Genomic DNA, 113133 nt, shown 5'->3' with positions numbered 1-113133 from the left:
CTGCAATCGGCCGGACTCTAATCGATGCTGGGGGGATTTTTCAGGGGCACGTCAAGGTCTCTTGTCGTGGCCTGAAGTGCGCCACGTGCCGGCATGCAGTTCGAAGAACAGGGTCCACATCGGTTCAGAGAGCTTGGTTTGCTCGAGCCCCGGGACTGGTTTTCCCCATTCTGAACATTGAAGTCCTTGCCGCATATGTCGTCGGTCGATCTCCTCGCCGAGCCGGCTCCGAGCCGGCCCTTTCAGCGCTTCTCCGCCTTGCTCCTTTCGGAAGCGAACGGATCACGCCAAACGATAATTCTGTTCACGCGTCATCATGGCCCAGATGATACGGGCCATCTTGTTGGCCAAGGCGACGGCTGCGACCATGCGCGGCTTGCGCCCGAGAATGCGGCCCAGCCAATTGTCGGGCAGCACGCCCTTGCGGACGATCCAGCGGATTCGGCTCATGGCGCCGGTCGATCTACAGTTGCATCGTCCATCATTTCCACGAGGCTCTTCAGGTTCGCTGGTCCCTTGGCGACGACGATCCCGAACTCCGCCAGATGGCCGCGCAGCGAATTGATCAATTGCGTTCGCTGTCTGACGAAACATTGATGCGTCCGAAAAGCGACCGCCCGCGCCTGATGTTCGGCGCTCTTGACCGCCACGCAATGCATATTCGGTCGCAGAGCGGCCTCGGCGATGGCGGCGGCGTCCGCCGCGTCGTTCTTCTGGCGCTTGACGAAGGGCTTCACGTAAATCGGTGGAATAAGGCGGACCTCATGGCCGAAGCCTTGCGCTACGCGACCCCAATAATGGCTCGTGGCGCAGGCTTCCATCGCGACGATGCAGCGCGTCTGCCCGCGCAAGAGCTGCTCGAGCTTCGAACGCGAAACTGTGCGATTGAATAGAACCGCCCCGCCGCGAGCTGTTCCGCAGACCTGAAAGCTGCGCTTTGCCAAATCGATCGCCAAGACATGGACTTCCGCCATAATGACCTCCTTCGTCGCGCCCCCCTTCCGGGCGCCCTCCGACATCATACGACGCCGGCCGAAGGGGGCATCCACCCCATCAGTTCAGGCTTCCATTGGGCCGGAGATATGACGCCTCTCGGCGAAGTCGAATTTTTAAAAATACCGTTCCGGCACACGCACGAGGTCGCCTGGATGAATCGGGATCGTCGGCGTCAGCGGATATTCTTGAAAATCTCGACCGCTGGCTCTTTGGATGAGTATTCGAGATTGACTGGCGCGGTAGGTGCTGCCCCCCGCGACCGCGATGGCGCTGACGACGTTGAGACCACTCTTATATGGATATTCGCCCGGCTTCTCGACCTCGCCGAGGACATAGAACGGCCGAAAGGTCGCTATATCGACCGTCACCTTGGGGTCGCGGAGATATTCGCCACGAAACTTCTTTGCGAGCGACAGCTCGAGTTCCGATTTGGTGAGACCGCCGGCCTGAATTGTTCCGGCCAAAGGCAGGGAAACAAAGCCGCCGGGGTCGATATCATACTCGCCCGAAAGCTTATCCTCGCCGAAAACCGTGATCTTGATCTTGTCGCCGGGCTGCAGTCTGGGAGTCCCTGCGAGATTGGCGAGGCGCGCCTCGTTTCCGACGCTCGGTCCTGGCAAGGGCACGATATCGCAACCTGTCAAGATCAACGCCATCGCCAGAAGGAGGAAGAACGATTGTCTCGTCATAAGCACTTTCACTCGACACATGCCTCGGATTCCATTGTCACGAACTGTTCCCAATGCGATGGACGCGAGAAAGAGTCGAACTGAAAAAAATGCCCCGGCGAGGAGCTTTGATATCTTCGCTACGTTACGAACGGCCACTGATCGTGGAGTGGGTCCCTCGCTTCATTCGATGCCGGATATCCGTCGTCCAAGGACAGTCTCCGTCTTGCTTCGGCCCTCTGAATGCCCCGCCTTCGGGATCATCTACAACAGAGTATATTATCGCTATTTGATATCGCTAAGAGCCTGTCCGTGAACTTCATGCTTGGTTACAAAGCCTTCTAATACCAATCCTCACTGATCGAAACCCATGGGCCCAACCGCGTAGCCCGATTGACATGATGCGCCACGGCTGGTCGATGAGCTTGTTCCAAGCGGCGCAACAGTGATCGACGATATCGTCGTAGGATTTGAAGACGCGGTTGGACAGCCAGTTTTCGCGCAGGAACCGCCAGACATTTTCGGCCAGGTTCAGCTCTGGACATTTCGCCGGCAAGGGAACGCTGATCGTGGGGCCTCTGTGTGAGAGCGCACTCGATCAGGCCCCTGAGGGAATGGTTGTCATCGCCTGGACCTGCGGAAGGAGCCTATGCCTCGAACTCGATCGCTGTCGTCTGGAGCACCGTGACCGTGACGGGCTCGCCGTCGAGCGTCGCCTGGACTGCGCAGGATCGTTTTCGCGCCCGCCAAGATGAAAGCCGCGTCGGCGCGCATATATCTGCCTCGCCTACTTCATGGGCGCCAGGGAGGAAGGGGTCGGTTCCGACGGGGACGATGCCGACTTCCGATACAGCCAACGCCCAGCGCAATCACGACCCGTGGAATAAAGGACGCCTGCTCGGCCAAAAGCGGCCATTCGGGCAGAAGGACGTCTGGACCATTCGGGTTCGCTTACAGATCGAAGGCTGCAAGCGTGACATCGCTATGCGCGAATCGTGCAGAAATGGGTGGCGAGTGCCGGACTCGAGGGTTCCGCTCACGGAACGCACTCCATGCGACGGACCAAGGCGGCTCGCCGAACGAGCGCCATTCATCCGGGCGATCACGGCCGCTGAGCCTGCCGATCCGGCGCCTGCGATGTTTGTGTTTCCGAGGATCGGGGCACAATCGATTTCGGCGCCTCGGCCGGATTGCGTCGGGCGTGAAGGCGGCGGGCTCTTCGTTTTTTCCACCAGATGTAGACGCCCGTCGCCGACAACGCCGTGAGGGCGAAGCCGAGCGCACAGACGAAGAGCCTGTAAGGCATTCCGAGAATGCGCGCCATGTGAAGCGCGTAGAGCCAGCTCTCGATCGTGTTGCCGATATGCTCGCCAGTGGGCTGCGAGGCCTCGATCAGATGGCCGTCGTCGCCGTCGAACATCACCGACGTCGCGCCGCCTTTGGGCGAGCGCTCGAACAGATCTCGGCTGCCGCGGACCTCGTAAATATAGGCGTTCACCTCTTCCAGATAAGAAAGCGCCAACGCATTGCCGAAAGTGAAGCCGCGCAGCGCCGACTGCTCGGCGACGAGCCGCTCGCCGGCGTCCTGCGCCGCACGCCAGTCGAGCGCCGGCGGCTGGTAGGCGCGTTGCGGCAAGGACAGGTAGAGGTCGATCGACGAGCGGAAGTCGAACAGCGTCCGCATCACCGGCTCATAGACGAAGGGCCGCAAATTCATCATCACGCTCGACCAAGCGAAGACGAACAGCGCCGCCCATAGCCAGAGGCCGCCCGCGCGGTGAAGATCGAAGTTCAGGCGGTAGAAGCCGGCGTTGCGCTTGATGAGCCACGCTGGCTTCCAACGCCGCAGAAAGGATTTCGTCGTCGGAGGAAAGGTCAGATAGAAGGCCACGAAGCAATCGATCGTCCAGATCGTCGCCACGATCCCCAATATCAGCTGGCCGACGCCGCCGAGCATCAGGCGCCAGTGCAGATCGTAGATGAAGGGCATGAGGTTGACGAGCCCTTCGGAGAGATCGGCGCGCTTGCGTCGGCCGAGCTCCGCGCCGGTCCAGGGATCGACGAAGAATTCCGTGAAGCCGAGATCATATGGCTCCTGCGTCTGAGGATTCCGCCGCGGAGCGAAGGAGATCGAGACCTGATCAGGCTCGGCGAAGGTCACGGCGGTCACGCGGCCTTGCGGAATCTGCGCCTCGGCTCGAGAAGCGAGCTCCGCGAGACCGAGCGGCGCCGCATCGATCCGAGGCGTGGCGAAGAGCCGGGGCGCGAAAACGCGCTCCAGCTCCGTATTGAAGGCGATCAGGCTGCCGGTCAGGCCGACGACGACGAGAAAGGCCGCCATGGCGAGTCCGGCCCAGCGATGCAGAAAAACGAAGAAGCCGCGCAAAGCCTCCCTCCTTCTCGAGAGCCGGACGCCGCACGTCACCACTGAAAATTCACCGATCCGACAAAGGTGCGCGGCGCAGCGTAATAGGCGGATTGAACTCTATCGCTATATTCGAAATACCGTCTGTCCGTGAGATTCTTGATATTCAGTTGAAACTTGACTTTATGTCCTTCGACCATGGCGCGATAGGCGCCCATCGCATCCAGCTTGACATAGCCGGGCAGCTTCCAGCTGTTGGCGTCGTTGCCCCAGCGATCGTCCGTGGCGTAGACGCCGCCTCCGAACTCCCAACCCTCCTGCGCGCCGGGCGCCGTGTCCCATTTCGCCCAGATATTTCCGACATGCGGCGCGACGCTGTTGAAGCGTTTGCCGGCGTCGCCATTGCCGAGGTCGTCGACGATCTTCGCCGAATCGAACGTATAACTGGCGATCACGCTCAAATTCTCGGTCAGATTTCCAGCGAGGTCGACCTCGATTCCACGACTGGCGACCGTGCCCGCGGCGCGGCTGAAATTGGGATTGGCGGGATCGGGCTCCAGAACATTTTTCTTGGTGATGTCGAACAGAGTGACGCTCGTCGTCACCTTCCCATCGAGCCAGAGCTTCTTGATTCCCGCCTCCCATTGCAGGGCTTCTTCCGGCGGATATATGGTCCCGTCGCTCGACACGCCATTATTCGCGCCGAACGATCGGACATAGCTGCCGAATATCGATGTGTCGTCGGCGAGCTTGAACAGGACGCCGACGCGCGGCGATAGTTTCGGCCTGTCGGGACGGTGGTCCAGCGGATAGGCCGTGCAAGCGGGAAAGCATGGCGCGTCCGCCTCCCCATAATCGCGCGAATAATTGACCTCGGATTTGTCCCAACGGCCGCCGAGCAGGATGTGAATGCGATCGTCCCAGAACGAAATCTGGTCCTGGGCATAGACGCCGAAGTCTCGCTCGCGGGATCGAAACAACGCATTGCCCCTTCCCGAATCGGCGAGGTAATGCAGATAGCCGGTCAGATTGCCATAGGCTGGCGAATAGACGTTGAGCGGCAGCGGCTGCGTCCCGGAGGCGTCGACGCCGAATGAGTCGTCTTGGTAGGAATACCAGTCGACTCCGATCAAGGGTTTGTGCTTGATCGGCCCCGTCAGGACCTCGCCCGTCAAATCGAGATTGGTCGCGACGATGCGGCGCTTATACATGTAGTTGCTGAAATTCCGCGCGACATTTGCGCCATCGAACCCGCCATACGCGAAGAATCCAGTCTGATTTTCGTCATTGTCGACATAATGGAAGCGATTGGTGATTTTCCATTTGTCGTCGAATTTGAAGGTCCAATCGTAGCCGACGACTGTTCGATGCACGACATAAGGAAAGTCGCTCCAGAGGGCCGGGTCGCCGATCGAGAAGCGCCGGGACAGATTCAGCGGACGATCATTGAAGCCGGGGATGACCATAGGCCGGCCGTTTCCATCGAAAAGCGAATTGACAGGTATTTTCCCGAGGCCGTCCGGCTGCCCCTGCTTCTTCTGATAGTGCTCGACTTGACTGTTGAATTCAAAATTCTGACTCGGCCTGAACGTCAGAAAGAGCGCCACCGCGCCATTGTCCCGGTGCTCGAAATCGGTGAAGGAGTCGCTGTGATCATATGCGCCCATGGCGCGGTAGAGCAGAGTTTTTTCGTCATTCGCCGGGCCGGTTATATCCACCGTGGTTCGTGACAATCCCCAGCTGCCGAACCTCGTCTCCGCCTCCGCCCTGAATTCCTCCTGCGGGCGCTTGGTCACGACATTGACGAATCCGCCGGGCTCGAGGCGCCCATAAAGGACGGAAGCGGGTCCTTTGACGATTTCGACCCGGTCGGTGAATGCGATCTCCTCGCCGCCGATGAGCTTCTCGAGCTGTAGGCCGTTGCGCCAGGTCGAGCTCATCTTGAAGCCGCGAATGAGATAGCTGTCATAATAAGTGCCGGGCGAGGATTGCACGCCGCTGACATTCTTGACGGCCTCCATCGTGTTCAGCGCCTGCTTGTCCACGATCACCTCATGCGGAACGATCTGCACCGCCACCGGCGTGTCGAGGAGAGGCGCGTCGGTCTTGGTGGCGCTGAAAGTGGAGGACCGAACATAGCCGGTCTCCTTCTCCGCGGGTCGGCGGGCGTCGTGAATGGAAGACGGCTCGGCTTCGCCAGCGATGTCGATCGTCGGGAGCGCCTCCTGTGCCAGCGCGGCGACAGAGGGAAGCACGAGGGTCAAGGCGGAGACGCCCCGCAAGTGGGTCGAGTCGATCATAGTCGAATTTCTCCTGGCGCGACAACCTTGGCCGCGGGAAAGCCGAATGAAAGGGAGACGCGGCGCCACCGCCGCTCGGGCTCAGGAGAATAAAGGCGGCGCTCGGGGCGACCAGGAACTCGCCCAGCCGCTCGGGCGGCCGCCACGCCTGCCGACCGCAGGTCTCGGGCCGCGGCCCATCGCGTCGAACGCCGGCGATTTTGTGAGGACGGCGAAACAGAGGTCGAACGAAAGCCGCCCAGCGTCGCGGTCGCATGCGCAAGCGAGCACGCAGCAGGGCGGCTCCTGATCCCGGCTGGGGAGGTGCGAACGAGGGGTGGATTTCTGCTCGACGCAGTCGATGGAGGACGGCGACACGCCGAGCTCGTGGGACATCGAATGCGGCGCGCCGTTCGCGGCGAGGCTCTGGAGGACAAACGACAGCGCCGCCATGCTCATGAAGAGCCAGCGGAGCCTTTTCGCCATTCCTCCCGAGTGGGTTCCAGCCGCCGTCACGGCGCGAAGCCTCCGCATTTCGATTTGTCGCCGCCGGCCGAGCCGAGGCAGATCGACTCCGGCACGATACGGATCGATTCTCCCGTTAGTCTCACATTCGGCTCGATAGCGCCGAAGTTCGCCTACTGTGTCCTCCAAGCAACAGAGGCGCTGTCGACCGCCCCGCCGACCATTGATTTATCGTCAAAATTTCGTTCAGATCAAAGCCTCGGCGGCCGGCCGGGCCGCGAGCTGGCGCGTTCCGATCGAACGCTATCGTTCGCTCGAACGAAAGAATGCTGGAGCGCTACCCGATCCAAACAGTTCGGATTGCGCTCCAGGAGAAAATTTTCTCCCATGCGAAGGGTGAGACAATGCGCATTCTCCTCGTCGAGGACGAGCCGGAGATGGGGCGACTGGTCGCCTCGCTCGTCGCGGAGGCCCAATTCATCGTCGATCGCAGCGGCTCGCTCGAGGAGACGATCGAGGCCGCGACGAGATTCGACTATGGTCTCGTCCTTCTCGACCGGCGCCTGCCCGATGGCGACGGTCTGTCGATCGTCGCCGATCTGCGCAGGCTGCGGCCGGGCGTGCGGATCATAATGTTGACCGCGCTGGACTCGTTGGACGACACGATTTGCGGCCTCGACGCGGGCGCGGACGACTATCTCTCCAAGCCGTTCCGCGGCCCGGAGCTGATGGCTCGGATAAGGGCCTGCCTGAGGCGTCCCGGAGCCGAGCCGCAGCCCTTGCTCGCCGTCGGCGATCTCGCCCTGGATCTCGTGAGGCGCGAGGTGACGATCGGCGGCCGCCCTGTCGGCTTGCACCGGCGCGAGCTCGCGCTGCTCGAAGCGCTGATGCGGCGCGCCGATCGCGTCGTCGCGCGTGAAGCGTTGCTGGACGAGGTTTACGGCCTCTATGCCGAAATCCAGCCGCATACGCTCGACACGCTCGTCTGGCGGTTGCGCAAGCGGCTCGAATCCTTCGGCGCCGACGTCACGATTCATCTTGCGCGCGGCATCGGCTATATGCTGACGGAAGCCGCGCGATGAGCGGAGGCCGTTCGCTGGCGCTGCGGGTCGCGCTCTACCTCTCGGCCACTCAGCTCGTCGCAATCGGCGCGGGATGGAGCTGCGCGCTCATCCTCGGCCTCTTCGGGCTCGAGGGATTTGCGACCTCCCTCGATGAAGTTGCCTTTCCACGCACTCGCGAAATGATCATCGCGTCTATCAGGCGCGACGCAGACGGAACGCTGCTTGTCGCGCCCACGCCAGCGCTACGCGCCGAATTGGCGCTTAACCCCAAATTGAAATATGCGGTATTCGAGCCCGCAGAGATGAAAGCCGCGCTGGGATCGTCGCCGGAGCTCGTGAGGGCTTTGACAAATCTTCACTCTCTGCATCCGAGTTGGGTCCAGTTCTCGCTCTCCCCAGACCAGCAAAGCCGGCCGACGGGCTATCTCCAATCGCGCGAGACGCCTTACGGTCTTTTGTCGATCGGTGTCCACGGCTTCGCCTTTCAATGGCAGGATCTATTTCTCTCGCTGTTTTACGACATGAAATGGATGTGCGCCTATTTCGGCCCAGCCATTGTCTTTTCGGCCTGTACGAGCTGGTTCGCCGTACGCCGGGGGCTCGCCCCTCTGCGCGACATCGTCGCCAAGGCCGCGCGGATCGACATGGATTCGCTCGAGCAACGTCTTCCGGACGCAGAGACGCCCACGGAAATCCGGCCGCTGGTCGTCAGCTTCAATCAGGCGCTGGAGCGCCTCGACGCAGGCGCCGCGCGATTGCGCCGCTTCGCCGCCAACGCCGCTCATGAATTGCGCACGCCTGTCGCCATATTGACGGCGCGGCTCGACGCGCCCAAGCAGTCGAGCTTCTTGATCGATCTGCAAGCCGATGTGCAACGTGTCCGAAATATCGTAGAGCAATTGCTCGCCACGACCCGCCTTTCGGAACGCCCCGCCTACGGCATCGATGAGGTCGATCTCGTGGCGTCGAGCCGGCGCGTCGCCGCCGATGCGTTGCTGCTCGCCCTTCAGAAAGGTCGACAGATCGAATTCGAGTCTCCCCAATCCGCGGTCTACGTCCTCGGAAATCGCTCGGCCATCGAATCCGTGCTCTCCAATCTCGTGGATAATGCGCTTCGCGCCGAACCCGACGGAGGACATGTGATTGTCCGCGTCGGCGTCGAAGCGACAGTCGAAGTGATCGACCATGGTGAGGGGATCGCAAAGGCGGATCGCGAACTCATATTCGAGCCGTTCTGGCGCAAGAACGGATCGATACCGGGAACCGGGCTGGGCTTGGCGATCGCAAGAGAGCTGATGACGCGCCTCGGCGGCCAAGTCAGCGTCGGCGACACCAAGGGCGGGGGCGCGACATTCATGCTGTCTTTTCGTCGACTACCGCAAGAATGAGATGCGGAAGAGCGTTTGATAGCGTAACCTGCCGAATGTCGTAGACGCGCGCGGCGATCCGCCGATCGTGGTCTATCATTACGCGCCGGGTCGCAGCTCCGAGCCGCGCGAGGGTGACTGAACCTCTCGCAGCAAGACCTCGCCGACGCCTGTCTGGTCAATCGCAGGACGATCGCCGAATTCGAACGCGGCGCGACCGTGCCGCACGACAGAACGCTATTGGATATCCAGCGGGCGCTCGAGGATCGGGGAATTGAGCTCTTGTCCGAGAATGGGGTTGCGGTCGGGATACGAATATCCGCGCGCGCTATCACGCGCACCACTATATGACGACGCTCGCGGACAAACAGGAGCATCGCATCGCACGGCCTCAATGAGCGGCGCTTGGTTACAAAATCACGAAGAAACTCCGAGTTCGACCCCACGCCGATGATCGACGACCGGTCTGCAATATAGAGCGGTTGACAGTTCATTCTCACATTTGTTCCCGGCCTCGTCGACGACCAGTCGATATGAATTACAATTGCAGGTGCACGAAAATTGTCGTGGTACGCGCACTCTATTCCCGATGAGACCGACAAATCACGCTGGCAGACGCTCGCCGATCATTTGAACGGCGTCGCCACTCTTGCCGCCGAAAGAGGCGCGAAATTCGGCGCGGGACCGGCGGTGGCGCTGGCCGGACTGTTGCACGATCTCGGCAAATATACGCCAGAGTTCCAAGCCCGTTTGGAAGGCGCACCGCCAGTCGACCACGCCACCGCTGGCGCGCGAGAGATCGTCGCGCTCCCCTCCTCGGCTTACGATCGCTTTGTCGCAAACATCTTGGCCCATGCGATTGCCTGCCATCACGCCGGCCTTCCAGACAGCTTCGGCTCCGACACATCGCTCGAGGCGCGCCGAAACCGGCCACACGCCTCGCTCGATCCCGCTTGGCGCGACGAGATCGCTCCCACAGCCGACGGGTTGACGCCGGCCTTCCTTTTGAAACCTGCCGACAAGAGCCGTCTCGCTTTTCGGACGGCCTTTTTCGGGCGCATGACGTTCTCGTGCCTCGCCGACGCAGACTTCCGAGATACCGAGGCATTCTACATGCAGGCGACGGGCGCGACTGTCGATCGCGAATGGCCTCGCCTGCTGGACAAGGCGAACGACTATATTGCGCGATTCGATCGCTATATGGACGAGAAGCGCGCTAGAGCCGCCGAAACCAACGTAAACGCCTTGCGGGCGAAAATTCTTCGACATGTTCGCGGGCCGGGCGCAGGCGGATCGCGGCCTGTTCACGCTCACCGTGCCGACCGACGGCGGCAAGACGCTCGCCTCCCTCGCCTTCGCCCTCGAGCATGCGCGACGCCATGGGCTCGAGCGGATCGTCTACGCCATTCCTTTCACGTCCATCATCGACCAGACCGCTGCGATCTTTCGGCAAGTCCTCGGCGACGAAGCCGTGCTCGAACACCATTCGTCGATCGACGAGGATCGCGCGAGCGGCCGCGAGGCCGCCGACAAGCTTCGCCTCGCGATGGAAGACTGGGCCGCGCCCGTGGTGGTGACGACCAATGTGCAGCTCTTCGAGAGCCTCCACGCGAATCGCCCGTCGCGCTGCCGGAAGCTGCACAATCTGGTGAACTCAGTGATCGTGCTCGACGAAGCGCAGACCATTCCCTTGCCTGTGCTGCGCCCCTGTCTCCGGGCGCTCGAGGAGCTCGTCGAAAATTACGGCGCTTCGATCGTACTCTGCACGGCGACACAGCCCGCTGTCGCGGCGCCGCAATTTCCGGGCGGGTTGCCGCTCGGCCCGTATCGAGAGCTGGCGCCGGAGCCGGCGCGGCTTCATCAGCAGTTGAGGCGCGTCCGCCTCGCCCACATCGGTGAAGCGAGCGACGATGATCTCGTCGCAGCGCTCGGCGAGGCTGGCCAAGGCCTCGTCATCGTCAACAGCCGCGGCCATGCGCTCGCGCTCTATCGCAAGGCCGCAGCGGCTGGATTGGAAGGCGTCGTTCATCTCACGACGCGGCAATATCCGCCCTCGTTCTGGAAGTAGCCTCCGTGCTGATCCTCGTGACCTATGACGTGAACACCTCTGGACCGGGCGGTCCCCGCCGGCTACGTCGGATCGCCAAGGCGTGCTAGGACTTCGGTCAACGGGTTCAATATTCGGTCTTCGAGATCGAGGTCGATCCGGCGCAGGTGGACATTGCTGAAGGCTCGTCTCGAAGGAATAGTCGACCTCGAGGTGGATAGCCTTCGCTATTACTATCTCGGCGCAGAATGGCGGCGACGCGTCGAGCATGTCGGGGCCAAGCCCTCGACCAATCTCGGCGGAACGCTCATCGTGTGAAGGCGCCTGCCGGGCCGGCGCGAACCGGATACGCGCCTCGATTCGCCGGACGGTTCGCGCACCTTCTAGCTCATTGTTTTCACGTTAGGATACGCGCTCGAACAATCTGAGCGGATGCGACCCGAGCACATCCGCGCCGTCTTTCGCGCGCAAGGAATGATTTCACATGTCGAAACAGGGCGCTACAAGGTAGCGGTCGCGCCCCGTGCGGGCGCGTGGATCGAAACGCCTGTCCAGAACAGCACATTGCCCACAGGAGGTCGCGCCCCGTGCGGGCGCGTGGATCGAAACGCGGATGGCAAGGCGACTTTCGCGGCGACCGGCAAGTCGCGCCCCGTGCGGGCGCGTGGATCGAAACGGCATGACACCACTCGGCCAACGTCGCCGGACGTGATGCGACGCCAATGACTTGCGCATTCTGGCGTCCGGGGCGGCATCCTCCCGCCCCGGCCAGAATTCCGTAATTTATTGGAATCGCTATAAAATCGTCTCAGCCCGGCGAGTTCCACATCCCTTATGACACATGGCTGGCGCACCACGGAGCCTCTCCTGCCCCGCCCTACCCCATGTCGTGCGTCATGGCGCGTTCTATTATTGGCGGCGGCGACTGCCGTCGGCGCTCCCCGAATCGAGAAATTCTGCGACGCCGATTCTCGGCCTGGACGCCAGCAACCCCGGAAGAGCGCGCTACCTCGGGGGCCAGATTTTAAGCGCTCGCCGATCGCTGTTCTTTCCGGCCGCTCGAAGCGCGTCGCCTCGACTGCGATGAAAGAGACCGAGCGAAGTATCGAGGCCCGCGGCCACGATCGCCCGCGCCGCGTCGGCCGCGTCGAAGGAGCGGAATTCGGCGTCGAGCGGAGGTCCGCTCACGCCGCGCTGCGCTCGTCCACGCGTCGGAGAATGTCGACGAGGCGCAGAACATCGGCCGTCTCGAAGACGCCCTCGACGCCTTTGGCGTCGAAATCCGTGAAAGGCGTCTCATAGAGGAGCGCGGGGTCCATCGCGCCGCGCTCGGTGAGATGATCGATCACGAGATTGAGAAACTCGTGCTGGTCCGCGGTCAGTCGCCGTCCATCCTCGAATTCCGAGAAAAGCCTTTTCGCCGCCTCGCGGTCCAGGCCGACCAGCGAGCGAACGAAACGCGCGAGGCCACCCTCCGACTGGATGAGGCCGAGGGAGGCGTCGTCGGCTCCGGACTCCTTGAAGATGCGCTCGAGCTCGGAAAGATCAGTCGCGGTCAGAGGCTCGGCGCGTTTCAACTTGAGGACGGCGATATGGCTTTCGTGCGGGCGCAGGAAGACGCGCGCCTTGCGGCGAAAGGCGTCCATATCCGTCCCCACCGGAAGGCCGCGTATCGCCACCTCGGCGCCGGCGCCGATACGATCCTCGAAATCGGAATAGACGATCGGCCGCTTCTCGCGCTCGATCAGCTTCACGAGCGCGCGCAGGCGTCGCCGGAGCCGCTCGAGCATGGGCAGCGTCACATCCTGCCAAAAGGCGTCGGTCTGGACTTCTCCGATCAGCGCGATCTCCGCCGCGATCATCGGCACATTGGCGAGCGGTTCGAGCAGCGAGGCGATCTCCCGAATGCGCGTGGCGAGGCCCACGAAAGAGGTCTCTACGCGCAGCAGGGCCAGCTCGGTTCGGAACAGAAGGAGATCGAACTGCTTGGCGGCGAGATCGTCGTCGCCGACCGACGAAGGAAGGCCTGCGACATGCTCGATCAATTCGGCGCGCGCGTCGGCGTCGAGCCGCGCCCAGGCGGCGCTCGACGAAAATTTTTCGACAGAGCGGCGATGCGGGCGGACGAGGAAATTGTCGAGGCTCATGCCTTCGACCTCCGCCCGCAGCGCGCCGGCGAGCGATGCGCGGATCTCGGCGACGGCGGCGTCGCGATCGGCGTCCGATCCGCTCTCGCCGACATGCAGCGCCGCCGGCGGCAATTGCGCGTAGTCGCCGGCCGGCGTCTCGGTAGCGGCGCCGTCCAACTCACCGATCAGTTCCACGCGCGCAATGAAAAGGCGTTTGCCGAGAGACTCGCCCGCCTTGCCGTCGGCGACATTCGGATGCTCATCGAAGAATTCGAAATTCCGACACCAATCGAAGATGTAGAAGAATTCCTTGTGCTTTTTCTCGCCGAAGAGATTTTCGCAAAGGCGCGTGCCGCGGCCGATCATCTGCCAGAATTTGGTCTTGGAGCGCACGGGCTTGAAGAAGACGAGATTCACGATCTCCTTCACATCGATTCCGGTGTCGAGCATGTCGATCGACACGGCGATATGCGGCGCCTTTTCCGCGTCGGAGAAATCGTCGATCAGCGTTTGCGCATAGGAGATCGAATGGTCGATCACCCGCGCGAAATGGCCGGAAAGATGCGGATAATGCACGCCGAAGCGCTCGGCGATGAAATTGGCGTGGTCCCGGTTCTTCGCGAAAATGATCGTCTTGCCGAGCCGGTCGCCGTCCGCGACCTTCAGCCCATTCTCCATGAGATGGGCGAGCACGCGGTCGACCGTGTCGGCGTTGAACAGCCATTTGTTGATCGCCGGCGCCTCGACGACGCCCGGAACGGCGCCGTCCTCCTCCCATTCGAGCGCGTCCCATTTCTCCTTGTCGTCGTCGGAGAGCGCGTCATAGCGAATGCCGCTGTCGAGAAAATCCGTCGTCAGCGACACGGCTTTCGGCGGCGCGAGAAAACCGTCGCGCACCGCCTCGTCGAGACTATAGGCGTCGGTCGGCACGCCGGTCTCCAGGTCGAACAAACGATAAGTGTCGCGATCGACCTCGCCCTTCGGCGTCGCCGTCAGCCCCACCAGCAGGCTGTCGAAATAATCGAAGATCGCCTTGTATTTGCGGTAGACGGAGCGATGCGCCTCGTCGATGACGATGAGATCGAAATGGCCGACGCCGAAGCGCCGCCCCTCGGCGTCCGCCTCGTCGATCAGCCGCATCATGGTCGGATAGGTCGAGACATAGACGCGGCCCTCCTGCGTCTTGTCCTCGACGAGGTTCACCGTCGCCGCGCCGGGCAGATGTTTCTTGAAGGCGTTCGTCGCCTGAGTCACGAGGGCCTTGCGGTCGGCGAGGAACAGCACGCGCTTCACCCAATTGGCGCGCATCAGGAGATCGCAGAGGGCGATAACCGTGCGCGTCTTGCCGGCGCCGGTGGCGATCACCAGCAGCGCCTTGCGCGCATGGTCGCGCTCGAAGCTTTCCGTCACGCGGCGGATGGCGCGCTGCTGATAGGCGCGATCGACGATTTGCTTGTCGATATTCTCCGGCGCGAGCGTCTTGCGCGTCTCGCGCCGCTGCAGCATCAGCTCCAGCTCGTCGCGCTTCAGAAAGCCCTGGATCGGGCGCGGCGGGTGACGCGTATCGTCCCAGATCCAATGCTCATAGCCGTTGGTGGTGAAGATCACCGGCCGCCGGCCATATTGCGCCTCGAGGCGATCGGCGTAGAGCTTGGCCTGCTGCTGTCCGTCGCGCGGATCGCGGCGGCTGCGCTTGGCCTCGATCAGCGCGAGCGGCCGCCCATCGGCGCCGGGCAGCACATAATCGACGAAGCCGACGCCGCTCGCATTTGGCATTCCGCGCACTTCCACTTCGGCGACATCCGGGGCCTGCGGATCGAATCCGGCCTCGCGCAGCAGCGTGTCGATGAAGAGATCGCGGGTCTCGCTCTCGCGATAGTCGCGCCGGTCGGGGATCGCCTGGTTCGCCGCCTTGATGCGCGCGATTTCCGCTTGCAGCGCCTCATGCGCCGCCTCGATCGCGGCGCGGCGCTCTTCGCTGGCAGCGAGGGCGGCTTCGACCGCCTTACGCTCCTCGACGCTCGTCCGATAGCGCCGCGCGGCCTCCTGCAATTGCGCCAGCGTCGTCTGCTGAACCTGCGCGAGCTTCGGCAGCGCCTCCAGGCTGAAAGCCGCATCCGGCGCGGGCTTCCCGCCCCGGGCGTAGGTGCGGACGAGCCAATAGGCGATGTCGAAGAATTCGCGCAGCGCCGTCGCCGCCTGGGTCGGGGCGACCGGCTTGCCATGGGCGGCGGCGTTGCCGACATCCTTCACGAAGCGGGCTTTGACGCAGAGCGTGCGGCCGACGAGCGTCTGGAAGCTCGGCGCCGCGATCAGCGCGGCGAGCGTCGATTCATAGGGGCTGCGCAGCGTCCCGTCATGCCAATAGAGCCATTCGACGGAGGTCTCCAGCGCCAGCCGGCAATAAAAGGCGGCGCCGCGCGAATCGCTGCGGGCCAACGCTTCCGCGCGCGAGGCGTGGGCGAATATGTCGGGAAATTCGGCTGCGAGAAATGAAAATTGGGACATGGCGGGTCAATTCGACGACAGAGCGAGGCCAAAGTCCAGCCCCCGCGCTCCAGAACGCGCTACGATGGGGCCGTGTCCCCTTCTCCCACTCGTGGGAGAAGGTGGCCCGACGAAGTCGGGTCGGATGAGGGCTCTCGAGGTTATAACACCTTGAAAATACGCTCTTCTTCCCGGGCCCTCATCCGACCTCGCCATAGCCTGTCGCTCGAGACGGGCGTCCTTGCGGACGCCCTATGGCGAGGCCGCCTTCTCCCGCGCGCGGGAGAAGGAAGGGGCGGAGAGGTCGCCGCGGAAGGCGCGATGTTGCAGCGAGGCGAACAGAGCGTCGAGCCGCGCGAGATGGGCGCGGTGATGGGCTTTGAGCTTGTCGATCTCGGCAACGCGGGCGGCGAAGGCGCGTTGGAGGGGAAGAGGGGGATGAGGAATAGGTAGTCCAGCCAGTTGTTTGGCCGTCAATTGAGGAACTGCGGCGCCGTTGCCGATTTGCTGTAGATGCTCCTTGATCGCGGGCAATGTCAGGTACGCATGAAGAAACACCGGAGACATATCTGACTTCGGCCTGATGATCATCATTTGTGCATTGATGAAAGCCGTAGAAAAAGGGCCGTCAAATATGCAGCAGCTTCCTAAAGTGCCTCGAAGCGTGATAATGAGGTCATTATGGCGTGCCTTGCCCCGCGACAAAGATGCGAATTTGCTCGACGAAATAAAGAGAAGGCTCCCGAGATCGAGTTTATCATCAACAATGTTTTTCGTGCTCAGGAATGGAATCCCGCTCGTCAATATGTCGTCCCCGCTAGGGTAATTGCTTGAGCGATCCCCGTTTTCAAATACTGAGATGCTTCCCAAATCGCTGATGGATGAGGAGGCGGAGGAAATCCGGGGTGTTCCGAAAAGTTCGACAAAGAGACCGGTTGATAGCTTGGCGAGTTTAGCGATGGCCTCCCGGCGCTGGCGCCGCAGGTCGTTGGCCTGATCGAGGATCGCCGCGATCCGCCGCTGCTCGTCGAGGGGCGGGAGCGAGACTTCCAAGCCTTCGATATCCGCTCGATTGATCTGTTTGAATGTGGCGCCACGTCCAAGCGCCGCGAGATTGCCGGCGTTGGCGTGGAGAATCCACCACGCGAAGGAAGGATCGATTTTCTCACGATTTGGTCGAATACCCGCAACGCCGCGCCCCAAGCAGTATTCCCGATCAGACCAATTCAAATCTCCGATCGTCGCGCGAACACACAAAATGATGTCCCCTACCCGGGACAATTTTGCGGGGGCCGTCGTGTGGCGTTTCGGCTTCGGAGAAAATTCCCCGAAATCGCTTGCGCCTGCGATGAGGGGTGCTCCGTCCCCTTCTGCATTATAGGTTTCGCCGCTCGGCGCTTGACCCATAATGATTTCGCAAAGATCCCCGAGCGCCGCTGTCCTCACCCCACCATCTCCTCGAGCCGCTTCATCCCCTCCGCGATCTCCGCCTCGAGCCGCCGCAGATCGGCGAGGATCGCCGCCGGGCTCTCGTGCTCCACCTCCTCATGCTCCACCTCGCGATAGCGATTGAGCGAGAGGTCATAGCCCGCCGCCGCAATATCCGCCTTGGGCACGCAAAAGCTCTGCGCCGTGCGCGGGCGCTCGCGCTCGGCGGCGCCCCGCTCCTCGAAGCGCATCAGCACGTCGGGAAGATTGTTCTTCTGCTCCTCGCTCTCCTCGAGCGCCGCCTCCGGCGTCGGCCCGAGCTTCTCGGAGGAAAGCAGCGGCTGGCGCTTGTCGTCGAGCGACCAGCCGTCCGCCTGCACGTCATAGAACCACACATGATCCGTGCCGCCGACGCCGGTGCGGGTGAAGACGAGGATCGCCGTCGAGACGCCCGCATAGGGGCGGAACACGCCGGAGGGGAGCTTCACCACCGCCTCGAGCTTGTTCTCCTCGACCAGCAGGCGGCGCAAATCCTTATGCGCCTTGGAGGAGCCGAACAGCACGCCGTCCGGCACGATCACCGCCGCGCGCCCGCCGGTCTTCAAGAGCCGCAGGAACAGCGCCAGGAACAAAAGCTCGGTCTTCTTGGTCTTGACGATCCGCTGCAAATCCTTGGCCGTCGTCTCATAATCGAGCGAGCCGGCGAAGGGCGGATTGGCGAGCACCAGCGAATAGCGCCCGGCGTCCTCGGAATGATCCTCGGCGAGCGAATCTCTATAGGCGACATTGGCGTTCTCGACGCCATGCAGCGCCATGTTCATCGCGCCGATGCGCAGCATCGTCGGATCGAAATCGAAGCCGTTGAAGAGCTTTTCGTGAATATGCGCGCGCAGCTTCTCGTCGCGGAAGAGGTCCTTGTGTTTGTCGCGCAAATATTCGCCGGCGGCGACGAGAAAGCCGCAGGTGCCGGCGGCGGGATCGCAGATCGTATCCTCGGGTTTGGGCTGCGTCAGCTCCACCATCAGCGCGATGATATGGCGCGGCGTGCGGAACTGGCCGTTCTGGCCGGCGGAGGCGATTTTCGCCAGCATATATTCATAGACGTCGCCCTTGGTGTCGCGATCGCCCATATCGATCTTGTCGAGCTTGTCGACGACCTTGGCGAGAAGCTGCGGGCTGGGGATTTGAAAGCGCGCGTCGCGCATGTGCCGCGCATAGGCGCCGCCGTCGCCGTTGAGCGAGCGGATGAAGGGAAACACATGCTCGTCGACGATGCGGAACATTTCCGGCCCGGCGAAATGCTTGAAGCGGGACCAGCGCAGATTTTCGTAGGGCTCGCCGCGCGCGTCCGCGCCCTGCGGGAAGATGCGCCGCTCGAGCGGGCGTTTCAGCGTCGTCGCCTTGCGCTCCTCGAGCTCCTGCATCTCGTCGAGGCGCTTGATGAAGATGAGAAAAGTGATCTGTTCGATGACCTGGAGCGGATTGGCGAGGCCGCCGGACCAGAAATCATTCCACACGCCATCGATCTTGCCGCGCAATTCGCCTGTCAGCATATCTCCCCCCGAAAGCGGCGGCAGAGTAGTCGGCCGTCCCGCGCCGAGCAATCGGCTCTCCTCGCGCGCGCGGTTGCCCATGTATCCCGGGCAAAAGCATCCCGGGCAAAACCGTCGCCGGTCTGCGCTCCTCGCGCCCGAGCGTCACATCGGGGAGATTTCTCTGGCGGCGACGGCGTAAAGGACATTCGTCTCGATCGAAGTCGCGCCGCTCGCGCGCAGAAGAGACAGATTTGTCTCTCGGACCCGCGAAAAAGTTTGGGGATCGAGCTGCGCGAGCGTCCCGCGATAGCCGCTGCCCATAGCGATCGCCCACCAATCGTCCGGCGACTGGAGGGGGTGACGTCCTGCTTCCGCCACTATGTCGGCGCCGCTCACGCCAGCCTCGGCCAGCATTTCGCGCAGGCCCGTCGGTTGGGAAATGCGGTCCCAGGGGTTGAAGCCCCGGTAGAGATCGGGGCGCTCCTGCCGTATCGCGCTCCAGAAGGCGCCGTTCGCGGGCTCGAACAGGTTTGGGCCCCAGGTGGTGATGGCGAGCCGGCCGCCCGGACGCACCATGCGCCACAGCTCCCGGATCGCCGCGGTCATATCGGGCACGAAAAAGACGCCGAACACGCAAATCACCGCATCGAATGCGTCGTCCGGATAGCCGAGGGCGAGCATGTCGGCGACGCGGAACTCGATCGTGTCGAGGCCTTTGCTCTGCGCTTTCGACGCGGCCAATGCGATCAAGCGTTCAGCGAGATCGACGGCGATCACTCTGCCCTTCGGCCCGACGCGCTCGGCGGCCGGCAAAGCCGAGCCGCCGCTGCCGCAGCAGACGTCGAGCACGCATTCGCCGGGACGAAGATCTACGCGATCGACGGTCTCTCGTCCGAAGCGATGCCAGAACGAGCTGACGGGGTGGTCGAAATAGTCGGCGGCGGCATTGTAGGCGGCGGCGGCTTTCGCCTTTGCTACTTCTAATTCGTTCATCCGATTTCCCCGATCTCGCTATGCGCCGCTCACGCGCGCGAGGACGCGCCGGCGTTCTCGTACCATGTCCGCGACCGGCGGACGATATGGACGACGGAGAGCATGACCGGCACTTCCACCAGCACGCCGACGACGGTCGCGAGCGCCGCGCCCGATTGGAAACCGAACAAAGCGATCGCCGTCGCGACGGCGAGCTCGAAGAAATTGCTGGCCCCGATCAGCGCCGAGGGCCCAGCGACGCACCATTCGACGCCGAGGCGGCGATTGAGGAGATAGGCGAGGCCGGCGTTGAAATAGACCTGGATCAGGATCGGCGTCGCCAGGAGCGCGATGACCAGCGGCTGTCGCATGATCTCCTCGCCTTGCAGGCCGAACAGAATGACGAGCGTGAGCAGCAGCGCGACGAGCGAAAGCGGGCCGAGCACGCGCAGCGTCGCGGCCAGCGCCGCCGCGCCGCCCTTCGCCAACAGCGCGCGCCGCCAAAGCTGCGATGCGATGACCGGCGCAACGATATAGAGGCCGACCGACAGCAGCAGCGTGCCCCAAGGCACGGTGATGGACGACAGGCCGAGCAGCAGAGCGACGAGCGGCGCGAAAGCGACGATCATGATCGTGTCGTTGAGCGCGACTTGCGACAAAGTGAAATGCGGCTCGCCATCGACGAGATTGGACCACACGAACACCATGGCCGTGCAGGGCGCCGCCGCCAGCAGAATGAGGCCGGCGATATAGGCGTCGATCTGATCGGCCGGAAGAAAGGGCCGGAACAGATGCGCGATGAACAGCCAGCCGAGCAGAGCCATGGAAAACGGCTTCACTAGCCAATTGATCCCCACGGTCACAGCGATGCCGCGCCAATGCTCGCGCACCTGCGCCAGCGCGGAGAGGTCGATCTTCAGCAGCATGGGGATGATCATCAGCCACACCAGCGCCGCGACCGGGAGATTCACCTGCGCGACCGTCGCCTCTCCAATGGCGTGGAAAACGAAGGGCGCCGCCTGGCCGAGCGCGATGCCGACGATGATGCAGAGCGCGACCCACAGGGTCAGATAGCGCTCGAAAACGCCCATGGCGGGCGCGGCGGATGCTTTGCTTCGATCCGGCTCCATGGCGGCCGGAGTTGCGCGCAGTTCCATCGGTTTTCCTTTCGGTGAAATATCAGGCGGCTTCGATGGCGTGGCCCGCCAGCTCCAGAAGACGAGTGACGCCGACCGGCTCTTCCTTCAGCAGCGGGACGATCGCATAGCGCCGCGCATGAGTGGCGGCGACGGCGTCGATCTCGCGAGTTTCATTGCGCGCGCGCTGACGGAGCAGCGGCGAATGCGGGCGCGCGGCGGCCACGCTATTGTTGATGATCCACGCCCAAGGCTCGATTCCGGCGCGCCGCAAATCGGCCTGAAGGCCGGCCGCCTCCAGAACGGGCGTCGTCTCGGCGAGCGTCGCCAGCAGAACTTTGGTCTGTTTCGGATTTTGCAATTGCATCATCGGCGTCGTGTAATGCGCACCTTTGGCGTCCAATTGGCGCGCGACCTCGCGATGATAGGCGCCGGTCGCGTCCAGCAGCAGAAGGGTATGGCCGGTCGGCGCCGTGTCCATCACGACGAAACTCTCGCCCGCCTCGCGGATAATGCGCGAGAAGGCCTGAAACACGGCGATCTCCTCGGTGCAGGGCGAGCGCAAATCTTCTTCCAGCAGCGCGCGGCCGGCGGCGTCCAGCTCGGCGCCCTTGGCGGCCAATATCTCGCGACGATAGCGCTCCGTTTCGGCGTGCGGATCGATGCGGCTCACTTTCAGATGCTCCAATGATCCATGCAGCGTTTCCGAAAGATGCGCGGCCGGATCGGAGGTGGTGAGATGCACGGGCAGTCCGCGGCGCGCGAGCTCCACGGCGACGGCGGCCGCCAGAGTCGTCTTGCCGACGCCGCCCTTGCCCATCAGCATCACGAGGCCATGACCGTCCGCCGCTATTGCGTCGACCAGCTCCGATAGGCTCGGCGCGTCGAGCGCGATCGGCTCGTCCTCGCTCGCGTTCGCCGGCGACGGCGTCGCGCCGAGCAATTGCCGCAAGGCGTCCAGGCCGACGAGATTGAACGGCCTGAGCGCGACGCGATCACAGGGCAAAGCGGCGAGCTCGGCGGGAAGCGCGCGCAACGCCGCCTGCTCGCGCTCATAGATGGCGGCGGCGAGCGAATCCTGCTTCGCCTCCTCTTCCGGCAGCAAGCCGTTGATGACGAGATATTGCTGCGCGATGCCGATCGCCGCCAGCTCCTTATGCGTGCGGGCGATTTCGTTCAGCGCCGATCGCTGCGCGCGGGCGACCAGCACGAGGCGCGTGCGCTCGGCGTCGGCCAGCGCCTCGACGGCGCGGCCATATTGCGCGCGTTGCTTGTCCAACCCCGCCAGCGGCCCGAGGCAAGAGGCGTCGCCCTTGCCGGATTCGAGAAAGCCGCTCCAGGCGCCCGGCAATTGCAGCAAACGGATCGTATGTCCCGTCGGCGCCGTGTCGAAAACGATGTGATCGTAATTCGCGGTGAGCGCGGAATCGACCAGCAGCGCGGTGAATTCATCGAAGGCGGCGATCTCCGTCGTGCAGGCGCCCGATAGCTGCTCCTCGATCCCCTTAACCACAGCGTCCGGAAGCAGGCCGCGCACCGGGCCGACGATACGGTCGCGATAGGCCTGCGCGGCGGCTTGCGGGTCGATCTCCAGCGCCGACAGGCCCGATGCGCCGGGAATGTCGGTCATCCGATTGCCGATGATCGTTCCGAACACTTGCGCCACATTGGACGCCGGATCGGTGCTGACCAGCAGCACGCGCCGCCCGGCCTCGGCGAGCGCGATCGCCGTCGCGCAGGCGATCGATGTTTTGCCGACCCCGCCTTTGCCGGTGAAGAACAGGAAGCGCGGCGGCTGCTCGAGGAATTTCATCACGGGCCTTCAGCAACTGCCGCCGCCGCAGCATCCGCTCGGCTTCGGCTCCGTCGCGGTCTCGACGAGGCCGGCCCAGCGGGCAAGCTCGCTGCGGCTCGGATAGCGCCCGGCGAGAGCGACCTCGCCCGCGACGAGCACCAGCGGCAGCGCCTCCTGTCCAGAGCGCTCCAGAAAGGCTTTGACGATCGCATTCTCGGCGAAGGCGAGCGGCTGCTGCGCCAAATTGAATCGCTCGATGCGGGCGCCGTTCTGCTTCGCCCAATCGACATCGGCGGCGAAATTCACCAGCGCCTGATCGACCTCGGTTCCGCACACGCCGGTGCTGCAACAGAGCGCCGGGTCATAGATTTCGATCGCCGTCATATCCGTCTCCCTCGATTGTTATGCCGTCGCCACGCGCCGGCCGGCGGAATCGACGATGAGCTCGCCGTCCTCCTTGTAAAAGGCGCCGCGCTGCGGCAGCGGCAGAATGTCCAGAACCGCCTCCGACGGACGGCACAGCTTCACGCCCATGGAGGTGACGACGATCGGCCGATTGATGAGGATCGGATGCGCCATCATCGCGTCGAGCAATTGCTCGTCGGTCAGCGTCGGATCGCCGAGGCCGAGTTCGTGATAGGGCGTCCCTTTTTCCCGCAGCAGCGCCCGCGTCGATATTCCCATTCGCGCGATGAGCTGCTCGAGCAGCGCGCGCGTCGGCGGCGTCTTCAAATATTCGATCACATGCGGCTCTATCCCGGCGTTGCGGATGAGGCCGAGCGTGTTGCGCGAGGTTCCGCAATCGGGATTGTGATAGATGATCACATCGGGCGCGCTCATGCGGGCTCCTTCGCGCCGCAGCACGGCGCCTTTGCGGGAAGGTCCGGCTTCGGCGGACAGCATTCGCCTTGCGGCGTCGTCGGCGTGCAACAGGCGCCAGCCTCGCCCTTCAGCGCGTCCAGCGCCGGATCGCCGCCATAAACCGGGCTTTCTCCGGTCGTGAGAAACGTCTCCCACATCAGCCCTTGCGGATCGGCGATCCAGGATTTTTCCGACTTCGCATAGCAGCAGGTGGTCGCGCCCTCTTCATAGACGCGCCCGCCGGCCTGCTTCAGGCGGCCATAAACGTCGAGCAGCTCGTCGGTGGTTTCGACTTGAATGCCGAGATGCTCCAATCCGAGGCTCGACCCGCCGCGCGCCGAAATGGCGAAATTCACGCGCGGATCGTCGAGCATCCATTTGGCGTAATCGGGCTTCTCGATTGTCGGCGCGGCGCCGAACAGCGCGCTGTAGAAATGGATGGATCGGGGCAGGTCATCGACGGACACATGCAGATGCAGGCGCTTCATGGAACCCTCTCGGTCTGGCAGGTCGTATCGGCTTCCGTGACGCAGCAAGCGGCGGCGTCGCCCTTGCAGCAATTCTCCGTCAGATAGGCGAGCAGCGCATTCATGACGGGATAGGCGGCCGAATAGATCAGCGAGCGGCCGTCCCGACGGAACGTCACGAGATCGGCGTGCTTGAGCTGATTGAGGTGGAAAGACAGCGTCGTCGCAGGAAGCCCGAGCCGCTCGCTGATTTTTCCGGCGGGAAGCCCCTTGGGGCCCGCTTGCATCAGCAGCCGGAAAATATCGAGGCGGGACTCGTGAGCGAGCGCGACGAGGGCCGCGATGGCGTTGTTCTTTTCCATAGTTCAAATATGTTTGAATTATAGAGATTGTCAAGGCGGGCGAGCGAGGGCGTGCGGAGAATTTCCATTCGGGCGCCGATTTACTCGTGGCGCCAGACTTTCACCGACGACGCTACGAGAATCAGGGAGAGAGCCGGAATCAAGAGCTGATCCGACACGATCCCGAGGAGACGCCCGCCTATGAAGGTTCCCGCGATCGAGCCCGACGCCATGATGAGGACGAACGCCTTGTTGCGCGTCACGACGCCAAAGGCGCTGTCGCGGCTGTAACGAGTGAAGCCGACGATCATGGTCGGCAGACTCACGGCGAGCGAGAGGCTGCCGGCGAGCTTTATGTCGGCGCTGAAGAGCAGCACCAGCGTCGGAATCAGCAGCTCGCCTCCCGCGACTCCCATGAGTGAGGCGACGATCCCGATGCCGAAGCCCGCGATCACGCCGGCGACGATCAGCAACGCTCCCGAGAGGTGCGCGGACGCCGTCGTCGCGCCATGGCCGAAGACCAGCGCTCCGGCGATCAGCGCCAGAAGCATGGCGAGGATTCGATAGAGGTTGCGGGAGCTCAGTTTCGTCGCCCATCCCGCTCCGAGCCACGCGCCCATCAAGCTGCCTGCCAGCAAATTGAGAACGATCGGCCAATTGGAGGCGACAGCGGCAAAGGGGACGGATGCGGCGCGAAACGGCAGAGCGGTGGCGACGACGATGAGGCTCATCGCCTTGTTGAGGATGACCGCCTCGAGAGCGCGAAATCGAAACGGCCCGATGAGCAGCGGCAGTCGAAATTCGGCGCCGCCGAGACCTATCAGTCCGCCGAGCGCGCCGATCGCTGCGCCGCCGACAAAAGCGAAAACCTGCCTGGGTTTTGTCATGAGCCGATCGGTTCCCCCGCTCGTGCCCACAGTGGAGGGCGATGCGGACTCTGACGGAACGGGCATATCGAACCTCCGATGGGTTTCGGATCGCGACGCACGATGCGATACCCGAAACGACACGAAATAAGACGAAATCGAAGATAGTGGTTAGCTAGCCTCGAAAACGCGGCTTCAAATGCAATGGAAAAGCATCAATGTAAACATGAAGGGATTGAAACCAGGTGACTCTGCATCAGAAATGCGCGAAAGAATACGAAATGCAACCAATATGGATATAGGCCGTGTCGCCGGACAAACGTCGCGCCCTGACCGCCGAGGACGTCGCCGAGATGCTGCATGTCAGCAAGAGCGGCGTGTATGGCCTGATCAAGAACGGCGACATCGGCCATTACAAGGTCGGTCGAAAGTTCCGATTCACCGAAGCTCATGTGCGGGAATATGTCGAACGGTCCGGCACGACCGCACGCGCCGCGACGCGCAATGGGCCGTCGGCGCTCGACGAGGATCGCTATTTCGATTTGTCGCCCGAACGCCGAAGCGCGAATGGCTTCGTCATCTGCGGCCAGGATCTGATACTCGACATTCTATCGAACTTCATGCGCATGCATGGCGTCATGGCGTTGCGGGCCTACATCGGCAGCTATGACAGCCTCGTTTCCCTCTACCTGAACAAGGTCAGCGCCGCCACGGCGCATCTTTGGGACAGTTCGACCGACGACTACAACGCGCCTTATGTCCGAGCGCTCGTGCCGGGCGTCCGCTGCCTGATCGTGAATGTCACCTACCGTATGCAAGGTTTTTACGTCGCCAAGGGCAATCCGAAAGGCATTCGCTCGTGGCGCGATCTCGCGCGAGACGACATCACGATGATCAATCGCGAGAAGGGCGCCGGCTCACGCGTGCTGCTCGACGAAAACCTCGGCCTACTGGGACTCTACGGCAGCAAAATCAAGGGTTACGACAATGAGAACCAGTCGCATCTCACCGTGGCGAGCGCGGTGGGGAGAGGCGACGCGGATATCGCTGTCGGCAACGAGAAAATTGCCCGACAGGTCGAGAATGTCGATTTCATTCCGCTCAAGAAGGAGCGCTACGACATCGTCGTCAAGAAGGAGCAGCTCGAGACCCACGAGATAGCGACAATGTTGAAAATTCTGCGATCCGATAGATTCAGGAACGAATTCGAGAACATCGGCGGATATGACATCCGCGATATCGGAAAGATCGTCGCCGAAACGTGAGCCGGGCGCTCGAAATTCTATCGTATATTCGCTCTCATGGCGGTCGCTGAGATGTCCACGAAACCCGAGGAAAGCGGACCCAGATATGACAACAATTGACGGCTAAAGGCGCTTTGCGGAATTTTCTACCACCCGCCACCGCTCACGCAGCATTATTCACCGCCAGTTCCGTCGCCCCTTCCATCATCGCAATATCGGCGAGACGGCTCTTCAGCGCCGCCCGGTCCAGCGACTCGAAGGGCAGATTGACGAAGGCCGTCAGCCGCGCGCCGAGACGCCGATAGGCTTCCATGAAGGCGGCGCGTTTCTGCGCGTCGTCGCCCTTCGCCATCGCCGGATCGGCGACGCCCCAATGCGCCAGCAGCGCATTGCGCGGCCAGGGGCCGCAGGGCTGCTCGCAAATGTCGTCACAGAGGGTGATGACGAAATCCATGCGCGGCGCGTCGGGCTTGGTGAATTCCTTCCAGCTCTTGGAGCGAAACGCGCGCGTGTCGTAGCCGAGCGAAGACAGCAGTTCCACGCCGACCGGATCGGGCCGCTCGGCGGGCCTGCTGCCGGCCGAAAAAGCGCGGAAGCGGTCGCCGCCCTCGCGGTTCAGAACCGCCTCCGCCAGAATGGAGCGCGCGGCGTTGCCGGAACAGAGAAACAGGACATTGCGGACCCGCTTGCTCGCCGATTTCGGACGCTTCTGCGGAAAGGCGGGCGCCGCGAGAGTGAGATCATCGAGCGATGCTCCGAGATCGGTCAGCATCGTCGTGAGCACATGGCCCAATTTGCTGGAATTGGCGGCGTAGATCACCGAACGCCCCTCGCGTCGTCCGAGGACGAGTCCGGCGCGTTCGAGATGGGCGATATGGGTCGAGAGCGTATTGTGCGGCACGGCCAGAAGGCGGGCGATGTCGCCCGCAGGCAGTCCATAGGGAAGATAGCGCAGCAGCAGACGATAGGCCTCGAGGCGCGTCGTCTGCGCCAAGGCCTCGAAAATGCCGACGATCTCGGCTGCGGCGATCCGATCTTCCGTCATTTGTCCCTCGCCTCCTTGGACCGTCAGCGGCCCTTTGGCGAGAATAGTCGAATTCTCGACGCGTCACTACCTGTCGACAAGCGGTCCTGGAGCGGATCGCATCGAGCGCCTGCCGGAGGCGGATCCGCGGCGGCCGTCGCGGCTGCGGCTTCCTCGGCCAGTTCGCGCGCCGCCTCACGGCAGGCGCGCCAGAGCCGCGAGGCTTCGCGGAAGGCTTCCTCATGCTCGAGACTCATCCCGCGCCACTGCTGCAGCTCGACGAGATGGGCGCGGGTCGCTTCGCCCGAATGCATGCGGACGACCCATGAAAGAGCCTCGCACAGCAACGGGTCCAAATCGGGAGTCGGATCGTCCGGTTCCATCAGATCGCAAGTCCGGCGTTTCGAGCATGACCCGAGCCGTCCGCCTCCGAGCGCGACGCGCTCAGGGGGCGTCGACAGGCTTCGCCTTGCCGATCTCCTCGAGCCGCCTCTGCAAGGAGAGCTTGTCGAGGCCCTTCATCGGAAGGGAGGCGAAGATCGAGATGCGGTTGTTGAGCATACGGAACGCATCGGCGAAGGCCAGATGCTTCTCGATCTCGGTCCCTTCGACAGCGGCAGGGTCGGGCAGGCCCCAATGCGCCGTCATCGGCTGGCCCGGCCAATAGGGGCACTCTTCCTTCGCGGCGGCGTCGCAGACGGTGAAGACGAAATCGAGCGGCGGAGCGCCGGGCTCGGCAAACTCGCTCCAGCTTTTGGAGCGATAGCCATCCGCTTTGAAGCCGGACTTCTCCAACACCGCCACCGTGTACGGATTGACCTCGCCTTTTGGCCGGGAGCCCGCGCTATAGGCTTTGAATCGACCGGCGCCCACGCGATCGAGGATCGCCTCGGCGATGATCGAGCGCGCGGAATTGCCGGTGCAGAGAAAAAGCACATTATAGACCCTGTCTTCCATCATTGGCGTCCCTCTGGGTGATATTCCGTTATGTCTGGACCTATCGACATATCAATATAGCGCTCGTCGCTTCTTCTGCAAAGCAGAGATCGAGCTACGACGCCGATTTTTGACGCCGCGCCCCGCCCTCGCGTCGAGCGCGCCTCCTTGCCGCTCAGCGAAAGGGTAGCTGCACAAAAGGATTGCGGCTCGCCCTCGCCGGCGCCGCAGCTGCGGCGCCGGCCGATTGCCCCGGCATGGCGTTCACGCGCGACCAGATTTCGGATGTGGCCCATGGCTGCGCGATATCGACAGCCACAGCCGCGACATTCGCGCGAAATTCGGCGCTCTCGCCTGCGACAATGCGATCGATACGGCGCGTGGCGTCGGCTTCCGCATCGGTCGAGGCGGGCGCGTGATCGATCGAGCGCCGAATATGGAAGTCCCGCGCAGATTGCCGTAGTTGCGCGGACTGCCCGGCAGCTCGGCGCCGGCGCGCTGCGTCGCGATGAGCGTCAGCGGATCGTAGGAGCCCGCGCCCTCCACGGTTCGCACATCGTCATGCGTGTAATCGGCGGTGACGCTCCAATTGTCGTCTACGCGGCCTCTGAGATCGAATTCGAATCCCAGGCTGCTCGCCTTCATGCGAGAAAAGATCACAGTCGGCGAAACGTCGTTCCGCAGGGCCTATTTGCGGGCGGTCGCCGAGGCCGACAACCACGTCATCCGCATTCACGGCTCGAAAACCAGCCTCGAACAGGCCGTCGTCTCCGGCGGAGAACAAATCGGCAATAGCGTTCGCGGTTTTATACGCAAATGGCGCTCCCTAGGGGACTCGAACCCCTGTTTTCGCCGTGAGAGGGCGACGTCCTGGGCCACTAGACGAAGGGAGCGGACGAGGGCGTCTATAGACTGCTCCGGTCGGTCGAGCAAGAGGTTATCCGAACGCGATTATCCGAACGCCGTCGTATCGACGCCGCCCCGCCGAAGGCCGGCGGGGCGGCGGGCCGCTTCAGCCTTCGTAATAATCCTTCACCAGACGGTCCAGCAGCCGCACGCCCCAGCCGGACGCCCAGCTCTGATTGATGTCCGAAGCCGGCGAGCCCATGCCCGTGCCGGCGATGTCGAGATGCGCCCATGGCGTCTTGTCGACGAATCGCTCCAGAAATTGCGCCGCCGTGATCGAGCCGGCGTGACGGCCGCCCGTGTTCTTCATATCGGCGAATTTCGAATCGACCAGCTTGTCATAGGCCGGGCCCATCGGCAGACGCCAGAGCTTCTCGCCGGTCGCCTTGCCGGCCTCGAGGAGGCGGCCCGCCAGCTCGTCATTGTTGGAGAAGAGCCCGGCGTGCTCCTGCCCCAGCGCCACCAGAATGGCGCCGGTCAGCGTCGCCAGATCGATGATGAAGGCCGGCTTGTATGTCTCCTTCACATGCCAGAGCGCGTCGGCGAGCACGAGCCGGCCTTCCGCGTCGGTGTTGATGATCTCGATCGTCTGGCCGGAGAGCGAGGTGACGATGTCGCCCGGCCGCTGCGCCTCGCCCGAAGGCATGTTCTCGACGAGGCCGAGCACGCCGATCACATTGGCCTTGGCCTTGCGCATCGCCAGCGCATGGAGAAGCCCGGTCACGGCGGCGGCGCCGGCCATGTCTCCCTTCATATCCTCCATGCTGGCCGCCGGCTTTATGGAGATGCCGCCGGTGTCGAAGCAGACGCCCTTGCCCACGAAGGCGATGGGCTGCGCGCCGGGGGCGCCGCCGTTCCAGCGCAGAATCACGACGCGGCTCGGATGGACCGAGCCCTGGCCGACGCCGAGAAGCGCGCGGAAGCCGAGCGATTCCAGCGCTGGAACGTCGAGAATCTCCACCTCCACGCCGAGCGCCGCGAGCTTGGCGGCGCGGCGGGCGAACTCCTCAGGATAGAGGACATTGGCGGGTTCGTTGACGAGATCGCGGGCGATGACGACGCCCTCCGCGAGGCCGAGCGACTGCCCGACCGCGCCGCGCGCGGCGTCGGGGTCGGCGATCGCGAGCGCTATGTCGCTCGCGCCCTCGCGCTCGGAATCGTCTTTCTTCTTCTTGGTGCGATAGAGGTCGAATTTATAGGCGCGCAGCTCGGCGCCGAGCGCGAATTGGCCGGCCGCGGCGGCGGGATCGGCCGGCGCCTCGGGCGGATCGAAGACGACGAGCGCAGTCTGGCCCTGGCCGAGCTTGGCCGCCGTCTGGCCGCCGAGGCCGAGGAAATCGTCGAAAATCTCCGCCTTGTCGGGGCCTTCGCCCTCCGCGGCGGAGCCGACGCCGATGACGAGCAGACGGCCGACCGACGGTAGCTCCTGAGGCGCATAGAGATCGAGCGAAGTTCCGCGTTTGCCAGTGAATTTCGCGGCGGCGGCGGCGCGGGTCACTTGCGGGAGCGCCTCTTTGAGAATCGTCTCCGATTCGGAGCCGAAACGGAGCTTGGCGCCGGCGAAGGCGATGAGGACGAGAGGTCTGCCGCCAGCCTCTGGAGACGCCGCGAGACGCCGCTCCGCCTCGCCGAAAGACACGGTCTCGATTTTCACATAGGCGGACATTTTTGAACCTCTCATAGGGAAAACAGGCGTTTGCCGCGGCTACGCGGCAGTGTTGACGCACTATCGTCCCGACGCCGCCGAGGGTCAACGCTCGTCGCGCCGGACAGGAGCGGGAACGGCGCTCCGCCGGCGCGGCAATGTCGTTCTCTTGTGGACGGCGCGGGCTTTGCTTCTTATGTGTCGCAGCCTCGGGCGGCGCGCGCCACCCGAGGAAGAAAGGTCGCATCCTTGAGCCGATCCATCGCCGCCCGGCCGGAGGCCGGCGCGCCCGCATTTTCCGTGCTGGGCGCGATCAGCTTCTGCCATTTCCTGAACGATATGATGCAGTCGCTGCTGCCCGCGGTCTATCCGCTGCTGAAAGGCGGGTTCGATCTCGATTTCGGGCAGATCGGCCTGCTGAGCTTCACCTATCAGATCACCGCATCTCTGCTGCAGCCGCTGGTCGGCCTCTACACCGACCGCCGCCCGCAAGCCTATTCGCTGGTCGTCGGCATGGGCTCGACCTTGTGCGGGCTGCTGGCGCTCGCCTTCGCGCCCAGCTATCCGGCGCTGCTGGCGGCGGCGATGCTGCTCGGGATCGGCTCCTCAATCTTCCATCCCGAATCTTCGCGCATCGCCCGCATCGCCTCGGGAGGCGCGCATGGCCTCGCCCAATCGCTGTTCCAGGTCGGCGGCAATTTCGGCTCGTCGCTCGGACCGCTGCTCGCCGCCTTCTTCATTTTGCCGCGCGGGCAGGCCAGCCTCGCCTGGTTCGCGCTCGTCGCGCTCGGCGGCATGGGCGTGGTGACGGCGCTCGGCCATTGGTTCCGCAGCAATGGCCATGCGCGGGCGCCGTCCCGCATCGCTCCGCCTGTGGACACGGGCCTTTCCCTCGGCCAGCGGCGCCGCGCGCTCGCGGTGCTCGTCGCGCTGATGTTCTCGAAATTCGTCTATCTGGCCGCGCTCGGCAATTATTATGTCTTCTATCTGATGAGCCGCTTCGGCTCGACGCAGGAGGATGCGCAAATCTATTTGTTCGTTTTCCTCGCCACTTCCGCCGGCGGCACGGTCATCGGCGGCGCGCTCGGCGATCGGCTCGGCCGCAAGCGCGTGATCTGGGCGTCGATCCTCGGCGTGCTGCCCTTCACGCTCGCTCTGCCCTATGTCGGCCTTCCAGCGACGATCGGCCTCAGCGCGATCATCGGCTTCATGCTGTCCTCGGCCTTTCCGGCGATCCTCGTCTATGCGCAGGAGTTGACCCCCAATCGCATCGGCGCGGTCTCCGGCCTGTTCTTCGGCTTCGCCTTCGGCATGAGCGGCGTCGGCGCGGCGGCGCTGGGCGAATTGGCCGATCGGACGAGCATAGAATTCGTCTACCTTCTCTGCTCCTTCCTGCCGCTGATCGGATTGCTCGCCGTCTTCCTGCCCTCGGGCGACGCGGCGTCTCGCCGATCCTAGCGAAACGATTCTAGAGTGGTTTTCGAGTGGGAATCGGTTCGCGTGAAGAAAACCGACCGAACAAGGATATTCAGAGTCATTCCGGTCGCGGCGGCGATCGTCGACCGACCGTTTCGAACGGCGCGCGACGAATCTCGTCGGCGAGGTCGGCGAGATCGATGAATTCATCGGCCTGACGCCGCAAATCTTCCGCGATGATCGGCGGCCGCGTTCGGATCGTCGAAGCGACGGATACGCGCACGCCTTTGCGCTGGACCGCCTCTATGAGCGGTCGGAAAGCGCCATTGCCGGAAACCAATGTCATCGCCTCGACATGCTCCGCCATCGCCAGAGCGGCGACCGCGAGATCGACGTCTATGCTGCCTATGTTTCTGCGGCGACCGAAGCCGTCGACCGATTGCGCGACCGGCTTGGCGACGACGACATATCCATTATAGGCGAGCCAATCGGTCAGCCGGCTCGCGCTCCCGTCGGATTGCGCCTCTGTCGACGCCGCATAATAGAAGACCTTCGCTGCAGGCGAACCGCCGCGCAACAGGCGCAGCAGACGCGCATAGTCGAGATCGATGCCGAGACATCCGACGGCGAAATGCAGATTGGCGCCGTCGATGAATATCGCGCTTCGATCGCAAGATCGCATTTTCTCTCTCATATTCGCAAAGCGCGTCGGGCGCCGCCGGCCACTCGAACGGCGGCGTCAAAACAGCTCGAAGATCAGAATTCCGAGCATCGCCACGAAACCGACGAGATCGACGATGACCAGCCCATTGCCCAGGAATCGGAGAATTTCGGCGGCCGTTTCGATATGCGGCTGGATCATCATGATCACGGACAGCAGATTCATGGAGGCTCCTCTCGTGGCGCAGTCTCATACGGCGCGAAGCTGGTCAGTCATGGCGGCGGAGCCCGGCTCGGAAATTGCGCCGGGCATTCGCGCTGGATAGGCGTCGGTCCATATGAGATCGAAGAGCGCCTGCGCGGAATCGTCCCAGGTGATGTGAGACGCTCGGACGCTCGTCGACGCCTCGCGCGACAGACGCAGGATCTCGCCGGCGAGAGCGACCGGGTCGAGAAGATCGAAATAACGGACATCGGCGCCGCCGATCTCGTGAAACACGGGAATGTCGGAGGCGATGACCGGAAGGCCGCGGCGGCCGGCTTCGACGAGCGGAAGGCCGAATCCTTCGACCGTCGACGGAAAGATCAATCCGCGCGCGCGCTCGTAGCAGAGGCGCAGATCCGCGTCGCTCGCATCCCTCAGCCAGAAGAGACGGCGGCCGAATTCGGGATGATTTGTGATCTCTCGCTGCAGCGCCTCGCTCTGCCAGCCCGCGCGGCCGACGATCACATAGCGCGCGTCGACGACATTGGCGCGCCAGAGAATATCGAAAGCCTCCAGCGCGATCGGATAGGCTTTGCGCGGCTCGAGCGTGCCGACGCTCAAAAAGATCGGCGTCGCGCCCGCCATTATGTCGCTCGCCTCGGCCGAGACGCGCGCGTCGGTCTGCTCGTCGAAATCGGCGCCGAGCCGCCACCAGCCGATGCGCAAATCGGGCTTTGTGCGGCTGCCTTCGCGCGTGACATAGGAAACGAAATCGTCGGCGGCGCTTCGCGAGACGCATAGGATTCGATCGCTCTTCAAGACGACGGCTTCGAACCAATGCTCGAATCTTTCGGTCATCGGCGCCGAGACGCTGAGCGGCTGCGTCAGAGGAATGAGATCATGGACCAAGGTGACGAGCTGTCCGCCGGCGGCCGTCAATCTCTCGATGATTGGAACATATTCGTCGGTCGCCAGCCAGCTCGCGTCGAAAATCAGCAATTTGTCGCCCTTGCGAAACGCGATCGGCGGATGCGGCTTCTGCGCTGCGAAATAAGGCGCGAGCCTGCCGTTTTCGATCACCACCGGCAATGAGCCGTCGCTGCGGAGCGATCGTTTGGCGATCTCGCGGACGACGCGTTGAATTCCCTGGTTGCCGCCATATCGATAGGTCGGCGTCACATCGATGAAGAGACGCGGCGTCGCGGCGCCGAGAATGGCGCGAGTGGGATCCTCGCCGCGCAGCGACGGCGGCAGCGGCGGACGCGGCGGATGCGGGATGCGCGCGCGCGTGCCGTCGTGCAGATGCGCGAAACCCAAGAGACGCGCCGTGGTCCAATAGAATTCCTTGATCTTCAGATAGCAATGCGCCGTCACCGGATCGATGGCGCCGGCGACGCGCTGTCGGTGCAGCTCGAAATGCTCTTTTTGAATTTGCGTCGCCAGATAGAGCGCTATTCTCGTCGCGTCGTCCTGCGGCGGCTCGACGCCGACGGCGGGCGCAAAAGATCGTCCATCGTTCAGAAGATCCGGCGTCGTATGCATGTTCATGGCTCGAGAAGTCCCGAATGCTCTGGAGCGCGACGCTCAATCGCGCATCCTCTTTGCGATCGCGGCGAGCCGTTCGGCGGTCGACAGCGCGCGATCCCCGCCCCATCGCTAGGCGTGGGAAATTATCCCACGTAGTGTGCGAACAAAAACTCCTGCTGTCAAGTCCACGTGGGATTGTGTCCCACGCAGGGGCGGGCTAGAGTGCTTTCGAGCGAAGTGGGAATTGTTTCGCGTGACGAAAACACGACCGAACAAGGAGACCGAGAATCATTCCGGTTCGATCTGAACCGGAACGACTCTCGGTTCGATCATGGCCGACAGCGAGGACAATGGGCTCACCGACGCCGCGCGTCTTCAGCAGCCGATCGCCCGGCTGCTGCGTCCGCTCGTGCGTCTGCTCATTCGCTACGGGACGACATTTCCGGCGCTGTGCGATCTCTTGCGCGAGCTCTACGTAAATGTGGCGGTTCATGATTTCGTTCTGCCCGACAAGGAGCAGACCGACAGCCGCATCAGCCTGCTCACCGGCATTCACCGCAAGGAAGTCCGGCGCCTGCGCGAGGCCGGCGCTCCGGTGCGGACAGTTCCCGCCAGCGTGTCGCGCGCGTCGCAGATCGTCGCGCTATGGCTCGGCGATCGGCGCTTCGCCGATAAGAAAGGCGCTCCCGCGCCGCTGCGGCGCGCCGGATCGAGCGGGCGCGGCCCGACCTTCGAAGCCCTCGTCGAGGAAGTGACGCGCGACGTGCGGCCGCGCGCCATTCTCGACGAATGGCTCGACCGCAAGATCGTGTCGATCGACGAGGACGGACGCGTCGCGCTCGGCGAGGCGGCGATCGCGCCCAATAGGGACGACGAGCGCCAGCTCTATTATTTCGGCCGCAATCTCCATGATCACATTGCGGCGGCGGCCGCCAATATCGCTCACGAGCCGGCGCATCTCGATGAGACGGCGCCCTTCATGGAGCGCGCCGTTCATTACGAGGGGCTTTCGGAAGCGAGCGCGCGGCGGCTCGAGGCGCTGTCCCGCGAGCTGGCGATGCAAGGGCTGATCGCAGCCAATCGCGAGGCGCAGACGCTGCAAAAGAGCGGCGAAGACGGACATTGGCGCTGGACCTTCGGCGTCTATGTGTATCGCGAGGAAGAGCGGCCGCCGCGAGAGCCGGCGAAGGGACAAAAGGGCTCCCGCTCGTGAGCGCGTTCCGACATCCGACACGGCGGCGCTTCGCGGCGCTTCTCGCCTCGCTGCTGTCCTCCGCCGTGACGCGCGCGCACGCCGCCGGCGACAAGCCGAGAGACAATGGCATCGGCGGAACCGGCTATCTCTCCGCCATTCCCGATCGCGACAATGGCATCGGCGGAACGGGGGTCGTCGGAACCATTCGCGCATTCGGCAGCATCATCGTCAACGGGCTGCGCGTGTCCTATCCCGCAGACGCCGAGGTGCGCATCGACGGCCGCCGGGCGCGCGTCGGCGATTTGCGGATCGGCCATGTCGTGTCGCTGGTCGCAATGCGCGACGGCGATAAATTCACGACGACGAAAATTCAGATTCTGCGCGAAGTGGTCGGGCCGATCGAGCAAGTCTTCGACCATGGCCTGCGCGTTCTCGGGCAGAGAGTCGAATTCGCCCGCGGCGCGAAAATCGAGGCGGGCGTGTTTTCGGTCGGGCGGCGGGTCGCGGTGAGCGGCCTGCGCCTGCCGAATCAGACCATTGTCGCGAGCCTCGTCGAAAGCGCCGAGCCCGGCGCCGCTCAGCTCGTCGGCGTCGTCACGCGGTCGTTCGATGGACGTCTCGCGATCGGCGCGCAGCCGCTGTCGGGCGTCGCGGAGGCCATGCTCGGCCAGCGAATTCTGGTGCGCGGCGCCGAGACCCCTGGCGCGCTCGACGTGACGTCGACGGCCGCCGACGTTTGGCTGCCGCGCGGGCCCAGCGATTTTCTCGTCGAGACCTATCTGGAGCGTCATGGCGCCACGGTCAAAACCGCGAGCGGCGCGACGCTCGACGGCGGGCGCGCGCTCCCCTTCCAGGGCGTCGCGCGGGCCGTCGTCCGCATCGATGCGACATCGGCGGGCGCATGGTCCATCCGCTCGCTGCGGACGAGCGAGAGGCTCGGCAAGCGCGGCGCCGCCGAGGAGCCGCGCGCGGGCTCGCCGTTTCCGAACGCTCCGAGCCGCCCTGCGGAGCCACAGACCGCCCCCGGCGTCGAATTTCCGTCCGGCTTCGGCGGTCCAGACGCGCCGCACGGCTATGGGACGCCCGCGATTCCGAGCGATCCCGTCGGTCCGAGCTTTCCGGGCGGATTCGGCGGCGGCGGCAGGCCGGGTCCCGGCGGCCTCGGACGACCAGGGAGATGAATTCCGCGCGCCTTCGACATGACCAGCGCGAGCCGAGGAGCCCGAAAGACGCGCAGATCAATCGCGCTTCTGATAGACGAGGAAATATTGCCGCGGCAGGAAGTCGTGCGTCTCGACCAGAGAATAGCCGGCGGCTTCGAGCTCCTTCGTCACTTTCTCGGGCGGAATTCGATGTTCCACGGGCGGGCCGTCCGGCGAGTCGGCCTTGAAGTCGATGATCGCCAGTCGTCCCTTCGGCCGCAGCGACGATTTGAGCGCGGAGAAATATCGCGTGCGATTTCCGATATGATGATAGGTGTCGACGACGAGAGCGAGGTCGACGGGTTCGGGAAGATCCGCCTTGTCGGGACTGGACTGGACCGGCGTGAGATTGGAGAGGCCCTCGCGCCTGGCCCTTTCGCCGAGATAGGTCACCATGTCAGGCTCGACATCGGCGGAATAGAGCTTGCCGTTCGGAATGCGCTCGGCGATCCGAACGCTGAAATAGCCGGTGCCGGCTCCGATATCCGCCACGCGCACGGCGCGATCGAGATGCAGCGCGTCGACGACCTTCTCCGGCTTCTGCCAGGCGTCGCGCGCCGGATCGTCGAATTTTTTCGCCCATTTCGCCGCATCGTCGAAGCGTTTGTGAAACGCCCCGTCGGAAGAAGGGCCGGCATGATCGCCGTGACGGCCGCCTTTGCCGCCATGCTCCATCGGCGCTGTGGTCTGCGCGAGCGAGAGAGGCCCGACTGCGCCGACGCCGATCAGCGTGAAAGCGGCGATCGCCGCGCGAATGGCGTTATTCATCTTTTCTCCCCTTCGAGATCGAGTGTCGCCCGTCATGGTCCTCATCGGCTTGCTCGACCGCATAGATGTCGCCCGTTCGCACGGAGGGCGGCGTCATTTTGTCTCCTGCGGAAGCGCCGCCGTCGTCTATCGGTCAGGCCGCTCGTCGCGTCCTTCGATCCATCGATAGGCTTGCCAGGATTTGCCGCAGTGAATGGCGCATTGCCGACATTGTTCCAGTCCGATCCGCGCCGCCCTCCCCTTGCGAACCCAATGTTCGAGCAGCGCGCGCGCCGTCTGCGGCGTTATGTCGAAATGGCCGGCGACATCGCTGACCGTCGCCTCCTTCCGAGACGCCAGAAAATCGGCGAGCTCCATGAGCATCAGACTTCGACGCCCGCGTTCGCCGGGACGGTCTTCGACCGTGGCCCGACATAGAAGCTCGCGGCGCCGAGAAGGATGAAATAGGCGAGGACGCCGATGATCCATGCGGCGGATGAAGAAGGATGCGATGCGAATGTTCCGATCTGGTAGAAGAGGACGGCGGCGCCATAGCCGAGGCTGAGCGTCCAGAACACCATGAAGCCGGTCCATCGCCGGCTCGTCTCGCGAGCGGTCGCGGCCGTGGTCGAGATGCACGGATAGCACAGCAGCAGGACGAGATAGGCGAGCGCTCCGACTTTGCCGTCGAAGCGCGTCGCCAGCGCGGGAGCGAGTCCGGCCGCGGCGCCATGCAGGCGCACCGGCGCGCCGATCCCCACCAGCGCGGCGAGATTTCGCGGCACGGTCATGGCGGCGCGATGCAGCCTTTCCCGCAAATCGAAGCCTCCGCCCGCCACGGGCGCTGTGAGATGCGCGTCTGCGCTCGGCGCAGCGGCGCCTCGCCGTCTCTGGCGCTCATGCGCCTGCTCGGCCGTCGGCGGCGGCATATGCTCCATCGCCTCGTGTTTCGGTTCGGCGGCATGAGCCGGCGCGGGCGGAGCCGCGGCCGCGCGCTCGGCCGCAGCTCGCGCGCGTTCCGCGGCGATGGCCGCGCGCGCTTTCTCCTGGGCCTCGCCGACGCTCGGCAGAACCTTGGAATCGAGCTGGGCCATGCGCTTGCGAATGTCTTTCACGCTGACGCCTTCGACGCCGCCGGCGAGCGTATGCGCGCCGCCTAGCGGATCGATCAGGAAGAGAGCCCGCCGATCGTCTCGCGCGAGACTCCATTTGGCCTCCGCCACCGCCGCGGCGAAAGCTTGCGCCGTGGCCGCGCTTCGCCAGAAGGCGGTAATACGCGCTTTCGCCTCCGCCTCGGCGAGCGCTCTGTCCCGCTCGGCCCCGCGCTGCGGCGGCTTGGCGCTCTCTGGACTCGGCGTCTCCGCTTCGATCGCTTTCGCTTCCGGTGGACTCGCATTCGCGGCGGCGGCGTGCGCCGCTACGGGCGCGTCTTCATGACGCTCCGGCGAGGCCGATGGCGCGTGCTGGGCCTGTTCCAGATAGATCGAGCCGAGCGTGCTCACGATCACGACTTTGTGCAGCACGCCAGTCAGCAACGCGACGGTCGCCGGCCAATTGTCCTGCGTGACGCCCATCGGCGCCAGGATCGGCGTGATCGCGCGGCCGCCCGCCGCGAGCATCGACTGCTCGATCGGCCTGCGATCGAAAGAGCCGTCCGTGCCCCAGGCGCTCAGAATCTTCACCAGAAACACCAGCGGTATGATGTATTTTCCGACCTTGAAGAGGAACATCTTCAGCCGGATCCAGGAATTGATCAGCACATTGCGCGGCTTCGGCCAATGATAGGAAGGCAATGTCAGCACATGCAGCGAGCGCTCCTCGGGCAGCAGGCTGAATTTCATCAGCAGCGAGGTGAGCATCGCGAAGAGAATGCCGAGCAGATAAATGCCGAAGACGACGAACTGCCCCTCCGCAGGAAAGAAGGCCGCGGCGAACACAGTGTAGACGGCGAGGCGCCCTCCGCAGCTCATGAACGGGCTCATCAGCACCGCCACGATGCGATCGCGCGGTCGCTCCATCGTACGCGTCGCCATGATCGCCGGAACATTGCATCCGAAGCCGACGACCATCGGAATGAAGGCGTTGCCCGGCAGGCCGAGAGATTTCATCAGCCGATCCATGATGAAATTGGCGCGCGACATATAGCCCGACTCTTCGAGCATGGACACGAAGAGATAGAGAAAGCCGATGATGGGAATGAATGTCACCACCTGCAGCAGGCCATTGCCGAGCCCGTCGGCCAGTATCGCGGTCAGCCATTTCGGGCTGCCGATCTCGCCGAGAAGATAGCGCGGCCCCTCGACGAAAAAGGTCTCCGACATCATCACGAAGAAGGGCCGAAAGGCGCGGCCGAGCGCGATGGTGAACCAGAACAGGCAATACATCACGGCGAGAAAGATCGGAATTCCGAGAAATCGATTCAACGCGATGCGGTCGATGAGATCGGAGGCGGTGACGCGCGTCACCGGGCGTGCGGCGAGCGCCTCCTCGGCGAGGCCATGCGCAAAACGATAGCGAGCGTCCGCTATGAGCGTGTCGGGATCGCTCTGCGTCTCGCTCGCTATTTTTTCGGCGAGACGCGCCTGCGCCTCTCTGACCTGCGGCGAGACCTTGCGCGCGGCGAAGCCGTCGCCCTCGAGCAAGCGAAGCGCCAGCCATCGCGGATCGAGGCCGCTCGATTGCGTCGCGCCGATCTCGCGCGCCAATTCCGCAATCGCATTCTCGATGGCCGGGGGATAATCCAGCGAGAAGCGCGACGGCGTCCTTTCACGGACCCATTGCTCGATCTCGGCCTCGAGACCGTCCAATTGCTTTCGACGCGTCACGACGACCGCGGCGACGGGACGATCGAGGCGACGCCGCACCGCCTCCGCATCAATGCGCGCCTCGCGCTCGTCGAGGTCGTCCATCACATTGAGGACGACGGCCACAGGCGCGGCCATTTCCAGCAGTTGCGTCGTCAGATAGAGTCCATGCTCGAGATTGGACGCGTCGATGATATTGATGACGATATCCGCTTCGCCGGAGAGAATGTAATCGCGCGCGATGCTCTCATCGACGGCGGACGCTTCGTCATGCGCGTCCAGCGAATAGATTCCCGGCAGATCGACGACGCGATAGCTCCGGCCCGCGAAATCGAATGCGCCGACCTTCTTCTCGACGGTGACGCCTCCCCAATTCCCGACGCGCTGATGGGCGCCGGTCAGGCCGTTGAACAGCGTCGTTTTGCCACAGTTCGGATTGCCGACGATCGCGATCGTGACGGCGTTCTCCGGCTCGGGCGTCACCGGCGCGTCGATACGCTCGACCATCAGCGCCGAAGCTTCGTCGCTGCGCAGGCTCAAATCTGCGCCGCGCACGCGAATTTCGACGGGATCGCCGAGAGGCGCGACGCGGACCACCGTGAATTCGGCGCCCGGGGTGAGGCCCATCGACAGCAGCTTCTGCCGATGGGCCGCATTTCCGCGATCGAAGCCCATGACTTTGCCCCGATCCCCGACCTTCAGCTCGCTGAAACCAATGCGCATCGTCGCCGCCTCGCGATGTCGAGCTCACGCCATGTTTCGTCAAAATCCGAAATTCAACGCCGTATTGAGTTCCCAAGATTGTCCCAGCTGAGGCCCGTTCAAACGCTGATAGACTGGCGCTCCCGCCTCGACAGCGATGCGAACCGGCTTCATGCCTTCGGATTTCAGGAGATATTCGAAGCCTCCGAGCAGCTTGACGCGTTCGCCGCCCTGATAGTCGGGAACCGTGCCCTGCTGCGCGCCCCAGATCAGCACGTCATGACCATGCATGCGGTCCCATATCGTGGCGGCCACGCGGCCGGTCGCTGCGAGACCGGAGGCGACATCATAGGCGCCCCAAGCCGAGATCTCGTTCGATAGTCCCCTGAGATAGCCGGACTGGTTCTCTCCGAGCGCTGCGCGTCCCCGATAGATGACGCCCCATGACCAAGCGTCCAGTTTTCCCCTATAGGTGAAGCCGAACAATCCGTCATAGGTACCCGTTCCGAGCTGCAGCCCGTAATAGGCGCGCTTCTGGAAGAACACTCCCGACGGATGCATGTGGATGATCTCCTCGGAAATGCTTCCGGTCGGCAGGCTGAGGCCGAGATTCACATGTAGGTGATGAATATCGTCCTCATAGAGGCGGACGAGCCCCTGCAGCATTGTGTCGCCCCAGCCCTGCGTCGCGGAATTGGTCGGGCCGAGCGGCGTCGATCCGTTCGGCCCCCTGAAAACGGTCATGGACATGTTCTTGTCGGACAAGGACCCCATGACCATGACGTTGAACCAGTCCGTGATCCCGAACATTCCGTGGAACATGTGCATTTGCATTTTCATATTGTCGGGAGCGTTTCGCAGCGTTCGCGTCGGATTGGCCGCAAAGAAGTTCGGCAGAGCGAAGACGCTGTTCGGAATCCAAGGAATCTGCGTCACCTGATAGGGCGCGATCGTCGAGCTCCCGACATAATTACCCCGCATCACGCCATAGCTCGGCGTATAGGCGAAGCGCGTCTCTCCGGCGCCGACCATATGCGCGCCATAGACGCCCGCTGGCACGACCGTATGAACCTTGCCTTTGTGCTCTCCGTCATGCCCCTCTTTCCCGCCGCCCGCTCCTTCGTGTCCAGCCGCCCCTTTGTGTCCCCCCGCCGCAGCGTCGGCGACATGGCTCGCGCCTTTGCTTTTGCTCCCATGCATCCCGCCCGCGCCATGCCGGCCGGCGCCGGCATGGCGCGCGCCGCCCTTCGGCATTCCGTCGCCGTCGCCGCCATGCGACTCGGCGCCGCCGCCGCCCTCCTGTCCGTGCGAGGCGCCGCCGCCATGTCCCGCGGCGGCGACATTCGAAGCGAAATGATAGTTGATCCCGATGCGGGCGATGCTGCCGCTCATGCGCGGCGACGAGACGACAGAGCTGGTCCAGTCCGCCGGCGCGCCATTGGCGCCGCCGAATGCGTTCGCGGCGAGCGGATAGGCTTGCGAGGCGGTGCGGACTTTTCCTCCGTCCAAGGAAAAATAGAGATATTCGGCCTTGAGGCTCCAATCGGGCATGAACATCCATTCGACGCCGGCGCCGGCGGTCCAGCCCGTCTGCGGCGTCAGAGTGGCGAGACTGCCGATCGCATTCTGTATCGGGAGGCCCGCCGCATTGGCGTAGAGAGACGACAGTGCGATCTTGTGCTCGACCCCTCCGAAAGCAAAGCCGCCGGTGGCGTAGACCAGCAAGGCCCGGTCCACGAGATAGCCGAGACGTCCGCGAAGCGTGCCGAGATATTGCAGCGACGACGCTCCGCTCGCGGAGTTGGAGAGAGCGTCGCCATTGACGAGGATGTCGCGAGCGAATGTCGCGCCGCCGCTATTTCGGTTTCCGGCGCCGACGCCCTGGAAATCGACCTCGACGCCGGCGACGAGCGGGCCGAGATATTCGCTTCGATAATTATAACCGATTTGAATGCCGCCGAGGAACCCTGCGACGCCGCCGCCGGCCAGCTCGCCGTTTTGCGTCGCCCAGAATGGCGCGCGCATCGGCCACATCGCCGGATCCGTGAGATATTTTCCGGTGACTGCGGGCGCGGTCGCAAAGCCGATGGGGCCCGCGCTCGCCGCGACGCATCCAGCGTCGAGGCCCGCATAATAGCCTTCCCATTTCGGAAGCGGGAGAATGGGCGCGGATTCGCGCAATGGAAGGTCGGCCGCCAAGGCCGTTCCGAAAGCGAACGCCGAAGCGCCCGCCGATAAAAGGATCAGCGATCTCATGGTCTCGCGCCTCGATGGAATGAATCTTCTGAAACGAATTGGATGAGCCCCGCGCGATCGCGCGAAATCGGCCGCGACAATTCATTCGGAGCGCGCCCATGCGCGCCTCGTCACGAATAGCGAGGACTGTCGGGAATTAGACGCGCGGCGGCGCTCTCGGCGATCCGGAGCTCATCCATCCGCAGCGCCGCAAATGAGCGACATGCGGCTCGAAAGAGATCGTCGACACATCGGATTTAGGCGGGACCGAGCCGGCGAAGCCGCACGGCTCGGCGATGACGTCGGCCGCCCCGTCGCGCGTTCCGGCGCTACAGAGAATGCAGCACCGGCAATGGTCGCGGCGCTCGTCGGCCGGGACCTGGTCGGCGCGCGGCGTCCCGCAGTCGGCGACCATTCGAAGCGACGACGCGCCACGCTCGGCGGCGGCTTCCCCGAACGCAGGAGCGACGGCATGAGCGAGGCTGCCGATTATGAAAAGACAAGCGATCAGCCCCGCGAAATTTGCGCGAGTTCGCCATCGTCGCCATATCCGCGGGGAGTCCATCGGAGAATCCGTAATGACATCGCTGCGGACATCATCACGGTCCGGCAAATGCGCGTCAATCGGCGTGAGCCCGTAGCACCTTATTGAAAACACACCGTCATCGGGAACCGCGATCACGCGTTGCATGGGAAGGAGCGCGCCTGGAGGCGACTCCGTGGCGCCGCCGCGACGACCCAGGCATGTCACAAGTCTTTGATTTTATGGTACCGCCACCCCGACTTGAACGGGGGACCCCCAGATCCACAATCTGGTGCTCTAACCAACTGAGCTATGGCGGCACGTCGGCGGGGCGGAAACTAGAAGCATCGCCGCGCCAATGCAATGCGGAAATGCAGGAAGGGAAGCGAAAATTTCCGCGTTTCGTCGCCGCCGCGCCGGTCTAGAATGCCCTCCCGTGGCGGCGGCGCCGCCCCTTCCAGCCCGTGAGACGTGAAGCGATGAAAGTCACCCTGGTCCAGATGAATTCGGTCAGCGACAAGGCCGCCAATCTCGCCGCCGCCCGGGCGCTCATCGACCAGGCCGTTCGCGAGGAGCGCCCGGACTGGATCTGTCTGCCGGAGGTTTTCGACTTCATCGGCGGCAATCGCGCCGACAAGGCCGCCGCCGCCGAGGAGCTGCCCGGCGGCCCCGCCTATTCGCTCTGCAGCGCCCTCGCCCGCGAATATGGCGTCTTCATCCACGCCGGCTCGATCCTGGAAAAGGTCCCCGGCGAGGAGCGCCTCCACAACACCACGGTGGCCTTCGATCGCAGCGGCGCGGAAGTGGCGCGCTACCGCAAGATTCACATGTTCGACATCACCGCCCCGGATGGCGCACAATATCGCGAGAGCGCCGCCTTCAAGCCCGGCGACGCAGTCGTCACCTATGATTGCGAGGGCGTCACCATAGGCTGCGCCATTTGCTACGATCTGCGCTTTCCCTATCTGTTCCAGGCGCTCGCCGACAAGGGCGCGGATATCGTCGCCCTTCCTTCCGCCTTCACCCTCGTCACCGGCAAGGATCATTGGGAAGTGCTGGCCCGCGCCCGGGCGATCGAGATCCAGGCCTATTTCTGCGCCCCGAATCAGACCGGCGCGCATAAGGCCGGGCATGAGACCCGCGCCAGTTATGGCAATTCGCTGATCGCCGACCCTTGGGGCCATGTGGTCGCCCGCGCTTCGGAGGGCGTCGGCCTCGTCTCGACGCGAATCGACCGCGAGCGCATCCGTAAGGTCCGCGCGATGATTCCGGTCGCGAGCCATCGGGTGAGCCTGCCCGGCTGAGCTGGCCGCGGCGCTGCGTTTACGATCTAACCAGCGGAGCCTTCAGGGGAAATCCCAGGCGCTCTTGCGCCGCTCGGCAAAGTGTGGCTACATTATTGTTTAGACTGCCGACAATCCGCAAAACAGGATAGCGCCGCCAAAAGGCGCCGGCAGAAGGGGGGAGCAAAAAATAATGGCCTCGCGAACCAAAAGCCGCGAAGCGGGCAGGCTTGCGCCCGCATCCGTAGCATGACGAAGAAAATCGAGCCAGGGCGCACTTTGACGCGGGCGTCCCTGCGCGAGGCCGTGTACAGCTGTTGTCCAACGCTGTCGCGCGCCGAAGCCCGCCAAATCCTCGACGCCACATTCGAGGAGATCAGCGAAGCCCTGGTGCGGGGGGAATCGGTCAAGCTGCGCTCATTCGGCAGCTTCAACGTCCGCGCCAAGCGCGAACGCGTCGGCCGCAATCCCAAGACCGGCGTCGAGGCGCCGATCTGCTCGCGCAAAGTGCTGACCTTCAAGGCCTCGCCCGTGCTCATCGCGCAGGTGAACGGGCTGCCGACCGAGCATTTGGAAGAGGCGGACTGACAGCCGCCGCTTCCGGGAGAAGCGCAAATGCGAGCGGGGCCGTCGGCCCCCTCGCCTCTCAGCCCGAGAGCTTGGCGACCAGAGCGTCCGACACCTCGAAATTGGCGTAGACGTTCTGCACGTCGTCATTGTCCTCGAGCGCACCGATCAGCTTGAGGATTTTCTCGCCCGCCTCATCATCGACAGCGACGGAATTCTGCGGCCGCCAGACCAGCGCGGCCTTTTTCGGCTCGCCGAATTTGGCTTCCAGCGCCTTGGCGACGTCGCGCAGCCCCTCGACCGAGGTGATGATCTCATGCGTCTCCTCGCCGGAGGAGACGTCTTCGGCCCCGGCCTCGATCGCCGCCTCCATCATCGCGTCCTCGGAGGCCGCCTTGCGCGCAAACTCGACGAGGCCGACGCGGTCGAACATGAAGGAGACGGCGCCGGTCTCCGCCAGCGCGCCGCCCGCTTTGGTGAAATAGGAGCGAATCTCGCCGGCGGTGCGATTGCGATTGTCGGTCAGCGCCTCGATGATGACGGCGACGCCGCCCGGCGCATAGCCCTCATAGCGCACCTCGTCGTAATTCTCGGCGTCGGCGCCCGAGGCCTTTTTGATGGCGCGCTCGATATTGTCCTTGGGCATGTTCTCGGCGCGGGCCGCCAGCACGGCGGCGCGCAGCCGGGCGTTCATATTGGGGTCGGGCAGGCCCATTTTGGCGGCGACGGTGATTTCGCGGGCGAGCTTGGAGAAGAGCTTGGAGCGAATCGCGTCCTGCTTGCCCTTCTTATGCATGATGTTCTTGAACTGACTATGTCCCGCCATCGTCCCGGCCCTTGAAAATTCCGCTTTCCTGCCCCGCAGGGCGTCGCCGCGTCATATACGCCGGCGCCGCGCGGAAATAAAGGAAGGCGGAGGCGGCCGCGCCGCGCCCATTGTTCGCCGCTCGAGCTTCGGCGATCCCGCTCGACGGGAGTCACCAGATCGGCAGCATTCCGTCGATGAAGGTGGTGGAGCCGATCTGATAGAGCCAGAAGCCTTTCGATTCGCCTTCGGCGATGATCGCATGAGCCTCGGCGATGTCGACCAGATCCGGAATGTCGACGCTCAGCAGCAGCTTGCGCCCGACCGTCAGATCGACATGCATGCTCTCGTAAGAGCAGCCCATCGCCTTCAGGAGCCGCCAGTCGGAGCCGGCAAGGACCTCTTCGCCGTCGACCAGCAGCATATAAGTCGAATGACCGCTCGTTTCCGCCACGCGCGTGAAATCGAAAATGCCGCTCTCCGCTCGGGGCGTCGCGACGACAATGTCCCGGAACGCCACTCCCATCACGAAATAGGGCGAGTTCAAGAGCCGAAACCGCGTCCAATCGCTTCCTTCGACAGGCTCGGCCCAGAGCGTTTCCGTGCCATGGCCATGCCAATCCTGCGGGTCGAGAGAGAACAAGACTTGCGGCTTGCCATCCACCATGGCCCCTTTCTCGAAACGAAAACTCTGCGAAGATGACGTGAAACGAGAGCATTTCCGGCCGAAGCGGCTCCGGCTCGGCGTCGGCGACGCCTCGAGACGAGAGCCTGGGCCCCATCCGTGCTTCGAGGAAACACGGATAAATTCTAGCCGAGCGCGCCACTCCCCGTCAATTCGCCGGCTGCCCGCGCTCGGCCCGCGCTCGGCCCGCTCTTGGCCCGCTCTTGGCCCGCTCTTGGCCCGTTCTTGGCCGCCGCCTCCTCCTCGCGCGGCGCCTCGCCGCATGGAAGAGCCGCCGCCGCGCCCTAAGTGATCACCGTCGTCGCGCCCGCTCGAGGTCGCGGCGCTCCGGCTCGTGCCAAGGAGGACGAAAATGGGTCTGCTGGACGGAATCATCGGCGGCGCGATCGGCGTCGAACTCGCCACGCTGATCAACGGCTATATCGAGAAGCGCGGCGGCTTGCAGAACGTGCTCCAGGATTTCGAGAAGAGCGGCTATGGCGAAAAGGTCAAATCCTGGGTCGGAACCGGCCCGAATTTGCCGATCTCCGCGGAGCAGGTGCAACAGACGCTCGGCTCCGACCGCGTGAAGGAGCTCGGCAATAAATTCGGCATTCCGATGGACAAGGTTTCGGCGGCGCTGGCCGAATATCTGCCCAAGGTCGTCGACAAGGCGACGCCCGAGGGCAAGCTGCCGCCGCAGCAGCCGCACTGAGACCGACCGCCGGGCGGAGCTTGGAAAAGCTCCGCTCAGCTCCGTTTCGTCAGGCGCGTTTCGATTGCGCGGCCTCGCCGGGCTCGACGGCGGTCGCCGCCGCCATCTCCGCCATTCGCGCGCCGAGATCGACGATCGCCTGCCGCAGAACCAGCACCTCGCGCTCGACGGGCGCGGCCTCGACCGGCGCGGCCGCCGGGGGGACGGCCATGGTCTCGCGCAAATGCGCATGGTCCTTGCGCAGCGCCTCGATCGCCCCTTGCAGAATCGCATTGTCGGAGCGCGCGGCCTCCAGCCGATCGGCGTGGTCGCGCTCCTCGGCGCGGGCGACGCGCAGCGCGGCTTCGAGATGCTCGATCTCGGCCGCGGAGCTGCGCTCCAGCGCCGCCAGCCGCGCGCGCGTCTCGTCGCGATCCTTTTTCAGATCGGCCTTTTCCAAAACCGCCGCGTCGAGCTCGCGCGTCGTGCGCGCCAGCACGCCATCGACGGCGGAGAGCCGCGCCGCCACGGCGGAGGCCGCGGCGAAATCGCCCTGCAGCGCGTCGAGCCGCTGGCGCAGCTCGGCGTTCTGCACATGCAGGCTGGCGATGCTGGATTCGTGCGTCTCCACCTGCGCGCGGCTCTCGCTGCCGAGACGGGCGAGCTGCTCCTTGTCCATTTCGATATTGCGCAGATTGTAGATCAGCGTCTCGACGCGATCGGTCATGTCGTGGAGCGCCGTCTCGGTCGATTGCAGCAAAGCCGTGCGCTCTTCGAGAAAACCGCTCGTCTCGTTGAATTTGCGCTCGAATTCATCGCCGCGGGCGAGCGCTTGCGTGAGCTCGCCGTCGAGCTGCGCGACACGGGCGGCGTTGCGGCCGATCTCGACCATATCCTGCGTCTTGGTGGAGCGGACCGCCGCCATCTGCTGCTCGAGCCGACGATAGCGCACGGCGAATTCGCCGCGCAGCAGATCGCGCTCGGCCGCCATTTTCTCGATGGAGAGCGGCGTCAGCATATTGAGCCGGCGCAGCGACAGACGCATGGCCCGCCGCCAGAAGGCGGGCAGGAACATCAGCGTGAACAGCCCGGCCGCGAGGAACCCGAGCGCGAAAAACATCGCTTGTTCGATCAAGGCGCGGCGTTCCTTCGCTCTGGCTCGGGCGCTGTCATTTCCCTTCGCGGGCCGAATGTCGCAAAACGACAATGCCACGTCGCCGCCCTGAAATCAAAGCGCTCCGCCGCGCCCGGACTTAGGGGTTTTTCCGCGGCTTTCCGCTCCCTCGGGGCTCAGCTCCGGCCGAACAGCTTTTCTATGTCGGCGAGCTTCAACTCCACATAGGTCGGCCGGCCGTGATTGCACTGGCCGGCGCCCGGCGTCCGCTCCATTTCGCGCAACAGCGCGTTCATCTCCTCGCCCGTCAGCCGCCGACCGGCGCGCACCGAATGGTGACAGGCGACGCGCGCCAGAAGCGCATCGAGCCGCCGCGTCAACCCACGCGCGTCCCCCTCCTCGGCGAGGAGATCGGCGATATCCTCGATCAGCCGCCCGACATCTATGTCGCCGAGCGCGGCCGGCGTCTCCCGCACCAGCGCGGCGCCGGGGCCGAAGGGCTCCAGCGCCAAGCCGAGGGCGGCGAGATCCTCTTGCGCGGAGAGCAGCGCGTCGAGCCGCGTTTCGTCCAGCTCGACGACGCGCGGAACCAGCAGCAGTTGGCGGGCGACGCCCTCCGCCTCCCGCTGCGCCTTCAATTTCTCATAGACGAGCCGCTCATGGGCGGCGTGCTGATCGACGATGACGAGCCCATCCTTCGTCTGCGCGACGATATAGGTCTCGTGCAGCTGCGCCCGCGCCGCGCCGAGCGGGGTCTCCACGGCGGCGGCCGCGGGCGGCGCGGCGGCGGGCCGCGAATCGGCCGATGGCGGCCCGACGTCGAAAGCCGCCTGCGGCGCCGCGGCGAAGCCCGCCGGAGCGCTGGGCGAGCCGCGCAAATCCCAGTCGAGCGGCCGGTTGCGCGGCGCCCCGCCGAAGGAAGAGAAGCCGCCGCCGGAAGCCGGCGACCATTCCCGCCCGGACGCCGTTCTGGCCCGCTCGGCCAGAACCTCCAGCGCGGCGCGGGCGGGCGTGTCGGCGCTGCGATGGAACGCCGAGGCCAGCGCTTCCTTGAGCGCCCCCACCACCAGGCCGCGCGCGCGGCCGGGATCGGAAAAGCGCACCTCCGCCTTGGCCGGATGCACATTCACATCGACGATATGGGGATCGCATTCGAGGAACAGCGCCAGCGCCGGATGGCGGTCATGCGAGAGAAAATCGAGATAGGCGGCGCGGATCGCGCCAGAGAACAGTCTGTCGCGCACCGGACGGCCGTTCACATAGACAAATTGCATCAGCGCATTGGCGCGATGAAAAGTCGGCAGGCCGGCGAGCCCCTCGAGCCGGAACCCTTCCCGCTCGGCCCGCAGCGCGATCGCATTATCGGCGAAATCCGTCCCCAGCGCCTGGCCGATGCGCCGCGCCCGCCCCTCCTCCGAGGCCCCGCAGGCCGGATAATCGAAAGAGGCGCCCATATCGGCGGCGAAGGAGAAGCGCACGGCCGGATTGGCCATGGCCAGCCGTTTGACCACATCGACCACGGCGGCCGTCTCGGCCCGCTCGGATTTCAGAAATTTGAGCCGCGCCGGCGTCGCCGCGAAGAGATCGCGCGCCTCCACCCGCGCGCCGCGCGGCCAATTGCTGGCTTTGAGCCCGCGCTTTTCGCCCGCCTCCACCCTGATCTGCGCGCCCATTTCGGCGCCGGCGGCGCGCGCGTCGATCGTCAGATCGGCGACGGCCGCGATGGAGGGCAGCGCCTCGCCGCGAAAGCCGAGCGTCGCTATCGCGGTGAGATCGCCATCGGGAATTTTCGAGGTGGCGTGACGCTCGACGGCGAGCGCCAGATCCTCGGCGCTCATCCCGCATCCATCGTCGATGACGCGAATGAGCCGCCGCCCGCCCGCCTCGATGGCGACATCGATGCGCGAAGCGCCGGCGTCGAGCGCGTTCTCGACCAGCTCTTTCACGGCGGAGGCCGGCCGCTCGATCACCTCGCCGGCGGCGATGCGATCGACGAGAATGGGATCGAGACGGCGAACGCGCATGAAGGGAGCCGACAGTCGTGGATGGAGCGCGGCAATCTATAGGAGGGGAGCGATTCGGTGAAATGAATGCCGGCATATCGCCATTCACCGCGTGATGAAGCGATAGCTCACCTTCAATTTGAGAGAGCTGTTCCCGCCGCGATGGCGCGTGGACAGCAGCGGCAGCAACGGATTGGAGGCCTCACTCGGCGTATAGGTCCCAGAAGCGATGTATTCGAGCCCGACGCTCCAATGATCGTCGATGGCGTATTCCAGTCCGGCGCCCAAAGTGGGCTGGACGGCGACATGATCATATTTCTGATAGGCCGCGAGCGCGTGATAGGCGCGCTCGACATGCGCGAAATTCACGCCGCCCGTGACATAGAGCAACATGCGATCGAAGGCATAGCCGACCCGCCCTCGCAGCGCGCCTTGCACGTCGGTCCTGCTGGCGACGGCGTAGCCGGCGAAGAGGTCGGCGTTGTTGGTGACGCCGTCCGCGCCGTTGATGTCGCCGACGACGCCCAGTACGACTGGACCGATGCGCCAATCGTAACCCGCATGAACGCCGCCGATCAGACTGGATCCATGGCTTTTCGTCTGGGTCAGCAAAATGTCGGCGGGCGAGAACAGCGATTGCGTGCGATCTCCAAACCCCGCCCATCCGATTTGGCCGCCCGCGTAGAATCCGTCGAACAAGAGGAAGCTCGGCGGCGGGGCGACCGCGAGTCGGACGTCCCGCGTCGGCAGATCGGCCGCGCTGGCGGCCCCGGCGAACAAAGTGGCGATGGAAACGAAAATCCCGGTTTTCATCATCGATCCTTTCCAGGCGAGGTCCGCGCAGCCGCGGCGGTCCAGCCGACTCTCTACACATCAATAATTTTACGTTTTACATAAAAATTTTTGTGTGTCAATATAGAAACATGTTGTGAAAGCCCGAGCGTCGGCCGCTCGGGCTCCTGGTCTCGCCGCCGGAGAGGCGGGTTCGAAAGCGATCGGCGGCGACGTGATGAAGCGCCGCGAGGCGCGATCGTCTCGACCGACGAGAAACAGCGGCCGCGCGACATTCTCAGCGCGTTGCGCGGCCTCGGTTCCGGCCCGATAGGATAGATTTCGATGGCGAAGCGAACGACGAGTCGAAACCCGCTGAATGGGGCAAAGCTACGGAGATCGATATGAGTGACGCGAATTTCGAGGCGAATCTGTCCAACGCGACCGAGCGGTCGGCGGCATTGAGCACGAAGCTACGATCGGCGTGCCGCACGATCCGAATTGCGACCACGCTCTGGGCCATGTGGAATTTCGGCGTTTATGCATGGGTCTGGAGCGATCGGGACGCTCTGCTCGCCCGGCAAGCGAAACTCTATGGCCTCGATCCGACGACCGTGACCGATATTCGCTACTGGTCGGCCTCCGCTCTCGAATTCGTCTCTTGGCTGGTTTCGCTGATCGTCGTCTTCCGGGTCTGGCGGCTGACCCGCGCCTATCTCGATGGTCGCGTGTTCACGATGGAAGCCGCCTCCCGGCTGCGCGACGTGGCTCTCGCGGGTCTCATGGCGACGGCGGTCGATGCGGTCCTCGGCCCGCTGAGCGGAGCTCTGGTGCTGAATGATCTCCTGGGGAGGGTGCCCGTCTAACCCCACCTATCTGCTCTACGCTTTGATGAGCGGCTTCCTGCTGGCTCTCAGCGTCGTCTTCGAATCCGCGGCCGAGGTCGCAAACGAAAACGCTCAGTTCGTGTGAGAAGAATGGCAATAATCGTCAATCTCGACGTGATGTTGGCGAAGCGAAAAATGCGCTCACGCGATCTCGCGCAACATATCGGCGTCGCCGAAACGAACGTCAGCCTTCTCAAATCGGGAAAGGTGAAAGGCGTGCGCTTCGAGACATTGGACAAAATCTGCCGAGCGCTCGACTGTCAGCCGGGAGACATTCTGGAATACCGTCCAGATAGACCCGAGACGACTTCGGATCGATTGGAATAGCGATAGCTCGCCCGGCGTTGTTTCGCCGAAGCCGGGCGCGCCGCGCGCGTTCAGAGCGAGGATCGATAACCTCGCGAACGACCGCATCTCCCCTCGCCGTCCCGAATGGGGAGATTGCGCCATAAGCCGACCTTCCGTGGCAAGAGGATGAACGAAGGCGTATTCTGCGAGAGATGTGCGAATCCCAGGCGGCCCATTCTCGAAACTCACGAATTTTGATCGCAAACGGCGTCTCTTTGATGTCGGAAGAGCCCGTGATGTTTTGAATTGAAGAATTGTTCAGGGGCCACCAAATTTAATCTCGCTTTTCGAGATCTCGTCGAGATGGTGGCCGAGCAGGGGATTGATCTGACCCATACGACAATCATGCGTTGGGTCCAGCCCTTTGCTCCAGAGTCTTGCTGCTGCGCGCCAATCGGGATATCGCTGCGGCGAAAGCCTTTTTAGACAGGCCTTCAAAAACTGAGACCGATTACCTCGCGCCATCACGCTCGACAGCTATCAGGCGTCGCACCGGGCAAGGTTCTTGCCGTCTGAACCAAAGAGCGCCCGAACCTAAATTCGTGACAATTCGTCACATTTGCACCACAGCCGTCTCGATGACGTGAAACGCGATTTTTTTTTCGATGCTCGGCGCGGCATTTATCTTCCGCCACAGCTCCATCCACCCGGCGTGTCGACACTGCGGGCTTGCAAGAACCTGTCAGTCGGGGCAGATTTCCGTCGAAACGTGACGCCATCTGGCGAATGTCAGTTCGGACGACAGCCCATGCGGAGTGGGATGTATGAGGGCGCTGCTCATTTCCGGAATGGGTCCGGAATATCCCGACAACAGGCTGCTTCGGGGTTCGTCTTTCGAAGCGCTGCTCGATTCCGACGCCGCCGCCTCTCGGAAGCGCACATTCGACCTCTCCACCCTTCGGTTCCGAACAGAGGACGGCCGCGTCGTCCCGCTGCTCCGCGCGCGTCGGGATGGGGGAGGCGCGCGCGCCGCGGGCGGTGACGCCCCTTCCTCGGAACGACGCCCAAAAGCCGAAAAAGCCCAGCATCTCACCACATTCACATTGGAATCGATTCTTTCCGGCGCCGGCGTCGAATTCGATACGCTGTCGACCGAGCATATTTGGAAAGGCGTAGGAGCCGAGCCGAGCGGCCGACGCGACACGATCCTTCTGTCGACCACTTTTATTTGGGACCGGCGCACTTTGCGGAAAGCGATCGCTTGGATCGAGCAGCGCTTCCCGGACGCGACGCTGATACTCGGCGGGCAATACAGTAATCTCAAGTTCGATCAGATAATGCGAGATCATCGGTTCGTCGACTTCATCATCCGTGGCGACGCAGAGTTCGCCCTTCCCGAATTGCTCGACAAGCTCGACACAGGCGGCGATCCCGGAACGGTTCCCAATGTCGTATTCCGTGACAGGGACGGTCGACTGCGACTTACGCAGATCGCTTATATCGACCTCGACCAGAACCCGTCGCCTTCGCCGGACGGCTATTCGCCGATCGTGCCTTACGAGTCGATGCGCGGCTGTCCGTTCAGCTGCAATTTTTGCTCGTTTCCAGCGGCGTCGCCTCTGTGGAGATATAAATCGGCGGACAAAATAGCACGCGATTGGGAGCACTATAAGATTCGACACGGAGCCCATTATATCAAGGCGCTGGACTCGACCTTCACGGTTCCGCCGACGCGCCTGAAGGAGCTTCTTCCGAAGCTGGCGGCCATCGACATCCAATGGGAGGCATATACGCGCGCCAATTCGATCAAGAACGTCGATCTCGTCCGTGAACTCGAAGACTCCGGCTGCAGATCGCTATTCCTCGGATTCGAGTCGATGAGCGATACGACCTTGCAATATATGGACAAGAAGGTCACGGCGCGCGCGAACCGCATAGCGCACGAGCTTTTGCGCGAGAGCACGATCAAGCACTTTGTTTCTTTCATTGTCGGTTATCCGGGAGAAAATCCGGAGTTGTTCGAAGAGACGAAGATGTTTCTGGTGAATGAGTTCGCAGGCGAATTTGCTTTGTATGTTTGTATGCTGCAAGATGAAACAATGCCCGTTTGGCGGGACGCCGAACGGTTCGATCTGCAAGTGCATGATCCGAGCGGCGAAGCGCGCATCTGGAGTCACAGCGGCATGGATTCCGAAACCGCCGTCCGATTGCAGCAGGAAACATTGCGGGACGTTCGGTGGAAGAATGACAACGCTATTTTCAGATCATGGCAGCATGATTTCGAGTCGCCCCTGGTAAGCGGCAAATCACGGCAGGAAAACGCCGCTGTGGAAAAGCTGGTCGACCGCCTCGGGATGATCGGCGTGGATGTCGAGGACGACGGACGAGCCCGGTGTCTCGAAGACCGACTCGTCGCCGAACTCGGCGTGCATGGCGTGACGATTTCCTCGGAGGACAACGCTTCAGGCCGGTGAGGCAAAAGCCGGTCCGAAGCGGGTCGGCGCATGGTGACCGAGCGAGGCGGTCGATTTTTGTGCCTTCATTCTGTCGACAGTCGAGGCCGAACGGATCGCGCCTCTCGGAGGTGTCGGACGATGAGTTTGCATCTTCATATGATTTATGGTCCGACCACGACCGGCAAGACCGCTCGCGCGGTCGCGCTCGCGCAACGGACCGGAGCGCCGGTAATCGCGCTCGACCGCATCCAATGTCATTTTGAGCTGGCGGTGGGCAGCGGCCGGCCGTCGCTGGCGGAGCTGGAGGAGACTCGCCGAATCTATCTCTGCGAGCGCCCGGTCGCTGTCGGCCAGCTGCCGGCGGACGAGGCGAACTGTCTGCTGCATGAGTCGGTGGAGCGGTTCGGCGAGCGCGAGCCGCTACTCATTGTCGAGGGCGGCTCGATCAGTCTGTTGCAGGCGATCGCCGCGGACCCGCGCTGGACGAGCTATCGGTGGAGCTTCGAACGTCTGCCTCTGCCGCCCCGTGAGGTTTATCTCGATCGGGCCGAACGACGGGTCCGAGAGATGTTCTCCTCGGCGGGCGGCCGTTCGATTCTCGACGAGCTCCTTGTCCTATGGCCGGATCCGCAGTCTCGGCCGGTGCTCGCCGACGTCGACGGCTATCGCGCCATCATCGCCTATGCGCGGCGGCGCGAGCTGCCGATCATGGATCTTGCACGGCTCCTGACCGTCACGGATTATGAAAATCTCGTCCAGGATATCGCCTTGGAGTATCTCGGCCATGCCGAGGATCAGGAGCGGGGCTTCCCTCGTTTTGCGTGAGAGTTTCTCGAGCGACGCACGGCGTGGAAGGGCGAAATGGAAGGTTCCGCGGCAAATTTTGCGTGGCGGGGATGTTCAAAACTCGAGACTTTCGCAAGTTTGCACGACACCTCAAATTACAACGGGATGAGGTGTACAAAAGATATGATCGAAAGTCGAGCACCGCTTCGATCAGGCTTCCTCGAATGACGGCTTAGGGTCAGATCGCCCTTCGCCGTCCCGAAGAGGGGCCTTCTCCCGCAAGCGGGCTATCCGGATTCACATATCGCGAAACTCTGCGGCCGTCCTGGCCGGGCTTGTCCCGGCCATCCACGCCGGGCGGCTGAGAAACCAAAGGAAAGCGCCCGCCATCGACGGATTCTATCCGATGTCGGAGGCCGCCGGAGTTTCGGCGCTGCGCCAAACTTCCACCACGCCTCGGCGCATGCTGGCGTGGATGGCCGGGACAAGCCCGGCCAGGACGCCGTGGGGCGAGGAGAATATGCGCATTCGATCGCCCTCGAGCGGGAAAAGGAGATGCGCTGGCGTCCGCCATGGATCTCCCATTCTCGGCCCTTGACATCTGCTGAAAATATTCCTATATCTCCCTCGCTCCCGTCGACGCAAGGGCGCGTTTCTCGGGTCAGGGAACGCGGGCGGGGGCCGGCTCCATCCGGGACGGCGACCCCCGTCCATGGACAGGCGGCGCGTCGCCGGAACGGCGTTTCTCTCCCGTCCATAGGGAAGAGCGAGAGCCGTTCCGTGAGCCCAAGCCTTCGGAAGCGATCGGATCTTGAATGCGAAAGCCCAGGATTCGCGGGTCTGAATGCGCCTCGGGACGTCGACGAGAAGGCGAAGCCGCGTTTCGGGACGCTCCGGAACCGACAGATTTTTTATAGCGCTGCGGCCAAAGGGGCCGGAGCGTCCCGAACCGCCCCTCTTCTCCCGCCGCCGCGAGGCGCCGGGCGCTTCGGCGCGGGCGGATGATAATCCTATCCCGAAGCCGCGAGGGAACGAGATTCGACTGCGCGCATCGCGAGACGCCGCGCCGTCACGGCGTCGGCATAGGGACCAGCGTATGGACGATGAAGCCGTGCAGAAAGGCCGCCGCTACGCCCAGCACGAGGCCCGCCGCCGTATAGACGTCGGAATATTCCTCCTTGCTGCGCATCATCCGCGAGACGCCGACATAGAAGAGATAGACGGCGTAGACGCCGAGCACGTCGAGCCAGCGCAGGCCCGGAACGAGGCCGAAGATTTCGGCGAGCCAGATCGGCGTGTAGGAATAGGCGATGAGCTTCAGCGCCCGCAGATCGTCGCGCTTGCCCTCGAAGCTCGGCGCGAGATGCGAGATCGCCAGAGCGACGCCATAGAGCAGCGGCAGACCGAGCCCATATTGCAGAGCCGAGCGCATGAGGCCGCCGACGAAAGGATAATGAACCACGCTGGAGCCGCGCGAGACGCCGAACAGCCAATTGCCCAGGAAATTGGCCACGGCCGGGATCGCCGCCATATAGAGAATGTAATTGCGATAGAGATCGACCGCGGTCGTCGGCTCGGCCTCGATCGCCTGCCATTCCGTCTTCGGCGACACGATGATTCGCTTGGCGCGCTCGCCGATATCCTTCAGCCGCTCCTTGATATCCATCTTTCGCTCCCCTGCCTTCGGTCGTTGCGCCGCGCGGGGAGACTGGCCCAAGGCGCGCGCAGAAACAAGCGCGCCGCCTCGATCGGGCTCCGCTCAGTCGGGCTCCGCTCGATCGGGCTCTGTTCGATCGGGCTCGTCTCGATCCGCCCCGGTCCATTCCCGCGCCAGCTCCTCCGCGCCCATCAGCCGGGCGAAGCAGGAGAGAAGCGGCAGCGTCGCGGCGCGCTTCGACAGCGCCTCCGCCTCGCAGTCGAGCGGAAAGGGCGAGGCGTCCTTGACCACTATGATCGGATGGCCGGCGAGAAAGCCGTCGATCGCCGTCTCCATGCAGAGATCGCCGAGCGTGTCGCCGAGCAGAATCAGCAGCGGGCCGCCGAGACTCTCGAACAGACGCACGAAGCCGGCGTCGCGCAGCAGCGACGGGCCCTCCGCCCGCAGCACCGTCGCCCGCGGCCCGGCCGCCCGCAGCGCCTCGCCGGCCGCGGCGGAAGCGTCCGCGCGCTGCAATGCGAGATCATGCTCGACGAAGACGGTGGGCAGGCCCGCCGCGTCCCATCGTCCCAGAAGAGCCGCGCCCGATCGCTCGAGCGCATTCTGCGAGCGCGCCGGCCGCGGCTCGCGCGGCGGGCGCCTTTCGGCGATGCAGACCAATATGGCCCTGGGTCGCTTGTGGACGATAGGCGATCGAAACACGGCCGTGTCCATTCTAATTGCGCCCTCGGCCGTCCGACGCCATCGCCGGATTTTCGAGGACCCGCGTGAAATCTCACATTTTTCTACTTATGCGTGAATGGTAACAGAACGGATGCGTCGCCGCATCACCCGTCTCGGGGAGCCTCGCTCTGGCTCTCGGTCTCGCGCTCGGCGCGGGGCGGCTGCGCGAGCGACATACGCACGAGCTCCGGCAGGCTGCCGGCCTGCATTTTGGCCATCACATTGGCGCGATGGACCTCCACCGTGCGCACGCTGATGCCGAGCTCATGGGCGATGATCTTATTGGGCTGGCCCTTGAGCAGCGCGGCGAGCACCTCGTTCTCGCGGCTCGTCAGCGTGGTGAGGCGGCGCTGTATCTCCTGCGCCTGGAGATCGCGCGCCCGCTTGCCGCTGTCATAGGCGAGCGCCTGGCGCACGGCGTTGAGGAGAGATTCGTCGGTGAAGGGCTTTTCGAGGAGATCGAGCGCGCCCTCCTTCATCGCCTGAACGGCGAGCGGCACATCGGCGTGAGCGGAAATCACCACGACCGGCAGCGACAGCCCCATGTTCTTCACCTTCAGCAGCAGCTCCATGCCGGTCATCTCCGGCATACGCACATCGGTGACGATGCATCCGGTGCCGGCGCGATCGACGCCGGCGAGGAAGTCGACGGCCGAGCCATGCGTCACGACTTCATGTCCCTCTGTCGTCAATAGCAAGCGCAGCGCGTCGCGAACGGCGGCGTCGTCGTCGATGACATGCACGATCGGCTCGCTCACTCTTCCTCCTCCATCGCGGCGAGCGGCAGCGTGAAGCTGAATGTCGCGCCGCCGTCGCTATTGGGACCGGCCCAGATTTTTCCGTAATGCGCGTCGACGATCGAACGCGCGATGGTGAGGCCGACGCCGAGACCGTTCGGCTTCGTCGTGGCGAAAGGCTCGAACAGGCTCGCGCGCGCATCCTCCGAGAGGCCCGCGCCCGTATCGGCGACGTCGAGCCGGATCATCGACCGGCCCGCGAGCGAAGTCGAGATGGTCATCTTGCGCGTCTGCGCGGCGCCCATCGCATCGCGGGCGTTGCGCATCAGATTGACCAGCACCTGCTTGATCTGCACGCGATCGGCGAGAATGCGGTCGTCGGCGGCGTCGAGCCGGAAGACGACATTTATGTTCGACTGCTTGGCTTCGACGATGACGAGCTCATGCGCCTCGTCGACGATGTCGTGCAGATTTTGCAGCGTCTTGTCCGGCTCGCCGCGCGAGATGAACTCGCGCAGATGCGCGATGATCTGACCGGCGCGCACGATCTGCGTCGCGGCGTTGTCGAGCGCGTCCTCGACATTGGCGGGACGCTGATCGACCGGCATTTGCAAGAGGCGGCGCGCCGCCTTCAGATAGATGGCGGTCGCCGACAGCGGCTGATTGAGCTCATGCGCGAGGCCGGCCGCGAGCTCGCCCACGGCGTCGAGACGCTCGGCGTGCAGCTTCTGCATACGCGCCTCGATCTTGCGCCGCTCGGTCAAATCGCGAACGAAGGCGATGTAGAGGCGACGGCCGTGATAGGAGGCCTCGCTCACCGCGAGATCGACCGGAAAGAGCCCGCCGTCCTTGCGGCGCCCTTGCGTCTCTATGACATTGCCGAGCGTCTCCGGTCCCTCGAAGAAGCCGGCGCCGACGCAGGCCTTGCGGCCGCCGAACAAATGCACGGGAACCAAGGTCTCGACATGCGCGCCGATCGCCTCCGCCTTGGCGTAGCCGAACATGCGAACGGCGGCGGAGTTCAGCGATTGGATCGCGCCTTTCTCGTCGACGGTGAGAATGGCGTCATGCGCGCCTTCCACAGTGGCGTAGAGACGCGCCTCCTTGTCGACGAGCGCCTGCTCTATGCGCTTGCGCTCGGTGACGTCCTGCAGATAGCCGTGCCACAATGTCCCGCCGTCGGCCTCGCGCGTCGGGCGCGATTGCGCCTCCACCCAGATGAAGCCCTTGCGCGGATGATCATAGCGATAGCTCTCGCGCCACACGGTCAAGGCGCGCGCCGATTCGGCGATGCTGGCGAGAACGCGCGGCAGATCCTCGGGATGCACGCGCGCGAATTTGCCCTCGACTCCGCGCCGCAGCGACTCGGCGTCGATGCCGTAGATATCCTCGACATTGGGCGAGGCGTAGGGCATGGAGGCCGTGCCGTCCGGCGCGAGTCGATAGGAGGCGATGAGTCCGGGCACGGAGGCGGCGATGCCGGCGAGTTGATCGGCGAGCCGCGCCTTCTCGCGCAATTCGCGCTCGGTCGTCTTTTTCTCGGTAATGTCGGTGGCGACGCCGATCAGACGCACGACGCGGCCGTTCTCGACCAAGGCCTGGGCGCGACATGCGATCCAGCGCAGAGCGCCGTCGCTCTTTCTGTGGATGCGGAACTCTGCCTGATAGCGCCCCTCGCCGTGCGGATCGACCGCCGAGCGCATCGATTGGCGCACCGACGCGACATCATCCTCGTGCACGATGGCGAAGACCACCTCCGGCGAGAGGGGCTGATCGGCGGGAAAGCCATAGATCTCGCGATATTTCTGATCGGCCTCGGTGACGTCCGCTGCGATGTCGTATTCCCAGCTGCCGATCGCGCCGGCCGCGAGCGCGAGACGCAGGCGCTCATTGCTGCGCCGCAGAGAATCCTCGATCTCGCGGCGATCGGTCACATCGATGGCGGCGCCGATCGCGCGGGTCGCGACGACGCCGCGCGCGCTGCGGCGAAACTCGATCTGTCCGGCGAGCGCGATCCAGCGCAAGGCGCCGTCCATGCGCCGAATCCGCATCTCATGGCTCCACTCGCCATTCTTGGCGCCCGCGCAGGCCTCCAGAAACTTGCGCTCGAAATCCTTCTTGTCGGCGTCGAGCAGCATGGCGCCCGCCTCGGCGAAGCCGAGCGTCTGATCCGGCGCCAGGCCGAGAATTTCATGCATGGTGACGGAAAAGCGGTTCGCCCCGGTGACGAAATCGACGTCGAAAGTGCCGACGCGGCCGGCCGCCACCGCGAGGCGCGACCATTTCTCGCGCTCGCGCAGCGCCTCGGTCGCGGCGAAAGAACGCTCCATCCATTTCGTCTGGGCGAGATCGGTGACGATGGCGAGGCGCGGCCGCGCAGTCTCGGCCGGCGCGCCGAGCTCTATGCTCACCGGCAACAGCGAGCCGTCGGCGCGGCGAAGCTCGAACTCGCGGCTCGCCGCCTCCGGCGCCGCGAAAAAAGCGGCGAAGCGCTCCGCCTGATCGGGCGCGACATGATCGAGGACGCTGTCGCCGATGAGCTGCGCCGCCGGACGCCCGATCATCTCGCGAAACTGGCGATTGCAATGGAGAATAGCGCCATCGGCGGCGAGCTCGACGGAGCCTTCGCGCATTTGCTCGAGCAGCCGGCGGCAGAAATGCTCGGGCTCGCGCGGCGATCGCGAAGCGGCCGGCGCCGTCGCGCGCGCTCCGAGACGGTCGCGGCTCTGCCCGGCCTCGAAGAGAAGCCGCCGCAGATCCTCGATGTCCTGAAGCCGATCGCCCTGTTCGTCCACTGACATCCTCTCCACTACCCGAGCCGGGAAAGTATTCCCGCCACGGCGCGGCCACGGAACGCGCTCGCGCGAATGTCGCGTTCGAGTCCGGCGACGCGCCTCGGGCGCGATCAGGAGGCGAGAGCTTGCGCCTCGCGAAGGGATGGGTGGCTTGTAAGGCAGGCGCGCGCGGCAAGCTGCCTGTGGAAACTACTTAGCACGCCGGCCGCGATATCGGCGGAGCCCGGCGCGAGAATTCGACGACAAAGCGCGCCAGATCGACGATCTGGCGCGCTTTTGCGCGTGACGGAACGATTTGTTCGAAAGCCGAAGGATCAGAACTCTTCCCAACCTTCGTCGGCGGCGGGAGCCGAGGCGCTGCGTCCTCCGGCGGAGGCGACGCGCCGGCGCGCCGGCGCCGCCTCCATGCGCCGCTCGCTCGCGCGCGGAGCCGGAGCGGAACGCGCGCCCTCGCCATTCTGAAGACGAAACACCGAGATGAGGCTCGAAAGCTCCTCCGCCTCATGGCTGAGGCTGTGACTGGCGGCCGTGGTCTCCTCCACCATGGTGGCGTTCTGCTGCGTCATGCTGTCGAGCTGGCCGACCGCGCGATTGACCTCGGTGAGGCCGGTCGCCTGCTCGCGCGAGCCGGCGGCGATGTCGATCACCACGCGGCTCACCTCGCCGACCTGCGAGACGATGCGCTCCAGCGCCGCGCCGGTCTCCGTCACCAGCACCACGCCATTCTCCACCTGCGAGGTCGAGGCGGCGATCAGCGCCTTGATCTCCTTGGCCGCTTCGGCCGAGCGCTGCGCCAGCGCACGCACTTCCGAGGCGACGACGGCGAAGCCGCGTCCCGCCTCGCCCGCGCGCGCCGCCTCGACGCCCGCGTTGAGCGCGAGAAGATTGGTCTGAAAGGCGATCTCGTCGATGACGCCGATGATCTTGCCGATGTCGCGCGTCGAATTCTCGATGCGCCGCATCGCCTCCACCGCGTCGCGCACGATGGCGCCGCCCTTCTCGGCGTCGGAGCGCGTCACCTCGAACACCTCGCTCGCATGGCGCGTGCTGTCGGCGGTCTTGTTCACCGTGGCCGTGATCTGCTCGAGCGCAGCGGCCGTCTCCTCGAGGTTGGCGGCCTGCGCCTCGGTTCGGCGCGCGAGATTGTCGGAGGCCTTGGCGATCTCGGCGCTCGACGAGCGGATCGCGCTCGCGGAGGCGCCCACATCGGCGAAGGCGGCGGCGAGCTTGACGGCGGCGTTGTTGAAATCTTCCTTGATCTTGTCGAAGCCGCCGTCGAGCTTGTCGACGACGCGGCGCTGCAGATCGCCGCGCGCGAGCTCCTCCAGCGCATGGGCCATGATGTCGAGCGCATGGCGCTGATGCGCCTCCGCCTCGGCGCGCTGCGCCTCGGCGGCGCGACGCTCCTCGCGCAGCACGTCGAGATAGACCGACACGGAGAGATTCATATCGAGGAACACCGCCTTGACGAGCGCCGCCACGCCGCGCGACGTGCGATCGACGCGCGTCTTGCCGGCCAGCATGGAGCCCGCGAGATTGTCCTCGACAATGGCCTGGATCAGACGCTCGGTGATGAGCGCATAGGCGGAGATATAAAAGCTCGGCTCCAGACCTATGCGGGCGTGCGCCTGGCCGACGGCCGTCACCATGCGCACATATTCCGCGCCGAACTCGGCCTCGGTGATCTGCGCCCAATGGCGCATCTGGGCGGCTTTCGCCGCCGCCATATGGCGCTCGTCCGAAAAGAAGCCGCGCAATTTGGCGTCGCCGCGCACCTTCTCGTAAAATGCGTCGAGCGCCGGAGCGAGCGCCTTGGCGATGACCGGCTTGACCTGACGAAGCGCGGCGCGGGCGGACTCGCCCATCTCCATGAACGCCAAACTATCGTCGAGCGACGCGCTGCTCTTCAGAGATCCGGACATCCTCTTCCCCTCGCAATTGGCCGACCATCGGCGCGCCCGTCCCGGATGAAACGAATCGATTCGCGCTGTCCCGATGCTATTGGATTAAGCGATTTGGGAAGTTTCGGCATTACTAACATGTCATAATTCGTCGTTGCGTCGCAATGATGCATACGCTGAAACATTATAACGTCAGTTAGAGACAAGCTCGTCCCGCTAGTCGAAAGCTTCGTCCCTCTGCGCGAGGCTTACTCGTTGAAATCGAAACAGCAGAAACGACATGCAGCCGCCGCGCCGCGGCCTGCCGAGGCGAACGAATTCCTCGCCGGACTGATGGCGAGCCTGAAGGCGGACGATCTTTCGACCGCCGTGCGTAAAATCGACGCATCGCGCGCGCTCGTCGACCGACATGCGTTCGCGAGCTATCTCGCCGGGCTCGTTCGCGTCTCGCTCGGGCAGGACGAAGCGGCGATCGATCATTTCGGCAAAGCGATCGCGATCGATCCCGATCACGCGCAGGCGCTCTACGGCCGCGCGGTGGCGCTGCAAAAATCCGGGCGCGTCGACGCCGCCATCGCCGATCATGAGAAATCGCTGCGGCTCGATCCCGGCAATGTCGAGGGATGGCTGAATTACGGCGACGCTCTGCAAATGGCGGGGCGCGGCGGCGCAGCCGTCGAAGCCTATGGACGACTGCTGGCGCTGGCGCCGAGCCATGCGCAGGGCCTCGCCAATCGCGGCCTCTCCCTGCACGCCATCGGCGAGGATGCGCGCGCGATCGAAGATTACGATCGCGCCATCGCGCTTCTCCCCGCCGATCCCGTCTTATTGCGCAATAAAGCGGTCTCGCTCGCGCGGCTCGCGCGCCATGAAGACGCGCTCGATTGCTTCGCGCGCGCCTTCGCGCTCGATCCCTCCTGTCTCGACGCCGCCGATGGCGCGTTCGCTGCGCTCGTCGCGCTGCGCCTCTTCGAGGAGGCCGTCTCCTTCTGCGACACTGTGCTGAGCCTTTCGCCCGGCCATGTTCCGGCGCTGCTGACCAAGGCCAATGCGCTGCACGAAACCAAGCGCTACGCCGCGGCGCTGTCGATCTTCGACGAAGCCCTCGCGCGCGCGCCGCAGGATCCCAAGCTGCTGACCAATCGCGGCATGTGCCTGTTCGAGCTCGGCCGGCTCGAGGAGGCGCAGTCTTGCGCGCTCGCAGCCATCGCCGCCGATCCGACATTCGCGCTCGCCTGGCGCTGTCGCGGCATGGTGGAGATGCGCCGTTCCGATCTCGACAACGCCCTCGCCTCCTTCGACGCGGCGCTGCGCCTCGCCGATGACGAGCCGGACGTTCATTGCGGCCGCGGCATCGTGCTGAAGGAGCTCGGCCGCTTCGACGAGGCGCGCGTCGAATTCGACCGCGCGCTCGCGATCGATCCGCGCCATGCGGAGACGAAAGCCAATAAGGGCACGCTGCTGCTGCTGCGCGGCGAGTTCGAGCAGGGCCTCGATCTGTTCGAACATCGCTGGGTGCTCGACGACCGCCCCAAGACAGAGATCGCCTATCGCTGGCCGGAATGGCGCGGCGAGCCGCTGGCCGGCAAATCCATTCTCATTCTCGACGAGGCGGGGCTCGGCGACGCGCTGCAATTCATCCGCTATGCGCCTCTGCTGGCGAAGGCGGGCGCGAAGGTCGCCTATCATTGCCGCCCCGCGCTGCAGCGCCTGATGCGCGGCCTCGGCGAGAATGTCGAGATCATCGCCGCTCCGGCGCAGGATGCGGCTTATGATTATTGCGTCACTCTGTGCAGCCTGCCGCGCGCTTTCGGGACGCGCGCGGAGACGATACCGGGCGAATCCTATCTTCGCGCCGAGCCGGAACGCGCAGCGCTGTGGCGCGAGCGCCTCTCGGGCGAAGGATTGAAGGTCGGAATCGCCTGGCATGGCAGCTCGCATTCGCGCTCGGACCATGCGCGCGCCGCGCCGCTCTCGGCCTTCGCGCCGCTCGGCGCCATTGCGGGCGTGCGGCTCTATAGTCTGCAGAAGAATTTCGGCGCCGATCAATTGCGCGACGCGCCGATGCCCGTCATGTCCTTCGGCGAGGATTTCGACGCCGGCGCCGACGCCTTCGTCGATACGGCCGCCGTCATCGAAAATCTCGATCTCGTCGTGACGATCGACACCTCCATCGCCCATCTCGCCGGCGCGCTCGGCAAGCCGGTGTGGATCGCGATCAAGCAGGCGCCGGAATGGCGCTGGCAATTGGAGCGCGAGGACAGCCCCTGGTACAATAGCGCGCGCCTCTTCCGTCAGCGGACGCGCGGCGATTGGAGCGACGTCTTCGCGCGCATGGCGCAGGAATTGGAGGCGCTGGCCGCGCCGCGCGCAAAGGCGGCGGAGGCGGAGGCCATTCTCATTCCGGGCTCGGTCGGCGAGCTCATCGACCGCATCACCATTCTCGAGATAAAGGCCGAAAAAATCGCCGACGCCGCCAAGCGCGCCAATGTGGCGCGCGAGCTCGCGCTGCTACAGGGACTGCGCGCGGAGCGCGGCTTCGCCGGCGGCGCGCTGGACGCGCTGACGCGCGAGCTGAAAGAGACCAATCTCGCGCTGTGGAACATAGAGGACGATATTCGCAATTGCGAGAAGCGCAGCGATTTCGGGCCGCAATTCATCGCGCTGGCGCGCAGCGTCTATCAGCGCAACGATCATCGCGCGGCGCTGAAGAAGCGCATCAACCTCGCCTGCGGCTCTCTGATCGTGGAAGAAAAATCCTACGACGAGGCTCCACGCGCCTCGTGAGGCGTCAAATCCCGCTCGATTTCGACGAGAATTCGAAGCCTTCGATCAGCATGGGCGGCGCGGAGATCGCGGCGCCCCCCATTTCCGTCTTCACGCGCTCGCTCGCGCCGATCGCCGCTATGCGCGAGAAGACGCCGTCGAGATTGTCATTGAAGCGCATATTGCGCGCCGGCGCGACGATCTCGCCATTCTCGACGAGGAAATTGCCGTCGCGCGTCAGCCCGGTGAGCAGCAGGCTGCGCGGATCGACCATATTCGTGTACCAAAAGCGCGTCACCAAAATGCCGCGCTTCGTTTGCCGGATCATCTCCTCGAGGCTCGCCGCCCCGCCCGCCACAGTGAAATTGCCCGCCGTCGGAACAGCCTCCAGACCCGTCTTCTGCGCCCAGTAGCGCGGGCGGGCGAGGCTCTTCAGCACGCCCTTCTCCACCCAGAGCCGCGGCTCCTGCGCCAGCCCCTCCTCGCCGAAAGGGGCCTCCGGCGCCGTCGCGTCGCGCGGATCGGAACGGATCGAGAAATCCGAACCGAACAGCGCCTCGCCGAGCTTGGTTCCGCCGCCGGCGCGCGAGAAGAAGCTGCGGCCCTCGTCGGCCGGACGCGCGCGCAGCATCCACATCAGCCATTGGGCGAGTTCGCCGACCGCTGTCGGCTCCAAAATCACCGTATAGCGTCCGGGCTCGAGATCGAGCGGCTCCTCGTCGCGCGCCGCCTTCCGCGCGGCGCGGCGGCCGATCGCGGCCGGATCGAGATGCGCGACCGCGAAATGGCGCGCTCCCGCCCAGCCGGACCAGCCGTCGTTCGCATGGCGCGCCGTGGTCGAGAGATCGACGAAGCTCTCTCGATCATAAGCGAAGAGGCCGGCGCTGGAGGCCAGCGCCGAAAAGCGGCGGCCGGCAGCCGCGCAGCCGAACATATTCACCTTGCGCTCGGCTCCCTCGGCGACGACGCGCGCGGTCGCCTCGGCGAGGAAGCGAAGATCGAGCGCCGCGGTCGCTTCGTCATAGCGCGCGCTCTCCAGATAGTTCTGCGCGCCGAGCGGCGGCAGAAATTCGGGGTCCTCCGGCAGGAGCCGCGCGATCTCCTCCGAGCGCGCCACGGCGCGGGCGAGCTCTTCCCGATCCAGCCCGCCGACCGAGACCGAGCCGACCCGCCCGCCGATATGGGATTCGACGCGCGTGCTCACACGGGCCGCGGCGACATTGGTGGTCACGCCGCCGCCCGCGAAACGCAGGCTCTGCGCTTCCTCGCCCTCGATCAGGATCGAGCAGGACTCCGCCCTGGACGAAGCGCGCAGACGATCGGCGAGGGCGAGGGCGTCGTCTCGCGTCAAGAACATGATCGATTTCTCTCTCTTCGGCGGCGCCGGCGGCCGCCGGCGGTCGCATGATAAGATGGACGGCCCCCGCCCGAAAAGCCTTCCGGCGCGACCGGCACTGTGTCCGCCGCGCAACAGCCGGCCGATATTCGGCCGCGCCCGCGCCCGATCATTGACCGGGGAATTCCCGCGGACCTATTTTTGCCGCCGATGAGGACATTTTCCTCCATGCGCCGCCAGCCGCGCCGGCTCCTCGCCTGCGCCACGGTGTTTCTCGCCCTCTTGCAGGCCGTCGCGCTCTTCGGCTCGATGGCGCGCGCGCATGGCTCCGCCGGCCCGGGACTATCGGCGAGCTCTCTCTGCGCCGCCGTCCGCGACAGCGACGGCCGGCCCATCGCCCATCATATCGGCGAGCATCATTGCGTCCTGTGCACGGACCGGAGCGTCGAGCCCCCCGCGCTCGCGCCCATCTCCGCGCCGCTCCCGCTGCGGCCCGACGGAGTCGCCAGCATCGGAGCGCGCGCGCTGTCGCCGCGCGCGCCGCCGCTCGGCTGGGCGAGCTCCTGGTCCTCGCGCGCGCCGCCATCGGCTTAGAAAACTCGAATGCCGCCGCCCCTCCCGGGCGGACGGCCTCGCTCGACTTTTCGGATCAATCGCGTTCGCGCGCCAGCCAGGGCGTCCCACTTTGTCTCGATCGATCTCGTCGCGCGGCGATCCGCCTGCGGACGCCGAGCCGGAATCCGTGGCTCGGCGGCTTCGCGAGCTGTTCCTCGCCCATAAACGCGATCTCTTCGGCTTTCTCGTGCGCAAGGTCGGCGCAGTCGATGCGCCCGATCTGCTGCAGGAGACCTTTCTGCGCATGGTCCGCCACGACCGGCCCGAGACCATCGAGGACCCGCCGGCCTTTCTCAAGCAGATCGCGGTCAATCTCGCCCGTGATTTCGCCCGCCGCCGCAAGACGGAGGCGGGCTGCCTCCAATTCGGCGACTATGTGATCGATCCGCCGGCGCCAGAAACGCCCATCGAGGAGCGGCTCGACTACGAGCGGCGCTCGGCGTTGCTGAAAGCGGCCATGGAGACATTGCCGCCGCGCTGTCGCGAGGCCTTCGATCTGCACATCTATAATGACGTCCCGCTCGCCGAGGTGGCGCGGCGGATGGACATATCCGATCGCATGGCGCGCAAGCACGTCAGCCTCGCGCTGCGCGCCTGCCGCGCCGCGCTGCGGAGCGACGCCGAGTGATTTTTTCCCGTTTCGAGGTTCCGCCTCGCGCCGGGGCCGCGTCATCTATACTGTCGCGCGCGGCGCCTCGAGGACGGATGGAGAGATGACCGGGCATAAGGCGAGAGAACCCGCGCCGGACCAAGCCGGGGACGCCGCGATCGAATGGTTCGTGCGCTTGCGCGAGGGGAAGCTCTCGGTCGAGGAGACGGCCGCCTTCGAGGCTTGGCGCGCCGCGCCGGCCAATGCCGCGGCTTTCGACGAGGTGCTCCATATGTACGGCCATCTCGCCGGCATGAGCCCCGCCCGCCGCACGCCGCCGGCGCCGCGCGCCACGCGCGGGATGCGGGCGGCGGCCCTCGCCTTCGCGGCGGCGGCGGTCGCCGTCTTCGCCTCTCACGATGAAATCGTCCTGCGGCTCGAGGCCGACCACTTCACCGGCGTCGGCGAGAAACGTCTGGTGACGCTGGACGACGGCTCGCATGTGCTGCTCGACTCGCGCTCCGCCGTCGCTTTGCGCTATTCGGCGGGCGAGCGGCGGCTCCGCCTCCTATCGGGCGAGGCGTGGTTCGATGTGGCGCCGGACGCTTCGCGCCCCTTCGTGGTCGAGGCTGGCGACGGCCGCGTGACCGCGCTCGGCACCGCCTTCGATGTGGCGCTGGAAAAAAGCGGCGCGCGCGTCACTGTGACGGAGCACCGCGTCGGCGTCGCCAACGGCGGCAAGACCATGATCGTCGAAGAGGGTCAGCAGACCGCCTTCGAGCGCGACGCGCCGGCGCGCGCGCCGGAGGCGGTCGAAATCGACACGGCCACCGCCTGGCGGCGCGGCAAGCTCATCGTCAATCGGCAGCCGCTCGGCGATGTGCTCGCGGCGCTCGGCCGCTATCATCGCGGCTATATTTATTGCGTCGACCGCGCGATCTGCGCCCGCCGCATCTCCGGCGTCTTCGGCGCGCAGGAGAACGCCCTGCAATCCTTGGCGGAGATAGAGGCGTCGCTCGGCCTGCGCGCCATCCATGTCACCAGCTATCTGATCCTGCTGTATTGAATTCGAACGCTCGATCGGCGCGCGAATTTTTTCGAGCGTAGGAGGTTCCGCTTTTTCCGCCTGCCGCGTCCTGTTCCCGAGAGCCCGAACTCTATGGCGGGCGTTACGACGGCGGGACGAAATGGCCATGGCGAGGAAGAAGTCGGTCGGCGAGGGCGTGAATATGAGTTCGACGGCGATCGCCTTGGCGCTGAGCGCCATGACGCTCGGGGCCGAGGCTCCGGTGACGAGCGCGCAGGCCTCCATCTCGCCGCAGGAGCGCGACGGGACGCTGCGCGACTACCGCATTCCCGCCGGAGCCATGGAGACCGCTCTCAATTCTTTCGCCGATCGCAGCGGCCTGCACATCGTCTTCGACGTGCGCCTCACCGACGCCATGAAAACGCGCGGCGTTTCCGGCGCCTATTCGGTGCGCGAAGGGCTCGACCGGCTGCTCTCCGGCAGCGGCCTCTCCTATCGCCTGTCGGAGAACGGGCGCTCCGTCTCCATCATCCTCGCGCAGGCCGCGCGCGGAACCATGACCGACGCCAGCGGCGCCGAGTTGCCGCCGATCGACATAGGCGCCGAACAAAAGCGCGCGAGCGGCTCCTCCAATGCGCCGGGTTTCGACGCCGAACGCGCCAAGGAGCCGATCTACCGCGATCCGCCCGGGCAGACGGTGACGAAGGTCGATCACAAATTCCTCGAATCGACGCCGATGTATTCGTTGCAGGAGATGCTGCAATATAGTCCGGGCGTCGCCGTTCAGTCCGGCAATCTCTCTCGCGAGCTGAACATCTCCATTCGTGGCTCCGGCAGCCGATATGGCGTCGGCTATCCGCTCGGCGTTCGCAACATAATGATGTATGAGGACGGCTTTCCGATTGTGACCGCGGACGGCACGGGTCGCTCCGACATTCTCGATCCACACGCCTTTCGCGGCGTCGACGTCTATCGCGGCCCCTCTTCCGCGCTGTTCGGCAATTACGCCTTCGGCGGCGCGCTGAATTTCCGCACCTTCTCCGGCGCCGATATCGACGGTCTCGAGACCGGATCAGAATTCGGAAGCTTCGGCTATATCAACAATTACATCCGCGCCGGCAAAGCCTTCTCCACAAAGGAGGCGGGCGATTTCGACATTTCCTTGTTCGCCTCCGACGCGCGCGGCGACGGCTATCTGGCGCGCAATGGATATGAGATGGATCAGGCGAAAATTCTCGCGAAATGGTCCCCGACGCCGAACGACCGCTTCACGTTGAAATTCAGCTTCAACGACAGCTTCTCCAGCTTCATGAACAGGCTGTCGCAGAACGCCTATTACCTCAATCCCTTCGGCAAGAATTACGGATGCCAATTCCCGACCGCGCTCAATGCGGCGGTGTGCAATAATCTGAACGTTCCCGGCAATGGAATTTCCTCCGCCTCGACGCGGCAGAGTGTCTGGCAGCTCGGCTCGCATTATCATGGCGTGCGCGAGATCGCCGGCTTTCGCTACGAGCATGATTTCGACAACGCTACGACCTGGCGCTCGCAATTCACCTTCGACTATTTCGATTTCATCAACGGGACCTGGCCGCCCAATAGGATCGCGCAAGGCGGGCCGATCGGCATAAGAGGGCCGTCGGTCGGCATCAGCGCCTCGACCGACATAACGAGCCGCGGCGTTTTGTTCGGCCTGCCGGCGACGCATTATCTCGGCTTCTTCTACGACAATGTGAAAATCACCAACCCGCTCTACAATCAGATTCCCAATGTCTGGAACTATGGCGCGACCGGCGCGCAGGTCGGCAAGATCGACACTTATCAGTCGAACATCAGCCTCAGAGCGCGCGAGGAGATCGCGCTGACGCCGGCGCTCACGGCGGCGGTCGGCTTCAGCACGAATTGGAATCGCGTGTGGGGCGTCAACAGCGTCTATAATTACGGGGCGAATGGAACATGGTCCTCGCCGCCGCAAGCTCTCGCCGTCGACAATGATTATTGGAACACGGCGCCGGAGGCCTCGCTCACCTACCGCCACAGCCCGGAATGGCAGTTCCGCGCGCGCTACGCGGCCGGCTATGGCACGCCCTCTTTCATGTTCCTCACCACGACGCCCAATGGCGCCGGCAATAACTCATCGCTTCAGGCGCAAACCAACATGGGCGTCGACGTCGGCGTCGATTGGACGCCGAGCCGCGACGTCACGGTGAGCCTGACCGGCTTCCACGAATGGTTCCGCAACGAGATCCTCACGCAGTCGAACGGTCTCGTAAGCTTCCAGACCAATGTCCCGGCCTCGATCCATCGCGGCGTCGAGGCCAATGTGGACTGGCGTCCGTTCGACGGCTGGCGGCTCATCGCCGCTTACACCTTCAACGATCAAATCTTCACTGATTTTCAGGATTATCTGACCGGAGACATCAACTTCCTCACCGGCCAACCCAAAACCAAGGTCTATTACAATCGTTCGGGCAATAAGATCCCCAATGTCGCGCCGCACACGCTGACAACGCGCGTCGGATATGATCAGCCGACGGGCGATTTCAAAGGCCTCGGCGCCTATGTCGAATATGTGTTCCGCTCGGCCTACACGATCGACAACGCCAATCTCACCAGCATTCCGAGCTCCGGCGTCGTGAACGTCAATCTCCATTACAACCGCGACATCGCCGACTCCTTCGTGAAAAACATGGAGGTGTTCTTCGACATCAAAAACATTTTCGATCGGACCTATGTCGGAGGCTCCTTCGTGATGACGAATTCGCTCGTCGCGGGGACAACCATTCAGACGCCGGCGGCCTTCCTCCTGACTGGGCAAGGCGCGGGCATAATGGCTGGACAGCCGCGAGCGTTCACGGGAGGCGTGAAGTTCAAATTCTAAAGCCAGGCTCCCCACGCGCGAGGAATCATCCTTCGCGCGCGGTGTTCAGCACGGTCACGCCGCGGAAGCGCGCCGCCGGCGCGCCATGCGACACGGGCGCGAGCTGCATCGGCTCCGCCTTGCCGCAAGTGAACGTGCCGCAGAGCCGATAGGTGGAGGCGTCGCCGAGTCCGTCGAGCGAATTCCAGAACGAAACCGTGCGGCCCTGATAGGCGGCGTCGCGCACCGGCTCGCCGAGCTTTCCGTCCCTTATCTCGTAGAACATCTGCCCGCCGAATTGGAAATTGTCGCGCTGCTGATCGATGCTCCAGCTTCCCGCGCCGACGATATAGAGCCCCTTCTCGACGCCGCCGATCAGCTGCTCGAGCGCGCAGGCTTCAGGATTGGGCGCCAGCGAGATATTGGGCATTCGCTGAATGGGAAAGGCGGTCGGGTCGTCCGCATAGGCGCAGCCATTGGAGCGCTCGGCGCCGATGAGATGCGCCTGGCCCATCGCCATTTGATAATTGCGGAACACGCCTTCGGAGACGATCTCGAATTCGGCGCATTCGCGCGGCGCGCCATCATCGTCGAAAGCGATGCTGGCGAGCCCGCCTTCCTGCGAGCGATCGGCTTTGATCGTCATCAGCTCGCTGCCGAAGCGCAGATTGTTCAGCATATGCGGCTTGACGAAAGAGGTGCCGGCGAAATTCGCCTCCCAGCCGAGCGCGCGATCGAGCTCGGTGGAATGGCCGACGGTCTCGTGAATGGTGAGCCAGAGATTGGTGGGGTCGATGACGACATCCGTCACGCCCGCCTCGACGGGCTTGGCGTAGAGCTTTTGGCGCGCATCCTCGACGGCCTGCCGCGCCTCGCCGAGAAGATCGCAAGAGAGCGCATAGTCCCAGCCGGCGGCGCGCGCCGGCGCGAGGCTCTCGCGCGTCGCGAAGCGGCCGGAGGCCTTGTCGATCAGCGTGACCTCGAAAGAAGGCTGCGTGCGCGTGCGGGATTGGAAGATGCGGCTGCCGCGGCTGTCGGCGAAGAGCCGCTCCTCCGTGGCGAAGGCGAAGGAGGAGACGCAATAATCCGCGCCCGCCGCCAGCGCCGCGGCGTTGACGGCGACGAGGCGCTCGACTTTGGCCGGCGCATCGACCGCGAAAGGATCGACGCCGAGCGGCATGATCCATTCGGCGACATGCGGCTCTGTCTCCTCGATCCGCACGGGCGCGACGCGGATGGGCGCGACGGCGCGGGCGTTGTAAATGGCGCGCTCCACCGCCGCATCCAGGGCGACCGGCTCCAGCGAGCGCGCGCCATAAAAACCCCAGCAGCCGTCGACGAGCACACGCAGGCCGAAGCCCGGATCGGCGCTCTCGAAGAACTCGTCGAGCCGCTCCTCCTTGGCCTGGATGAATTGGCGGCGCGTCTCGCCGATGCGAATATCGGCATAGGCGGCGCCCGCCCGCAGAGCGGCCGCGAGCGCCCGCTCTGCGAGAGCGAAGGCGCGAGCGCGATCGAAATGAAAGAATGGAGCCGCGCTCTGCTCCGTTGGTCGCTGCGCGTCTCGAGGGTTTTGGAGCGTCACGAGCAATCCCTCTCCGTCTGATCGGCCGTCACGCGCGACAATAGCCTCACGAGGACAGAGAGGGAAATGCCAGGCCAGACCTCAGTGGAGAATGGTGAAGCCCTGCTTGGAGAAGAGCCGCGCCGCTTCCGGCCCCTTCAGATAGCTCAGCAGCTGGGCGGCCTCTGGATTGGTGGTGCTGGCGGTCAGCGCGATCGGATAGACGATCGGCGGGTGGGACGAGGCGGGGAATGTGGCGACGACGACGACCTTGGGATCCGAATTGGCGTCGGTCTGATAGACGACGCCGAGCGGAGCCTCGTCGCGCGCGACGAAGGTCAGAGCGGCGCGCACATTTTCGGTCAGGGCGAAGCGGGATTCGAGGTCGTTCCAGAGATCGAGCTTCTGAAAGGCCGCTTTGGCGTATTTGCCCGCCGGAACGGAGGCGGGATCGCCGATGGCCATGCGACCGCTCTCGCCGAGCGCATTCATGATCGAGGCCTTGTCCAGCGCCAGCTTCTTGATCCCCGCGACCTTGGGCGCAATCATCACCAGCGAGTTGCCGAGCAGATTGCTGCGCGTCTCCGCCTTCAGCAGCCCCTGCGAGGAGAGATAGTCGGCGGAAGCCGTGTCGGCAGACGCGAAGATGTCCGCCGGAGCGCCAGACTCGATCTGCTTTGCGAGCGCCATCGACGACGCAAGGCTGAGCTTGACCTCGACCCCGGTCTTTTTCTTGTACGCGGCGGCCGCCTCCTCGAGCGCGTTTTTCATGCTCGCGGCGGCGAATACGGTGACTGTCTTGGAGCCGCTCGCCTTGTCGGCGCTCGCCGCCGGAGCCTCGGCGCGGACTTGCGGAATATTCAGCGACAGAAAAGCGGCGACCAGCGCCAGACTTGCCATTTTGACCATGAGAACGTCTCCGATGATCGGCCCGATGTGTGAGCCTGACCGTAGTTATGCATATATTTTGCCTAACGGAGAGTCTTTTGCATAATTTCGCATGAAAAAGCAGATCCAGAATCGCGAGGACCAGGCGGAGGGAGCGGCGTTCGCGCGGCGGCGGCTTCGATCACAAAGCCCTGCGTTTCGTTCGGACAGCTCGAATCGGAGGCCGGATCGCGGCGGCTCGGCTCGCGCGATTGTCGGCGGCCGGATGACATGTTATTTTTCCGTATCTCGGGAAAAAACACACAATGTCTGAATTTCTCACGACGCGCGAACTCGCCGCCCTTTTGCGCGTCAAGGAACGCAAGGTCTATGATCTCGCCGCGGAAGGCGCCTTGCCGGTCCGCCGCGTTACCGGGAAGCTGCTGTTTCCGCGAGCGGAAATCGAAGAGTGGCTGACCGCGGGCGCGAGCGGCCGAATGGCGCGCGCAGAGGCCGCGACGCGTCCGCTCGTCGTCGCCGGCGGCCATGATCCGCTGCTCGAATGGGCGTTGCGCGAATCGCGCTGCGGCGTCGCCGCCCTGCTGGATGGCGCGCTGGACGGGCTGGAGCGCGCCGCTGCGGGCGGCTGCATCGCCGCCGGCCTGCATATTCCCGAAGACGATGGCGGCTGGAATATCGAGACCGCCGCCAAGCGACTGGCCGGCGAGCCGGTGGTGGTCATAGAATGGGCGAAGCGCCGCCGCGGGCTGATGTATCGCAAGGGGCTTCCCCGACGAATCGCCGAGCTCGCCGACGCGCGCGACCTCTCCTTTCAATCGCGCCAGCCGGAGGCCGGCAGCGAGCTCATCCTCTCCGTCTTGCTCGAGCGCGCCGGAATGAAGCGCGAGCATCTGCGACTCGTTCCCGCAGTGGAGCGCTCGGAGACCGACCTCGCCTCGGCCATCGCAGCAGGCCGCGCCGACATCGGCCTCGGCCTCGAGGCCTCCGCCCGCCAATTCGGCCTCGAATTCGCGCCGCAGATCGTCGAGCGCTTCGATCTCGTGGTCTGGCGCAAGGCCTATTTCGATCCGCCTTGGCAGACGCTCATGCGCTTTTGCGCGAGCGAGGCGTTTTCAGAGCGCGCCACGCAGCTCGGCGGCTATGACGTCTCGCAGTTCGGCTCCGTGCGCTACAACGCCGATTAGCGCCGCCGAAGCGGATGCGCGCCGGCGCCCGCCTTGTTGTATTACATAGGGAACAGGAGGATAGACATGTCAGCTTCCACCGTCTCGACCGCCGACGCCGAGCACGCGGCGATCGAAGCTGCGATCGCGACCTGCGTTCGCTCCTTTTATGACAAGGGCCTCGCCGATCCGCTGCTCGGCCCCATCTTCGGCGCGATCCCGGAGCTCGACCAGCATCTCGACGTCATCGCCGCCTTCTGGTCGAAATCGCTGCTCGGCACCGAGCGCTATCAGGGCCATCCTTTCGCGGTTCACATAAATCTGCCGGTCGAGCCCGAGCATTTCGCCCGCTGGCTGGAGTTGTTCACGCAATCGGTGCGCGAGAACCTGCCCTCCGAGCAGGCGGAGCAGGCCGTCGCCAAAGCGACACATATGTCGCAATGTTTCCAGGGCGGGCTGTTTCCCTTCACAGGCGCGGATGGCAAGCCCTCGCGGCTGCCGCCGCGCTGAGGCGAGCGCGCCGGCGCGGCCTTCAGATCGAGAGGCCGCCGCCGCCTTCGAGAAAAGCGTCCCAGGAAAAGGGCGTCCAACCTTCCGCCTGCATCTCGATCGCGAAAGAAACGCCGCGGGCGATGAGCCGATTGCGCGCGCTCATGCCGGCGACCTGCGCCCCGCTGGAGGCGGCGATATCGGCGAGCGGCGTGCCGACGGCCACCGCCCGGCCCTGCTTGACGATGCCGCGAATGCGGCCGCCATAGGGAGCGGGAACCGGAACGCCGTCGATCGCGCCGAAAGCTTCGCCGGCCTCGACGACATTGCCGATATCCTTGAACATTTTGAACAGTCCGGCGATCGGCGCGCGCACCGGCTCGGCGTCCGGCGGGTCCGCCTCGCAGCTCGGCCCGGGCCCCTCGTCGGGGCGCCTTATCGCGCCGGGATCCTTGCCATAGCCGTCTATTGCGAGATCGCAATTCTCGCCGGGGATCGATCCGGGGGCCACGCCAATAGTGAGGCCGGCGAGATTTTTGATGGAGAACGGCTCCTTGCGCGGCGTCATCTCGGCGTCGACGACGACTTCCCAGGGCCATCGCTCCAATATTTCATTGAGCGGATGCGTCAGCACCGGAACGAACATGCGGCTTCGCAGGCCGAGCATGAATTCGGCGACGAGATCGGCGCGGCGCGCCTCCACCCCCTCGAGCACGCTGGAACCGTCGAACCAGGCGTCCGCGAAGGTCATCTTGCGGCGGAGATCCGGCGGCGGCGCCGCCTCGTGGAGAGCCACGATATGATCGGCGAGGAACAGCTCACGCGCGATGGCTGAGGCCGTTTCGCCGATGCCGAGAACGAGAACGCAGGAATGTCTGTCGGACATGACGGCTCACTTCGGCTGAGGTGATACGGATTTTTGAGACTAGCAAGAATCTGGCCCTTCGCGCGGAAAGGGCGCCGATCGCGCGACGTCGGCGTTCGCGAGGCTCGTAGCGAGGGTGACCTTATGCCGCAGGCGAAGACGCGCCAGCTTGGAAGCTTTGCAATATATTCTGGTATACGGCTCGCATAGAAAGGAGCGCCTCGGAACGAGACGTCGGCTCGCCGATCCGTCGAAGCCCGGGAAACAGAGAGCGCCGCGCAACACGGCGAAGATGGAGGACGATGTGCAACCGAATGTTTCTTCAGAGGTCTCGACGGAAGTCGGCCATGTCGCAATTGTTCCCCCGGCTGCCGAGCCGGCGGAAAAGGACGTCTCCGTCGCGACCGCGGTCGGCGACAACATTATAATCATGGTGCGTTTCCGCCCCGATACGACCGTCTGGGAAATCAATGGCCTTCCCGCCCATCTCGACAAGCAGGCCTGGTTCAAGCTGCTGTGCGAGCGCGCCGGCTCCAAATTCGAGACGCGCGCCGGCGGCCGCGGCTATTTCCGCCTGACGCGCGTGGAATATGAGGCGATCGCCGCCCGCAATCCGAACTGAGCATTCGAAACGGACGCCGCCGCGCGGCGTCCGTATCCCGGCGAAAAAGCCGCCGGATCGCGCATTTTCATCGCTAAAACGCGCATTTCCCCCATAAAATATGAGATTGGCGTATTTCTCGCTAGTTCGGCGATCATGCTGGACAAGAAGACGCCGCTCTTTGCGCAGACCCACGATTACGTATCGATCTTCCCGGCGCGCGTGCTGCGGCACGAGCCGGACGTCGGCCTTTCCACGCTGTTTTTCGCCGGCGGCGAATTGCGCGTGCCCTTGGTCGACGCCGCCGTCGGAGCCGCGATCGAGGTGGAGATCGACGCCCGCGACGTCTCCCTCGCCCTTTCGCGGCCGATGGATGTCTCCATCCTCAATCGCCTGCCGGCCGAGATCGTCGAGCTGGATTTTCTGCCGCCGCCCTTCACGCGCGCGAGCCTGTCGCTCGGCGGCGCCCGCATAGACGCGCTGATCACCCATGAATCGGTGGAGCGCCTGGCGCTGGTCGAGGGACTCTCGGCCTGGGCCATGATCAAGGCCGTCGCGATCAGCGGCCGGACGCTCGATCCCGACGAGGCTCCGTTTCCGCGTCACTGGCCGTCTTCTGATAGGACCAATCGAGCGCGCCGATGATCTCGTCCAAGGTGCGCTTGGCCGAATTGGCGGCATGGCGCTCGATCGAGCGATAGACGCTCACCAGCCGCTCGCCGAAGGGCGTGATCTCCGCCCCGCCCTCGCGTCGTCCTGGAAACGTCGCCACCACCGGACTTTCGAAAGTGCGGTTGAGCGCATCCACCGACAGCCAGCATTTGCGATAGGACAGGCCGAGCGCGCGGCTCGCCCCGATGATCGATCGCTCCTTGCGCAACGCGTCGATCAGTTCGAGGTCCGTCGGAGCGAGAACTCCGCCATTGGGCAGCTTCAAAATCACGCCGACCTGCGGCGCATCCGCGTCTGTTCGCATCGTCCCGGGCCTCCTTAAGACGCCGCGATCTGTATCGAACAAAATATAGCTGAAATACGACGCCGCTGTCACATACGGGACAGGATTGTCAGTGGGCGACGAAGGGCCCCTCGATCCGCGTCGCATTCTGCTTGGCGAGTTCGATGCGGATCGCCCGGCTGACGCCGCTCGCGACCAGCGCCGAACGCTCGTCTATGCCGGTCCATTTGGCCGAGCGGCCGCGCGGATCGATCTCGAGCAATTTGACCCCGGCGGGAATATGCAGCCCGTCGCGGACGACGCCGCGCAGCACACCGTCGAGCGGCGCGGTCACCGGCTCGCCGTTCAAATGGCCGACGACGAAATCCTTGAACACGCGGACGCCGATATCGACGGCCGAATGCCACAGGCCCGGCTTTTGGGAATAGGCGAAGCGCTCCTCGCCGACGTCGCCGAGACGGTTGGGGACATGGTCCGCCGGCTCGGTGGCCCCCTCCTGGATAATGAGGCCCGCCTGCGCAGGCTTGGTCTCGATCGCAATGTCGCAATTGCGGCCGACGGCGAAATTGGGCCCGAGGCCGACCGCCACTTTGGCCAAATGGCGCAGATCGGGCGTGGCCCGATATTTCTGCATCCGCGCATCGACCAGCGCATGGGCCGTCCGAATGGCCACGAGATCGTGGAACTGCAGCCGCGTCACGGCGACCTTGGTCGTGTAGTCGAGAATTTCGACGAGTTCGATCGTCGAATCGGCGCGTTCGGCCTCTACCTCTTCGAGCGTGATGCGCTCGCCATAGAGGCAGTCGTTGAACGCCATCTGGCGGCGGACGACCGGCGGAAACGCGTCATGGCTGAGCACGCAGGCCCAGCCGATCCGATTCATATGCACGGCGACCGCCGAGGCGATCTCATTCGTTCCTAAAATGACGGCCAGCGGTCGTTTCCGCCGCGGCGTCGCAATTTCGTGTCGAGGGCGCATCGCTCACTCCTGATCTGGGCAGTCGGAAGCAAGCGGCGCGCCAGCGCTATGGCGGATATATTATTATTATTTTTCAAAATGATATAAAAATTCACAGCGTCCACTCCCGCGACGCACCTATATTGTCGCGTATATAACAGTGGCGGTTTCCGACCGTTTGTCGGGCGGTCAGGCGCCGTCGGCGCGAAAATGTGCGGCGAGCCAGACGGTCGGCAGCGTCGCATCGGTCCATTCGACGCGATGGCGGCGATGCGCGGGGATTTCGAGATAATCGCCGGGCGCGAGGGTCAGAACCTCGTCGCGATCGGCGAATCGAAGACCGGCGGAGCCGGCGAGCAGGATCACCCATTCGGCCTCCTCCTGATCGTGCCAGAAGCCGGGCGGACTGGCCTGGCCGAAGGAGACGATTCGCTCGAGGCGGACGCCCGGCGCGGCGAGCAGAGGCAGAAACTGCTCCTGCTCCGCTTTTTCCGGGAGATCGACGAAAATATTCTCGAGGCGCATGTGTCCTCCGCAGCGGGCGCTCATCCGCCCATCGTCGCGATGCGACTATTCCGCGGCGTCGCGCAGACGTGCGCGCGCCATCGCGCGCAATTCGTCGATCGGCGCGAGGCCGGCGCCGGATTCGAAATGCCAGAAGGTCCAGCCGTTGCAGGCCGGCAGGCCCTGAACCAAGGCTCCGGTCTTATGGATCGAGCCGACGATCGGGCCGATCGCCAAAGCGCCGTCGGCGCGCACGACGGCCTTATGGCGACCCTTGGCGTCGGTGAGCGTCACGCCGGGGGCGACGAGCCCCGCCTCGACGACGCTGGCGAAAGCGATGCGCGGCTCGTTGCGTTTGGAGGGCGCCGGCGCCACCGCCTCGGCCGGAAGCGGCGTGATCGCCGCAATTCGCGCCCGCGCCGCCTCGGCATAGGTCTGCTCGCGCTCTATGCCGAGGTAATCGCGGCCGAGCAGCCGAGCGACCGCCCCGGTCGTGCCGGAGCCGAAGAAGGGATCGAGCACGAGGTCGCCGGGATTGGAAGCGGCGAGCATGATCCGGGCGAGGAGAGCCTCGGGCTTTTGCGTCGGATGCGTCTTGCGGCCGGCCGAATCCTTGAGGCGTTCTCCGCCCGAGCAGATGGGCAGCAGCCAGTCCGAGCGCATCTGGCAATCCTCGTTGCCGGCCTTCAGCGCCTCGTAATGGAAGGTGTAATTGCGCGCCGAAGCGTCGCGCGCCGCCCAGATCAGCGTCTCATGCGCATTGGTGAAGCGACGGCCGCGGAAATTGGGCATGGGATTGTTCTTCCGCCAGACGATGTCGTTCAATATCCAGAACCCGAGGTCCTGCATGATCGCGCCGACGCGGAATATATTGTGATAGGAGCCGATGACGAAAATAGTGGCGCTCGGCTTCATCGCCCGCCGCGCCGCCGCCAGCCAGTCGCGGGTGAAAGCGTCATAGGCGGCGAAATCGGCGAATTTATCCCAATCGTCGTCGACCGCGTCGACGACGCTCTGATCCGGCCGGGTGAGCCGGCTGGCGAGCTGGAGATTATAGGGCGGGTCGGCGAAGACGAGATCGACGCTCGCCTCCGGCAGGCCGAGCATCGCCTCGACGCTGTCGCCGACGACCACCTCGTTACGCGACATCGCGCGCTTCGGCGCGCGAGGCGACCCGAAATTCGACATCCCAGTACGCGAGACCTTTATCTGGGACTTGGGGCGGGCCGCCCCGACGCGCGCGCTACTCATGGACAATCACCGGCTACGCAACCAACGCTGCGAACAATGCCCGATCGCGGTAAAAGCCGGGTTTAGAGAGCCCGTGCGCGGCTGTCTCTTTTCCGCACGCCTTCGTTAAGAAATCGCAAGTTCACCAGTTATTTACGAAGTATCATGACACGCCGGCGCCGCCGAGGCGCGGCTCCCGCAGCGGCGCGAAGCTCATGCGATGGAAGGGCGTCGGGCCATGTATGCGCAGTGCTGCGAGATGCTCCGCCGTGCCATAGCCTGCGTTGGTTTCGAATCCGTAATGGGGATAGAGCGCGGCGAGCCGGCGCATCTGGCGGTCGCGCGCGACTTTGGCGATGATCGACGCCGCCGCGATAGAAAGCGACAGCGCGTCTCCTTTGACGATCGCCTCGCCCGGGCAAGCGAGCTTCGGCAAATCGCGGCCGTCGACGAGGACGTAATTGGGCGCGACATGCAGCGCCCCCACCGCCCGCGCCATGGTGAGCAGCGTCGCCCGGCGGATGTTCAGCCGGTCGATCTCCTCGACGCTGGCGAAAGCGACGCCGATCGCCAGAGCGCTCGCGGCGATGCGCTCGAAGGCCGCCTCCCGCGCCTTGGCCGACAGCGCCTTCGAATCGTCGATCCCCTCCGGCAGGCGGCGTGGATCGAGAATCACCGCCGCCGCCGCGACCGGTCCCGCGAGCGGGCCGCGTCCGACCTCGTCGACGCCGGCGACCGGCCGAGCGCCGTCGCGCAGAATGCGCGTTTCGGTGAGAAAATGTGGGGGCATATGCGCTCGGCTCGGTCGAAAAGGGGGCGGCTGAAAAAAACACAGCGGCGGGATCGAGGCAATCGATCGGCGAGCGGGCCGTCAAAAAAGGCTGAGCTGCTCGGCCCCGCAGCTGGGCTGCCGAAAAAGATCGGCGCGCAGCCGCGTGCGAGAGAAGCCGAGCCGCGTCGAAGCGAGCTCGAAACGGCGGCCGATCATCCATGCGTAGGGGCCGTCCCCCGTCATGCGCTTGTCGAAGGAGGGATCATAGAGCTTGCCGTCGCGCGCCGAGCGCACCAGCGACAGCACATGCCGGGCCTTGGCCGGGAAATGGGTGACGAGCCATTCGCTGAACAGCTCCCGCAGCTCGAGCGGCAGGCGCAGCATCACATAGCCGGCCTCGCGCGCGCCGGCGGCGTGGGCGCGCGTCAATATGGTCTCGATCTCCGCGTCATTGACCGCTGGAATGATCGGCGCGACCAGAACCGCGACCGGAATTCCGGCCTCGGCCAGCCGCTCGATCGTGGCGAGGCGGCGCTCCGGCGAGGCGGCGCGCGGCTCCATCGCCCGCGCCAGCGCCGGATCGAGCGTCGTCAGCGAGATCGCGACCTTGACGAGGCCCTTGCGCGCCATGGGCGCGAGAATGTCGATGTCTCGAACGACCAGCGAGCTCTTCGTCACTATGCCGATCGGATGATCGGCGCGGCTCGCTACTTCGAGCAGGCCGCGGGTGATGCGATAGCGCTTTTCGAGCGGCTGATAGGGATCGGTGTTGGCGCCGATGGCGATGGTCTTCGGCGAATAATTGCGCGCCGACAATTCGCGCTCCAGCAATTGCGCCGCACCCTCCTTGACGAAAATCTCCGTCTCGAAATCGAGGCCCGGCGAGAGGCCCATGTAGGCGTGGCTCGGCCGCGCATAGCAATAGACGCAGCCATGCTCGCAGCCGCGATAGGGATTGATGGAGCGATCGAAGGAAATATCCGGCGAGTCGTTGCGCGTGACGATCGTCTTCGCCTTCTCGACATGGACATTGGTGCGAAACTCGCCGAGCTCCTCGATCGAGCTCCAGCCGTCATCGGTCTCGAGGCGACGCTCGCGTTCGAAACGGCCGCTCTCATTGGAGAGCGCGCCGCGCCCGCGCCGCCGCGCCGGATCGACGATCGGCCGCTCCTCGGAGGAGAAATTCACCACCGCGCCGATCGCCTCCCGGCTCAGCTGCGCCGCTTGGCGCCAGTCGCTTTTTTCCGATTTTTCGATCAGACGTTTCGCCGAGCTCGCCATGGCGACAATCTCCTTGCCGGCCTACTCCGCCGGCTGCTCGACCGGCCTTTCGCCGGCTCGCGGCGTCGCTTCGGCTCGCGGCGCGACACGCCCATGCGCGACACTGGGGCGCCTCGCGACCGCGAGCCTCGATGCGACGCTTACAACTCGAGGGGACTTGTTTACCGACGCAAAGAACACTTACCGAACAACAGAACATATATGGAACATTTTTGGAGCCGTCAAGCCTCCTCGTCTCGTTCGATCGCGCCTCTTCGCGCAGCCGAGCTCCGGCCGACTATTTCAGGCCGCATCCTCGGATCGGCGCCTCGCGTCGGCGACGTCCGCGCGCGGACGGCCGGGCGCCTCGCTGCTCTGGGCGGCGCTTCTGCGCAGCGTGATGCGGAAGGTGGCGCCGCCGCCGCTGGTTTCGTCCACGCCGATCGATCCGCCCATCTGCTCGACGAGCGTCTTCGAAATGGCGAGACCGAGGCCGATTCCATTGCTCTTATTGTCGCGCCGCCAGAACGGCTCGAAAATCTTCTCGCGATCGGCGCGCGGAACGCCGGCGCCATGATCGACGACCTCGACGACCGCGGTCGACGACGCGCGGACCAATATGACGCCGCCGTGCGGTTCGGCGCGCAGCGCATTGTCGAGAAGATTGGCGACGACGCATTCGAGCGCCCATCGGTCGCCCGTGACGATCGTCGGCTCGCGTGGCGGCTCGAATTCGATGCGCCGGCCGTTCTCGATGACGAGCGGCGTATGATCGGCGACCATTGCGAGAGCGACGGCGCCGAGATCCATGTCGACATCGGCGCGAGCGTCGCGCATCGAAAATCGCGCGCTCGCCAATAATTGCTCGACGATCGTCTGCACGCGGCGAATGTCGCGCTTCATATCGCGCCGAAACGCGGCGTCGTCGGGATTGTCCGCATGGGCGCGCATGATCGCGATCGGCGTGCGCAGCTCATGCGCCGCATTGGCGGTGAAGCGACGCTGCGCCGCGACTCCCGCATTGAGGCGCGTCAGCGCGTCATTGACCGCTTCGATGAAGGGCGCGATCTCCTTCGGCGCGTCATCGGCTTCGATGCGCTTGTGCAGCGTGTTCACATCGATCCCCGCCACATCGGCGGCGGCGGCGCGCAATGGCGAAAGACCGCGCCGCACGACGATCCATGCGATGGCGAGCGCGCAGAGCACGGCGGGCGCGACGACAGCGGCGCTGTGCGGCGTCAGGAACAAGGCCGCCACGGCAAAAAGATCGTCCCAGGCGAAACGATAATCATAGGCTGCGATCGCGCAGGCGCCGACGGCCGCCGGCGCGCGCCGCAAAAAACCACGGGCGCGAGGATCCGCGTCGCCCGGAATGCGGAACTTCAGCGTCGTCGCGCCGATGCGATCGAGGCCGCCGAGCGCTTCGACGAGCTCCGGCGACGAGCCGCTCAACGCCGCGCCATTGCAATCGAAGGCGGCGTAACGCGCTTGCGGATTGACCTCGCGATAGGCGCGCAGCGCAGCGCTCGGCGCGAGGATGGCCTCGCCGGTCTCGGTTTTCGTCACCGAGCGCGCGACCAATCCATAGATGCGATGCTCGCCCCAATCGTCCGGCGCGACCTGCCAGCCCGGCGCGAGGCCGGAGGCGGAGATCAGAAAATCGGTGATCGGCACGAGAAGCAATATGCCGACCATCTGCACGATCGCGAGAGAGACGATCAAGCGCAGCGCGAGCGAGCGACGGCGCCTCACGAGGATGCTCTCGCCAACATATAGCCGATGCCGCGCGCCGAATGAATCTCGACCTCCGCGCCGAGATCGCCGAGCCGCTTGCGCAAGCGCGACACCAAAATGTTCAGCGCATTGACGTCGACATTGTCGTCGAAGCCATAGACCTCCTCGACGAGCCGCGCGCGCAGCACGATGCGGCCGGCGCTGCGCACGAGCGTCTCCAGCAGAGCGAGCTCGCGCCGGTGCAACACCGCGGGCGCGCCATCGACGAGAACCTCGCGCGCCGCGAGATCGAAGGAGAGTCGGCCGATGACGACGGGCGGAGCGACGGCGCCCAGGGTGCGGCGCAGGCAGGCGCGCACCCGCGCCATCAATTCGTCGAAGTCCACCGGCTTGGCGAGATAATCGTCGGCGCCGGCGTCGAGCCCGCTGACGCGCTCGCTCACCGCCTCGCAGGCGGTGAGAATGAGAATGCGCGCGTCCGGCTGCAGACGACGCAATTCGGGCAGAAGCTCGAGTCCGTCGCCGTCCGGCAGACGGCGATCGAGAATCGCGAGCCCATAGCGATAGCAGGCCAGCGCTTCTCGCGCATCGACGAGAGCGCCGACATGATCGGCGATGAAGCCCGAGCGCCCGAGCCGCAGCGCGAGCGCATGGGCCATCTCCGCTTCGTCCTCGACGAGCAGAACGCGCATCAGGGCGCGCCCTCGCTCGCCGCGCGCTCGGGAGACGCCCCGCTCGGCAGGAAAATTCGTGACATTGTTTCGTCGCTCCGCCGCACGCGAAGACACAGAGCATAGGACAAAGCGCGCATCGAGGGCAACCGGCGGCGGCGAGCGGAAATCGACGTCCTCGCCCGCCCATGTTATCTCCATGAAAGGTTGGCTTCCTACGCCCGGCGGCGATGCGGCGTGTCCTTCGGGACGAATTGAGCGACAAAGGAGGCCCTATGCTCGATCGCGATCTTCTGCGAAGCGTCGGCGCGAATGCGCTGGCCATTGTTTTTCTCGGCGGCGGGGCGCTCGCGCAGGAAGCGCTGCCGCCGATCGACATAGACGCGGCGCGGCAAAGACACAGCGCCGAGACGGAGCGGCAGGGACCGGCCACAGTGCAGACCACGGCCGGCCCGGTGCGCGGCTATCAGGCGGAGACCGCGACGGCGACGCGCCTTCCGACGCCGATCAAAGAGCTGCCTTTGTCGATAGAGGTGATTCCGCGCAAGCTCATCGACGACAGCCAGGCCGTTTCGCAGAGCGAGGCGTTCCGCAATGTCTCCGGCCTGATTGCGATCGATCCGCGGTATCCCGGCGGCATAGGGCCGAGCCTGCGCGGAATGCGCGCCGAGCGCTATGTGGACGGATTGCCGAACTATTACGATCTCGGCGTGCGCGATCTTCTCGCCAATGTCGAGCGCATAGAGGTGGTGAAAGGTCCGGCGAGCATTTTGTTCCAGGGCGGCGCGAGCCCCGTCGGCGGCGTCGTCAATATCGTGTCGCGAATGCCGACGGCGGAGCGTTTCGCAGAAGCCGGCGTGCGCGCCGGCGGCTATCGTTTCGTCAGCCCCTATATAGACGTCAATCAGCCGCTCACCGCCGATAAGAGCGTGCTGTTCCGCGTGACGGCGCAATATGAATCGACGCATTCCAACATAGACGTCGTGCATCGCCGCAGCTATTCGATCGATCCGACGCTGAAATTCGCGCCCAACGAGGACACCTCGCTGACGATCCAAGGCCATGTGTCGCGGCGCGATCAGCCCGATTATCCCGGCCTGCCGGCGACGGGAACGCTCGACCGCACTTTCTATTCGCTGCGGCCGACGAGCTTCCTCGCCAATTCGCGGATTCCCGACTCGACGACCGAATCCTCCGGCGTCACCATTCGCTTCGATCATCGCTTCGACGAGACTTTTTCGACCTTCACCAACGCGCGTTGGACGTCTTCGCGAATGTATGAGCCGTCGCAAATTCCTTTCGGCGGCAATCAGCCGAATTATTCGGTCGATCCTTTCTTCGGCGCCTATGGCGGGCCCAGTCAATTCGTCATGCTGAACACGATACTCGCGCAGCAGCTCGAGGAATTCGCCATCACCTCCAATGTCGTCGCCAAATTCGACGCCGGGCCGACGCAAAACCGGCTGCTCGTCGGCGGCGATTTCAATCGCGTCTGGGAGCGCGGCCAGCTCGCCGCTTCCTATGCCGCCGGACCGGATTCGAGCATTTACGGAGCGTTCGGCTTTCCGCAGCCGACGGATTTCCGCTCCCCCGTCTTTCCGCTCTACGCCTATCCGCTGCCCGGACAGTCCGGCTATACGGTGTTCAATCGGAGCAATAATCAATATCAGAACGCCGGCGCCACTGTGCAATTGCAGTCGACGATCTTCGATCGCCTGCATTTCCTCGGCGCCTTGCGCGTCGCAATGATCGACATCGACAGCTATGAGGGCGCTTATTCGCCGCCGCAGACTTTCTCCACCAGCGAGACCAAAGTGCTGCCGCGCGCCGGCGCGACCTATGATCTGCTCGATTGGCTGTCGGTCTATGGAAGCTATTCGCAGGGCCTGCGCGCCGTCACTTTCTTCAACAGTCCGAATGGCGCGGCGCCCAAGCCGGAAGGCTCCGAGCAATTCGAGGCGGGTGTCAAGCTCGACGGACTCTATGGCCTTTCCGGCACGCTCGCTTTTTTCGATCTGAAGCGCACCAATGTGCCGACGACGGCGCCCGGCGGCCTCACGCAGACGCAGGCCGGCGAATGGCATTCCTCCGGCTTCGAGGCCGATCTCGTCTGGCAGCCGACCGCGGAATTTTCCGTGCTCGCGAGCTACGCCCATATCGACGCGAAAATCTCGCGCAATGCGAATCCGAAGCTGCAGAATGTTCCGCTCAATCTGGCGCCGGCGGATTCGGGACGACTGTGGGGCAATTACGCCTTCACCGGCGCGCTCGCGGGATGGTCGCTCGGCGCCGGCCTCTATGCCTCCTCTGGACAAGTGATCGAGCTCGGCAAGCCGTGGATGACCAGCGGCTATGTCGTCTTCGACGCGGCGCTCATTTACAAGCACGAGAATTTCACCTTCGCGCTCAACGCCAAGAATCTCGGCGATCGGCGCTATCTCACCGCCTATCCCTATCTCTCGGGAAATCTCGCGGCGGCGGAAGGACGAACCTTCTTCGCCACACTCTCCGCGCGCATGTAGGAGCGACGATGAGCGACATGGACAGCCATATCGATCGACGCCGTTTCGGCGAAGGAATTGCGGCTTTCGCGGCATTGCTCGCGAGCGCCGCGCCCACGTTTCGCCCGAGCGCTGCGCGAGCCGCAGCATCCTCGCACGACATGTCCTCCATGCCGGCGCATTGGATGGGCAAGGAGAAGATCGCCTTTGTGATCTATCCCGGCTTCACCGCGCTCGACATGGTGGGGCCGCAATATATGCTCGCCAATCTGATGGGCGCAAAGATCGAGATCGTCGCCAAGACGAAGGAGCCTGTGCGCAGCGACACAGGCCTCGTCTTCACCCCCTCGGCGTGTTTCGAGGATGTGAAAGAAATCGACATTCTCTGCGCGCCCGGCGGCTCGAATGGCACGCTCGCGGCCATGCGCGACGAGGCGACTCTTGCCTTTCTGCGCGAGGCGGGACGCAGAGCGAGCCATGTCACCTCCGTCTGCACGGGCTCCATGCTGCTCGGCGCGGCGGGATTGCTCGACGGCTATCGCGCGACCTCGCATTGGGTGACGAAGCCGCTGCTGCCGATTTTCGGCGCGACGCCGGCCGCGGGCCGCGTGGTGAAGGATCGCAATCGCATAACGGCGGAAGGCGTGACGGCGGGGCTCGACTTCTCGCTCGCTCTGGTCGCGCAGCTGCGCGACCGCACTTACGCGGAAGGCGTGCAGCTATTGGCGCAATATGCGCCGGAGCCGCCCTTTTCCGCCGGCGAGCCGGAGACGGCGCCGCGCGCGGTCACGACGATGGTCGAAGGAATGTTCGTCGGCCTGACGCAGGAGATGAGCGAAGCCGGAAAAGCCGCCTTCGCCAAAATGCGCGAGCGCTGATGCGCTCAGTTCTTCGCGTCGACGATGCGATAGGTTTCGTGGCAGGCGACGCAATTGCTCATGAGAGAGCCGAGCCGAGCCAGCGCGCGCATCGTGTCTTCGCCTTCCGCGAGCGCCTTCGACAATTCGTCGAAACCCTTGCGCATCGGCTGGCCGAGCTGCTTCCATTTGTCGGGGAATTTGTCGTTGAGCGCGGGAAACATGGCGCCGTCCGCACGAAAGCGAATAGCGCCGCGCGCGCTCGCCGCTTCCACGGCCATGGCCTTGTCGCCCGTGGCGAGGCCGGTGACGATCTGCTCCACGCTCTTCACGAACAAGCGCATCTGATCGAGCACGAAAGCCTTTTCGGGAGCAGTCAGCGCGACAGGGATGCGCGAGTCCGTCTCGGCGCCCCGCGCGGCTCCGGTCGAAACGCCGATACAAAAAGCCGCGATCGCCGCATTACGCCATTTCATCGCAAAGCCTCGTCGTTCCGCAAAGCCACAATGAATTTCTGCATCCGCATCATAGAACGCCTCCTATTCGCGCGGTAGAAGAAAATTCTCCGCTCTTGTCCACAGGCGCCGCGGCGCGGTTGAACGGGCGGCGCGAATCGATGTTTAACTCCGCGCCATGATCTTTCCCTCCTTCACGGCCGGAGGGGCGCCGCGATGACGGCGCCCGCCAAGGTTTCCATCGATCTCGGGACCCGCGCCGATGGCGGCGTCGCGACGCTCGATCTCGAGGAGCTGCTGGCGACGCGCCTTCTGGTGCAGGGCAATTCCGGCTCCGGCAAATCGCATCTGCTGCGCCGCCTGCTGGAGCAGAGCGCGCCCTGGGTGCAGCAGGCGATCATCGATCCGGAAGGCGATTTCGTCACGCTGGCCGAGCGCTACGGCCATGTGGTGGTGGACGCCCGCTGCGGCGTCGCCGATCTCACCCGCATCGCCGCGCGGGCGCGCCAGCACCGCGTCTCTGTGGTGCTCGATCTCGAGGGGCTCGACGCCGAGCAGCAGATGCACGCCGCCGCCGCTTTTCTCGGCGGACTTTTCGACGCCGAGCGCGACCAATGGTATCCGCTGCTCGTCGTGGTGGACGAGGCGCAGCTCTTCGCGCCCGCCGTCGCCGGCGAAGTGTCGGACGAGGCGCGCAAGGCCTCGCTCGGCGCCATGACCAATCTGATGTGTCGCGGCCGCAAGCGCGGTCTCGCCGGCGTCATCGCCACACAGCGCCTCGCCAAGCTCGCCAAGAATGTCGCGGCGGAAGCATCCAATTTTCTCATGGGCCGCACCTTCCTCGACATAGACATGGCGCGCGCCGCCGATCTGCTCGGCATGGAGCGGCGGCAGGCGGAAATGTTCCGCGATCTGCAGAGCGGCAATTTCGTCGCCCTCGGCCCGGCCATGGCGCGCCGCCCGCTGCCCGTGCGCATCGGCCCGGTGGAGACTTCCGCGCGCAATGTCAGCCCCAGGCTGCTGCCGCTGCCGGAGGCCGGCGCCGACGACGCGCATCTCATTTTCACGCCGGGCGCCAATGAAGCGCGCTTCGAGGCGCCGCGCCGGCCGCCGCCGCCCGCGCCGACCGCCGATGTGCTGGCGCGGCTCGCCCGCAGCGCGCCGCCGGCGCCGCCCGCCGCCGAGCCGCCGCCGAGCCTCTCGCCCGAGCAGCGTCAGGCTGCGATCGATTCGGCGCTGCGCGAGATTTTGACCGACGGCGACGCCAATTTCCGCACCATAGCCGTGCTCTATCAGGATTTTCTGGTGCGCTGCCGGATTCGCCGCATCGGCGGCGAGCCTTTGAGCCTGCCCGCCTTCCGCCGTCGCCTCGCCGTGGCCCATGCCGGCATAGAGCTCGCCGAAGCCGAATCCGCAGATTCGCCCTGGGCCGAGGTGCTCGCAATGGCCGGCGCTCTGCCGGAGGATATGCAGGGGGTTTTTCTATCGCTGGCCCGCGCGGCCTTCGACCGCCGCCCCTGCCCTTCCGACGCGGATGTCGCCAGCGCCTATGGCACGCGCTCGCCCGGACGGGCGCGGCGGCTGCTCGCCTATATGGAGGAGCGGCAGGCGATCGTCTGTCGGCTCGATGCGCGCGGCTGGCGCATCGTCGCCATTCCCGGCGTCGCCTGGGAGACCGAGCCCGGCGATCCCGCCGCGGAGGTGGCGACGTCCGACGCAGGCCCGACCTGACAAAAAATTCAGAGTGGTGAAATGATGCGAGCCTGAAGGCTCGCATCATGAGCCTACTGCCGGACCGTCTCCCGCTGCGCATAGCCGAGCCGGATGTTCAGCTCTTGCAGCACTTTCTCGGCGGCTTCCGGAATATTGGTGCCGGGCGGGAAGATCGCCGCGGCGCCGGCGTCGTAGAGCGCCTGAAAATCCTGCTCGGGAATGACGCCGCCGACGACCATCATCACCTCCTCGCGTCCCGCCGCCTTCAGCGCGTCGCGCAATTCCGGCGTCAGAGCGAGATGGCCGGCGGTCATCGTGTTCACGCCGACGATATGCACCTGTTCTTCCGCGGCGCGCTTGGCCACTTCTTCCGGCGTCGCGAAGAGATCGCCGATGACGACCTCGAAGCCCAGATCCGTGAAGGCGGAGGCGATGACCTTCTGGCCGCGGTCATGGCCGTCCTGGCCGAGCTTGGCGACGAGGATCTTCGGCTTGCGCTTGTCGTTCTCGGCGAAGGCCGCCGTCATGCTGCGCACGCGCGCGACCTTGTCGCAATCGGCGCCCGCCTCGCGCGCATAGACGCCGGAAATGACATTGGCCTTGGGCTTATGGCGGTCGAAGACTTTTTCCATCGCGAAGGAGATTTCGCCGACGCTCGCCTTGGCGCGCGCGGCCTCGATCGCCAGCGCCAGAAGATTGCCGTCGCCCTTGGCGCCCTCGGTCAGCGCATCGAGCGCGGCTTGCGTCTTCGCCTCGTCACGCTCGGCGCGCAGGCGCTGGAGCTTGGCGATCTGCGCGGCGCGCACGGCGGAATTATCGACCTTCAGCACATCCGGCGCGACGTCGCTGTCCGGGCGGAACTTGTTCACGCCGACGACGACCTGCTGTCCCGTGTCGATGCGCGCCTGCGTCTTGGCCGCGACCTCCTCGATGCGCTGCTTGGGCAGGCCCGCGGCGATCGCCTTGGCCATGCCGCCGAGGCTCTCGATCTCTTCGATATGCTTCCACGCAGCTTCGGCCAGCTCGGCGGTCAGCTTCTCGACATAGAAGGAGCCGCCCCAAGGATCGATGATGCGCGTCGTGCCGCTCTCCTCCTGCAAAACAATCTGGGTATTGCGGGCGATGCGGGCGGAGAAGTCGGTCGGCAGCGCCAGCGCCTCGTCGAGCGCATTGGTGTGCAGCGATTGCGTATGCCCTTGAGTCGCCGCCATCGCCTCGACGCTGGTGCGGATGGCGTTGACGTAAACATCTTGCGCGGTGAGCGACCAGCCGGAGGTCTGGCAATGAGTGCGCAACGTCATGCTCTTCTCGGACTTGGCGCCGAGATCCTTCATCAGCCGCGCCCACAGCAGGCGCGCGGCGCGGAGCTTGGCCACCTCCATGAAGAAATTCATGCCAATGGCGAAGAAGAAGGAAAGCCGCGGCGCGAAAGCGTCGATATCGAGCCCCGCGGCGACGCCGGCGCGCACATATTCGACGCCATCGGCGAGCGTGTAGCCGAGCTCGAGATCGGCGGAGGCGCCGGCCTCCTGCATGTGATAGCCGGAGATGGAGATGGAGTTGAACTTCGGCATATTCTTGCTGGTGTAGGCGAATATGTCCGAGACGATGCGCATCGACGGAAACGGCGGATAGATATAGGTGTTGCGCACCATGAATTCTTTGAGGATGTCGTTCTGGATCGTGCCGGTGAGCTGCGCCGGCGGCACGCCCTGCTCCTCGCCCGCCACGATGAACAGCGCGAGAACCGGCAGAACGGCGCCGTTCATCGTCATCGACACGCTCATCTGCTCGAGCGGAATGCCGTCGAAGAGCGTGCGCATGTCATAGATGGAATCGATGGCGACGCCCGCCATGCCGACGTCGCCGGAGACGCGCGGATGATCGCTGTCATAGCCGCGATGGGTGGCGAGATCGAAGGCGATGGAGAGGCCCTTCTGCCCGGCGGCGAGATTGCGGCGGTAGAAGGCGTTGCTGTCCTCGGCCGTTGAGAAGCCCGCATATTGGCGGATCGTCCAGGGCTGGGCGACATACATGGTCGGATAAGGCCCGCGCACATAGGGCGCGACGCCGGGGAATCCATCGATGAAAGAGAGCCCGTCTATGTCCTGCGGCCCGTAGGAATTCTTGACTTCTATGCCCTCGGGCGTCAGCCAGCGACGCGGCTCGGCGGCCTCCTTCGGGGTCGCGGCGACGGGAGCGAAGGCGATTTTGCTGAAGTCGGGAATTTGGGACATTTCTTTCCTCGGAACGGCTCTCCCGACTTTTAGCGAAAAGCGGCGGGAGGCGCAAAGGGCGAGGGCGAACGGCACGCACAACACCACGGGCAGGAACTCTCTTTCACTTCTGGAAAAACAACGAAAGATCGACTACTTTGGTCAGTCTGTCACAGGAACTAAGATAATGGCGCTCCTTGATTTTCTGGCCTTTGCATTGGTAGCCACTCTCCTTTCACTCGTAATGTTTTTCGCCAATGACTTTCTCAAAAATTCTCAGTCAGCGACGAGTGTCTGGCAACCCTGGGTGACAGCGATTGGAGTAATTGCAGCCGCGTTCTTTGTTGTATGGCAGCAACATATGATAGCTAAAAGAGAAGCAGAGCAACGCAGCAGGAAAAGCGTGGCTGCGCGCGCAGTGATGCCGGCCGCATTAGCCGAAATTTGCCAATATGCACAAAAATGCGGTCATATACTAAAAGATATTTACCCACGAACAGCAGACCATTGCCTACTTGCAGGCTCATTTTGCATTCCTGAATTTCCATCAGACGCAATCAAGGTTCTTAGGGATTGCATAGAACACGCTGACAAACCCCATATTGAACCAATCGCAGGCTGCATCAAACGCCTTCAAGTCCAAAACTCTCGGCTAACCTCTCTGCTAGGGAAGCCGAGCGAAACGCTCATACACATACACCAAATTGATTCTGCGTTACGAGATGTAATCGAACTCCACGCATGCTGTTCGGATTTATTCTGGTATGCGCGATTCGAAACGGAAGAACCTGATATGACAATCGAGCAGTCTATATTTAACAGCGCAACAATTTGCAATATTGACGAACATAGCTTCCCCTCTTTGTTTAAGTATATGCGAGGCATTAAACTGATAAACTAACCTTCCCTCTCAAGAGTCAAGCTTTATCGCTATGTCGCCACCGCCTACCTCACCGCCTTCCACCGCGGCCCCTCCGCGCCGAAATCTAGCTCCCACCGAAACCGGCTCAAAACGTCGAATCCAAGGATGATCGGCGCCTCGCCGCCGAGCGCCTCGCGCAAAGGCCCAAAATCATAGGAGACGAAGACGACATCCTTCAGCACGCGTCCCGCGCCTATGTCGATCTCCTTGACCTTATAGATTTTCGCGTCGATCTTCTTGCCGGAGGCCTCGCTCACCTTGGCCTTTTTCTTCACCGGGACGAACAGCCCCTTGTGCCGCTCGAGAAACCGCCGATCGACGGCGGAGATTTCGGCCCCGGTGTCGAAGAGGCCGAGCGCCGCCGTCTTGCCGAGGCGCGCCTCGAGGCCGACGAGCTTTTGATCCGGCCACAGCCTTCGGAAGGGCCGCCAGCCCGCGCCGTCGCCCTGCGGGAAAAAGACCATCTCGCCGCTCTCGAGATCGAGCGAGAAGCGCGCGCCTTGGAAGAAATCGAGCCCGAGCAGATCGTCCCCGTCCGAGGTCGCGCAGCGGGTGACGCGATATTTGGCCCGGCCGATATTATTGCCCTGCGCGGCCTTCAGCTCGACATTGGCCGCCTCCACATCCTCGCAGCGGGAAGCGACGCCCGAGGCGCTGGTGGATACGCTGGCGCCCAGCGCCGGAAAGCCGGCATTCCAGGGCGCGAGCTTGATGCGGCTGGTGGAGGCGGCTGTGTCGAGCCGCATCGGCCCCATCACATTGCCGAAACGCATTGTGACATAGGCGCGCCCGCCGCCATCGGCGCCATGGATAACATTCAGCGGAACGATGGAGCGCTCCTGACCTCGCGCGGGAAGGAGACCGATGAGGCCGAAGAGAAGGAAAATCGGCAGGCGCGAAAGGATTTTCGTCATGGCGCGGCGACTCCGTCCCGGCGGGCAGAGCGTCTATAGCGCGACGCGAGGCTTTCGTCTGCCCGCGGAAATCGAGCAGAGACCGGGCGCGGCGATTTCGTGATATTGCAGAGCTGTCGGCTCTCTCGCGGCGCGCGATCGACCGACGAAGACACTGGAGGTCATCCCATGGGACGTGCGGCGGTCCGGCTGGCGGCCGGTCTATTGGCTTTGGTTTCGAGCGCAGCGCTCGCGCAGCAGCATCGACCGCGCGGCGTTCCGATCGACGCGCCGCGCGGGCCGACAGGCGGCGGCGGGGCGGATGACGTGCTCGCCACATCGAGCGAATGGGGCGGCGCCGGCGGCGTCTATACTTGCGAGCAATGGAAGCAATATCTCGAGCGCATGTTCCGCCTCGCCGACAAGCGTAAGCGCGGATTCATCGACGCACAGGATTTCGAGATCATTCCCCGCGCGAGCGTCGTGTTTCGCTCCGCCACATTCGATTATTTCGACATGGCCGGAAAGGGCCGCGTGACGCGCGCGGAGTTTCTGGCCTTTCCGAGCCCCTTCTTCGCCCGCTACGACAGGAAGAAGAGCTGCCGCGTCTTCCAGGAAGAGCTGGCGCGGGCGCAAGCGCCGAGCGGGGGATCGCAATCGCCGGCGCCGCAATCGGGCGGGGGCTTCCCCGGCCGGGGCGGCGGAGGCGGATTCGGCGGCGGCTATGGCGGGGGCGGCTTCGGCGGGGGCGGCGGCGGCTTCGGACGCTGAGTCGGGACGATGTGAGCGGGGAGCGGCCTACTCCCTGCTCGCTATTTTGCGCGGCCGCCGCGCTCTCAGAACTCGGCCCACTCTTCCTCCTGCGGCGCCTCCTTGCGCACGGCGGAGCCGGAACGCGCGGTCGCGACGCGTTTCAGCATGGGCCTCGACGGCGCGCGCGTCTCGATCTCGCCGATCTTGAAGCGCGCGACGAGCTGCACCAGCTCGGCGCTGTCCTCGGCCAGCGAACGGCTCGCCGCATTGGTCTCCTCGGACATTGCGGCGTTCTTCTGCGTGACCTGATCGATCTCCTGCACCGCCGTATTCACCTCGCGCAGGCCGGTCGATTGCGCCGCGGCGCTCGAGGCGATGGCAGTGACGACGACATCGATGCGATTGACCTGCTCGACGATGCGATGGAGCGAGGCGCCCGTCTCGGCGACCAGCGTTACGCCATCCTGCACGCGCGCATTGGAGACGGCGATCAGATCCTTGATCTCCTTGGCGGCCTCGGCCGAGCGCTGGGCCAGCGAGCGCACCTCTGTCGCCACCACGGCGAAACCGCGGCCGGCTTCGCCCGCGCGCGCCGCCTCGACGCCGGCGTTGAGCGCGAGAAGATTGGTCTGAAAGGCGATCTCGTCGATGACGCCGATGATCTGGCCGATCTGCTCGGAGGACTTCTCTATGCCGCCCATCGCGTCGATCGCCTCGCCGACGATCTTCTCGCCCTTGACGGCGTCGGTCTTGGCGTCGCCGACGATCTCGCGCGCTTCGACGGCGCTCTCGGCCGCCTTGCGCACCGTGTCGGTGATCTGGCCGACGGCCGCGGCCGTCTGCGCCAATGTCGCCGCCTGCTGCTCATTGCGCTGCGAGAGATCCTCGGAGGCGCGGGCGATCTCGCGCGTGCTGGAGCCGATCGCGCCGCTCGTCGCCACAATGCCGCGCAGCGTGTGCTGCATACGCTCCACGGCGGCGTTGAACTGCGCGCGGAGCTTCTCGTAATCCTTGATGAACTCCTTCTTGAGGCGGACCTCGAGGTCGCCCTCGGCGAGCCGCTCCATGGCGGCCGTATATTCGGCGAAGAAGAAGTCGCGATTCTCTATGTACCATTTGGCGCCGGCGGCTTTTTCTTCCAGCTTGGCGGCGGCGGCGGCGTTCTGCTCGGCGGCGCGCGCCTCGGCGAGGCGCACCTCCTCGAGCTTGTCGTGAACCACGGCGATGGCGTCGCGCAGCCGGCCGATCTCATCGTCGCGCCCGGCGAAGGGCGGCTGTCCGAGCTTGTCGCCGCGCGCGAGCTTGGCGGCGTAATCGGAAAGCGCCACGATCGGCTTCACCACGCGCCGATGCGCCAGAAGCGCGGCGCCGGCGAGCGCGGCGATGATGGCGAAGGTCGCCGCGAGGCTCGCGAGATCATAACGCCCGACCAGCGAGATCGCGCTACTCTCCATCGACGCCGCAAAGCCGTTCGCCTCGTCGACCTGCCGCTCGACGAGCGCGCGATGCGCCGAAAAGCGCTCGTCGAGACGCGCCAGCGACGCGCTGACCGCGGCGCTGTCGCCACGCTCGACCGCGGGAAGGAAAACGTCGATCTCGCGCCAGAAGGCGTCCGCCTCCTTGGCGGCGGGTCCATTGGCGAGCGCGACGAGGCTCGCGGGCAGAAGCGTCGATTTGGACCAGAAGCCGCGACGCTCGTCGAATTTCTCGCGCAGCGTCCGCAGCCGCGATTTCGCCTCGGCCGCATCCAGCTTGAAGGAGGCGGCGAGTTCCGCGTCGAGATAGGCTTCCACGAGGAAGAGCGGAGGCGGCAGGAGATCGGCGTTGAAATCCTTGCCCGCGCCGATTTTCTGATAGGCGCTTCCGCCGATGCGCAGCTCGTCGAGAATGTAGCGCCCGGCGCCGGCCGTCGCGAGGAAAGCGAGAAAAGCGACGGCGGCGAGCAGGCTCGCGGCGCGGGAAATGGACAGGCGCATCGACAGTGCCTCCGAATGGAATGGCCGCTCGGAGACGATCTTAGTCCTGGCGGCGCAGATGTGATGGGAAAGAGCGGGCGTCGGCCCGCGGAGAATCTCCGCGGCCGCAGACAGCCGGATCGGCGCCGGAATGAAGGAGTGGCGTCATGCCTTCGCGCACATGCCGCCACATGCGCCCGATCCTCCATGCGACAAAATTACACAGCAAAAATTAAGAGTTCATGCATGATGCGGAGATTCGGTCGGCCGCTTCCGTCAAATCGGAAGCGCCAAAAAAAGACCGCCCTGGGACCCAGAGCGGTCGGCGGACGCCATGCACGTCCATTTTCGGCCAGCACGCGCCTTACGCGTCAGAGCACCGCGTTCAAAACGATTTGTTCGCCACCAGTCTTCATCGATTTCTCCTCGTGCTCTGCAGAGCTGCATCAATGGTCCGAATCCGGCGCGGTCGATCTATCGCATGACACATGACAAACAATCTCTCTATCTATTGCTCCCGGCTCTCGTTAGCAAGAGCCTGATGCCGGAGTCGCGGGGAGACGGCCGAGAGACCGCGAAGATCGGCGTCATTCCCGCATTGAACTCTCTGTCGGGCGGCCGCCTCGCGACGGGAGCGCCAGCTTCGCCGAACCCATCCCACGCCGCCTCGACGGGGCCGAATTCCACTGGCACATTCAACTGTATCGACACTTCTTCGGCGTTCCAATATCCGCTGCGCACGGAGAGCATATCGTGTCCGGCGTCCCGCAAGGGCGCCATGAATCCGTAGCGCGTCTCCTTTTTCAAAATATAGAGACTCCTTCCTGAATATTTGGTGAGGTCGTCGTTGATCAGCAGGACGACGTCGTCGCGCTTCCGGCCGTCCCCGATTTGGCGCTCCACGATGAACTCGGTGAACGGCACCGTCTCGCCGTCCGGTCCATCGACACGGATATGGCATTCCGTTCTCGAACGCGCCCCATCGCCATTGACCAGCGGGAGAATGACGCCGGGCACGACTTTTCCCGGCGGGATCTCCGATAGCTGCTCGACGAAGAGCTGGTCCGGCGAATTGGCTTGCAGCAGGCTGTGAGCGTCGACCTTGAACCTCACATAGCGGTTGATTCCCACGGCGTGCCGCCAGCTTTCCTCGATGAAGGCGACAAGTCGCGTCTCGGTGTCGCGCAGCTTGATCGGCGCGGTGTATCGCTGCTGATCGGCGTCGGAATGCGCGCCGTTCAGCCAACCGAGAAAGAAATTTCGCGTCTGCTCTTTGACATGGTCATATTCCTCGTCGAGGCCGACGCCGACGATGTCGTGGAAGTCGAAAGTGTCGAGCGCCGTCTCCAGCGGCAGCACATTCTTGACGCCGACGATCGCTCTCGACCGCGTCTCCCTTTGCGAGATCATGGACGAGATCAGGGCGAACAAATAGCCGGCGCTCGATTTCGCCGATCGAATCGGCCGCGGCGAAAAGCCTATGGCGAATACGGGAGTGCCCCCTGCGCTTTCCGCTAGAATTTCGGTCGGCAAATTGTCGAACACGCCGCCATCGACCTGCTGGCCGTGATCGTCGCGGGCATAGGACGCGAAAACCACCGGAATCGAGCAAGACGCACGCAGCGCATGTCGCAGCGTGTCGCCCATATGGCAAGGCGCCGAGCGCGCCTGATAGACATCGGAAATCATGATGTGGAGCTTGATATCGGACTCGAAGTCGGACAGGCTGCGCCGCACGTCGAGTCCGAGCTCCCGGAAAATGTCTTCGAGCAGCGCGTCGAACTTCCGGACGTCGTAGACCGTTTTGCCGGTCAGCATGAACCACAGGACGAACAGCCATCCCCGAAACTTTCCGAAGCGCGGAAAGTTCTTTCGAATTTCTTTGTCTTTTCTGCGAATTGCTTTTTTCAGGTCGTCGTATTTGATGTTCTGCGTCAAAAGAAACGCCGCGAGCGACCCGGCCGAAGAGCCCGCCACCGCTTTGACCGCGATCTTGCCGTCGTTCTGAAGGCCTTTGATCGCATCGGCGGCGGCAATGAGCGTGATGAGGCGAGCGCCGCCCCCTTGAAAAGCGACATTTACGACACGTGTCATCGAATTTCATCAGGCCTGATGCGCCCGCCTCGAAAAACATCGAATGATAAGCCGAACTTTTCTTATCACGGGAAAAGGGTCGGCGTCATCATCGGACGGGCGCGGTCACTTGCGCTGGATCGACGCCATATAGGCGAGCAGCGATTCGATCTGGCCGGGCGAGAATTCGAAGCGCGGCATGTCGAGCCCGCCATGGCCGACGACGATCCCTTCGGCCAGCGCCTCCTCGAGGTTTTCGAGCGGATATTTCTTCGTGAGCGCGCGGAAGGGCGGCGAGGCCGGATTGGGGCTCTTTCCCGTAACGCCGACGGCGTGGCAGCGGCTGCAATTGGCCTTGGCGATCGCGCGGCCGCGCTCGATCTGCTCGGCCGCGAATGTCTCGCGCGGAAGAAAGACGACGAGCGCGCATAGGATCAGAATGAAGCGCATCTTTGCGGCTCCTCTCTTCGCTCCGCCGGAAGCGGCGCGCCGCCTCACCCGCGCGCCTGCAGCGGCACGACATTGTGCAGCGTCGTTTCCGCGCCCTCGAAGAAGCGGCGCAGATTGCGCGCCGCCTGGCGAATGCGCTGCTCATTCTCGACCAGAGCGAGACGCAGATAGCCCTCGCCATGCTCGCCGAAGCCGACGCCCGGCGCGACCGCGACATCCGCCTTCTCGATGAGGAGCTTGGAAAATTCGAGGCTGGTCAGGCCGGAAAAGCGCTCTGGGATCGGCGCCCAGACGAACATGGAGGCGGAAGGCGCCGGAATCGGCCAGCCGGCCTGCGCGAAGCTCTCCACCATCACGTCGCGGCGCTTCTTATAGATGGCGCGCATCTCCTTGATGCAATCGTCCGGCCCGTTCAGCGCCGCGGTCGCCGCCACCTGCACCGGCGTGAAGGCGCCATAGTCGAGGTAGCTCTTCACCCGCGCCAGCGCCGCGCAGAGCCGCTCGTTGCCGACGGCGAAGCCGATGCGCCAGCCGGCCATGGAGAAGGTCTTCGACAGCGAGGAGAACTCCACCGCTATGTCCATCGCGCCATTGACCTGCAGGATCGACGGCGGCGGATTATCGTCGAAATAGACCTCGGCATAGGCGATGTCGGAGAGCACGAATATGTCGTGCCGCTTCGCGAAGGCGACGAGATCCTTGTAGAAATCGAGCGAGGCGACCGTCGCCGTCGGATTGGCCGGATAGCAGACGACAATGGCGATGGGCTTAGGGATGGAATGCGCGACCGCCTTCTCCAACGCGTGGAAGAGTTCCGGCGTCGGATCGGCCGGCACGGAGCGGATGACGCCGCCCGCCATCAGAAAGCCGAAGGCGTGAATCGGATAGGAGGGGTTGGGCGCGAGGATCACATCGCCGGGCGCGGTGATCGCCTGCGCCATATTGGCGAAGCCCTCCTTGGAGCCGAGCGTCGCCACCACCTGCGTCTCGGGATCGAGCTTCACGCCGAAGCGGCGCTCGTAATAGCCGGCCTGGGCGCGGCGCAGCCCGGCGATGCCTTTGGAGGCGGAATAGCGATCGGTGCGCGGACGGCCGGCCGTCTCGACCAGCTTCTCGATCACATGGCGCGGCGCGGGCAGATCGGGATTGCCCATGCCGAGGTCGATGATGTCGGCGCCGCCGGCGCGCGCCTTGGCCTTGAGCCGATTGACCTGCTCGAAAACATAAGGGGGAAGCCGCTTGATGCGATAGAAGTCCGACATCGCCTATTTCCGTTGAAAGCTCCGCCGGCGCCCATTTCGAGGCGCGACGGACGATTGTGACGCGAAACCCTTTCGAAAGAGCTAGGGCCGTTTCGTCTCGGCGCGCCGTTCTTTCGGCGCGTCGGGAATTTTGACGCGGGCGCCGCGGGCGCGATTGGCGGCCGCGGCGGCGGCCAGCTCTTTCTCGAGCGAGGCGGCGCGGGCGGCGCTCTTCTTGGCGTCCGTCTTGACGTCCGCCGCCGGCCTCGGCGCGGCGAAGGGCGTGTAGCCGGTCGCGCCATTGCGCGAGCGTTCGACGAATTCGGCCGGCGCCGGCGCCGAGCGCCGCATTTCCATTCCTTCGAGGAATTTGCCAATCGATTGCCCCACCGTCTCCGATCCGGCCTCCTGCGCGCGCGCGCCTCCGACGACGGCGAACAGGGTCAGGCAGATCGCGAAACGCGGAATCATCGGCTTCTCCGGACAGCTGGCTTTCGTCATAGAGCGACAATACGGCTTTGATAAGGGGGCGCGCCCTTCCGCGACGCATCGCCGCGCTTAAGTATTGGAGGAAGCGCTTTTCTCCGCGCGAGACGGTTTCCGAACCTTCACGGGATATGCTCTAAGGAAGCGACGAGGCCGGCCGGGGAGCCGCCGAGGACAGGACAGCCGATGACCGCACAAAGACGTTCGCCAGCCGGAGCCAAACGGCGGCCGCCGCTCCATGCCGTGGAGCCCAAAGGCGCCGCCCAGAGCCCCGCCCAAGCCGCTCCTCGTGTCGCTCCTCAGGCCGCGCCCGTCGGGGCGCCGAAGGGGCGCACCGAGGCCGGCGAGCGAACGCCGACGCTCGCGCCCAAAAGCAAGGGCGCCGCGAAAGGCGCCGGCGCGGCAAAAAAAAAGGTCGCGAGCCCGGTCGTCGACACGCGGACCAAACCCGCGCCGCAGAAAAACTCCAAAAAACCCGCTCCGCCGAAAGCGGCGGATCGTCGCGAGGCGCTCGACGCCGCGGCCACCCTGCTGGCGAACGCCGCAGACGAGTTATCCGCCGATCAGCGCCGGCTGCTCGTCGACCGGCTCGCCCCCCACGCCCCAGAGCCGGAGCCGGCTCCCCGCACAAGGCCCCCGGCCCCGGCGCCGGCTGCGCCCAACGCCCATGATTTCGAGATTTTCGCGGAAAATCTGGCGCGGCTCGTCGATCAGGGCCGCAAGGCGCTCGCCGCCGCCATTGGCGGCATGGAGCCCGGCGATACGCGCAGCGAGCTCGCCAGCAATGTCGCCGATGCGGTGAAGACGCTCGGCGTCGTCGCCGAACGCTGGATGGCGAAGCCCGAGCAGGCGGTCGCCGCTCAGGCGACGCTCGTCTCCGGCCTCACCGATATCTGGAGTCAGACGCTGCGCCGTTTCTCCGGCGAGGACACGCCGCCGATCGTGCCGCCCGACCCCAATGACAAGCGCTTCTCCGCGCCGGAATGGAACGACAATCCCTTCTTCGACTGGCTGCGCCAATCCTATGCGCTGACGACGCGCTGGGCCGGCGAGACGGTGGAGCGCACAGAAGGGCTCGACCCGCAGGTGAAGGCGAAGGCCGGCTTCTACACACGGCTCGTCGCCAGCGCGCTGTCGCCCTCCAATTTCGTCGCCACCAATCCCGAGCTGCTGCGCGCCACGCTCGACGCGCGCGGCGAAAATCTCGTGCGCGGGATGAAGATGCTGACCGAGGATCTCTCCGCCGGCCATGGCATGTTGAAGCTGCGGCAGAGCGACGAGAGCAAATTCGAGCTCGGCGTCGATATGGCGACGACGCCCGGCAAGGTGGTGTATCGCACGCCGGTGATGGAGCTCATCCAATATGCGCCGTCGACGGAGACGGTCTATGAGCGCCCGCTGCTGATCGTGCCGCCCTGGATCAATAAATTCTACGTGCTCGATCTCAATCGCGAGAAGAGCTTCGTGCGCTGGGCGACGGCGCAGGGCCTCACCGTCTTCGTCATCTCCTGGGTCAATCCCGACGAGAGCCAGGCGGAGAAGGGTTTCGACGCTTACATGAAAGAAGGCGTGCTCGCCGCGCTGGACGCGGTGCAGCAAGCGACGGGCGCCAAACATGTGGCGGCGGCCGGCTATTGCGTCGGCGGCACGATGCTCGCCGCGACGCTCGCCTATCTGGCCGAGAAGGGCGACGATCGCATCGACAGCGTGACCTTTCTGGCAACGCAGGTGGATTTCACCGACGCCGGCGACATGCAGGTGTTCATCGACGAGGCGCGCCTCGCCGCGCTCGACGAAGCCATGTCGCGCACCGGCTATCTCGAAGGCGTCAAAATGGCGACGACCTTCAATCTTCTGCGTCCGAATGAATTGTTCTGGACCTATTTCGTCAACAATTACATGAAGGGCGTCGAGCCGGCGGCTTTCGATCTCCTCACCTGGAACTCGGACTGCACGCGCATCCCGCGCGCGAACCATCTCTTCTATCTGCGCTATTGCTACATTGAGAATGCGCTGTCGCAGGGCCGCATGGTCATCGACGGCGTCACGCTCAATCTCCGCAAGGTGAAGATTCCGATCTATGAGCTCGCCGCGAAGGAAGATCACATCGCGCCGGCGCGCTCCGTCTTCACGGGCGCGAAATATTTCGGCGGCGAGGTGCGCTATGTGCTCGCCGGCGCCGGCCATATAGCGGGCGTCGTCAATCCGCCGGCCAAGAACAAATATCAATATTGGACCGGCGGCCCGCCCGTGGGCGTCTATGAGGATTGGGCGAAGACCGCCCATGAAAACAAGGGCTCCTGGTGGGGCGACTGGCTCGCCTGGATCACCGCGCAAGCGCCGCAGCGCGTGCCCGCGCGCATCCCCGGCGACGGGAAGCTGAAGCCGCTGTGCGACGCGCCGGGGGAGTATGTGCGGGTGCGGGCGTGAGGCGAAAACGTCGCTTTTCATCGCGCTGAGCCACGCCTGCGCTCGGGCCTTTTTTCGCCGAAACATCCGGTGCGCGCCGCCCGCTCGTCCCGGGGCGGGAGCCTTTCCTTTCGCGCGGCACAAAACTTCCTAACCCGGGGAGGAAATTCGCCATCGCCTCGCTGCGACGCAACAATCGCGTCAAAACGAGACACAACCCGGGTATGAAATGGCTGCTGTCGTCGAGAAAAACGCCCACCTCGTCGCAATCCAATGGCTGCGCGCCATAGCGGCCGCGATGGTCGTTCTGCATCACGCCGGCTATTACGCCAATTCGGTCCGGGAACAATACGGCGCCGCTCACGCCGATTTTCTCGGCGTCTCCTTCTGGTGGTTCGGCATCCATATTTTTTTCGTCGTGTCCGGGTTCATCATGATCTACACGACGCGCGATTTCGGTTCGCCGGGCGCGTGGCGCAAGTTTATCTGGCGTCGGCTGCTGCGCATCGCGCCGCTCTACTGGATCGTCACGACGGTCGCCGTCGTTCTGCTTCTCATCTTTCCGCATTCGCTCGACATAACCAGCGATCGCCTGGCCTATGTGCTGAAATCCTACGCCTTCATCCCCGTGCTGCGCTCGGAAGGCGATCTGCGCCCGATCGTCGGCCAGGGATGGACGCTCGACACCGAAATGTTCTTCTACGCCGCCTTCGCGCTCGCGACCTTCCTGCCGCGCCGCCTCGGCGTGCTCGCGCTTTCGGGGAGCTTCTGCCTGCTGGTCGCGCTCGGCCGCAATCTCACTTCGGCCTCGCCGATCCTCTTCACCTGGACCGACGGCCTGCTGCTGGAATTTCTGTTCGGCGTCTATCTCGGCCTCGCCTTCGAGCATGGCCTGCGCATTTCCAACGTCATGCGTCTGGCCGCCATCACGCTCGGCCTGGGGCTGCTCGCGCTCGAAATGAAAGGACCGACTTTCCTGACCTCGGGAATTCCCGCGGCGCTGATCGTCGGCGGCGCGACGCTCGGCCCCGCTCTGCGAGAGACTTCCGCGATGCGGTGGCTCACCTATTTGGGCGATGCCTCCTACAGCCTCTATCTCACGCATACTTTCATCGTTCGCCCGCTGCGCAACCTCTGGGTCGTGGCGATCGGCGATCGGGCGCCGGCGGATTTCCTGATTCTCGCCGCCTTGTTCGCCTCCATCGTTTTCGCGGTCGCGGTTTATCGCTTCGTCGAAAAGCCGATCACGACCTATCTGCATCGCCGTTTCGCCGCGCGGGCGAAGCCGCCGCGCGAATCTTCGGCCATTGCGCTGGCGTTGAAATGAGCGGCCGGCCGAGGCGCGCGGCCGGCCTCCGCCTGGAGAACCACCCGCGTCACTGCGCCCCTCCCCCTACCCAAACCGCCCCGGCTCCAATATAGCTTCGCGCAGCCAACTGACCGCTCGAGGGACTTCCCGCCATGTCGCACGACACCACACCGCATTTCCACAATCAGCCGGGCGTCGCCAAGATCAAGGTCGGCTCCAAAGAATTCATGTGCATTGGCGCGCTGCCGCCCTTCGACCATCCGCATGTCTTCATCGACATGGGCGCGGCGGACGAGGCGGTCTGCCCCTATTGCTCGACGCATTATGTGTTCGACGCCGCCCTCGGCCATGGCGCGGCCGATCCGGCCGAATGCGTCTATCACTCCGAAACCGTCCTCGACCCGACCGCCTGACGCCGCGCGAATGGGCGCTCCTTTCGTCGTCGTCGGCGCCGGCATAGGCGGGCTCGCCGCGGCGATCGCGCTGGCGCGCGCCGGCCGGCGGACGCTCGTTCTGGAGCGCGCCGAGCGCATAGAGGAAGTGGGGGCCGGGCTGCAAATCTCGCCCAACGCCGGGCGCATCCTGCATGAATTCGGCATGAGGCCGGCGCTGGACGCCGTCGCCCTCGAGCCCCGCGCCCTCAATATTCGCCGCGCCGCCGATGGCGCCGTGCTGGCGCGCCTGCCGCTCGCCGAGGCGCGCGACCGCTGGGGCGCGCCCTTTCGCGTCTTCCACCGCGCCGATTTGCAGAAGGCGCTGCTCGACGAGGCGCGCCGTCTCGGCGTCGAGACGCGCACCGCCGCACGCTGCGATGGTTTCACGCAAGACGAGAACGGCGTGCTGCCGACGCTCGGCGAGGAGCGGCTGGAGGCCGAGGCGCTGATCGGCGCCGACGGGCTGCGTTCCACGATTCGCGACGCGCTGGACCTCGTCGCTGGCGACACGCCCCGTCCCGTCGGGCTCACCGCTTGGCGGACGCTCATGCCGATCGATTCGGCGCCCTCCGCTCTGCGCGAGCGGGAAACCCATATCTGGCTCGGGCCGGGCGGGCATGTCGTTCATTATCCGCTACGCGACGCCAGCATCGTCAGCGCGGTCGCGATTCTCGAGGATCGCGCCGATCGCGGCCCCGCCGCCGAGACGCGGACCGGCGAGGAGCTCGCCCGCGCCATGGGTTTTGCGCGCTGGAGCCCCGATCTGCGCGCGCTGCTCGAGGCCGGCGCGACATGGCGACGCTGGCCGCTCTACGCCCGGCCGGAGATCACGCGCTGGGGCCGCGGCCGCGTCGCGCTGCTCGGCGACGCCGCTCATCCCATGGTCCCCTTCCTCGCGCAAGGCGCTGCGCAGGCGATAGAGGACGCCGCCGCGCTCGGCCGCGCCTTTGCGGATGGCGGAGCGGCGATCGAATCGGCGCTCGCGGCCTATCAGTCGGCGCGCGTCGAGCGGGCGATCCGCATTCAGCGCGCCTCGCGCCGACAGGGCGTCAATTGCCATTTCGCCGAGCCGATGGCGACGCTGCGCGACATAGGCGTGCGGCTGATGGGCGGCGAGGGCGTTCTCTCCCGCAACGCCTGGATTTATCGCTGAAAGGCGCCCTCTCGCGGCAGTGGACGCATCGCGGCGAAAAAAGGGCCGCGTCTCCACGGACTTGGCAGTCCTGTCCGCCGGCTGATAAAGATGACGAATTGGTTACGCTGCAACGAGGGTCCGCAGATGCCACTGCCCCGCGCCGCGACGATCGGCCTTTTCGCCTGCCTCGGCCTCGCCGGCGCAGCGTCTTTCGCACAGGCGGAGACTGCGGCGCGCGCCGAGGAAGCGCCGGCGCCGGCGCCCGTCCCGACATTCGCCGCGGCGGAACAAGGATGGATCGTGACCGTCCGCGCCATCGGCGCCCTCGCGCCGAGCTTTCCGGGCTCGGCCAAGCTGCGTCCCTACCCGTTTCCGTCGATCAGCTTCCGGCGCATCGGCGAGCCGGAGCTGTTTTCGACGCCCGACGACGGATTCGGCTTCGCCATCATCGACTCCAACGGCTTTCGCGCCGGCCCGGTGGCCAATTTCGTGTTCAAGCGCGGCCAGCGCGATGGTCTCTACGGACTGCGCACGGTCGAGCTCACTCATGAGATCGGCGGCTTCGCCGAATATCAGACCGAGCATTTCCGCACGCGCGCGGAACTGCGGCAGGGCATAGACGGCCACAACGGCTTCGTCGCTTCGCTCGGCGCGGACATTTTTGGCGGCGACGGCCGCGCGTCCTTGTCCTTCGGACCGCGCCTCAGCCTCGGCGACAATCGCTATGCGAACGCCTATTTCTCGGTCTCGCCGCTCGAATCCCTGGCCAATGGGCGAATCGAACCCTATGAGGCGAACGGCGGATTCACCGCGGCCGGCGGCCTCGCCACCTTCCGCTACGATTTCAGCAAGGACGCCAACGCCACCATTTACGGCGGCTTGCAGCGGCTGACCGGCAGCGTCGGCTCCAGCCCCATTCCCAACGACATCGGCTCGCGCAATCAGTTCACCGCCGGCCTCTCCATCGCGCGCTCCTTCGAGATTCGCGGATTCGCCTGGTGACGCCGCGTTGAAGCGCGCGGCGCTCCTTGACTCTCACCAAGATGAGTGCAAGTCTCGTTCACCATGGCCGATAGGTTACGCTCGCTCTTCTTCCGGCGACTTGCGCTGGGGCTCTATACGCTGACGATCATCGTCGGCGCGCTGGGCTTCGCGTCGCATCGCGGCCACGGCGGGGCGGGCGTCGGCGTCTTCCAGGATCGCGCCGCTTTCTGCCAGGACTTCCAAAAGGCTCATAGCGCGCCGCAGACGCCCTTCGTCGTCTGCTGTGACGCCTGTGTGGCCAGCGCGCCGCCGACCCTCCCGGCGATGATTACACATATCGTCTATCGTTTCGAGATTTCCACACGCTTCGATTTCGCCTCTCGCCTCGGCCGGGACCTCGATGAGAGCCCGGACAATCTCCGCTCGCGAGCGCCGCCCGCCTTCGTCTGACATCGATGCGGCCCTCCCGGGCGCGATATGCGCTCGGCTTGTCTCCTAAAGCAGCTTCCTCGCTTCGTCCTGCGTTCTCTCGCGCCGGCGTCGCATAGGCCACAGGAACGCATTCGCCACAGGAACAAGGAACGCGAATCGTCGCTCTCTGTCTCCCGAGAGCTGCGACGATTCGAGCGGACTTCCGCGAGCGCTCGCCGTCTTTTGATGGCGGACCCCGCAACCATGTCGCCCATGCGTCCTCCTCGACGCGCCTTTCCCCGAGGCGTGACATCTCCCCCGATACGAGGCGGGCCAGGGCGACGGGAGGCGGTTCAGAGCCGGCGAGGCTCGCGGAATCTGTCGACCGACTTGGAAAAGGCGGAGATCGGACCTCCCTCCGACGACCTGCGCCTTTCGAGCGAGCGCCGAGCGGACCTCGACGGGTACTGCCGGGTTCATGCCGCCTCGCTCTCTCGTCGGCCGCCACTGCGCGGCGCTCCCTCTCCCCCCGGGGGAGCGCCGCCCTTGGCCCGGCCGCCTTTCCTTCCTCGCCACTCATTCGCCTGCTCGGGACGCGACCACCTCCTGCTCGATCGCACCGAAGATCGAATGGCCGGCCGCGTCGCGCATCTCGATCCGAATGCGATCGCCCGGCTGCAAAAATCGCGTGCGCGCCGCTTCGCCGCCGAGGCTCTCGACGACGCGCTGCTCGGCGAGGCAGGAATAGCCGACGCCGCCCTCGGCGACGGGCCGGCCCGGCCCGCCGTCCGCGGCGCGATTGGAGACAGTGCCGGAGCCGATGATCGAGCCCGCGCAAAGCGCGCGCGTGCGCGCGGCATGGGCGATGAGGCGGCCGAAATCGAAAGTCATGTCGACGCCGGCGTTCGGCCGCCCGAGCGGCGCCTCATCGACGAAGGAGAGCAGCGGCAAGGAGAGGCGCGCGCCGTCCCACGCGGCGCCGAGCTCGTCCGGCGTCACGGCGACCGGCGAGAAGGCCGAGGCGGGCTTGGACTGGAAAAAGCCGAAGCCCTTGGCGAGCTCGCTGGCGGTGAGGCCGCGCAAGGTCACGTCATTGGCCAGCATGACGAGCGCGATTCGCGCGCGCGCCGCCTCGGCGGCGAGGCCGAGCGGAACGTCGTCGGTGACGACGGCGACCTCCGCCTCGAGATCGAGGCCGAATTTCCCATCGAGATAGGGAATGGGATCGCGCGGTCCCGCGAACCCGTCCGAGCCGCCCTGATAGATCAGCGGATCGCTCCAGAACGAGGGCGGCATCTCGACGCCGCGCGCCTTTCTCACCAGCGCGACGTGATTCACATAGGCCGAGCCGTCGGCCCATTGATAGGCGCGCGGCAGCGGCGAGGCGCAATCATGCTCGCGAAAGCGAAAGGAGGGGAGCAGACCCGCCTCCAGCCGCTCTGCGACCTCGGCGAGGCGCGGCGCGGCGCGCGGCCAATCGTCCAGCGCCGCCTGCAAGGTCGGCGCGACCTGCGTCGCCTCTATGGCGCGCGTCAAATCCCGCGAGACGACGACGAGCTTTCCATCGCGCCCATGCTTCAAGGAAGCCAGCTTCATCTTTGTCCTCACCGCGTCCCGCAAAAGCGGCGCGCGAGCCCCGCCCAGCAATCGGAATAGTCGATCTGCAATGTCTCGAGCGCAGCGGCGTAGCGCGTCACATGCTGCGGCAGGCGCGTCTCCAGCATGAAGGCGAGCGTGCCCGCGAGCTTTTGCGGCGCCAGCGTCGCCCGCGTCGCCTGCTCGAAGCTCTCCGCGTCGGGCCCGTGCGGCAACATGCAATTATGCAGCGAGACGCCGCCGGGGAGAAAGCCGTCCGGCTTGGCGTCATAGCGCCCATAGACGAGCCCCATGAATTCGCTCATCGCATTCATATGGAACCAGGGCGGCCGAAACGTATGTTCGGCGACGAGCCAGCGCTCTGGAAAAATCAGAAAATCGAGATCGGGAGTCCCTTTCCGCTCCGACGGCGCCGTCAGCACGCAGAAGATCGACGGATCGGGATGATCGAAGAGCAGCGCCCCGACCGGCGAGAAGCGCCGAAGATCATATTTGTAGGGCGCGTAATTGCCGTGCCAGGCGACGACGTCCAGCGGCGAATGATCGAGCGCGCAGACGAAGAATTTGCCGCCCCATTTCACCGTGAGCCGGCAAGGCCGCTCGATATCTTCGAAAGCGGCGACCGGCGCCTCGAAATCGCGAGCATTGGCGAGACAATTGGCGCCGATCGGCCCGCGATCGGGCAGAGTGAAAGGCGCGCCGTAATTCTCGCAGACATAGCCGCGCGCCGGGCCGGCGACCAGCTCCGCCTTGAATTTCACGCCGCGCGGAACAACGCCGATCTCGCCCGGCGAAATCTCAATCGCGCCGAGTTCTGTGACGAAGCGCAGCGCGCCCTCTTGCGGCAGAATGAGCAATTCGCCGTCGGCGTCGTAGAAATAATCCTCGGCCATGGAGCGCGTGACGAAATAGAGCCCCGCCGCCATGCCGCTCCGCGCATCGACGTCGCCCGCCGTCGTCATCACGCGCAGGCCGGCCGGAAAAGTGAGCGCGTCATCCGGCATGGTCGGCGGCCCCCAGCGATAGGGTCCGAGCGGCAAATCGCTCTCGTCGCGCGCCGGCGCGCTTTTCCAAAAGGGAAGATCGCGCCGCTCGAAACGCCCGACATGCCGCACAGAAGGGC

Annotated in this window: 94 protein-coding genes, 2 tRNA genes, 5 pseudogenes and 1 CRISPR repeat array (1 of these 102 cut by a window edge); of the genes and pseudogenes, 39 read left to right on the top strand and 62 right to left on the bottom strand. The window is 64.6% G+C overall.

Annotation, left to right across the window (positions count from 1 at the left end; translation table 11 throughout):
• Positions 1–282 precede the first annotated feature (282 nt).
• From KP010_RS20165 to KP010_RS20145, 5 genes and pseudogenes are all read right to left on the bottom strand, one after another.
• Positions 283–974, bottom strand: a pseudogene (locus tag KP010_RS20165) (IS110 family transposase).
• Between the two features lie 135 nt (positions 975–1109).
• Positions 1110–1823: a polysaccharide biosynthesis/export family protein gene (locus tag KP010_RS20160; protein ID WP_371824220.1), complete on the bottom strand. Its 714-nt coding sequence runs from the start codon at positions 1821–1823 to the stop codon at positions 1110–1112.
• A gap of 160 nt (positions 1824–1983) precedes the next feature.
• A pseudogene (locus KP010_RS20155) lies at positions 1984–2226 on the bottom strand (transposase); the annotation flags it as partial.
• Between the two features lie 540 nt (positions 2227–2766).
• Positions 2767–4050, bottom strand: coding sequence for a PepSY domain-containing protein (locus tag KP010_RS20150; RefSeq protein WP_142863662.1), 1284 nt, complete (start codon positions 4048–4050; stop codon positions 2767–2769).
• Positions 4051–4085: 35 nt separating this feature from the next.
• Positions 4086–6329: a TonB-dependent siderophore receptor gene (locus tag KP010_RS20145; protein WP_142863661.1), complete on the bottom strand. Its 2244-nt coding sequence runs from the start codon at positions 6327–6329 to the stop codon at positions 4086–4088.
• Between the two features lie 848 nt (positions 6330–7177).
• On the opposite strand from KP010_RS20145, the gene KP010_RS20140 reads away from it, so the two are divergent.
• The 6 genes and pseudogenes from KP010_RS20140 (at position 7178) to cas2 (ending at position 11569) form a co-directional block, all read left to right on the top strand.
• Positions 7178–7855: a response regulator transcription factor gene (locus tag KP010_RS20140; protein ID WP_142863660.1), complete on the top strand. Its 678-nt coding sequence runs from the start codon at positions 7178–7180 to the stop codon at positions 7853–7855.
• Entirely contained in the window at positions 7852–9225 is a 1374-nt protein-coding gene (locus KP010_RS20135) for a HAMP domain-containing sensor histidine kinase (protein ID WP_142863659.1), read from the top strand. The genes KP010_RS20140 and KP010_RS20135 overlap by 4 nt, the downstream gene beginning before the upstream one ends.
• Before the next feature lie 117 nt (positions 9226–9342).
• Positions 9343–9555, top strand: a complete 213-nt coding sequence (locus KP010_RS23110; protein ID WP_142863668.1) for a helix-turn-helix transcriptional regulator — start codon at positions 9343–9345, stop codon at positions 9553–9555.
• A gap of 210 nt (positions 9556–9765) precedes the next feature.
• Positions 9766–10245 (top strand): annotated as a pseudogene (locus KP010_RS22920) (CRISPR-associated endonuclease Cas3''); the annotation flags it as partial.
• A 226-nt stretch (positions 10246–10471) separates the two neighbouring features.
• Positions 10472–11272: a CRISPR-associated helicase/endonuclease Cas3 gene (locus KP010_RS22915; protein ID WP_253203673.1), complete on the top strand. Its 801-nt coding sequence runs from the start codon at positions 10472–10474 to the stop codon at positions 11270–11272.
• A 5-nt stretch (positions 11273–11277) separates the two neighbouring features.
• Positions 11278–11569: pseudogene (gene cas2 / locus KP010_RS20120) on the top strand (CRISPR-associated endonuclease Cas2).
• 194 nt (positions 11570–11763) lie between these two features.
• Positions 11764–11928: a CRISPR direct-repeat array (repeat unit 33 nt; unit sequence GTCGCGCCCCGTGCGGGCGCGTGGATCGAAACG).
• Between the two features lie 507 nt (positions 11929–12435).
• Here the strand turns inward: cas2 and KP010_RS20115 are convergent.
• The 11 genes from KP010_RS20115 to KP010_RS20065 all read right to left on the bottom strand — a co-directional run bounded on the left by KP010_RS20115 (position 12436) and on the right by KP010_RS20065 (position 25289).
• Complete coding sequence (locus KP010_RS20115; protein ID WP_216281405.1) at positions 12436–15888, bottom strand: DEAD/DEAH box helicase family protein; 3453 nt, start codon at positions 15886–15888, stop codon at positions 12436–12438.
• A 231-nt stretch (positions 15889–16119) separates the two neighbouring features.
• A complete protein-coding gene (locus KP010_RS23440) occupies positions 16120–17313 on the bottom strand; it encodes a restriction endonuclease subunit S (protein ID WP_142863657.1) in 1194 nt (397 codons plus the stop codon).
• Positions 17310–18848, bottom strand: coding sequence for a class I SAM-dependent DNA methyltransferase (locus KP010_RS20105; protein ID WP_216281556.1), 1539 nt, complete (start codon positions 18846–18848; stop codon positions 17310–17312). Before KP010_RS20105 ends, KP010_RS23440 begins: the two co-directional genes overlap by 4 nt.
• A 144-nt stretch (positions 18849–18992) precedes the next feature.
• Positions 18993–19823, bottom strand: coding sequence for a class I SAM-dependent methyltransferase (locus KP010_RS20100; RefSeq protein WP_142863655.1), 831 nt, complete (start codon positions 19821–19823; stop codon positions 18993–18995).
• A gap of 29 nt (positions 19824–19852) precedes the next feature.
• On the bottom strand, positions 19853–20893 hold the full coding sequence (arsB, locus tag KP010_RS20095) for an ACR3 family arsenite efflux transporter (protein ID WP_142863667.1): 1041 nt from the start codon (positions 20891–20893) through the stop codon (positions 19853–19855).
• Positions 20894–20981: 88 nt separating this feature from the next.
• Positions 20982–22751, bottom strand: coding sequence for an arsenical pump-driving ATPase (gene arsA / locus KP010_RS20090; protein WP_216281403.1), 1770 nt, complete (start codon positions 22749–22751; stop codon positions 20982–20984).
• A gap of 9 nt (positions 22752–22760) precedes the next feature.
• On the bottom strand, positions 22761–23117 hold the full coding sequence (arsD, locus tag KP010_RS20085) for an arsenite efflux transporter metallochaperone ArsD (RefSeq protein ID WP_142863653.1): 357 nt from the start codon (positions 23115–23117) through the stop codon (positions 22761–22763).
• 18 nt (positions 23118–23135) lie between these two features.
• Positions 23136–23573, bottom strand: coding sequence for an arsenate reductase (glutaredoxin) (gene arsC / locus KP010_RS20080; RefSeq protein ID WP_108916968.1), 438 nt, complete (start codon positions 23571–23573; stop codon positions 23136–23138).
• Positions 23570–24082: an ArsI/CadI family heavy metal resistance metalloenzyme gene (locus KP010_RS20075; RefSeq protein ID WP_142863652.1), complete on the bottom strand. Its 513-nt coding sequence runs from the start codon at positions 24080–24082 to the stop codon at positions 23570–23572. Before KP010_RS20075 ends, arsC begins: the two co-directional genes overlap by 4 nt.
• The gene (locus tag KP010_RS20070; protein ID WP_108916893.1) at positions 24079–24423 is read right to left on the bottom strand and encodes a helix-turn-helix transcriptional regulator; all 345 of its coding nucleotides are present in this window, start codon (positions 24421–24423) and stop codon (positions 24079–24081) included. Before KP010_RS20070 ends, KP010_RS20075 begins: the two co-directional genes overlap by 4 nt.
• Positions 24424–24503: 80 nt before the next feature.
• A complete protein-coding gene (locus KP010_RS20065; protein ID WP_142863651.1) occupies positions 24504–25289 on the bottom strand; it encodes a sulfite exporter TauE/SafE family protein in 786 nt (261 codons plus the stop codon).
• A 284-nt stretch (positions 25290–25573) separates the two neighbouring features.
• Between KP010_RS20065 and KP010_RS20060 the strand changes: the two genes are divergently transcribed.
• Positions 25574–26533 carry a helix-turn-helix transcriptional regulator gene (locus tag KP010_RS20060; RefSeq protein ID WP_246659916.1) on the top strand — a complete coding sequence of 320 codons (960 nt, stop codon included), beginning with the start codon at positions 25574–25576 and terminating at the stop codon, positions 26531–26533.
• A 142-nt stretch (positions 26534–26675) separates the two neighbouring features.
• Here the strand turns inward: KP010_RS20060 and KP010_RS20055 are convergent, their stop codons facing one another.
• From KP010_RS20055 to KP010_RS20030, 6 genes are all read right to left on the bottom strand, one after another.
• On the bottom strand, positions 26676–27557 hold the full coding sequence (locus KP010_RS20055; protein WP_142863650.1) for a helix-turn-helix domain-containing protein: 882 nt from the start codon (positions 27555–27557) through the stop codon (positions 26676–26678).
• 23 nt (positions 27558–27580) lie between these two features.
• The gene (locus tag KP010_RS23435) at positions 27581–27919 is read right to left on the bottom strand and encodes a FecR/PupR family sigma factor regulator (protein WP_142863649.1); all 339 of its coding nucleotides are present in this window, start codon (positions 27917–27919) and stop codon (positions 27581–27583) included.
• Positions 27920–27980: 61 nt separating this feature from the next.
• A complete protein-coding gene (locus KP010_RS20045) occupies positions 27981–28493 on the bottom strand; it encodes an arsenate reductase ArsC (RefSeq protein ID WP_142863665.1) in 513 nt (170 codons plus the stop codon).
• Positions 28494–28736: 243 nt separating this feature from the next.
• The gene (locus KP010_RS20040; protein WP_216281401.1) at positions 28737–29117 is read right to left on the bottom strand and encodes a hypothetical protein; all 381 of its coding nucleotides are present in this window, start codon (positions 29115–29117) and stop codon (positions 28737–28739) included.
• A 172-nt stretch (positions 29118–29289) separates the two neighbouring features.
• Positions 29290–29365, bottom strand: a tRNA-Glu gene (locus tag KP010_RS20035).
• A gap of 119 nt (positions 29366–29484) precedes the next feature.
• Positions 29485–31044, bottom strand: a complete 1560-nt coding sequence (locus KP010_RS20030; protein ID WP_142863648.1) for a leucyl aminopeptidase — start codon at positions 31042–31044, stop codon at positions 29485–29487.
• 228 nt (positions 31045–31272) lie between these two features.
• On the opposite strand from KP010_RS20030, the gene KP010_RS20025 reads away from it, so the two are divergent.
• Positions 31273–32481: an MFS transporter gene (locus KP010_RS20025; protein WP_142863647.1), complete on the top strand. Its 1209-nt coding sequence runs from the start codon at positions 31273–31275 to the stop codon at positions 32479–32481.
• A gap of 76 nt (positions 32482–32557) precedes the next feature.
• Here the strand turns inward: KP010_RS20025 and KP010_RS20020 are convergent, their stop codons facing one another.
• From KP010_RS20020 to KP010_RS20010, 3 genes are read right to left on the bottom strand one after another with little or no spacing between them, the layout of a single operon-like run.
• Complete coding sequence (locus tag KP010_RS20020; RefSeq protein WP_142863646.1) at positions 32558–33121, bottom strand: NYN domain-containing protein; 564 nt, start codon at positions 33119–33121, stop codon at positions 32558–32560.
• A gap of 57 nt (positions 33122–33178) precedes the next feature.
• Positions 33179–33325, bottom strand: coding sequence for a hypothetical protein (locus KP010_RS20015; protein ID WP_185966540.1), 147 nt, complete (start codon positions 33323–33325; stop codon positions 33179–33181).
• A 24-nt stretch (positions 33326–33349) separates the two neighbouring features.
• Complete coding sequence (locus KP010_RS20010; protein ID WP_246659915.1) at positions 33350–34852, bottom strand: glycosyltransferase family 1 protein; 1503 nt, start codon at positions 34850–34852, stop codon at positions 33350–33352.
• Between the two features lie 310 nt (positions 34853–35162).
• Between KP010_RS20010 and KP010_RS20005 the strand changes: the two genes are divergently transcribed.
• Both KP010_RS20005 and KP010_RS20000 read left to right on the top strand, forming a co-directional pair.
• Complete coding sequence (locus KP010_RS20005) at positions 35163–36044, top strand: DUF6502 family protein (RefSeq protein WP_142863645.1); 882 nt, start codon at positions 35163–35165, stop codon at positions 36042–36044.
• Complete coding sequence (locus KP010_RS20000; protein ID WP_142863644.1) at positions 36041–37207, top strand: DUF5666 domain-containing protein; 1167 nt, start codon at positions 36041–36043, stop codon at positions 37205–37207. The genes KP010_RS20005 and KP010_RS20000 overlap by 4 nt, the downstream gene beginning before the upstream one ends.
• 57 nt (positions 37208–37264) lie before the next feature.
• Here the strand turns inward: KP010_RS20000 and KP010_RS19995 are convergent, their stop codons facing one another.
• The 4 genes from KP010_RS19995 to KP010_RS19980 all read right to left on the bottom strand — a co-directional run bounded on the left by KP010_RS19995 (position 37265) and on the right by KP010_RS19980 (position 43737).
• A complete protein-coding gene (locus tag KP010_RS19995) occupies positions 37265–37996 on the bottom strand; it encodes a class I SAM-dependent methyltransferase (protein WP_142863643.1) in 732 nt (243 codons plus the stop codon).
• Positions 37997–38122: 126 nt separating this feature from the next.
• On the bottom strand, positions 38123–38359 hold the full coding sequence (locus KP010_RS19990) for a FeoC-like transcriptional regulator (RefSeq protein ID WP_185966539.1): 237 nt from the start codon (positions 38357–38359) through the stop codon (positions 38123–38125).
• Complete coding sequence (gene feoB / locus KP010_RS19985) at positions 38359–41502, bottom strand: ferrous iron transport protein B (protein ID WP_142863641.1); 3144 nt, start codon at positions 41500–41502, stop codon at positions 38359–38361. The genes KP010_RS19990 and feoB overlap by 1 nt, the downstream gene beginning before the upstream one ends.
• 39 nt (positions 41503–41541) lie before the next feature.
• Positions 41542–43737 carry an outer membrane protein gene (locus tag KP010_RS19980; protein ID WP_216281399.1) on the bottom strand — a complete coding sequence of 732 codons (2196 nt, stop codon included), beginning with the start codon at positions 43735–43737 and terminating at the stop codon, positions 41542–41544.
• Positions 43738–43930: 193 nt separating this feature from the next.
• On the opposite strand from KP010_RS19980, the gene KP010_RS19975 reads away from it, so the two are divergent.
• On the top strand, positions 43931–44368 hold the full coding sequence (locus KP010_RS19975) for a hypothetical protein (protein WP_142863639.1): 438 nt from the start codon (positions 43931–43933) through the stop codon (positions 44366–44368).
• A gap of 114 nt (positions 44369–44482) precedes the next feature.
• On the opposite strand, the gene KP010_RS19970 is transcribed toward KP010_RS19975, so the two are convergent.
• Positions 44483–44559 (bottom strand) — tRNA-His (locus KP010_RS19970).
• 159 nt (positions 44560–44718) lie between these two features.
• On the opposite strand from KP010_RS19970, the gene KP010_RS19965 reads away from it, so the two are divergent.
• Positions 44719–45543, top strand: a complete 825-nt coding sequence (locus tag KP010_RS19965) for a carbon-nitrogen hydrolase family protein (RefSeq protein ID WP_108916903.1) — start codon at positions 44719–44721, stop codon at positions 45541–45543.
• 228 nt (positions 45544–45771) lie between these two features.
• A complete protein-coding gene (locus KP010_RS19960) occupies positions 45772–46110 on the top strand; it encodes an integration host factor subunit alpha (protein ID WP_108916904.1) in 339 nt (112 codons plus the stop codon).
• Positions 46111–46168: 58 nt separating this feature from the next.
• Here KP010_RS19960 and KP010_RS19955 read toward each other — a convergent pair whose 3' ends face one another.
• Positions 46169–46915, bottom strand: a complete 747-nt coding sequence (locus tag KP010_RS19955; RefSeq protein ID WP_108916905.1) for a YebC/PmpR family DNA-binding transcriptional regulator — start codon at positions 46913–46915, stop codon at positions 46169–46171.
• 151 nt (positions 46916–47066) lie between these two features.
• Positions 47067–47561, bottom strand: a complete 495-nt coding sequence (locus tag KP010_RS19950) for a DUF4265 domain-containing protein (RefSeq protein WP_166143431.1) — start codon at positions 47559–47561, stop codon at positions 47067–47069.
• A 370-nt stretch (positions 47562–47931) separates the two neighbouring features.
• Here KP010_RS19950 and KP010_RS19945 point away from each other — a divergent pair, with 370 nt between their 5' ends.
• Positions 47932–48273 (top strand): YidB family protein, encoded by a 342-nt coding sequence (locus KP010_RS19945; protein WP_108916907.1) that lies wholly within the window; start codon positions 47932–47934, stop codon positions 48271–48273.
• 49 nt (positions 48274–48322) lie between these two features.
• Here the strand turns inward: KP010_RS19945 and KP010_RS19940 are convergent, their stop codons facing one another.
• The 3 genes from KP010_RS19940 to KP010_RS19930 all read right to left on the bottom strand — a co-directional run bounded on the left by KP010_RS19940 (position 48323) and on the right by KP010_RS19930 (position 52185).
• A complete protein-coding gene (locus KP010_RS19940; RefSeq protein WP_246659914.1) occupies positions 48323–49387 on the bottom strand; it encodes a hypothetical protein in 1065 nt (354 codons plus the stop codon).
• 155 nt (positions 49388–49542) lie between these two features.
• Positions 49543–51390: a DNA mismatch repair endonuclease MutL gene (mutL, locus tag KP010_RS19935; RefSeq protein ID WP_142863637.1), complete on the bottom strand. Its 1848-nt coding sequence runs from the start codon at positions 51388–51390 to the stop codon at positions 49543–49545.
• Positions 51391–51474: 84 nt separating this feature from the next.
• Entirely contained in the window at positions 51475–52185 is a 711-nt protein-coding gene (locus tag KP010_RS19930; protein ID WP_142863636.1) for an outer membrane protein, read from the bottom strand.
• Between the two features lie 359 nt (positions 52186–52544).
• On the opposite strand from KP010_RS19930, the gene KP010_RS19925 reads away from it, so the two are divergent.
• The 5 genes and pseudogenes from KP010_RS19925 (at position 52545) to KP010_RS19910 (ending at position 56596) form a co-directional block, all read left to right on the top strand.
• Positions 52545–53006: a hypothetical protein gene (locus KP010_RS19925; protein ID WP_142863635.1), complete on the top strand. Its 462-nt coding sequence runs from the start codon at positions 52545–52547 to the stop codon at positions 53004–53006.
• A 111-nt stretch (positions 53007–53117) separates the two neighbouring features.
• Positions 53118–53354: a helix-turn-helix transcriptional regulator gene (locus tag KP010_RS19920; protein ID WP_108916911.1), complete on the top strand. Its 237-nt coding sequence runs from the start codon at positions 53118–53120 to the stop codon at positions 53352–53354.
• A gap of 291 nt (positions 53355–53645) precedes the next feature.
• Positions 53646–53750 (top strand): annotated as a pseudogene (locus KP010_RS22910) (IS6 family transposase); the annotation flags it as partial.
• A gap of 809 nt (positions 53751–54559) precedes the next feature.
• Positions 54560–55789, top strand: coding sequence for a radical SAM protein (locus tag KP010_RS19915; protein WP_216281397.1), 1230 nt, complete (start codon positions 54560–54562; stop codon positions 55787–55789).
• Between the two features lie 120 nt (positions 55790–55909).
• On the top strand, positions 55910–56596 hold the full coding sequence (locus KP010_RS19910; protein WP_142864741.1) for an isopentenyl transferase family protein: 687 nt from the start codon (positions 55910–55912) through the stop codon (positions 56594–56596).
• Between the two features lie 1030 nt (positions 56597–57626).
• Here KP010_RS19910 and KP010_RS19905 read toward each other — a convergent pair.
• The 5 genes from KP010_RS19905 to KP010_RS19885 form a co-directional block, all read right to left on the bottom strand.
• On the bottom strand, positions 57627–58223 hold the full coding sequence (locus KP010_RS19905; protein WP_108916914.1) for a Yip1 family protein: 597 nt from the start codon (positions 58221–58223) through the stop codon (positions 57627–57629).
• Positions 58224–58316: 93 nt separating this feature from the next.
• Entirely contained in the window at positions 58317–58916 is a 600-nt protein-coding gene (locus tag KP010_RS19900) for a hypothetical protein (protein ID WP_142863349.1), read from the bottom strand.
• A gap of 125 nt (positions 58917–59041) precedes the next feature.
• Complete coding sequence (gene fixJ, locus KP010_RS19895; RefSeq protein WP_108916916.1) at positions 59042–59695, bottom strand: response regulator FixJ; 654 nt, start codon at positions 59693–59695, stop codon at positions 59042–59044.
• Complete coding sequence (locus tag KP010_RS19890; RefSeq protein WP_142863350.1) at positions 59692–62475, bottom strand: PAS domain S-box protein; 2784 nt, start codon at positions 62473–62475, stop codon at positions 59692–59694. Before KP010_RS19890 ends, fixJ begins: the two co-directional genes overlap by 4 nt.
• Positions 62476–62783: 308 nt before the next feature.
• Positions 62784–64391 carry a globin-coupled sensor protein gene (locus tag KP010_RS19885; protein ID WP_108916918.1) on the bottom strand — a complete coding sequence of 536 codons (1608 nt, stop codon included), beginning with the start codon at positions 64389–64391 and terminating at the stop codon, positions 62784–62786.
• Positions 64392–64625: 234 nt separating this feature from the next.
• Between KP010_RS19885 and KP010_RS19880 the strand changes: the two genes are divergently transcribed.
• The gene (locus KP010_RS19880; protein WP_166143443.1) at positions 64626–67157 is read left to right on the top strand and encodes a DUF6165 family protein; all 2532 of its coding nucleotides are present in this window, start codon (positions 64626–64628) and stop codon (positions 67155–67157) included.
• A 4-nt stretch (positions 67158–67161) separates the two neighbouring features.
• Here the strand turns inward: KP010_RS19880 and KP010_RS19875 are convergent, their stop codons facing one another.
• Positions 67162–68493 (bottom strand): TldD/PmbA family protein, encoded by a 1332-nt coding sequence (locus tag KP010_RS19875; RefSeq protein ID WP_216281395.1) that lies wholly within the window; start codon positions 68491–68493, stop codon positions 67162–67164.
• Between the two features lie 207 nt (positions 68494–68700).
• On the opposite strand from KP010_RS19875, the gene KP010_RS19870 reads away from it, so the two are divergent.
• The 4 genes from KP010_RS19870 to KP010_RS19855 all read left to right on the top strand — a co-directional run bounded on the left by KP010_RS19870 (position 68701) and on the right by KP010_RS19855 (position 73584).
• Positions 68701–69066, top strand: a complete 366-nt coding sequence (locus KP010_RS19870) for a hypothetical protein (RefSeq protein ID WP_108916921.1) — start codon at positions 68701–68703, stop codon at positions 69064–69066.
• Positions 69067–69157: 91 nt separating this feature from the next.
• Entirely contained in the window at positions 69158–69715 is a 558-nt protein-coding gene (locus KP010_RS19865) for an RNA polymerase sigma factor (RefSeq protein ID WP_142863353.1), read from the top strand.
• 85 nt (positions 69716–69800) lie between these two features.
• Complete coding sequence (locus KP010_RS19860) at positions 69801–70742, top strand: FecR family protein (protein ID WP_185966515.1); 942 nt, start codon at positions 69801–69803, stop codon at positions 70740–70742.
• A 127-nt stretch (positions 70743–70869) separates the two neighbouring features.
• Positions 70870–73584 (top strand): TonB-dependent receptor, encoded by a 2715-nt coding sequence (locus tag KP010_RS19855; RefSeq protein WP_246659887.1) that lies wholly within the window; start codon positions 70870–70872, stop codon positions 73582–73584.
• 25 nt (positions 73585–73609) lie between these two features.
• Here KP010_RS19855 and KP010_RS19850 read toward each other — a convergent pair whose 3' ends face one another.
• Positions 73610–75148, bottom strand: a complete 1539-nt coding sequence (locus KP010_RS19850; RefSeq protein ID WP_246659888.1) for a TldD/PmbA family protein — start codon at positions 75146–75148, stop codon at positions 73610–73612.
• A gap of 81 nt (positions 75149–75229) precedes the next feature.
• Positions 75230–76036, bottom strand: coding sequence for a molybdate ABC transporter substrate-binding protein (modA, locus tag KP010_RS19845; protein WP_142863356.1), 807 nt, complete (start codon positions 76034–76036; stop codon positions 75230–75232).
• A 284-nt stretch (positions 76037–76320) separates the two neighbouring features.
• Here modA and KP010_RS19840 point away from each other — a divergent pair, with 284 nt between their 5' ends.
• A complete protein-coding gene (locus KP010_RS19840; RefSeq protein ID WP_108916927.1) occupies positions 76321–77199 on the top strand; it encodes a helix-turn-helix transcriptional regulator in 879 nt (292 codons plus the stop codon).
• A gap of 66 nt (positions 77200–77265) precedes the next feature.
• Positions 77266–77688: a group III truncated hemoglobin gene (locus tag KP010_RS19835; RefSeq protein WP_108916928.1), complete on the top strand. Its 423-nt coding sequence runs from the start codon at positions 77266–77268 to the stop codon at positions 77686–77688.
• Between the two features lie 22 nt (positions 77689–77710).
• Here KP010_RS19835 and KP010_RS19830 read toward each other — a convergent pair whose 3' ends face one another.
• Complete coding sequence (locus KP010_RS19830; protein ID WP_108916929.1) at positions 77711–78553, bottom strand: hypothetical protein; 843 nt, start codon at positions 78551–78553, stop codon at positions 77711–77713.
• A gap of 283 nt (positions 78554–78836) precedes the next feature.
• Here KP010_RS19830 and KP010_RS19825 point away from each other — a divergent pair, with 283 nt between their 5' ends.
• Together KP010_RS19825 and KP010_RS19820 are read left to right on the top strand one after the other, a co-directional pair.
• Positions 78837–79154: a hypothetical protein gene (locus KP010_RS19825; protein ID WP_185966516.1), complete on the top strand. Its 318-nt coding sequence runs from the start codon at positions 78837–78839 to the stop codon at positions 79152–79154.
• 135 nt (positions 79155–79289) lie between these two features.
• A complete protein-coding gene (locus tag KP010_RS19820; RefSeq protein WP_108916930.1) occupies positions 79290–79778 on the top strand; it encodes a TOBE domain-containing protein in 489 nt (162 codons plus the stop codon).
• Here KP010_RS19820 and KP010_RS19815 read toward each other — a convergent pair.
• From KP010_RS19815 to KP010_RS19780, 8 genes are all read right to left on the bottom strand, one after another.
• Positions 79693–80109 (bottom strand): winged helix-turn-helix domain-containing protein, encoded by a 417-nt coding sequence (locus KP010_RS19815; protein ID WP_142863358.1) that lies wholly within the window; start codon positions 80107–80109, stop codon positions 79693–79695. The genes KP010_RS19820 and KP010_RS19815 overlap by 86 nt on opposite strands.
• Positions 80110–80197: 88 nt before the next feature.
• Complete coding sequence (locus KP010_RS19810; protein ID WP_142863359.1) at positions 80198–81067, bottom strand: xanthine dehydrogenase; 870 nt, start codon at positions 81065–81067, stop codon at positions 80198–80200.
• Between the two features lie 168 nt (positions 81068–81235).
• Positions 81236–81571: a cupin domain-containing protein gene (locus KP010_RS19805; protein WP_216281393.1), complete on the bottom strand. Its 336-nt coding sequence runs from the start codon at positions 81569–81571 to the stop codon at positions 81236–81238.
• 45 nt (positions 81572–81616) lie between these two features.
• Positions 81617–82801, bottom strand: a complete 1185-nt coding sequence (locus KP010_RS19800) for a site-specific DNA-methyltransferase (protein WP_305799963.1) — start codon at positions 82799–82801, stop codon at positions 81617–81619.
• A gap of 142 nt (positions 82802–82943) precedes the next feature.
• The gene (locus KP010_RS19795) at positions 82944–83570 is read right to left on the bottom strand and encodes a ribonuclease HII (RefSeq protein ID WP_216281389.1); all 627 of its coding nucleotides are present in this window, start codon (positions 83568–83570) and stop codon (positions 82944–82946) included.
• 81 nt (positions 83571–83651) lie between these two features.
• Positions 83652–84833, bottom strand: a complete 1182-nt coding sequence (locus KP010_RS19790; protein WP_216281387.1) for a PA0069 family radical SAM protein — start codon at positions 84831–84833, stop codon at positions 83652–83654.
• Positions 84834–85115: 282 nt separating this feature from the next.
• On the bottom strand, positions 85116–86564 hold the full coding sequence (locus tag KP010_RS23095; RefSeq protein WP_216281385.1) for a HAMP domain-containing sensor histidine kinase: 1449 nt from the start codon (positions 86562–86564) through the stop codon (positions 85116–85118).
• The gene (locus KP010_RS19780; protein WP_216281383.1) at positions 86561–87238 is read right to left on the bottom strand and encodes a response regulator transcription factor; all 678 of its coding nucleotides are present in this window, start codon (positions 87236–87238) and stop codon (positions 86561–86563) included. Before KP010_RS19780 ends, KP010_RS23095 begins: the two co-directional genes overlap by 4 nt.
• A 254-nt stretch (positions 87239–87492) precedes the next feature.
• Here KP010_RS19780 and KP010_RS19775 point away from each other — a divergent pair, with 254 nt between their 5' ends.
• On the top strand, positions 87493–89739 hold the full coding sequence (locus KP010_RS19775) for a TonB-dependent siderophore receptor (protein WP_216281381.1): 2247 nt from the start codon (positions 87493–87495) through the stop codon (positions 89737–89739).
• 8 nt (positions 89740–89747) lie between these two features.
• A complete protein-coding gene (locus tag KP010_RS19770) occupies positions 89748–90596 on the top strand; it encodes a DJ-1/PfpI family protein (protein WP_371824219.1) in 849 nt (282 codons plus the stop codon).
• A gap of 5 nt (positions 90597–90601) precedes the next feature.
• On the opposite strand, the gene KP010_RS19765 is transcribed toward KP010_RS19770, so the two are convergent.
• Positions 90602–91051 carry a cytochrome c gene (locus tag KP010_RS19765; RefSeq protein ID WP_142863366.1) on the bottom strand — a complete coding sequence of 150 codons (450 nt, stop codon included), beginning with the start codon at positions 91049–91051 and terminating at the stop codon, positions 90602–90604.
• Positions 91052–91246: 195 nt separating this feature from the next.
• On the opposite strand from KP010_RS19765, the gene KP010_RS19760 reads away from it, so the two are divergent.
• Positions 91247–92761, top strand: coding sequence for an ATP-binding protein (locus KP010_RS19760; protein WP_142863367.1), 1515 nt, complete (start codon positions 91247–91249; stop codon positions 92759–92761).
• Between the two features lie 53 nt (positions 92762–92814).
• Here KP010_RS19760 and scpA read toward each other — a convergent pair whose 3' ends face one another.
• Entirely contained in the window at positions 92815–94980 is a 2166-nt protein-coding gene (gene scpA, locus KP010_RS19755) for a methylmalonyl-CoA mutase (protein ID WP_142863368.1), read from the bottom strand.
• On the opposite strand from scpA, the gene KP010_RS19750 reads away from it, so the two are divergent.
• Entirely contained in the window at positions 94955–95860 is a 906-nt protein-coding gene (locus KP010_RS19750) for a hypothetical protein (RefSeq protein ID WP_142863369.1), read from the top strand. The genes scpA and KP010_RS19750 overlap by 26 nt on opposite strands.
• Before the next feature lie 44 nt (positions 95861–95904).
• On the opposite strand, the gene KP010_RS19745 is transcribed toward KP010_RS19750, so the two are convergent.
• Positions 95905–96795 (bottom strand): retropepsin-like aspartic protease, encoded by an 891-nt coding sequence (locus KP010_RS19745; RefSeq protein ID WP_142863370.1) that lies wholly within the window; start codon positions 96793–96795, stop codon positions 95905–95907.
• A gap of 168 nt (positions 96796–96963) precedes the next feature.
• Here KP010_RS19745 and KP010_RS19740 point away from each other — a divergent pair, with 168 nt between their 5' ends.
• Positions 96964–97545: an EF-hand domain-containing protein gene (locus tag KP010_RS19740; protein ID WP_166143425.1), complete on the top strand. Its 582-nt coding sequence runs from the start codon at positions 96964–96966 to the stop codon at positions 97543–97545.
• Positions 97546–97610: 65 nt separating this feature from the next.
• Here KP010_RS19740 and KP010_RS19735 read toward each other — a convergent pair whose 3' ends face one another.
• The 5 genes from KP010_RS19735 to KP010_RS19715 form a co-directional block, all read right to left on the bottom strand.
• Entirely contained in the window at positions 97611–99503 is a 1893-nt protein-coding gene (locus KP010_RS19735; protein WP_216281379.1) for a methyl-accepting chemotaxis protein, read from the bottom strand.
• A 483-nt stretch (positions 99504–99986) separates the two neighbouring features.
• On the bottom strand, positions 99987–101576 hold the full coding sequence (locus KP010_RS19730; RefSeq protein ID WP_142863372.1) for a patatin-like phospholipase family protein: 1590 nt from the start codon (positions 101574–101576) through the stop codon (positions 99987–99989).
• A gap of 105 nt (positions 101577–101681) precedes the next feature.
• A complete protein-coding gene (locus KP010_RS19725) occupies positions 101682–102005 on the bottom strand; it encodes a cytochrome c (RefSeq protein ID WP_142863373.1) in 324 nt (107 codons plus the stop codon).
• 44 nt (positions 102006–102049) lie between these two features.
• Positions 102050–103267 (bottom strand): LL-diaminopimelate aminotransferase, encoded by a 1218-nt coding sequence (locus KP010_RS19720; RefSeq protein ID WP_142863374.1) that lies wholly within the window; start codon positions 103265–103267, stop codon positions 102050–102052.
• A gap of 81 nt (positions 103268–103348) precedes the next feature.
• Positions 103349–103717, bottom strand: coding sequence for a hypothetical protein (locus tag KP010_RS19715; protein ID WP_142863375.1), 369 nt, complete (start codon positions 103715–103717; stop codon positions 103349–103351).
• A gap of 201 nt (positions 103718–103918) precedes the next feature.
• Here KP010_RS19715 and KP010_RS19710 point away from each other — a divergent pair, with 201 nt between their 5' ends.
• The 6 genes from KP010_RS19710 to KP010_RS19685 all read left to right on the top strand — a co-directional run bounded on the left by KP010_RS19710 (position 103919) and on the right by KP010_RS19685 (position 110453).
• Positions 103919–106162, top strand: a complete 2244-nt coding sequence (locus KP010_RS19710; RefSeq protein ID WP_142863376.1) for an alpha/beta hydrolase — start codon at positions 103919–103921, stop codon at positions 106160–106162.
• A gap of 208 nt (positions 106163–106370) precedes the next feature.
• On the top strand, positions 106371–107468 hold the full coding sequence (locus KP010_RS19705; RefSeq protein ID WP_142863377.1) for an acyltransferase: 1098 nt from the start codon (positions 106371–106373) through the stop codon (positions 107466–107468).
• A 134-nt stretch (positions 107469–107602) separates the two neighbouring features.
• Positions 107603–107863 (top strand): zinc-finger domain-containing protein, encoded by a 261-nt coding sequence (locus KP010_RS19700; protein ID WP_108916951.1) that lies wholly within the window; start codon positions 107603–107605, stop codon positions 107861–107863.
• A 10-nt stretch (positions 107864–107873) separates the two neighbouring features.
• Positions 107874–109037: an FAD-dependent monooxygenase gene (locus KP010_RS19695; RefSeq protein WP_142863378.1), complete on the top strand. Its 1164-nt coding sequence runs from the start codon at positions 107874–107876 to the stop codon at positions 109035–109037.
• A 126-nt stretch (positions 109038–109163) separates the two neighbouring features.
• A complete protein-coding gene (locus tag KP010_RS19690; protein WP_108916977.1) occupies positions 109164–110021 on the top strand; it encodes a MipA/OmpV family protein in 858 nt (285 codons plus the stop codon).
• Between the two features lie 45 nt (positions 110022–110066).
• Complete coding sequence (locus tag KP010_RS19685) at positions 110067–110453, top strand: hypothetical protein (protein ID WP_108916953.1); 387 nt, start codon at positions 110067–110069, stop codon at positions 110451–110453.
• Positions 110454–110990: 537 nt separating this feature from the next.
• Here KP010_RS19685 and KP010_RS19680 read toward each other — a convergent pair.
• Both KP010_RS19680 and hmgA read right to left on the bottom strand, forming a co-directional pair.
• Positions 110991–112010 (bottom strand): fumarylacetoacetate hydrolase family protein, encoded by a 1020-nt coding sequence (locus tag KP010_RS19680; protein WP_142863379.1) that lies wholly within the window; start codon positions 112008–112010, stop codon positions 110991–110993.
• Between the two features lie 8 nt (positions 112011–112018).
• Positions 112019–113133: the 3' portion of a homogentisate 1,2-dioxygenase gene (hmgA, locus tag KP010_RS19675; protein ID WP_142863380.1), read on the bottom strand. It continues 184 nt past the right edge of the window; 1115 of the gene's 1299 nt are visible here — the last part of the coding sequence; its start codon lies beyond the right edge, outside the window; its stop codon occupies positions 112019–112021.

It is taken from the genome of Methylosinus sp. KRF6 (genome assembly GCF_018887255.1).
Lineage (GTDB): Bacteria > Pseudomonadota > Alphaproteobacteria > Rhizobiales > Beijerinckiaceae > Methylosinus > Methylosinus sporium.
The sequence above is the reverse complement of the archived record's forward strand: the minus strand, read 5'-3'. Positions and strand labels throughout refer to the sequence as shown.

Bases quoted from the DNA above. Each gene is read 5' to 3' on its own strand.
- KP010_RS20145 (WP_142863661.1), bottom strand. From the start codon at position 6,329: ATGATCGACTCGACCCACTTGCGGGGCGTCTCCGCCTTGACCCTCGTG.
- KP010_RS20140 (WP_142863660.1), top strand. From the start codon at position 7,178: ATGCGCATTCTCCTCGTCGAGGACGAGCCGGAGATGGGGCGACTGGTC.
- KP010_RS20135 (WP_142863659.1), top strand. From the start codon at position 7,852: ATGAGCGGAGGCCGTTCGCTGGCGCTGCGGGTCGCGCTCTACCTCTCG.
- KP010_RS22915 (WP_253203673.1), top strand. From the start codon at position 10,472: ATGTTCGCGGGCCGGGCGCAGGCGGATCGCGGCCTGTTCACGCTCACC.
- KP010_RS20115 (WP_216281405.1), bottom strand. From the start codon at position 15,888: ATGTCCCAATTTTCATTTCTCGCAGCCGAATTTCCCGACATATTCGCC.
- KP010_RS20105 (WP_216281556.1), bottom strand. From the start codon at position 18,848: ATGCTGACAGGCGAATTGCGCGGCAAGATCGATGGCGTGTGGAATGAT.
- KP010_RS20100 (WP_142863655.1), bottom strand. From the start codon at position 19,823: ATGAACGAATTAGAAGTAGCAAAGGCGAAAGCCGCCGCCGCCTACAAT.
- arsB (WP_142863667.1), bottom strand. From the start codon at position 20,893: ATGGGCGTTTTCGAGCGCTATCTGACCCTGTGGGTCGCGCTCTGCATC.
- arsA (WP_216281403.1), bottom strand. From the start codon at position 22,751: ATGAAATTCCTCGAGCAGCCGCCGCGCTTCCTGTTCTTCACCGGCAAA.
- arsD (WP_142863653.1), bottom strand. From the start codon at position 23,117: ATGACGGCGATCGAAATCTATGACCCGGCGCTCTGTTGCAGCACCGGC.
- arsC (WP_108916968.1), bottom strand. From the start codon at position 23,573: ATGAGCGCGCCCGATGTGATCATCTATCACAATCCCGATTGCGGAACC.
- KP010_RS20075 (WP_142863652.1), bottom strand. From the start codon at position 24,082: ATGAAGCGCCTGCATCTGCATGTGTCCGTCGATGACCTGCCCCGATCC.
- KP010_RS20070 (WP_108916893.1), bottom strand. From the start codon at position 24,423: ATGGAAAAGAACAACGCCATCGCGGCCCTCGTCGCGCTCGCTCACGAG.
- KP010_RS20065 (WP_142863651.1), bottom strand. From the start codon at position 25,289: ATGACAAAACCCAGGCAGGTTTTCGCTTTTGTCGGCGGCGCAGCGATC.
- KP010_RS20055 (WP_142863650.1), bottom strand. From the start codon at position 27,557: ATGACGGAAGATCGGATCGCCGCAGCCGAGATCGTCGGCATTTTCGAG.
- KP010_RS23435 (WP_142863649.1), bottom strand. From the start codon at position 27,919: ATGGAACCGGACGATCCGACTCCCGATTTGGACCCGTTGCTGTGCGAG.
- KP010_RS20045 (WP_142863665.1), bottom strand. From the start codon at position 28,493: ATGGAAGACAGGGTCTATAATGTGCTTTTTCTCTGCACCGGCAATTCC.
- KP010_RS20040 (WP_216281401.1), bottom strand. From the start codon at position 29,117: ATGAAGGCGAGCAGCCTGGGATTCGAATTCGATCTCAGAGGCCGCGTA.
- KP010_RS20030 (WP_142863648.1), bottom strand. From the start codon at position 31,044: ATGTCCGCCTATGTGAAAATCGAGACCGTGTCTTTCGGCGAGGCGGAG.
- KP010_RS20020 (WP_142863646.1), bottom strand. From the start codon at position 33,121: ATGCGATCTTGCGATCGAAGCGCGATATTCATCGACGGCGCCAATCTG.
- KP010_RS20015 (WP_185966540.1), bottom strand. From the start codon at position 33,325: ATGAATCTGCTGTCCGTGATCATGATGATCCAGCCGCATATCGAAACG.
- KP010_RS20010 (WP_246659915.1), bottom strand. From the start codon at position 34,852: ATGAACATGCATACGACGCCGGATCTTCTGAACGATGGACGATCTTTT.
- KP010_RS20005 (WP_142863645.1), top strand. From the start codon at position 35,163: ATGGCCGACAGCGAGGACAATGGGCTCACCGACGCCGCGCGTCTTCAG.
- KP010_RS19995 (WP_142863643.1), bottom strand. From the start codon at position 37,996: ATGAATAACGCCATTCGCGCGGCGATCGCCGCTTTCACGCTGATCGGC.
- KP010_RS19990 (WP_185966539.1), bottom strand. From the start codon at position 38,359: ATGCTCATGGAGCTCGCCGATTTTCTGGCGTCTCGGAAGGAGGCGACG.
- feoB (WP_142863641.1), bottom strand. From the start codon at position 41,502: ATGCGCATTGGTTTCAGCGAGCTGAAGGTCGGGGATCGGGGCAAAGTC.
- KP010_RS19980 (WP_216281399.1), bottom strand. From the start codon at position 43,737: ATGAGATCGCTGATCCTTTTATCGGCGGGCGCTTCGGCGTTCGCTTTC.
- KP010_RS19975 (WP_142863639.1), top strand. From the start codon at position 43,931: ATGAGCGACATGCGGCTCGAAAGAGATCGTCGACACATCGGATTTAGG.
- KP010_RS19965 (WP_108916903.1), top strand. From the start codon at position 44,719: ATGAAAGTCACCCTGGTCCAGATGAATTCGGTCAGCGACAAGGCCGCC.
- KP010_RS19960 (WP_108916904.1), top strand. From the start codon at position 45,772: ATGACGAAGAAAATCGAGCCAGGGCGCACTTTGACGCGGGCGTCCCTG.
- KP010_RS19955 (WP_108916905.1), bottom strand. From the start codon at position 46,915: ATGGCGGGACATAGTCAGTTCAAGAACATCATGCATAAGAAGGGCAAG.
- KP010_RS19950 (WP_166143431.1), bottom strand. From the start codon at position 47,561: ATGGTGGATGGCAAGCCGCAAGTCTTGTTCTCTCTCGACCCGCAGGAT.
- KP010_RS19945 (WP_108916907.1), top strand. From the start codon at position 47,932: ATGGGTCTGCTGGACGGAATCATCGGCGGCGCGATCGGCGTCGAACTC.
- mutL (WP_142863637.1), bottom strand. From the start codon at position 51,390: ATGCGCGTTCGCCGTCTCGATCCCATTCTCGTCGATCGCATCGCCGCC.
- KP010_RS19930 (WP_142863636.1), bottom strand. From the start codon at position 52,185: ATGATGAAAACCGGGATTTTCGTTTCCATCGCCACTTTGTTCGCCGGG.
- KP010_RS19925 (WP_142863635.1), top strand. From the start codon at position 52,545: ATGAGTGACGCGAATTTCGAGGCGAATCTGTCCAACGCGACCGAGCGG.
- KP010_RS19920 (WP_108916911.1), top strand. From the start codon at position 53,118: ATGGCAATAATCGTCAATCTCGACGTGATGTTGGCGAAGCGAAAAATG.
- KP010_RS19910 (WP_142864741.1), top strand. From the start codon at position 55,910: ATGAGTTTGCATCTTCATATGATTTATGGTCCGACCACGACCGGCAAG.
- KP010_RS19905 (WP_108916914.1), bottom strand. From the start codon at position 58,223: ATGGATATCAAGGAGCGGCTGAAGGATATCGGCGAGCGCGCCAAGCGA.
- KP010_RS19890 (WP_142863350.1), bottom strand. From the start codon at position 62,475: ATGTCAGTGGACGAACAGGGCGATCGGCTTCAGGACATCGAGGATCTG.
- KP010_RS19885 (WP_108916918.1), bottom strand. From the start codon at position 64,391: ATGTCCGGATCTCTGAAGAGCAGCGCGTCGCTCGACGATAGTTTGGCG.
- KP010_RS19875 (WP_216281395.1), bottom strand. From the start codon at position 68,493: ATGTTCTTGACGCGAGACGACGCCCTCGCCCTCGCCGATCGTCTGCGC.
- KP010_RS19870 (WP_108916921.1), top strand. From the start codon at position 68,701: ATGCGCCGCCAGCCGCGCCGGCTCCTCGCCTGCGCCACGGTGTTTCTC.
- KP010_RS19860 (WP_185966515.1), top strand. From the start codon at position 69,801: ATGACCGGGCATAAGGCGAGAGAACCCGCGCCGGACCAAGCCGGGGAC.
- KP010_RS19855 (WP_246659887.1), top strand. From the start codon at position 70,870: ATGGCGAGGAAGAAGTCGGTCGGCGAGGGCGTGAATATGAGTTCGACG.
- modA (WP_142863356.1), bottom strand. From the start codon at position 76,036: ATGGTCAAAATGGCAAGTCTGGCGCTGGTCGCCGCTTTTCTGTCGCTG.
- KP010_RS19840 (WP_108916927.1), top strand. From the start codon at position 76,321: ATGTCTGAATTTCTCACGACGCGCGAACTCGCCGCCCTTTTGCGCGTC.
- KP010_RS19835 (WP_108916928.1), top strand. From the start codon at position 77,266: ATGTCAGCTTCCACCGTCTCGACCGCCGACGCCGAGCACGCGGCGATC.
- KP010_RS19830 (WP_108916929.1), bottom strand. From the start codon at position 78,553: ATGTCCGACAGACATTCCTGCGTTCTCGTTCTCGGCATCGGCGAAACG.
- KP010_RS19820 (WP_108916930.1), top strand. From the start codon at position 79,290: ATGCTGGACAAGAAGACGCCGCTCTTTGCGCAGACCCACGATTACGTA.
- KP010_RS19815 (WP_142863358.1), bottom strand. From the start codon at position 80,109: ATGCGAACAGACGCGGATGCGCCGCAGGTCGGCGTGATTTTGAAGCTG.
- KP010_RS19810 (WP_142863359.1), bottom strand. From the start codon at position 81,067: ATGCGCCCTCGACACGAAATTGCGACGCCGCGGCGGAAACGACCGCTG.
- KP010_RS19805 (WP_216281393.1), bottom strand. From the start codon at position 81,571: ATGCGCCTCGAGAATATTTTCGTCGATCTCCCGGAAAAAGCGGAGCAG.
- KP010_RS19800 (WP_305799963.1), bottom strand. From the start codon at position 82,801: ATGAGTAGCGCGCGCGTCGGGGCGGCCCGCCCCAAGTCCCAGATAAAG.
- KP010_RS19795 (WP_216281389.1), bottom strand. From the start codon at position 83,570: ATGCCCCCACATTTTCTCACCGAAACGCGCATTCTGCGCGACGGCGCT.
- KP010_RS19790 (WP_216281387.1), bottom strand. From the start codon at position 84,833: ATGGCGAGCTCGGCGAAACGTCTGATCGAAAAATCGGAAAAAAGCGAC.
- KP010_RS19780 (WP_216281383.1), bottom strand. From the start codon at position 87,238: ATGCGCGTTCTGCTCGTCGAGGACGAAGCGGAGATGGCCCATGCGCTC.
- KP010_RS19775 (WP_216281381.1), top strand. From the start codon at position 87,493: ATGCTCGATCGCGATCTTCTGCGAAGCGTCGGCGCGAATGCGCTGGCC.
- KP010_RS19770 (WP_371824219.1), top strand. From the start codon at position 89,748: ATGAGCGACATGGACAGCCATATCGATCGACGCCGTTTCGGCGAAGGA.
- KP010_RS19765 (WP_142863366.1), bottom strand. From the start codon at position 91,051: ATGAAATGGCGTAATGCGGCGATCGCGGCTTTTTGTATCGGCGTTTCG.
- KP010_RS19760 (WP_142863367.1), top strand. From the start codon at position 91,247: ATGACGGCGCCCGCCAAGGTTTCCATCGATCTCGGGACCCGCGCCGAT.
- scpA (WP_142863368.1), bottom strand. From the start codon at position 94,980: ATGTCCCAAATTCCCGACTTCAGCAAAATCGCCTTCGCTCCCGTCGCC.
- KP010_RS19745 (WP_142863370.1), bottom strand. From the start codon at position 96,795: ATGACGAAAATCCTTTCGCGCCTGCCGATTTTCCTTCTCTTCGGCCTC.
- KP010_RS19740 (WP_166143425.1), top strand. From the start codon at position 96,964: ATGGGACGTGCGGCGGTCCGGCTGGCGGCCGGTCTATTGGCTTTGGTT.
- KP010_RS19735 (WP_216281379.1), bottom strand. From the start codon at position 99,503: ATGCGCCTGTCCATTTCCCGCGCCGCGAGCCTGCTCGCCGCCGTCGCT.
- KP010_RS19730 (WP_142863372.1), bottom strand. From the start codon at position 101,576: ATGACACGTGTCGTAAATGTCGCTTTTCAAGGGGGCGGCGCTCGCCTC.
- KP010_RS19725 (WP_142863373.1), bottom strand. From the start codon at position 102,005: ATGCGCTTCATTCTGATCCTATGCGCGCTCGTCGTCTTTCTTCCGCGC.
- KP010_RS19720 (WP_142863374.1), bottom strand. From the start codon at position 103,267: ATGTCGGACTTCTATCGCATCAAGCGGCTTCCCCCTTATGTTTTCGAG.
- KP010_RS19715 (WP_142863375.1), bottom strand. From the start codon at position 103,717: ATGATTCCGCGTTTCGCGATCTGCCTGACCCTGTTCGCCGTCGTCGGA.
- KP010_RS19710 (WP_142863376.1), top strand. From the start codon at position 103,919: ATGACCGCACAAAGACGTTCGCCAGCCGGAGCCAAACGGCGGCCGCCG.
- KP010_RS19705 (WP_142863377.1), top strand. From the start codon at position 106,371: ATGGCTGCTGTCGTCGAGAAAAACGCCCACCTCGTCGCAATCCAATGG.
- KP010_RS19700 (WP_108916951.1), top strand. From the start codon at position 107,603: ATGTCGCACGACACCACACCGCATTTCCACAATCAGCCGGGCGTCGCC.
- KP010_RS19695 (WP_142863378.1), top strand. From the start codon at position 107,874: ATGGGCGCTCCTTTCGTCGTCGTCGGCGCCGGCATAGGCGGGCTCGCC.
- KP010_RS19690 (WP_108916977.1), top strand. From the start codon at position 109,164: ATGCCACTGCCCCGCGCCGCGACGATCGGCCTTTTCGCCTGCCTCGGC.
- KP010_RS19680 (WP_142863379.1), bottom strand. From the start codon at position 112,010: ATGAAGCTGGCTTCCTTGAAGCATGGGCGCGATGGAAAGCTCGTCGTC.